Below are 115,343 nucleotides of genomic sequence, written 5' to 3'. Positions count from 1 at the left end.
CGATGGCGTACAAGGTCTTGCCCTCGGCGCCGGGCAGGTAGAACAGCGCCACCTGGGCACCGTCCAGCCAGACCACCACGCCGGAGTTGCTGACCAGATCCTGTTGACCGCACACGGTTTGCCAGGTGTCGAGCGCTTGCACGCGTTGGGTATTGAATTGGCTCATCAGACTGTCTCCTCGGTGACCGGGATAAGGTTGAGTTCGGCGGCCATGATCGGGCGCCGCTGACCGCGTTCCTGGACAAAGTGAATGTCCGGGTCCGGGCGTTTGTCGTTGACGAAGGTGCGGAAACGCTTGAGTTTTTCCGGGTCTTGCAGGGCGTTGGCCCACTCGCATTCGTAGCGGTCGACCACCAGTTGCATCTGCGATTCGAGCTCGGCGCCCAGCCCCAGGCTGTCGTGGATGATCACGTCCTTGAGGTAGTCCAGGCCGCCTTCCAGGCTTTCGCGCCATACCGAAGTGCGTTGCAGCTTGTCGGCGGTGCGGATGTAGAACATCAGGAAGCGGTCGATGTAGCGGATCAGCGTGTCGTCGTCCAGGTCTGTGGCGAACAGCTCGGCGTGACGGGGGCGCATGCCGCCGTTGCCGGCGATGTAGAGGTTCCAGCCCTTTTCGGTAGCGATCACGCCAACGTCCTTGCTCTGCGCTTCGGCGCATTCGCGAGTGCAACCGGACACCGCGAACTTGAGCTTGTGCGGCGAGCGCAGGCCTTTGTAGCGGTCTTCGAGGTTCAGGGCCATTTGCACGCTGTCCTGCACGCCGTAGCGGCACCAGGTGCTGCCGACGCAGGATTTGACTGTGCGGGTCGACTTGCCGTAGGCATGCCCGGTTTCGAAACCGGCTTCAATCAACTCGGCCCAGATGTCCGGCAACTCATGCAACTGCGCGCCGAACAGGTCGATGCGCTGGCCGCCGGTGATCTTGGTGTAGAGGTCGTATTTCTTCGCCACCACGCCAATCGCAATCAGCTTGTCGGCGGTGATTTCGCCACCGGGAATGCGCGGCACCACCGAATACGTGCCGTTCTTCTGCATGTTGGCCATGAAGGTGTCGTTGGTGTCCTGCAACGGCACGAGCGAAGCGTCCATGATCGGCTGATTCCAGCAGGACGCGAGGATCGAACCGACGGCAGGCTTGCAGATGTCGCAGCCAATGTGGCCACGGCCATGCTTGGCCAGCAGTTCGTCGAAGCTGATCACCCCTTCCACCCGCACCAATGCGTACAACTCCTGACGGGTGTAGGCAAAATGTTCGCACAGGCTCTTGTCGACACTGACGCCGCGCGCGATCAGCTCATGTTCGAAGACCTGCTTGAGCAGCCCGGCGCAGCCGCCGCAACCGGTGCAGGCCTTGGTTTGCGATTTGAGCAGACCGAGGTCGGTGCAGCCGCCGTCAATGGCTGAGCAGATCGAGCCCTTGGTGACGTTGTGGCACGAACAGATGGTGGCCGACTCCGGCAAAGCGCCTGGGCCCAGGGTCGGCGCGCCTTCGGAGGTCGGCAGGATCAGGCCGGCCGGTTCCGCGGGCAAGGCGATGGCGTTCTGCGCGTATTGCAGCAGCGTGTCGTAATAGCTGTTGTCGCCGACTAGCACCGCGCCGATCACATACTTGCCGCAGGCACTCACCACCAACCGGCGATAGCTGGCGCTGGCTTCATCGACGAACTGGAAGCTGCGCGAGCCCGGGGTGCTGCCCTGGGCGTCGCCGATCGAACCAACGTCGACACCCAGCAGCTTGAGCTTGGTCGACATGTCGGCGCCCATGAACGGTTCTGCCACTTCGTTGCACAACTGTGCAGCGACGTTGCGCGCCATCTGGTAGCCCGGCGCGACCAGGCCGAACAGGCTACCGTTCCACGAGGCGCATTCACCGATGGCGTAGATGTGCGGATCACTGCTCAGGCAATGGTTGTCGATCACGGCGCCGCCGCGCGGGCCGATCTCCAGCGCGCATTGGCGAGCCAGCGCGTCTTGCGCACGGATGCCGGCGGAGAACACGATCAGGTCGGTTTCGAGGAACTCGTCATTGGCGAAATTCATCCGATAGCGATACTCGTCACCGGCGCTGATCGACTGCGTGGCACGGGACAGGTGCACACCGACGCCCAGGCGTTCGATCTGTGCCTTGAGTGCAAGACCACCCATGTCGTCCAGTTGCACCGGCATCAGGCGCGGGGCGAATTCCACCACATGGGCTTCCAGGCCCAGGCTTTTCAGGGCATTGGCCGCTTCCAGGCCCAACAGGCCACCGCCGACCACCACACCACGACGGGCATTGGCGGCTGCGGCGCGGATGGCATCGAGGTCTTCGAGGGTGCGATACACCAGGCGCGAATTGCCCTCGGCACCTTCCACCGGTGGCACGAAGGGATAGGAGCCGGTGGCCAGGATCAATTTGTCGTAGGCGATGCCGCCTTGTGCGGTGACCACATGGCGGGTGGCACGCTCGATTTCCAGCACTGGCACGCCCAGGTGCAGGGTCACGCCGGGTGTCTGGTACAACGCGGCATCACCCAGGGCCAGGGATTCGGCGTCGCGACCGGTGAAATACTCCGACAGATGCACACGATCGTAGGCACGCATCGGCTCTTCGCTGAACACATGAATGTGGTAGTGCTCAAGCGCGCCCTTCTCGATCAACTGTTCGACGCAGTGATGGCCAACCATGCCATTGCCGATCACGATCAGCGTTTGCAATTTGTTCAACGCGGCAACATTGGAGTTCATAAGGAGCACCTGGCTAAAACGGTTCAAAAAGCAAAAAAAAACGCCTGAAACCTTGCGGTTCCAGGCGTCTTTGCCTGTTCTTTTGCGGTGTTGAGCCCAGACAGCTATGCCTGATCCACCGATGTTGCCCTTGTTTCGATCGTCGTTGACCAAGCGGGCTGCCCACTCGACTGCGTTTGTGGTGGGCCTGCCAGGTGTATTGCAGTGTTTGTGCCAGATTCCTTCGAGCGTGGCCAAACGCCCCGATTTACGGGCACTTGGGCGTCAGCTCTCCAATCCCTCTCGCCCTAGAGTTTTGCCTTCGCATAGTGCAACGCACAGCAATGGGGCTTTATAAAAGTGCACGATCAAAGGTATTTGAGCCAGGCAAGGTCACGACGGCGCGCCTTCAATGCGGCAAAGGCCTTGACCGGTGGATACAGGGCGACGGCCAGCAACAACGCGGTCAACCACACCGCACCTATCGAGCTGAAGCCAAACCAGTTGCCCTGGTTCAGGCCGAACAGCGCGACCGCAATGAGGTACAGCACTTTCAGCGCATACAGGTGCAACAGGTAGAAGAACATCGGCGCCGAACCGAACACCGCCAGCGGGCGCAACCAGGGGCGTTGCCGTTCAAACCACAGGAGCAGCAAGCAGCCGACGCTGAGGGTCAAGGTCAGGAACAACAATGACGGCGGGTATTTGGTGATGTTCAAAAAACTTATCAGCGTTTGCACGGACGACTCGCCCACGCTCCAGGATTTTTCGCCATAGCCGTTGAGCAAACGCAGGGCAACGAACCCGGCCAGACCGACGACACCACTGATCAGCAATGCGCGTTGCCGTGCGCCGACATCGGCCATTTTCCCGAACCACGGCCCCATGGCGTAGCCGAGGCCGATCACGCCGATCCACGGCAACAGCGGATAGGAGGTGCGCAGGCGCAGGCCATCGGTCAATTCGATCCAACCGCGATCATGCAAGATTGCCCAGGGTATGTGCATGGCCGATTCAACCGGGAAATGCAGCGTGTCCAACAGGTTGTGCCCGGCGATGATCACAACGCTCAGGAGCAACAAGACCGGGCGCGGCAGCCAGACCAGTGCCGACAACGCGATCATGCTCAGGCCGATGGCCCAGATCACTTGCAGGTAAATGACGCTTGGCGGCAGCTGGAAGGTCCAGGCGAAATTGACCAGGGTGAATTCGAGCACCACCAGAAACAGCCCGCGGTTGAACAGGAAACGACAGACGTCGCCCTTGCCCGCGTACTTCTCGCCGTACAGCCATGCCGACAGGCCAGTGAGCAGCACGAACACCGGGGCACACAGGTGCGCCAGGGTGCGACTGAAGAACAACGCGGGTTCAGTCGTGGCAACGCTCATGGGATCGCCCACCTGATGGTGCAGGAAGAAGGTTTCGCGCACGTGATCGAGCAGCATGAACAGAATCACCAGGCCTCTGAGTGCATCGATGCTCAGGAGCCGGACGACGGTGGAACGCGGTGGTGTGAGGGTCATGGGGTATTCGCAGTGCAGGCACGGGGGCCAGCACCTTATATTGTTACCCTATAACATCTCAAGCATTTCCGAAGCCTTCTGTAGGAGCGAGCTGGCTCGCGATGGCATCAATCCCGCCGACAGCAATGCTGACTGCCCCACCGCTATCGCGAGCAAGCTCGCTCCTACAGGGGGCCGGGTCGCTCACAGAATGTGTGTTTAGCCCAAATCCCTGTGGGAGCGTTGGTAGGGTTCGATGAAGTGACAGCCCAGGACATCGTTCAAGCGTTTGGCATCGCTCATCCGGCGAAATAATCCGGGGGTCTGCCAGGGCGCATCTCCGTCGATGTTCGGCGCGCCGAGCCCGGCGAGGACGTCGGCGATCAACACCGAACGGGTTTCGAACGAGATACGCGTCAGCCCCGTACTGTTGTCGACACCGGCGTGGGCGTGCGCGCCGGAAAAGGCGATCAGGCTGCCCGGCTCGATTTGCACCGCAATGCCCTCTTGCCCATCGATCGGTTCCAGCAAATGCGGGATGGCCTCATCGGCATCCACCGTGTTGCGCCCGTCCTGGTGGGAGCGCTGGAGAATGGCGCGCATATCGAAATCGGCGCTGGAATTGCGCAGCGCTCGTTGCCAGAGGTCGGGATAAATCGCAAATGTGCGCCCGGCCGTGATCGGATAGATCGGAGCCCACCAGTTAGTTTGCGCGTACAGGTTCGAGCCCCAGGTGTCTCGGTGGAATGCGATGGTTGCCGTCACTCGTGCCCGTGAGGCACGCGCATCAGCTTCGCGGTGCGGCTGGAAGCGCAGGTGCAATCGGTCGCAGGCCAGTGCCTGCGCCTCAAGGCCCAGGCTTTCGATGACCACTCGCCACAGCCCCTGAATCTCGCGAGAACCGGCAAAGGTGGCCTGGCATTTGGCGAACAGCACGGCCTGTTGTTCGTGGTTCAGATGGCGATGGATGTGGGTCGGCGGCCAGGGATGCAGTGCTTCTTCAAGCATTGCCCGGGTGTGTTTGACCAAGGCGGCCATGGCAGGCGCATCGTTGATACGCAGGATCTCACCGGCATAGAGACGATCATGAAATCGGCGAGCGGAGCCTGGAACAGCGAACGGGCTGTACATGCGCGGGTTTCCCTGGAGAGACAGCCCTCGACTTTAGAAGCGAGCCGGCCGTGGCGACAGTAGCAGGCTGGATAAAAAAATGCGGATCAGTGGATCCGGACCCGGCACACCCACCTGTAGGAGCGAGCATGCTCGCGATGGTCGTCAACGATAACGCTGGGTGCCTGATACCCCACGGTGTTCTTGATTCCATCGCGAGCATGCTCGCTCCTACAGAGGAGTGGTGTGCTCAGGTTCGGTTAGCCCCGCCCACAATGCTCCAGCAACGCTTCCAGCGGATGGCGCAATTGCTTGTCCGCCTGGCGCTTGACCTGGCTGCGGCAGGAGTAGCCGGTTGCCAGGGCCTCGCCGGGTTTGTCCAGCTTGCCGGCCCAGGACTGCTCGAAGATGGTTCGCGAGGTTTCCTGGTTGCGCGCTTCATGGCCGTAGGTGCCGGACATGCCGCAGCAGCCCGTCGCCTCGCTGACCAGTTTCAGCCCGAGCTTGGCGAACACTGCCTGCCACTGCCCGGTGCTGGCCGGGGCGTTGGTTTTCTCGGTGCAGTGGGCCAGCAAGCGGAACGTCTGGCCGTCAGGACGCGGGTTGTCCGGCAGCGCATCCAGCAACCACTCCTGGGGCAGTAGCACTGTCGGGCAGTCTTCCAGACCCGGCACTTTCTGATATTCCTGGCGATAGACCAGGGTCATCGCCGGGTCCAGGCCCACCAGCGGCACGCCGCAGTCAGCCAACGCCTTGAGTTGATTGGCATTGCGTATCGCCGCCTTGGCGAAGGCGCCGAGGAAGCCCTGCACATGCAATGGCTTGCCATTGGCGCTGTAGGGCGCCAGGAACACCCGATAGCCCAGTTGATGGGCCAACTGGATGAAGTTCGCCAGCAGGGGCGTTTCGAAGTAACGGGTGAAGGCATCCTGCACCAGCACCACGCTGCGTTCGCGTTGCTCGGCCGTCAGTTCGCGCAGGGCCGGCACGCTGGCCACCGCCACCTTGCATCGGGTCAGCGTTTTCTGCAGGTCGAAGCGATGCAACAACGGACTGTCGAGCATGCCGACGTGGCGCTCGAGCAAGCGCGTGATCCATTTCGACCCCATCACCGCGTTGTACAGGCCCGGTGCATAGGCCATGTAAGGGATGGTGAATTCCAGCGAGCCGATCAGGTAATCGCGCAGCGGGCGTTGATAACGGCCGTGGTACAGCTCCAGGAAACGCGAACGAAATTCCGGCACGTTGACCTTGATCGGACACTGTCCGGCACAGGACTTACAGGCCAGGCAGCCCGCCATCGCGTCGTAGACTTCATGGGAGAAGTCCGCCTCGCCACGGGAGCGCGCCAGGTTGTTGCGCAGCCGCGTTGGCAAGCCACTGAGCCACGACACCTTGCTGCGTGCAGCCGCCAGCACGTCGATATTGGCCGCGCCTTGCAGACGCAGCCACTCACGGATCAACGACGCCCTGCCCTTCGGCGAATGCTGGCGTTCACGGGTGGCTTTCCACGATGGACACATCGCGTCGTTGGGGTCGTAGTTGTAGCAGGCGCCGTTGCCGTTGCAGTGCACGGCGCTGCCAAAACTCTGCCAGACCCGCTCGTCGATCTGCCGGTCCATATCACCGCGCAAGGTCACTTCGTTGACCTTGAGCAAGCTGTGTTTGGCATCCGGCGGCGTGCAGATCTTGCCGGGGTTGAGCTGGTTGTGCGGGTCGAACGCGCCCTTGAGCCTTTGCAACGCCGGGTACAGCTCGCCGAAAAATGCCGGGACGTATTCGGAGCGTAACCCCTTACCGTGCTCGCCCCACAGCAAGCCGCCGTAACGCTGGGTCAACTCGGCCACGGCATCGGAGATCGGCTTGACCAGCGCGGCCTGGGCCGGGTCCTTCATGTCCAGCGCCGGGCGCACGTGCAACACCCCGGCATCGACGTGGCCGAACATGCCGTAGGCCAGGCCATGGCTGTCGAGCAAGGCACGGAACTCGGCAATGTAGTCGGCCAGTTTCTCCGGCGGCACGGCGGTGTCTTCCACGAACGGCTGCGGGCGTACCTCGCCCTCGACGTTGCCCAACAGCCCCACCGAACGCTTGCGCATGATGTAAACGCGGGTGACCGCTTCGGCGCCTTCGGCCAGGGTGTGGCCAAGACGCTCGATGGTCTTGTCGGCTTGCAGGTGCTCAACGAATGCCGCCACGTCCGCATTGACCTGCGCCACGTCTTCGCCGCTGAATTCCACCAGGTTGATGCCCAGGGTGGCGCGCTCGGCGTCGCTGGGAAAATACTCGGCGACGCTGTGCCAGACGATGTCCTTCATCGCCAGCAGCAGCACCTTGGAGTCCACGGTTTCAATCGACAGCGGCTTATGCGCCAGCAGCGCGTTGGCGTCGCGCAGCGCGTCCATGAAGCTGCTGTAGCGCACGTTCACCAACACTGAATACTTGGGAATCGGCAGCACGTTGAGCTTGGCTTCGACGATGTAGCCCAACGAGCCTTCGGCGCCACACAGCACGCTGTTGAGGTTGAACCGGCCCTGCTCGTCCCGCAGGTGCGCCAGGTCGTAACCGGTCAGGCAACGGTTGAGCTTGGGAAACACCGACTCGATCAGGTCCGCCTGGGTTTCCTGGATCTGCCGCGCCGTGCGATACACCTCACCGATGCGTCCTTGCTGGGCGCACACGGCCTCCAGTTCCGCTTCGCTGAGCGGCTGGCTGTGCAGACGCTCGCCCCCGAGGAGCACGCTGTCGAGCTCCAGCACGTGATCGCGGGTCTTGCCATAGGTGCAACTGCCCTGCCCGCTGGCGTCGGTGTTGATCATGCCGCCCACGGTGGCGCGGTTGGAGGTCGACAGCTCCGGGGCAAAAAACAGGCCGTGTGGCTTGAGTGCAGCATTGAGCTGGTCTTTGACCACGCCTGCCTGCACGCGCACCCAACGCTCTTCAACGTTGATTTCGAGCACGGCGTTCATGTGACGCGACAGGTCGACGACGATGCCATCGGTGAGCGACTGACCGTTGGTCCCGGTGCCGCCGCCCCGTGGCGTCAGCTTGATCTGCTGGAAACGCGGTTCGGCCATCAGCGTGGCGATGCGCACGATGTCGTCGGCGTCCAGCGGAAACACCGCCGCTTGCGGCAGGCGCTGGTAGATCGAGTTGTCGGTGGCCAGCACGGTACGGGTGGCGTAGTCGGCGCTGAGCTGGCCGCGAAAGCCGCTGGCTTGCAGGGCCTGGAGGAATTCCGGGTAGTGCTGCGCGGGGGACGCGGTCGTCAGCTGGGCGATCATGGCGGTGGTCTCTTCACGGAAATTTCATGATACTTGTCGCCTGAGCATTAATAGATAAGCCTCAGGTCGTTATAGACACCAATGATCCCGCAGGCTCGGTCACGCAACAAATGGATATTTCTGCCGCTATCGATGAGTTTTATGAATGAATTACCGCCACCTCACGCCATCGATGTCGCTGCTGCTGGCTTTTGAAGCCGCCGCGCGCCATGAAAGCTACACCCGCGCCGCCATGGAACTGTCGCTGACCCAAAGCGCGGTCAGCCGCCAGGTGCAGGCGCTCGAGCAGCAACTGGGCCTGACCCTGTTCCGCCGCGAAGGCCGCCAGGTGCAATTGACCGATGTCGGCCGGCTGTATCAACGGGAAATGAGCGAAGCGCTCGGGCGCATTCGCAGCGCGACGTTGCAGGCCATGGCGTATCAGTCCGGCAGCGGCACCCTGCGACTGGCCACCCTGCCGACCTTCGGGTCGAAATGGCTGTTGCCGCGCCTGCATGATTTCTACAAGAACCATCCCGGCATGCTGGTGCACATCCATTCGCGGATCGACACCATCGACTTCGAATCCAGCGGCATCGATGCGGCCATCGTCGTCGGTTCCAGCGACTTGCCCGGCCTGATCAGCCATCGACTGCACACCGAAGAACTGCTGGTGGTCATCTCCCCGCAGGCCGCCGCAGCCCAGCAGGACTGGTCGGCTGCGCGCATCGGCGAGCAGACCCTGCTCAATGTCGCCACCAACGCCAACGTCTGGGGCGAGTGGTTCAGCCATCACCACCTGCCCCACCGCCTGATGCGCCTGGGACCGAGCTTCGAACTGACCTCGCACCTGATCCAGGCGGTCAGGGCCGGCATCGGCATCGGCCTGGTGCCGCGCATCCTGGTCAGCGACGAACTGGCCAACGGCGAGCTGATCAGCCTGGACCAGCCCTTCGCCAGCCAGCGCAGCTATTACCTGGCCTACCCGCCACGCAACGAAATGCTGCCGTCGCTGGTGGCGTTCCGTTCGTGGTTGCTGGCGCAGATTTGAACGTACAAGCCTAAAGCCACCGCCTGACCTTGCTCAGAAATCCACCGTCGCCGACAACTGCAACGTACGCGGATACCCCTGGGAGAACGCCCCATACGAGGCCACGCCCGACCAGTATTCGCGGTCGAAGACGTTTTGCACGGTGGTGCGGAACGTCGTTGGCCGGCCTTCGATCTTGGTGGCGTAGCGCGCGCCGGCGTCGATGCGGGTCCAGGCATCCAGTTCCTGGGTGTTGGCCTGGTTGACGTATTGGCTGTCGGTGTAGATGGCGCCGCCGGTCAGGGTGAAGCCTTCCAGCCATGGGGTGTCCCATTCGGCCCAGAGGTTGGTCTGGATGTCGGGCACGCCCACCGGTTTGTTGCCGCGGTTGGCCGCAGTGGCCGAGTCCGTCAGTTCGCCGTCAAGGAAGGTCACGCCCCCCATCAGGCGGGTGCCGGGTGCGACTTCGCCGAATACGCTGAGTTCGACGCCACGGTTGCGCTGTTCGGCCTGCACCGAAAACACATTGTTCGCACCCACTTCGCCGCTCGGTTTTTCGATCTGGAACAGGGCCAGGGTGGTCATGAACGTACCGTGCTCATACTTCACACCCACTTCGTGTTGCTTGGACTCATAAGGGGCAAAGGTTTCACCGGCGTTGGCCGCCGTGCCGGGGGCGATGTCGCCTTTGCTCAGGCCTTCGACGTAGTTGTAGTACAGCGACACGTCTTCCCACGGTTTCACCACCACGCCCACCAACGGCGTTGTGGCGCTGTCGTCATACCGCGAACTGACTGAGCCGGCGGCGTTGTAGTTACGCGACTCGATGTCCTGGCGGCGCACACCGAGCGTCAACTGGATGCGGTCGTCCAACATGCCCAGGGTGTCGGTGAACGCCACGCCGGACAGTTCCGATTCGGAAACGCGCAGCACCTTCGGCGCCGCGAGGTACTGTTTGGGCGCGTCCACCGGGTGGTAGAAGTTGGAACGGATGTCGGTACCGTTGGTGATGCCCCGGGACAGTTCATCCTGATAACGGGTGGCCATCAGCGTCGTGGTATGGGTTACCGGGCCGGTGGCGAAGAGCCCGCGGAGGCCCACGTCGGCGGTCGAACGATCGACGTTGAATTTGTAGTAACCGGGGATATTACTGGTGTCGCCTGCATCGTTGAGAATGCGAGGCACCTGGTCGGACAAGCGTTTGACATCCGACTTGCCGCCACCGGCGTGGGCGAAGACGGTCAGGTTGTCGTTCAGATCATATTCGCCGCCGAGCAAGGCCGACTGCTCTTTGGTGTCGGACCAGCCCCACTTCTGCGAGACGTTGGTGCGACCGTTGGCGGCGGAAGGCACTTCGACCCCCGGCGCGATGGTGAAGGGCCGCGATGCGCCATCGAATTTTTCGCTCTGGCTGATGAAATCCAGGTTCAGGCGCAAGCGCTCGCCCTGATAATCCAGGGCGATGGCGCCGATGTTCACCGCTCGCTCCTGGTCATCCACAGCGGTATCGCCGCCCTGCAAACTGCCGTTGAAGCGCACGCCAAACTGGTTCTCGTCGCCGAAGCGGCGGCTGACATCCAGATGACCGCCGACGTTGGATTCCGACTCATAGCTGGCGGTAAAGCGGGTCAGGTCTTCGGCCAGCGGGCGCTTGGGCACGATATTGATCACACCGCCCACCCCGCTGTTGGGCGAGATGCCGTACATCAAGGCACCCGGCCCCTTGAGCACTTCGACACGTTCGGTGTACTGCGTAAAGGCGCGGTAGTTGGGGGCGACGCCATACACGCCGTCGTAGGCGAGTTCGCCCAGGTTGCCTTCGCCGATGGCAAAGCCACGAATGAAGAAGGAGTCGACGATACCGCCGGTTTGCCCGGTGGAACGTACCGAAGGATCGCGTTGCAGGGCGTCGGCCACGGTCACCGTTTGCAGGTCGGCCAGGGTCTTGGCGGTGTAGCTGGTCACGCTGAACGGCGTGTCCATCACATCTTTGTTGCCCATCATGCCCAGGCGCGCACCCCGTGCCACCTGGCCGCCGGTGAACTCTGCGGGCAGCGCAGTCGGCCCAGCGTAGCGGGCGTTGATGTTGGTGGTGTCCAGGGTCAGGTTCGGCGTGTCGCTCGACGTACCGACCGAAGGATTTTCCGGCTTGCCCGAGGGCTCGGCCGTGGCGGCCCAGGCGCTGGTGCTCCCGGCTATCAGGGCTACATTGAGCGAGGCGGCGCGGATGGCGAGCGTGAGGGCGCGCTCGGCGAAAGGTCGACTGGCAACAGGCATGGCGTGAGGTTCCTTGGAGATAGGAAATGGGAATCACTCCTAATGCCAGCCAGCTCGAAAAAAAGTATCACCCTGCTTCGATTTTTCCTCGCGGGCTTCACAGGATGGGTTTATCCGGTTGCGGCAATCGCCGGAGCCGGGTCAAATGCACGCCGTTTGGCCGGGTGATGCGAGGTTGTTCTGCCGCTCCCCCGCTCCCGTTCGACTAGCGAGGTTGTCCCATGCCCAACGCCGGTGTCATTCAGGGCTCGAGCGTCAGAGTCCTGATTTATCTGCTGTTCGCGATCCAGTTGGTTTCCATGGGCGCGATGGAAATGAGCGGACCGTTCTGGCCGGTGCACCTGCGCGGCTTGACGGACTCGGCCTCGTTTTTCAGCTTCGCCAGCATCGCCGTGTACGTCGGTCCCATGCTGGGCATCATGCTGACGAGCGCATTCTGGGGCCGCATCGGTGATCGCTACGGTCACAAGCTGATGATGATCCGCGCGCTCGCCGGCTTATCCCTGACGCAACTGGGCCTGGCCTTTGCCAGCGACATCTGGGTGATCCTGGTGCTGCGTTTTCTGCAAGGCGCGTTCGCCGGCTACATCGCCCCGGCCCAGGCCTACGGCGTGAGTATCGAGGCACCGACTCGCCGCGCCAGGCTGTTCGCGATCCTGCAAATTTCGACCAACGTCGGGTCGTTGCTGGGGGCCGTCATCGGCGGGCTGATCCTCGACTACGCGACGTTCTTCTGGATCAACCTGATCGCCTCGCTCCTGTGCGCCCTCTGCACGGTGATCGCTGCCGTGATGCTACCGGACGTGCCACCGGTGAAGAAAACCGCTGCCACCACCCGGCAATCACACGGCCTTGCCTGGCGCCGTTCTCCTGTGGTGTCGTTGCTGGGGGTCATGGGCATTCTGCTGTTGGCGCGGATGCTGCCGCAGACGTCATTTTCGCTGTACGTCAGCTCGACGTTCGAGGTCAGCAACTCGGTTGTCGGCCTGTGTTATGGCCTGTTCGCGCTGGGTTTCATCCTTTGCGCAACGGCGTGGTCGCGCTACTTCGAGCACCGCACCGCACAAGACTCACTGCTGCGCATCCGCTACGTGGTGATCGCGTGCATCGCCCTGACCGCGCTGATCGGCGTGACGCGCAACGCCTCCGTATTTGTCATGGCGTACTTCGCCTGGGGCGTATTGCTGGGCGCGACCACACCGGTACTGATGGCACTGATCTCGAAAACCACAGACAGCTCGCAACAGGGTTACGTGCTGGGAATGGCCCAGAGCATCTCGCAGTTCGCCTCGATTGCCGGCATCTGCGCCGGTGGCTTGCTCAGCCAGATCTACGGTTTGCAATACACCTACCTGTTCGTCTGCGCCGCCTACCTGATCGCACTGCTACCCATCGTGGCGTTGCGCGCCCAGCCACTGCGGATATCGGGCGAATGATCGCACTTGCTTTCCCGGTAGCGAGTCAACTAGCATTGGGAATACTTCTCAATTACAAGTCAGCCTGGCGCCATGAGCGAAACCCTTCCCACGAATCACGATCAGCACCTGCGTGCGATTGAGGCCCTGTACAGTGGCCATCACGGCTGGCTGTACGCGACGTTGAAACGAAAACTGGGCAACGCCATGGATGCGGCCGACCTGGCGCAGGACACCTTCGCGCGCATCCTCGCGTCCCAGGTCACCGTGATCGAACAGCCGCGTGCCTACCTCAGCTGCGTGGCCAAGGGCATCCTGATCAACTGGTACCAGCGCAAGGCACTGGAACGCGCCTACCTCGACGCCCTCGACAACCTGCCGCCGCAAGAAGCACCTTCGCCGGAAACCCATTTCGTGGTCCTGGAGACCCTGCATGAAATCGACGCGATGCTTGACGCCTTGCCGCCGCTGGTCAAGCGCGCGTTCCTGCTGTCGCAGCTCAATGGCCTGAAATATCAGGACATCGCCGATCAACTGGACGTATCGCTGATCACCGTCAAGCGCTACATGAAGCAGGCATTCGTGCAGTGCCTGATGCTGGTGGAATGAATGCTCATCCTGCGCAAGGACCCGCCGCTGCCCCCCGAAGTGCTCGAAGAAGCCGCCGAATGGCTGATGCGCCTGAGCGAAAACGACCTGAGCGACAGCGAACGCACCGAGTGGGAACGCTGGAAGGTCAGCAGCCCCGAGCGTGACCGCGCCTGGGCTCGGGCGCAGTTGCTGCAAAGCAAACTGGGCGGTCTGCCGCCGTCGCTGGCGATGTCGACGCTGGATCGACCGAGCAACCCGGAACGCCGTGCGGCCCTCGGCAAGCTGGCGCTGTTGCTGGCAGTGATGCCGGTCGGCTGGGGCAGTTGGAAACTGGCGCAGTCGCAGCAGTGGACGGCCGACTATCGCACCGCCGTCGGCGAACGACGCGAGTGGACCCTGGCCGATGGCTCTCGCATCACCTTGAACACCGATTCCGCCGTCGATGTGCTGTTCGACAGCCAGCAGCGCCTGATTCGCCTGCGCGAAGGCGAGATCCTGGTGCAGACCGCCACGGACAACTCACCGTTGGCCCGGCCCTTCCTGGTCAGCACCGCGCAAGGCTACATGCAGGCCTTGGGCACGCGCTTCATCGTCCGCCGATTGAGTCCGTTCACCCACCTCGCGGTCATGGAAGGCGCCGTCAAAGTGGTGCTGGCCGATAACCGTCAGGCCGAATCCCTGATCGTCAATGCCGGGCAGCGCATGGCATTCACCGCCCAAGCCTTTGGCAGGGTGAACACCGCAGACCGGAATGCCAGCGCCTGGACCCAGGGCATGTTGATGGCGGACAAGATGCGCCTGGCGGATTTCGTCGCTGAGCTCACCCGCTATCGCCACGGTTTTGTCAGGTACGACCCGGCGCTTGCCGACCTGCGCATTTCCGGCGCGTTTCCGATCAGCGACACCCAGCGCACCTTGAACATGCTGGTGCAAACCTACCCGGTCACCGCCACCGCTCACCTGCGAGGGTACTGGGTCACCTTGTCCCCGGCCTGAGCCTCCAAAAAAATCTGCCGCTGGCTGATACTTTTTTCGATCTCGGCTGGCCTCTACAGAAACGTCCATTGCCTCTCGCCACAGGGTCATCCATCCATGCCTGTCATTTGCCGCGCGCTGCTGAGCCTGACCCTGATCAGCGCTGCCTGCCCGTCGGCGATGGCAACCGCACCGACGCAACTCGATTCGGTCGTGGTCCATGCCTACAACATCGCCCCCGGGCCTCTCGGCGCAACGCTGTCGAGCTTCGCCGTGGACGCCGGCATCGCCCTGTCGTTCGAACCTTCGCTCACGGAAGGCCTGATCAGTCCGGGGCTGACCGGCTCTTGCTCGACGCGCGAAGCAGTGACCCGTTTACTCGCCGGTAGCGGCCTGGACATGGTCTTGCGCAGCGACGGCAGCTACACGCTGGTGGAACGCCGGGTCACCCTCGACGAAACCACCATCGACGGCATCGACACACGCAGTGACAGCCTGCCACCGGTGTATCCAGGCGGTCAGGTGGCGACCGGCAGCCGTCTGGGCATGCTCGGCAACACCGACGTGATGGATGCGCCGTTCAGTGTCAGCACCTACACCGCCGCCCTGATCAAGGACCAACAGGCGACGACCGTGGGTGATGTGCTGGAGCGTGACTCATCGGTGCGCTCCACCGGCCAGACCGGTGGCATCGTCGACTCGTTCTTCATCCGGGGATTTCCCGTCGGTGAAGGCAATCTGGGCGAACTGGCCTTCGACAGCGTCTATGGCGTGGCCTCCAACTACCGGGTGTTCACCGAATACGCCGAACGCATCGAAGTGGTCAAGGGGCCCGGCGCGCTGCTCTACGGCATGTCGCCCAACAGTGCCGTGGGCGGCGTGATCAACGTGGTGCCCAAGCGTTCTCTCGATGAAGACCTGACCCGATTCACCGCCAGTTACGCCCAGGACGCCCAACTCGGCGGTCACCTGGACCTCAGCCGACGTTTTGGCGAGGAACGTCGCTTCGGTGTACGCCTCAACGGCAGCGTGCAGCAAGGTGACACGGTGATCGATGATCAGAACCGCGAGGTCGGCGTCGGCGCGCTGGCCCTGGATTATCAAGGGGATCGCCTGCGGACCAGCCTGGACCTGGTGAGCCAGGAAGAGCAGTTTGACGCCGCGTCCCGACCGTTCCTGATCGCGTCGGGCGTGCAAATCCCTTCCGCCGCCAACGGCCGGACCAACGTCAGCCAGGACTGGGGCTGGTCCAGGACCCGCGACAAGTCGGCCCTGCTCAGCGGTGAATACGACCTCAACGATCAATTGACGGTGTTCGCCCATGCCGGCGGCGGCCAGTCGAAGGTCGCACGCATGTCCGACCAGACCCCCACCATCATCAACGCCGCAGGCGATACCTCGTCGATCCCCGGTTATTACAAGTTCGAAGTCCGGCGCTACACGGTCGACGCCGGTGCGCGGCTGCGCTTCGACACCGGTCCCGTGAGCCACAGCACCGCCCTGCAAGTGACGCGTTATCGCGATGAGTTATCCCGGGGCATTTTGTCCGGGCCTGCGGTGCTGTCGAACATTTACCACCCGATCCATCGCCCCAAACCCGCGATCGCCGAGCCGGCCACGCCCAAAGTGTCGGCGACCGAGTTGTCCGGCATCGCCTTGGCCGACACCCTGTCGATACTCGACCAGCGCGTGCAAGTGACCCTGGGCCTGCGCAAGCAGAACATCCAGTCCCACAACTACAACGCCGCCGGTGCGGTCACTTCAGCCTATGACGATGGCAAGACCACGCCGTTGTTCGGGGCCGTGCTGCGACCCTGGGACCACGTGTCGTTCTACTACAACTACATCGAGGGCCTTAGCAAGGGGGACGTCGCCCCCAGCAACGCCTCGAACGCAGGCGAAATCTTTGCCCCCTACGTGTCGCGCCAGCAGGAGGTCGGGGTCAAGCTCGACTACGGCAGTTTCATGTCGAGCCTGGCGCTGTTCCAGATCAAGAAGCCCAGTGGCGAGTTGTCTTCCGGGGTGTTCGCCGTCCAGGGTGAACAGCGCAATCGCGGCGTGGAACTGAACATGTCGGGCGAGATAGCCCAAGGCACGCGCCTGCTCGGTGGCGTCACGCTGTTGGACGGGGAACTGACCAAGACCAGCGTCGCGGCCAATCGCGGCAACACTCCGGTGGGCGTGCCCGACGTGCAAGCCAACCTCTGGGCCGAATGGGACACACCCTGGACCGAAGGGCTGACGCTCACCAGCGGCGCGATCTACACCGCCAGCCAGTACGTCAACCAGGCCAACACCCAGGAACTGGACCCGTGGACGCGCATCGATGTCGGCGCTCGATACACCACGCGTATTGCCCAGCGACCCACGACGTTTCGCGCCACGGTGCAAAACGTTTTCGACCGTGAGTATTGGTCGGGGGTCGCCTCCTACGGCGCGTTTTCCCAGGGGTCACCACGCACCCTGCTCCTGTCGGCCACGGTCGATTTCTGACACATGCAAAGGCCTTGATCATGCTCACCATTGTTCGACGCAGCCACGCCCTGGCCGCGCTGCTGTTTGCTGGATTGCTGGGGGTTTCACTGGCGTCATTGGCCAACGAAACGGATGACACGCGCAGCACCGTCACCGATCTGCTGGGGCGCAAGGTCAAGGTCAACCTGCCCGTCAAACGGGTGATTCTCGGCGAGGGCCGCCAGTTGTACCTGGTGGCGGCGCTGGACACACAAAACCCCATCGAGCGTATCGTCGGCTGGCGCAAGGACCTCATCCAGTCCGATCCCGACACTTACAACGCCTACCTGCGCAAGTTTCCGGGCATTGCCGACATCCCTACGTTCGGCGGGTTCGAAGACGGCACCTTCGACATCGAGCAAGCGATCTCGCAGCGTCCCGATGTGATTGTCCTCAACATCGAGGCCCGGCACGCCACCGAAGATGCGCGCTACATCGAGAAGCTCGACGCCTTGGGCATTCCCGTGGTGTACGTCGACTTTCGCAACTACCCGATGCAGAACACCGAGCCGACCATGCGCCTGTTCGGCCAGTTGTTCGGCAAGGAACAACGCGCCGAAGCGTTCATCGCGTTCCGCAACCAGCAGATTCACCGGGTCACTGATGTGATCGCCGCGCAACAGCCTGCCCGGCCCAAGGTGTTCATCGAGCGCATCGGCGGCTACACCGACGATTGCTGCCTGAGCTTTGGCAACGAGAACTTTGGCCGCTTCGTGGAAATGGCCGGCGGCGACAACATCGCCAGGGACATCATTCCCACGACCTTCGGCCAGTTGAACGCCGAACAGGTGATCGTCGCCAACCCTGACCAGATCGTCGTGACCAGCGCCAACTGGGAAGCCTTCGCCCCGGGCGGGCACTGGGTGGGCGTGGGCCCGGGCGCGGACATGGCCGAGGCCCGGCGCAAACTGGCGTGGTACACCGGTCGCCCGGCCTATGCCGGCATCAAGGCACAGGAGAGCCAGGCCTTCCATGCCATCTGGCACCAGTTCTACAACAGTCCCTATCAGTTCGTGGCCATCCAGCAACTGGCCAAATGGTTTCACCCGACGCTGTTTGCCGACCTCGATCCGCAAGCCGCGTTTCGTGAGCTGCATGAGCGCTTCCTGCCGGTGCCCTACGAGCCGGGTTATTTCGTCAGCCTGGGCGAGCCCGAGGTCAAACCATGAATGCAATAAACGATACGATGGTCCAGCGCGACACCTACCGCCGACTGGTGGTGCGCAAACGCCTGATCCTCGCCGCCCTGACGCTGCTGCTGTTGGGCAGCGTGGTGCTTGACCTGGCCCTGGGCCCGGCCAACTACAGTCTGGGCGAAGTGCTCGGCGCCCTGCTGTCACCGGACAGCGCCGCGCCGCAAGTGCGGGTGGTGATGTGGGATATCCGCCTGCCCGTGGCACTGATGGCGGTTGCCGTAGGCGCAGCGTTATCGCTGGCCGGGGCGCAGATGCAGACCATCCTCAACAACCCGTTGGCCAGCCCGTTCACCCTGGGCATTTCTGCGGCAGCCAGTTTCGGCGCCGCCATGGGGCTGGCGTTCGGTGTGGCGCTGTTTCCGATGGCAGCGCAATACATGGTGCCAGCCAACGCATTCATCATGGCCATGCTCTGCGCCCTGCTGATCCACTTCTTGAGCCTGCGCCGTGGCGTCACCGCCGAAACGATCGTGCTGCTGGGCATTGCCCTGGTGTTCACGTTCAACGCGTTGCTGGCGCTAGTGCAGTTTTTTGCCACCGAGCAAGCCGTGGCCGCCGTGGTGTTCTGGACCATGGGCAGCCTGACCAAGGCGACCTGGCCCAAGCTGGGCGTGATCTGCGTGGTGATCCTGATCACCCTGCCGATCTTCGCCAGGCGCACCTGGGCGCTCACCGCCCTGCGGCTAGGGGATGACAAGGCGGCCAGCTTTGGTATCAACGTGCGCAGCTTGCGTTTCCAGACACTGATCATGGTCAGCCTGCTCGCTGCGTTTCCCGTGGCCTTCGTCGGCACCATCGGCTTTATCGGGCTGGTCGGCCCGCACATCGCGCGGATGTTGATTGGCGAGGATCAACGTTTCTTCCTGCCCGCCTCATTGCTCACGGGCGCACTGATCCTGTCGGCGAGTTCGGTGGTCAGCAAAACCCTGATCCCCGGCGCTATTTTCCCCATCGGCGTGGTCACGTCTCTGATCGGCGTACCGTTCTTCATCTCCCTGATTCTCGGCGCAAAGAAAAACTCATGGTAACGATCCAGCTGCAAGACCTCGGGGCCAGCTATGGCCAGCGCACGATCATCAGCGGTGTGACCACCGCCGAGTTTTTCGGCGGCCAGGTGGTCGCCGTGGTCGGGCCAAACGCCGCAGGCAAATCGACCCTGTTCAAACGCATGGCCGGGCTGATCGACGGGCCCGGCGAGGTAAAGCTGCACGGCGCTGAAAAAGGCATGAAAGGCATCAGTTACATGCCCCAGGGCCTCAATGCCAGCGCCCGTTTGACCGTGTACGAATCGGTGCTGCTGGCGCGTAAACAGTTGACACCGGGTTGGGTCGTCCACGATGACGAACTGAAACTGGTCGATGAAATCCTCGACGCCCTGGGCATTACGCCGCTGTCATTCCGTAACCTGGGTGAACTCAGCGGTGGTCAGCAACAATTGGTTTCCATCGCCCAGACGCTGGTGCGCGAACCGCAAATCCTGCTGATGGACGAACCCACCAGCGCCCTCGACATGCACCGCCAGGTCCAGGTGCTGAACTTCATGCGCGACCTGGCGCGAAAGCGCGAGGTCATTGTGTTCATCGCCATCCATGACCTCAACCAGGCCTTGCGCTTCGCGGATCAGGTGCTGGTCATCGCCGATGGCACCTCCCGGGGCAGCGGCCCGAGCCATGAAGTGATCAACGAACAGATGCTGCGCGCAGTTTACAAGGTCGAGGCGCGCATCGAGCGCTGCAGCCGTGGGCAGCACCATATCCTGATCGACGATATCGTCTGAACCGCTACGGCTGCAGCCCTTCCAGCGCCGTGCCGACCGCTTCCAGTAACAAGTGCGCATGCTCCTGTTCGAAGGCCAACAGCGGGCGAATCTTCAGCACGTTTTCCAGCGGCCCGGCAGCACTGATCAACACGCCCTGCTCGCGCATCGCGTTGACCACCTGCCGGGTCTGCGTGGCAGCAGGCGCTTTTGTGGCGCGGTCGGTGACCAGTTCAACGCCCAGGAACATCCCTGCGCCGCGCACATCACCGATGATCGGGTAACGTTCGGCGAGCTCCCGCAACCCCGTCAACAGGTATTCACCCAGGGTGTGCGAGCGCTGCTGCAACTGTTCGTCACGGATGACGTCCAGCACGGCCTGCCCCGCTGCGCAGGACACCGGGTTGCCACCGAAGGTGTTGAAGTAGCGCATGTTCTGGCCAAAGTGATCGACCACTTGCGCACGACCGACAAGGCCGGCGATGGGGTGGCCGTTGCCCATCGGCTTGCCCAGGGTGACGAGGTCGGGACGCACGTTGTGCCGCTGGAATCCCCACAGGTTCAAGCCCGTGCGGGCGAAGCCCGACTGGACCTCATCGGCGATGTACAGCAGGCCCTCGGCCTGGGCCAGTGCGATGCCTTCGGCGATGCAGCCGGTTGGGTCGGCAAAGACGCCATCGCTGGCGAAAATGCCGTCGAGCAGGATCGCCGCCGGACGAATGCCGTGTTTGCGCAGGTCATCGATGGCCGCACGGACGTCAGCCACGAAGGTCGAGGCCACCTGATCCTCACCCAGCCGATAAGCATCGGGGGCACGAACGGTGCGCACGTGGGGCGGCAGAAACATGCTCGGGCCCAGCGACGGGGAAAGCTCGGCGATATCACCCGTGACGCCGTGATAGGCAAAGCGGGTGATGATCACCCCGCTGCCGCCAGTGAACTGCTTGGCGATGCGCAACGCCAGGTCGTTGGCCTCGCTGCCGGTGCAGGTAAACATGACGCGCTCGAGGTGATCGGGAAAGGTGCCCAGCAGTTGCTCGGCGTAATCGAGCATGCCCTCCTGCAAGTAGCGAGTGTGGGTGTTGAGTTGCGCGGCCTGCCGGCTGATCGCCTCGACCACCCGGGGATGACAATGCCCCACCGACGCCACGTTATTGTAGGCATCCAGATACCGCCGGCCTTGTTCGTCATACAGCCACACACCTTCACCGCGCACCGTGTGCAAGGGGTGTTCGTAGAACAATCGATAGGCCGGGCCGAGCAACCGTGCCCGGCGTTCGACAAGGCGTTTTTCCTTGTCTGACAGGCGATCGGCATCTTCTGAAGTGAAACCGTTGATCATGCTCATGCGCCAACCTCCTGGGTGCAAGCGGCAAGGATTCTGTCGTGGACTTCGGCGCAAGACATCGCGGACAAACCCGCCAGGCTGTCCTGTGCGCGGTAGGCGTTGCGCAGAATGTACTCGCGGTTATCCGGGTGCAGGTCGGCCCGCCAGTAATTGATGCACAACGACAACGCCAGGCGTGTGGAGATCAGCACCGGCAGCAGTTGCAGCTCTTCGCCGGTGAGAGGATTGACCTGGTGATAGGCGCGGATCATGTCCAGTGCGGGCGCCAGGACATCGCCGGACACCCCCAGTTGATACGATGCAGCGACCGCGACTTCGTTGACCAACGGCGCGTGGACCATGTCGCCAAAATCCAGGATGTTGCGCAGCACATCCGGCTGCTCCGGATCGACGATGACGTTGTGCGGGTTCATGTCGTTGTGAATGACCTGATGACGCAGCGTGGCGCACCGGCCTGACACCTCGGCCTCGAAGCGGTCCAGGCTGTGTTCGATCCGGTCGCGACGAGCGCCAGGCTCGATGTGTTTCAGCCGGGGTCTGAGACGCTGGGAATGTTGCATGTCCCACAGCAGGACGTGCCCGGCCGCAGGATGGCTGAAGCCGCCCAGTGCCAGGTCGAAACGCGCCAGCGCTTGCCCCAGGTTCTGCCTGAAATTCACCGATGTATGGGCGACGTGGTGCAGCGGCAAGCCGTCAACGAAGGACAGGAGACGGACCTGCATGCGCTGTCCCTGGATTTCGACGGGCTCCACGAAGCGCCCGCTGAGCGATGGAAAGACACGCTGCACCGGCAACGTCGGATCGTTACGCTCGATCTGGAGCATGGCCTGGTTATGGAAGTCCACGACTTGCGGGTTTTCCAATGGATGGGACAACTTGAACAGACGCGACGAACCGTCCGCGAGCATGACCCGGAAATTCAGGTCGCGCTCGCCGCCCAGTCGCTCGAGTTTTCCGCTGATCGCGTAGTGCTGCGCAAGGACCTCAAGGACCTGCCCCTCACTGACCCGGGCAGGTGCCGCCTCCAGCAGACAGGGTGGCGCCGATACTTTCTCAAGCGGCATTGTTCGTAACTCCTCGCTTCGGTGATGTGGCCTGCTCGCGCAGGCCCCTTGCATTACTTGTTGGCCCAAGCGATGAAGCGCTCTTCCAGGTCTTCACCGTGGTCGATCCAGAACTCGGCATCCGTGGCCCGGGCGTTTTTCAGATTATCCGGTGAAGTCGGCAGTTTGCTGCCCACCGCTTCATCGACCAGCGCCACGGTTTTGGTGTTGCTTGGCCCGTACGGAATGGCCTCGACAAAATGCTTCTGCTGCACCGGCGCGCTGGCGAAGGCGATGAAGTCTTCTGCCAGGGCCTTGTTCGGTGAGCCTTTGACGATCGCCCAGTGGTCGAGGTCGTACAGGCTGCCATTCCACTGCATTTCAAACGATTGTCCCTCCGCCTGCGCCGAGGTGACACGCCCGTTGTAGGCCGAGGTCATCACCACGTCGCCCGCCGCCAGCCATTGCAACGGCTGGGCGCCGGATTCCCACCACTGGATGTCGGGTTTGATCTGATCCAGTTTGCGGAACGCCCGCTGCACGCCCTCCTCGGTGCCGAGCAAGGTGTACACATCTTCCTTGGCCACGCCATCGGCCAGCAGGGCGAACTCCAGGGTGAACTTGGCGCCACGGCGCAGGCCGCGCTTGCCGGGGTATTTCTTCACGTCCCAGAAATCCGCCCAGCCTTGTGGCGCGCTGGCGAGTTTTTTCGGGTCGTATGTCAGAACGGTAGACCAGATGAAGATACCCACCCCGCAATCGCTGACGGCGGCCGGGATAAAGTCCTCTTTCTTGCCGATGCGCGACCAGTCCAATGGCTCGAACAGCCCTTCGCTGCAACCGCGCAGAAGTTCGGGGGATTCGACCTCGACCACGTCCCAACTGGTTTTTCCGGTGTCGGCCATGACCCGGATCTTGGCCATTTCGCCGTTGTAGTCATCGGCGGTGATCGCCACTTTCTTTTCTGAGGTGAACGGTTTGTAGAACGCTTTTTCCTGGGCCTGGCGGTTATTGCCGCCGAAGGACACCACGGTCAGTTTTTCAGCGGCGCTCAATGGGCCGGCAAGCATTCCAAGCATCAGTACGGTTGCGATTTTGCTGTTCATGCGTCTCTCCGAATTCGCTACGTGCGTGAGCGGCAGCTGTGAGGGATGGCAGGTGGTTTTTTTGTTTTTGGCAGCAATATTTCGGTCAGCGCCGGGTGTCTTGCACCTGGTGGCCGGCGCACGGCGTTGATTCCGAGGCGCGGCTCATTAGTAACACATTTGGAATATGATGCATCATAATTTTTATTGGTATAGTCTCACCACTCCACCCCTTCCTCAGGAGCACCTGTATGACCGAGCAACGAACCCTCCTCCTCACTGGTGCGAGCCGTGGCATCGGCCATGCGACGGTAAAACACTTCAACGCCGCGGGCTGGCGTGTGTTTACCGCGTCGCGACAGAATTGGACCGAAGGCTGCCCCTGGGCTGAAGGCGAGCTGAATCACATCCACCTGGACCTGGAAGACATCGATGAGGTGCGCAGCAGCCTGCCATTGATTCGGGAGAAACTCGGCGGACGCCTCGATGCCCTGGTGAACAACGCCGGCATTTCACCCAAAGGCGAAGCCGGCGCACGATTGGGCGTGCTGGAATCCGATTACGCCACCTGGCTCAGCGTGTTCAACGTCAACCTGTTTTCCACGGCGTTGCTGGCCCAGGGACTGTTCGATGAGCTCAAGGCTGCGCAAGGTTCGGTGATCAACGTCACCTCGATTGCAGGTTCCAGGGTGCACCCGTTTGCCGGGGTCGCCTATGCCTGCTCGAAAGCCGCACTGGCCGCGCTGACCCGGGAGATGGCCCACGATTTCGGCCCCCACGGCGTGCGTGTCAACGCGATTGCCCCCGGTGAAATCGAGACGTCGATCCTGTCCGCCGGCACCGAGCTGATCGTCGATCAGCAGATCCCAATGCACCGCCTGGGCAAGCCGGAAGAAGTCGCCTCCCTGGTGCATTTCCTCTGCACCCGAGGCGCGTCGTACATCAACGGCTCGGAGATTCACGTCAACGGTGGTCAGCACGTCTGAAATAATCTGGAAATCCCGGCCGGAAACTCCCATCATTCGGGCCGGGCATCCGCCGCAGATGAGCGATCAATGAGCTACCCCATTCAAACCCTCAATCATTCGTACCTGGGCAGCGGCATCTATGAGCTGCTGCGCGAAGCCCTGATCACCGGACGGTTCCAGCCGGACGATCGCCTGCGCATCCGCGACCTGGCCGAGCAACTGGGCACCAGCGTGACCCCGGTGCGCGATGCGATCCTGCAACTGGCCAAGGAACAGGCGCTGATCCTCAAGACCCCACGGGACATCCGCGTGCCCATTCTCACGGCCGCGCAATACGGCGAGATCCGCAGCATCCGCCTGGCGCTTGAAGGCCTGGCTGCGGAGACGGCCGCCACGCTGGTCACCGACAGCGAACTCGAGGACCTGCAAGCCTGCATCGAACAGAACATCGCCGCGATCAACGCCCAGGACTTGCAGGCGGCGCTCAAGTGCAACCAGCAATTTCACTACGCGTTGACCTCCATCGCCCGCATGCCGGTACTGGCCGGCTTGCTCGATAGCCTGTGGATGCGCACCGGCCCCCTGATCGCCCGCGCTTATGGCAACTTCAACGAGCGGATGGCCATCGACCATCACTGGGAAGTGCTCGACGCCCTCAAGCGGCGCGACGGCGCGGCGGCTCGGGCGGCGATCTGCTGTGACATTCTCGATGGCAACGAGAAGATGCTCGAGTACATCGAGATGGCCGCCGATTCAAACGACGCCTTCGCGCCTCGTGCGTGAATGTTTGGCGAACTCGTTTGGCGTCTGTCCTGTGTACTGCCGAAAGGCTCGGCTGAAGGTCGCCTGGGAGGAAAAGCTCAACGCCATCGCAACGCCCGCAACAGTATGTGCACTGTGCCTGAGTAAATGCCGGGCTCGTTCCATGCGCCGTTCGGTGACGTAGCTGTATGGGGTTTTGCCGGTAGCCGCCTTGAATGCACGAGAGAAGTGAAAGCGACTGAGATAGGCGACGGCGGCCATATCATCAAGAGTGATCGTCGACTCGATATTGTCCTCGATGTAATCCATCACCTGACGAATGCGTTTCATCCCGGGGTGCGCTACGACATCCAGTGACGAGAGGCGCGACGGCGAAGTGCTGGTAAAGCGCTGTAGCAGCCGCGCGGCGACGCTGCACGCGAGCGTCTCGACCAGCAGGGTCCCTGCGTGGCTGGGGTTGTACAACTCGACAAAAATGGCATGACCGATGCTCGCGATCAGATCATCTTCGAAGCCGCGTTCGAAGCGTATCGTCGAGTACTCGCCACCGTCGAACCCGTCGCCCAAGGCTTGCCCCCCAAATTGATCAGGGTGCAGGTGCACATGCAGCAAGCCGGGCATTGCGGCGGAGAGTAAAACCAGGTCCTCCTGAATGCCTTCAGGACAAATCCATGTCATGCCCCTCTTCGATGGCGTCTGCTCAACCATATCGTAGGCCTTGCGCGTCACGATCGCGCCATTCTCGCCTCGGGTGTCGAACACCAGTTCAGTCGTGGGTTGGCGGCTATTTTTAGCGATGACGCCGTCACTGTGGCTGCGCACCTCGGCAACCAGCCCACTCCAGTTGCGGCCCGCCGATGAGATCAGCAGCCGCGATGAACTGTATTTTTCAGTCTTGAAGCGCGGGTCGGTCATTTCGATTTCACGACTATGTTGCTCGATAGATCGCGGCAAAGTTTCACATTGCTGAGACGTTCGAGGCAAGTCACTAGCGAAAACAACCTGCTGTCGCTGTCGCAGCGAAACAACCTGGCACACCAAAAACCAACAACTCTTTGCACCCCTTCACACCGCTTTTCAACGAACTTGACCATAGTGCTTCGGCCAGTCAACGGGACTGATCCATCTTCATCAGGAGCATTTAAATGGCAGACGATTCCTCACTTTCACTCGACGAAAAAGTGCGTCGCAACTTGTTGTTGGGCGGTCTGGCCACAGCCGTTGTAGCAGCACTGCCCGCCAGTGCGACAGCTCAGGTATCCAGCAAAAACGCTTCGTCCACCAAAAAAGGAGCACAGGACATGTCAACTATCGTGACCAAAGAAGGCGTAGAGATTTACTACAAGGATTGGGGACCGAAGGACGGCCCGGTGGTGACACTGAGTCATGGCTGGCCGCTGAACGCCGATAGCTGGGACTACCAGGCATACTTCCTCGCCTCCCAGGGCTTCCGGGTCATCGCTCACGACCGTCGGGGCCACGGCCGCTCCAGTCAGCCGTGGGACGGTAACGACATGGATCATTACGCAGATGATCTTGCCACGGTCATCAACACGCTCGATCTGCGCAACGTCACCGTCGTCGGCTTCTCTACCGGTGGTGGCGAAGTCGCGCGCTACATCGGGCGCCACGGCACCTCCCGCGTGGCAAAAATCAGCCTGATATCCGCTGTACCACCGCAAATGGTCAAAACCCCGAAAAACCCCGGTGGTCTGCCGATCGAGGTGTTCGATGGCATCCGCAACGGCATGCTTGCCGACCGCTCCCAGATTTTCAAAGACATCCCGAGTGGCCCGTTCTACGGATTCAACCGTCCGGGTGCCAAAGTCTCTCAGGGAATGATCGACGCCTGGTGGTGGCAGGGCATGACGGGAGGCTTCAAGAATACCTACGACTCCGTCAAGGCATTTTCTGAAACCGACTTCACTGAAGACCTGAAGAAATTCGACAAGCCAACACTGATCATCCACGGCGATGACGATCAGATTGTACCGATCGATGCAGCCGGTCGCGCTTCGAAAAAACTCGTGCCGCACGCGTTGCTCAAAGTGTATCCGGGCGCACCGCACGGTCTGACTGAAACCCATAAGGATCAGTGCAACCAGGACCTGCTGGCCTTCCTGCGCAGTTAAGCACTGCGCGTTCCCTTGTTCGCTCTCCGCTTTTAGCTACGGCCTCCCCCGGCGCCAGCCGGTTGAAAACTCGAGGTGATGGTCTTCCTGGTGACCACAACTGCCATTCACCTCTGGTTGAGGCCCGTAGCTCTTTTTCGATTGAAACCCTCGTGAGGCTACGCCATGTCGAACAAAAAACTGACAACGGCCAACGGAGCTCCCGTCGTTGACAACTTCAATACCCAAACAGCAGGCCCCCGCGGACCTGCCTTGCTTCAGGACATCTGGCTGCTGGAAAAACTCGCCCACTTTGATCGGGAAGTAATCCCCGAGCGGCGCATGCATGCCAAGGGCGCCGGCGCTTACGGCACCTTCACCGTGACCCATGACATCACCCGTTACACCAAGGCCAGCCTTTTCAGTGCAATCGGAAAACAGACGGCGATGTTCACGCGGTTTTCCACTGTGGCGGGCGAGCGTGGTGCGGCCGATGCCGAGCGTGACATTCGTGGTTTTGCCATGAAGTTCTACACTGAGCAGGGGAACTGGGATCTGGTGGGCAATAACACGCCGGTGTTTTTCTTCCGTGATCCGCTACGCTTTCCGGATCTGAACCACGCGGTGAAACGCGACCCGCGTACCGGTCTGCGCAGTGCGCAGAACAACTGGGACTTCTGGTCTTCCCTGCCCGAGGCGCTGCACCAGGTCACCATCGTCATGAGCGAGCGCGGGATTCCGCGTAGTTACCGGCATATGCACGGTTTCGGCAGCCATACCTACAGCCTCATCAACGCCAACAATCAACGGCACTGGGTCAAGTTCACCTTCAAGACTCAACAAGGCATCGCCAATCTCAGTGATGAACAAGCGAGGCATTTGGTCGGCGAAGATCGTGAAAGCCATCACCGCGATCTCTTCGACAGCATCGAAGCTGGGGACTATCCACGGTGGACGCTTTACATCCAGGTCATGACTGAAACCCAGGCAAACAGCCATCCGGTCAACCCATTTGATCTGACCAAGGTCTGGCCACATGGCGATTACCCGTTGATCGAAGTAGGCTTCTTCGAACTCAATTGCAACCCCGAGAATGTCTTCGCCGAGGTTGAACAGGCCGCTTTCAGCCCTGCCAACATCGTTCCAGGTATCGGGTTCTCACCGGACCGCATGCTCCAGGGACGGCTGTTTTCGTATGGCGACGCTGCCCGTTATCGCTTGGGTGTCAACCACAGCCAGATACCCGTCAATCAACCCCGCTGCCCGGTCCGCAGTTTTCACCGCGATGGTGCCATGCGTGTCGATGGCAATCACGGCGGCACGCTGTCCTATGTGCCAAACAGTCAGGGGGAATGGCTGGACCAACCCGAGTGGCGTGAACCGTCACTGGACCTTCATGGCTCAGCAGGTCACTGGGATCATCGCGTCGACGACGACCACTACGAGCAGCCTGGCAACCTGTTCAGGCAAATGACCGATCAGGCAAAAAAGGCGCTCTTCGAGAATACCGCCCGCTCGCTTCACTCTGTGTCCCGCGATGTGCAACTGCGACACATCGCCAACTGCAGCAAAGCTGATACTGCCTACGGTGATGGCGTGGCCAACGCGCTGGCCGAACTCGGATAATTGCTCAACAACGTTTGCAGGAGCCTGTGCTCCTGCAAACTTTCTGCAAAGACGGCCGGCTCTGTCACAACCTCACCCCACCGAGCCTTGGCGCCGCAGGCTGCCCTGCTGGCTCTCACAATATGATGCCTCGCGTTTGCGGGTTTCGCCCTTCAAAACTTTTTCCAGCAGAAAGATCCGAACACTTTCAAACATACGGAACTCCATAACACCGCTGGGGGTAGCTTGGGGCATCAGCACAGACTTACCGACCAGAGCGTCCAACAAGCCGACCAATGCCGCGAAATCCGGCATTTTATCGCTCATAGCCTGGATATCGGCGAGGCTGAACCTCCCCCCGAACGCCGAAAGTCGATACAGCAGCTGCTGTTCATCGCCACTTAGCGCGTTAAAACTGCAGTCAAGCATGGCTTTGAGTGTCTGGTGGCGGGAGATGGCGTTGCGTCGTCCGCTCCAATACAACCGACAGCTGCTGTTAAGCAACGCCTGCGTGCCGGCCAGACCAAATGTCACGACACGTGAAGCGACCAGCGTGATCGCTAATGGGTTGGCATCCAGCCGCGAACAAATCTCGGCAATGCGTGGAACATCTTCGTCGGTGAACTCGCAAAGAGACGCGGTCGCCATGCACTTTCCGATGAACAGTTCAATGGCTGAGAAGGCCCTCGCTTCGACAACCGTTAACAACATCCCTTTGGGCGGAACGTCAAGAGAACTCAGGCGATAGGTGAATTCACCATTGACTCGTAGCGCTTCTCTGCTAGTCACCAGCGCATGTAGTTCAGCGCCGTGTTCGCAAAGGGCCTCGACCAGTGTCGAGACCTCGCCCAGCGACTCATCACAATTGTCGAAGACCAGAACGGTGCTGGCACCTGCCAAGCGCCTGGTGATCGCGCTAACGGGGTCACTTCCATCCTGCTCGATCCCAAGCGCGCCCATCAGCGATCGGACGAGTGAGTGGGGTTGGGCGAGCGAATCGAGATTGAGGCAATGCACCTCAGCGGAGTATTCGTCGATCAGCCTTTGAGCACAGGCCATCGCCACCGTCGACTTGCCTATGCCCCCTGGCCCTACGATTGACACGCAGCGATGATCCAATATCGCCGAAGCGAGCAAATCAAGATCGGTTTCACGTCCGACCAATTGAGCTGGGCCGAGAGCCGGTACAGCAGCGATCAGGCGACGCCTTTCAGTCGCCAACTCGAGGCGCGACATCGAATCCAGACGAGTGACTTTCGCGACAAAGCTGTAGCCGCGCCCCGGAATGTTAGCAACGTAGCGGCTCCCGCTCTCGCCCTCCCCCAGGATTCTGCGCAGCAAACCTATATTGACCCTCAGGTTGCTTTCATCGACGACGATGTTCTTCCAGGCCTTGGTCATCAAAATTCGCTTATTGATGACGCTACCCGCCTCCCTGACCAGAACAACCAGAATGTCCAATGCTCGACTTCCAATCGGAACGGCCTCGCCAGATCGTTCCAAGCGCCGCTGGACGGGATACAAACGATAAGGGCCGAACAGCAGAACCACATCAAACCCGTCATCTGCCGCAGTCCCGAACATTGGATCTTGCTGAGTCATGACACGCACCTTCCACGACTTTGCGCACTGGTAAATTTTTCATGTTTACAAACCCCAGACAGCGACGCCGATCATCCTCGTGACAAAAGCGCTACTAATCAAAGACTTATTTGAGCCCCTCCCTTTACTATCACTAAATTTCAGAATTCAATCTCTGCAATTGTTGCGCAGTTTTTTGCATTTATTGCTGTTCTGCATGGAACCGCCGATAAGCGCTTGCATCGTGCGTCATCTCGCGTGTTGGCAGGTGGAGGAATGGATATCGCTGGAAAAATCCCGTCAGCGACCTGTCACTTGACCGATCAGGCGTAAACGTTCCAGATCAAGAATGGTAATTTTGTTGCCCCGGCCGCTGACCAGTTCCTGCTGACGCCAGCTCGCCAGAACCCGACTGAGCGTTTCTCCGCGCATGCCCAGGTTGGCTGCGAGCTGCCCGATCTTCAGTGGTAACTCCAACGCGGTGACATTGTGTTTGGCGTACAACTCGAGCAGGTACTCGGCAAGCCGACGGGGACAATCCGTGGTCGCCAGCGAATAGCTTTTGATCAGGCTCTGGCGCAGCATTTCGCTGGTATAGCGCAAACAGGCGAGTGCCAGTGGCCCGTCCTGATGACAGGCTTCGAGAAAAGATTTGCGCGTCAGCCAATAACCTTTCACCGTACCCGAAGCGACAGCGCTCGCCGGGTAACAGCCATGCTCCATGAACATCACGGGGAGTGCGACCAGACTGCCGGCACTGAAATGGTTGCGGACATATTCCTCGCCCTGTTCGGTGTAACACACCAGACAGACTTCGCCACTCTCGATAAACAGGCAACGGGTCGCCGAATCACCCTGGTCGTACAGCCGATGGCCACGTTCGGCGCTGCACGGCGTTGCATGAGCGGCCAGTAGTTGCCGCGAGGCTTCGTTGGACGCCCCCAGGAGCGGATGGGCTTGCAGTAAATCCAGCAGTGGCTGATGGCCGATTCTGACATTTGTCATTTTTATCCAGTGGCGAGCGGGCAGATGATGTAAATGATAATACATAGCGTTGGGAGGACGAGGATTGGCAATTGTTTCGTCACCATCCCCTGCCAGTCCACCCATGCCCTATCCTCCAGGACACGATCAGCGCGAGCCCACGGCCTGGGACTGCTAACTGACGAACATGAAGAGTGAGAAAAAGTATGATTGCTGGCATTTGCGGTTTGCTGTTCGCCGTTTTTGCGATTTTATTCGCGCGCAGGGTTCATGGTGAACATTGGCTGTATGCAATCACTCTCGTTGCCTTACCAGGCATTTACAGTTTTTTTGCGTTTTACGCGGGAGAAGCCACAGTTGGATTCGATGAGTTGATATTCGGCATTCCCTTCATCGCGGGCGGACTTCTGCTGGTCCTGAGCAGTACGCCACAGACCTTGATGGTGATAGGTGCTTTATGGATATTACATGCCCTGTATGACCTGACTCACGAATGGTTCTTCATAAATCCTGCGGCACCCGGTTGGTATCCAATGTTCTGTGCCAGCGTGGATTTTGTTATCGGCCTGTACGTCCTCCGCCTGGCCATCAAAGCAAAAAAAATAAGGACTTAGTTCAGTAGACGAACGATGGGCCAGAAGATCCATTGCAGATCAGCATTCCCAAAACTCTTGGAGAGGCGGCACCGAAATGTGTTCGGCACCACCTATAGAGCCTCATCCGAAACTTGCTAATGATACGTTTCCTGAAACTGTTCAGCTGGAGCTGGATGATGCCGGCATCGGATCATGCTGCACGAAAGGCAATGGTTGCACGGCATCAGCACCCTTCGCTGTCCCAGCACCTTTCAGGGCTTCCATCAGCTGTGCCGTTGCGCCGGCCAGGTTGCCATTGAGACTCGCCAACTGTTGGTTTATCGCACTCACACGTGACGTTTTTTCTTCAGCGGACAGGCGTTGATCAGCTTGTATCGCTTGCAGTTGCGCCTGCTGTTCCTGGATCTGCTTTTGCAATTCCTTTATACGCTCACGAATTTTCTCGATCTGTTTTGCTTCATTGGATGCCGAGTTACCCGATTTTTGAGCAGACGAAGATGCTTTAAGCCCTTCTACTGAAATAGTCACTGCTACCGAGTTTCGGTTGCTGCTGCCTCCTGTTTCAGCTGCGGAATCCACGGCACTGGACGCAGGCCGTGCTTCTGTCCTGACTTGCAATTCTCTGCTGGAGGGGATGAAGTTCTGATTGATGGTGACGCCACTCAGTGAGTCCATATTCTAATGTCCTGTGTTGAGCTGGAGGTAGGGTCGAGTGCAGAATTTCAGACTTTGGGTACGAAACAACGACTACGCAACCCAGAGCCATATCACTTATTTCGCTTCAAACTGGCAACCACGAAGTCGTGAATAAATCATCCATGAATAATGGCGAGGTCGCAATCAACTTACGAGTCACATTGCCAAATCGTCAGAGCCCGCACAGATTTATATTCCTCTCCCATCATCCGCACAAAACACCGCGCCATCTGATCCGATGAATTATTCGCCATCTGCGTATTAACAGCCCTCCATTAATATTATTTAAGTTTGTTTATCTTGCGCTCGACGCCCCTGCATGATCTGCCAGCAGTCGACGCGATGTTTCATTGGCCAACCCCGCAGCGGATTGACGTGCGGTAGCTATGCACGTCGCTGATGATCGTTTCTGACTTTTGTCATTTTCATCCCGCTGCAAGCAGGCCAATAATGCAAACGATAATACATATCGTTAATTGCGAGTACGTGCACCATGCGACAGTTTTTCCTCTCCCTCGTCTTGTCTGCCAGCCTCGCGGCGGTGGCAGAGCCGGAGCCGGAGCGTGCCGTACTCAATCTGGCCGGCCCGCCCTCGGTGGTCAGCTTTCCGCTGTTCCGTCTGATTGAGCAGAACGCCCTGGCCGCCCAGGCACGCGAGGTGCGTTTTCAGCTCTGGCAGAATGGCGAGCAACTGCGAGCATTGCTGGTGGCTGGCCAGGTCGATTTCAGCGCCGCGCCGAGCACCGTGCCGGCCAATCTCTACAACCGAGGGCAAGCCGTTCGCCTGCTGACGGTATCGGCGTGGGGCGTGCATTGGCTGGTCAGCCGTGATCCGAACGTGCGCGACTTCAGTGACCTGCGCGGCAAGGAACTGGTGGTCCCGCTGCGCCATGACATGCCCGGCATCGTCGTCGATCGCCTGCTCGCGGCCCAGGGCTGGAAGGCCGGGCGCGAGGTGAAGATTCGCTCCGCGCGCGACTTCCCGTCAGCGGTCAACCAGTTGCTGTCCGGCCAGGCCGATCATGCCCTGCTGGTGGAACCGTCGGTGTCCGTGCTGCTGGAACGCAATGCGCGACAACCCGGCGCGGCACCCTTGTATCGGGTCAAGAGCCTGCAAGCACTGTGGGCGGACAGTTTCCCCGAGCAGGCGCAACTGCCCCAGGCCGGGCTGATGGCGTCCGGCGCCGTGGTCAGCGACAAGGCGCTGCTGGCCAGTGTTGCCCAGGCGTATCAGGATGCGAGCCAGTGGTGCCAACAGCAACAACGCGCCTGCGCCGAACTGGCGCACCGTTACCTGCCCCACCTGTCCATCGAGGCCCTGGAGCAGTCGATTGCCCATAGCCCGCTCGACCCGCGGCCAGCCAACCAGGTGCACGCGCAGTTGCAGGCGTTCTATCAATTACTGTTCATCCAGGCCCCCGAACTGATCGGCGGAAGGTTGCCCGACGCGGGGTTGTACGCGCCATGAGCCACACATCCAGACGCTGGGCGCTGCTCGGCACGGTGCTGCTGTTGGCTGGCTGGTGGTTGCTGGCATGGCGCTTCGGCGCATTGCTGGCCGCCACTCCCATGGTGGCGGTCGAACGCTTGTGGCAGCTCATGCAGGACAGCCAGTGGCGGGCCCAGTTAGGCATCAGCCTGCTGCGCATTCTGATCGGTATCGGCGGCGCCACCCTCCTCGGCTTCGGCCTGGGTCTGCTGGCCGGCCTCGATGGGCGGGTTCGCGGTTTGCTCGAGCCCCTGCGCTGGGTGCTGATGGCTACGCCACCCGTGGTGGTCGTGGTGCTGGCAATGATGTGGTTCGGCATGGGCAGCGCCATGGTGATTTTCATGACCACCGTGGTCCTGGCGCCAGGTGTGTACGTCAACACCGTACGCGGCATGGCGCTGCTCGACCCGCAATTGCTGGCGATGGCGCGGGTGTACCGCTTCGGTTTCGTCCTGCGCTTGCGTCATCTGTACATCCCGGCATTGGCCGGACCGTTGTGCGCGGCCCTGCTGATCGCCGGCGCCTCGGGCATTCGCATCGTGGTGATGGCCGAAGTGCTCGGCGCCCAGGAAGGCATCGGCTTTGCCCTGGCCAATGCCCAGAGCGCGTTCGACAGCGGCACCTTATACGCCTGGGTTCTGCTGGTCCTGCTGCTGGTGGCGCTGCTCGAATTCGCGCTGCTGCAACCCCTGCAACGGCGACTGAGCGCATGGAATCGGGTGCCCCATGATTGAAGCTCGGGAAATCGCCGTCCGGTATGGGCAGACGACCGTGCTGCACAACCTGTCGCTGTGCCTCAAGCCGGGCGAACGCATTGGTCTGGTCGGCGCCAGTGGCAGCGGTAAAAGCACCTTGCTGCGCCTGGCCTGCGGCCTGCAAACGGTCGATCAGGGCACGTGGCACAACAGCTTCGAGCGCATCGCGATTGCCTTCCAGCAGCCGACCTTGCTGCCGTGGCGCAACGCCCTGGATAACCTGGTGATCCCGCTGCTCGCCCGTGGCCTGGAACCGGCGCAGGCGCAGCAGCAAGCACGGCAGTGGCTGGCCCGTGTCGGGTTGAGCGACAGCGCCACGCGCTGGCCGGCGCAGTTATCCGGTGGCATGGCGCAACGTCTGGGACTGGCGCGCGCGTTATCGGTCGAGCCTGATCTGTTGCTGCTCGATGAGCCCTTCAGCGCCCTTGATCCGACGCTGCGCCAGACCCTGGCCGAGCTCTGCCAGCAATGGCTGGCCGCCCGCGCCGCGGCATTGATATGTGTCAGCCACCACCCCCAGGAGCTGGCGCCGCTGGTGCAGCGACGCCTGGTATTGATCGACGGCCAGGGACATTGGCAGGACGCCCACGGCCAGCCGTTGGAGGCGCTGCCACCCTGACCGGCAACACCCTCCAGACACCACCAATCTGCTCGCTATCGAGAGAACAGCATGACCGATTACTTCCCCCGCGCGACGGCCATGGTCGCCGCGCTAGGCTTCGCTTTGCCCGTCGGTTACTCCCAGGCCGACGACAGCGTGGTCAATCTGCCCGTCATCGACATCACAGGCCGCGCACAACCCCGTGACGTGCTGGCCCCGAGCGCCGAACAGGAAACGGCCCGCCTGGCCACTGTGCCCGGCGGCACCAATTTCGCCCAGCCGAATCGCGAAACCCGGCTCGGCAGCCTGCGTGACGCCCTCGGCTACCAGCCGGGGATCGTCATCCAGGATTTCTCCGGCGGCATCGACCAGCCACGATTCAACATCCGCGGCTCGGGCATCCAGAGCAACCCGATCAGCCGTGGCGTGCTGTTGCTGGAGGACGGCCTGCCGGTCAACGACGCCGACGGTTCATTCATCATCGGCTTGCTCGAGCCGCGCAACAGCGCGTGGGTCAGCGCCCTGCGCGGTGGCAATGCTCAGAACCCGGCCGCTTCGGCACTGGGTGGCGAAGTCAATTTCCGCACCCTCACCGGCCGCGATGAAAACGGTGCACTGCGCCTGGAAGGTGGCAGCTTCGGTCGCCTGGGCTGGCAAGCCGCGCTGGGTGGCGCCCAGGACCAACTGGACGGCCGCATCAGCGTCACCGGTGACGACTACGACGGCTTCCGCCATCACTCGCAGTCGCAACGCCGAACGTTCAGTAGCAACGTCGGCCTGCGCACCGACAGCGGTTTCGAGAACCGCACCTACCTGTCCTGGGCCGACCTGGATTTCGACATTCCATTCGTGGTGCCCGGCAGCCGTATCGACAGCGATCCGGACGGCGTCATGGGCGATGGCAACACGCCGCAGGACCGCCAGTTGAACGTGTATGCCCGCGACCCCAGCCGCCATATCGAACGCACACGCCTGGTCAACCGCAGCAGTTGGACCCAGGGCGAACTGAACCACACACTCGGCGTCTACTACCAGACCACCAACGACGGTTTCAAAAACCTGTTGGTCGATACCCCGAGTAAAACCGATACCGTCGGTGCGCAATGGGCACTGGATGGCAGCGTCGGGGACCTCGACTACCGCTTCGCCACCGGCGTGGACCACAGCGATATCGACCGTTCGTTCTACGCCGTTTCGCCGGTCAATGGCTCGCGTCTGAGCCACTTTGGCGACTATGAGCTGCAAGCCCGCAACCTGTTTTCCAACCTCGAACTGACCTGGAACATCGACGCCGAGTGGTCGCTGCTGGCCGGCTTGCGCTACACCGACAGCCAGCGGGATGCCAAGGAAAAAAACACGGGCAATCGGCTGGACCAGGATTGGGACTGGCTGGCGCCCAAGATTGGCGTCAACTGGCGGCCCAACGAGCAAATCCGCTGGTACGCCACGCTCAGCACCCAACGGGAAGTGCCGACGTTCTGGGAAATCGTCACCAGCGAGGTCAATGCCGCCAACGCGAACACCACCAGCACCGACCTGCTCAAGTTGCGCGCGCAAAAAGCCCGCACCTTCGAGGTCGGTGTGCAAGGCAACGTGCATCCGCTATTGAACTGGGACATCACGGTCTATCGCTCGGAGATTGAAGACGAACTGATCGCCACCACCGATGCCTCGGGGGTTCGTACCGGCACTTACAACTACGCCGATCGCACGCGTCATCAGGGCGTGGAGCTGGGCCTGCATGGCAACGACGACCATTACAGCTACCGACTGGCCTGGACATACAGCGACTTCCGGTTCGTCGATGGCGATCTGGACGGCAATCGCATCGCCGGTGTGCCGCGCCACATGGTCGACGCCGAAGTGATGCGCAAGTTCGGCCGCTGGCAGGTGGGTGGCAACGTCTACTGGTTGCCCGATGGCTCCCCGGTGGACCACGTCAATACGCCGGGCCTGGAGCAAAACAGCTACGCCCTGTTCGGCCTCAAGGCGATTTATGAAATGGACGATCACTGGACCTTCAACCTGCAAGGCGACAACCTCGGCGACCGTCGCTACGCCAGCTCCTATGTCACCCGTTTGCAGGCCACCGCCGCGCAACCAACGTTCACCGCCGGTAACGGACGCAGCGTTTCCGCCGGCGTGTCGTATCGCTTCTGACCTGGAGTGCCCCATGACTCAATCAATGCTTCACGATGCTTCGGCGAGCTGGCAACGCCCGGCCGGGATGTCCCTGACCGAGTGGATGAACAGCCGCGTGGCCCTGCGTGACGAGCGTCATGCCGACTGGCAGACCTTCGCCCACCAGGCCCGCAAGCAGCCGGAATACGCTCGCGCGCAGATCCGTTATATCGCTGCGGGCAACCAGCCGGGCGCAGTCACGCCGGGCAATTTCGTCTTCCTCAACGTGGTCCTGCCGCCGGGCCACAGCAGCCCGTCGCATCGCCACGAAGACGCCGAGGAGGTGTTCTTCATTCTCCAGGGCCGGGTCAAGATCATCGTGCGCAGTGGCGAGGAAACGTTTGAACAGGTGCTCGGCCCTTGGGATTTGTTCTCCGTGCCGCCCGGTCTCTACCGCCAGGAAATCAATGTCGGCGCCCATGACGCCGTGATGTGCGTCGTGCTCGGCACCCACCAGCCCCTTCCCCCTGTCATGCAATCCAGCGAGGTATAACTCATGTCGCAACACACCGATTTCACGTTATACGGCGCCGGCAGTTCCACGGTCATGAAAGTGGCGTTGATGCTTGAGGAACTCGGCTTCGCTTACCGTTTCGAGCACGTCGATATCTTTCGTGGCGATCAGTTCAGCCCTGCGTTCCTTGAACTCAATCCCAACGGTCGCGTACCGGTGCTGATGGATCATTGTCATGGCAGAACCTTGTTCGAGTCCGGGGCGATCCTGATTTACCTGGCCGAGCAATCGGGTCGCTTTCTGCCACCGACCGGTGATGCGCGCTACGAGGTACTGCAATGGCTGATGCTGGAAGTCAGCGGCCTGAGCCCGACCTTTGGCCAGCATCTGCACTTCACGCGTTTCGAACCACAGGCCAGTGATTACGCCCGCGAACGCTACACCAGCCAGGCGATCCGCCTGATGGATGTCTTTGAGCAACGCTTGCAGCAACGCGAATTCCTCTGCGCCGATCAATACAGCATTGCCGACATGGCCGCCTTTGCCTGGCTGGTACGTTTGGATGGCTTGCAGTTGCCCAGCGCTGGCCGACCCAACCTCGCCCGCTGGTGCGCCACCATTGCCGCGCGCCCGGCAGCGAGGCGCATGGAGCAACTGGCGCGCAATGTTCGCGAGGAAGCCGCGCAGCACCGCAGTCAGGCAAGCGCCGATGACCTGGATCACCTGTTCGGGCGCGGACAGTACCTGCGTAGTCGCTGATGGCTCGACCGGTCGCTGCAGATTTTTGCAGCGACCGGTTGACGATTAATAGATGACCAGTTAGTTTATTAAAACTCTCTCACCACTGGATGTCTCCGCCATGGCTCGCCCGGTCAACCTTGAAGTCAGATCCCGTTTGCTGTCGATTGGCCGCCAAGTGGTTCACGACCGGGGCTTCAACGGCTGTGGCGTTCAGGACATCACCGCCGCCGCCGAGATTCCCAAGGGTTCTTTCTACAATTACTTCGCCAGCAAGGAAGACTTCGCGGCAGAGATCCTCGAGGAATACTGGACCTCGATCGAAACCCGCCATGGGCCGATCTTCTACGACGCCCGGGTCAAGCCGCTGGAGCGCATCAGCCAATTCTTCCAGGCCTTGGTGCATGAGCACGGCGAGCATGAATACAGTCTGGGCTGCCTGATCGGCAACCTGTCCCTGGAAATGTCCAATGGCAGCGAACAAACCCGCAAGCGTCTGGCCGACGTGCTGGCGCGCTGGGAAGGTTTGCTCGCCAGCTGCCTGCGTGAAGCGCAACAGCGCCGCGAACTGACTGAAACCTGTAACGCCGACGAGTTGGCGGCCATCATGGTAGAGGGCTGGGAAGGCGCAGTCATGCGCGGCAAGGTCCTGCGAAACGGTGCACCCCTGCAGCGTTTCGTATCGATGGTTTTGCCTCGGCTATGGGAGTGAGTTTTTTTTGCTCACTTAGTAAGCCGACTGGTCATTTATATAAAGCAACATCCACGTCTCATCCACGCAAGAACCCAAGAGGTAAACCGTCATGAGCCATCTGTACGCCGACCCCGCTGAACCCGCACTGCCTGGCACTGGTTTCAAGCTCGACCTGAGCAAAGCCGCCTTGGTGGTCATCGACCCGCAGAACGACTTCCTCAGCCCTACCGGCGCCAGTTGGGCGGTGTTCGGTGACAGCATCGTCGAGAACAACACCGTCGAGAACCTTGAAAAGTTGTTCAAGGCTTTCAAGGCGCAGAAACTGCCCGTCGCCGTGTCGCCGCATTATTACTACCCGCACGACCATGACTGGCATTTCGGCGGACCGCTGGAAAAGGTCATGCACAGCATCTGCATGTTCGACCGCAAAGGACCGAACACCCTGGAAAATTTCGAAGGCTCCGGCGCGGATTTCCTAGAGGCTTACAAGCCTTACATCCTTGATGGCGAGACCATCATCGCCTCGCCGCACAAGGTCTACGGCCCGGAGACCAACGACCTGGCGCTGCAATTGCGCAAGAAAGGCGTGTCGCAGATCATCCTCGCCGGCATGGCTGCCAACCTGTGTGTGGAATCACACCTGCGTGAACTGCTCGAACAGGGTTTTGAGATTGTCGTGGTCCGCGACGCCACCGCCGGCCCACGCCTGCCGGATGGCGATGGCTACCTGTCGGCCATCATCAACTACCGCTTCCTGGCTCACGGGCTGTGGACCACCGAAGAGACCATCGCGAAACTGCAACCGGCTTGACCGTCCCCGAGCGGCCGGGCATCGCGCCCCGCCGCTCTTTCTCGAGAACACTCCGATGAAAATCCCCGCCCGTTATGAGCATTTCGTTTTCGGCGTCGTTCAATCCGGCCTGACGTGCGCGGTCGCGGCCGCCATCGCCACCACTCCCCATGCGTTCGACCTCGTCTTCGCCACCCGTTGGTTGAACGCGTGGGTGCTGTCGTGGGTGATGATGCTGCCGGTGGTGGTGCTGGCGGCGCCGGCGATTCGGCGGGTGGTGCGGCGGATGATTGGCTGAATGGCGTTACTTGCCTTCGTCAGCCTTTCCTTCCTGCATTTGCACGGAAGACTTGCTGCCGTCGGTGTTGTCCTTGGTGGTGTTGTTCGAACTGTCGAAGCAACCGTGCAGCGCGAACAGGCTGCATAGCAGCAGGGACATACGGATCGTGTTCATCATGATTTCCTCCACATGGGTCATTCATCTGTGTGGAAGGAAGACAGTGCGTTCAACACACCTGATGAGCGGTCCATGTCACTTATATTGCCTGACACGCCGCAATCGCGACGCTTCGACAAGCTCATTCCTGCAGAGCGCCGGTGCGGCGATATCGGCCGGGGGATGTACCGTGAACGCGACGGAAGGCCACGCCAAATGCGGCGTCGGATAAATAGCCCAGCGAAGCGGCTACCGCCGAGACGCTCTCACTGCCCTGCTGCAAACGCGACGCGGCCACGCGCATGCGCCAGTGTGCGGCATATTCAACAGGCGCTTGCCCCACCTGCGCCTTGAACCTTGCGGCAAGGGTGTGGCGCAGTGGGCTGCCGATCCGGAGCTGGCTGAGCGTCTTTGGAAAGTCTCCCGGGAGTGGACGGCGATGGATCTGTGCTAACTGACGGGCCAGACTGCTTATTCACTGCTGCTCATCCAGCACATTGACATCGGCCGTCGCCCGCCACCCAACGCGTCGCTCGGCCGCGCCCTTGCTGGCCGGCCTCACCCACCCCAATTACCCTCATGGCACGCCCTGTGCTCTCCCGGATGACGTGCAACGTGATCGCACCGACATCCCCACAGGAGAACCCACATGTCTGCCCTTGAACCCACCGCCGATATCGACCTGCTCGCCTACATCGAACAGGCCCGCCTCGATGCCGTTCACGCCTTCGACACCCTGCGCAGCAATGGCACGTTGTCAGCGAGCCTGACGTTCCACATTTCCCAGCGAATCCCCGGTACCGACCGCTTGCTGGGCATCCGCTTCCCCGGCGGCCTGGCCCGCGATCAGGCGCCGAAAATCACCCTGAGCGCCTTCGCCGATCACCCGGATTCGTTGCTCAATGAACCCCGCTTGCAAGCCGACACCCTGATCCACGTGCACACCGCGTGGCTGTCGGCCTGGTCCCTGGCACACAAGCCGTTCCCGATTCTCTATGTCGCCGCGGCGCGGCACCTGCTCGCGCGCGAAATCCCCAACCACCTGGAGCGCACGCGCAGCGCGTTGTCGGTGATTCGCGAGCGCCTGGACAATCACCCGCAGCTGGCTCCCCCGCCGGCCCTGCTGGAATCCAACGGCGGTGCCAACTTCTGGGGCCAGGGAATCCTCAAGACCTCGGAGATCATCCTGTTCGTCGAAGAGGCCGCGCGGTATCAGGCCATTGCCGAACAATTGGGGGGTGCCCAGGTGTACACGCCCGGCGCGCTGGAACTGCAATGGCAACGCACCGGTTTGCTCGAACGCTCCAAAGCCTATAGCGGTTGAACCCTCCCACTGAAGACACGGGTGCTGCTCCAGCAGCACCCGCGCAGCAGGTGCGTGCAGACCAGCAGCCTGACAGCCCACGATCCGCCAACATCTCAACCAGGTTGATTTTTTATCCTTTAATTTCAATAAGATAGAATTAATTTCGACGTTCTCCATTTTCGGTACGGTTGTTGCGACAGCCCCTGCAAACGGGCTGCTACACAGACCCGATGTCCGCCTTGCGAGAGTCTTGAAACTCTCTTCCGAAGCCGTAATGGGGAGCACTATGTTCAAACGCACACGTATATCCATCGCCGTCGCTGTCAGCCTGGGGAGCCTCTGCATCAACAGCAGCTACGCCGATGAAAACCTTGACTCGAGCGCAGCCACCAACACCGGCTCGACACTGGAAAAAGTCACGGTCACCGCACAGAAGCGCGAAGAAACCGTGCAGGACGTGCCTTCGTCGATCTCGGTGCTCAGCGGTGACAAAATCCGCGAGGCCTCGCTCAATTCGGCCAACGAAATCACCCGCTACATTCCCAACGCCTCGGCCGGTACCGTCGATGGCCATGGCCGGCCGCGCTGGTGGATCCGTGGCCTGGGCACCGGTGACCAGGGCGCCAACACCGTGAGCCCGGTGGGCATCTACATGGATGACGTGTACATCTCCAACATCAGCGCCACCGGGTTCCCGCTGTTCGACCTGGACCGTGTCGAAGTGCTGCGCGGTCCGCAGGGCACCTTGTGGGGCAAGAACACCACGGGCGGCGCGATCAACTTCATCTCGAAAAAACCGACCTTCAAGGATGACGGCTACTACAAGCTCGACGTCGGCAACTATGCCAGCCGCGCCGTCGAAGGCGCGGTGGGCGGTGCACTGGTCGACGACAAGCTGGCGGCCCGCGTGGCGATCCGTCACCAGGCCAACGACGGCTACAACGAGAACAAGGCCAACGGCAACGACCGTGGCGCTCTGGAAGACGATGCGATCCGCCTGCAATTTCTCGCCGTGCTGTCGGACGACCTGGAGGCCAACGTCAACTTCCACAGCCGTCGCTACCATGACACCGGCAGCTCCAGTTCCGTCAACTACGGTATCGGGCCGAACGGCAACAACCAGTTCGGCTATCACGTGGACCCCAAGCAAGGCGATGTGTACTACAACGCCAAGAACACCGCGAACATCGAGCAGGACGGCGGCAATCTCAACCTGATCTGGCAGTTGGGCGACCTGCAACTGACCTCCATCACCGCCTTCGAATCGTTCGAGCGTGATGCCCTCAGCGACAGCGATAACACGCCACTGGAATTGCAACGCGGCTACGCCTACGCCAACAGCAAGCAGTTCTCCCAGGAACTGCGCCTGGCCTCACCCAGCACCGACCGGCTGAACTGGGTGGCGGGCCTGCACTACTTCAACGAAGACCTCGACGCCAAGAGCGCCAACGGCACGCTGACCAACACCTACGTCAACCGCAGCTACAACCGCGTGGCCTACGACCAGAAAACTGAAAGCTACGCGCTGTTCGGCAGCGTGACCTACAACTTCACCGATGACTTCAGCCTGACCGGTGGCCTGCGCTGGACCCGTGAACGCAAGTCCATCGACCTCAACCGCGTGGCCAACATTGGCCAGGCCAGTTTCGGCGGCGGCGATTGGTGGAAACCGGAAAACATCACCTCACCCCTGGGCATCACCGCTGTGCAGGACGAAAGCAACACCTGGAGCGACTGGACCTACGACCTGACCCCGCAATACAGGCTGTCGGATAACGCCCGGGTGTACTTCAAGTACTCCAAGGGCTTTCGTTCCGGCGGCTACAACGCCGGGGTGACCACGCAATCGACCGTCGCCACGGTGGACCCGGAATACCTCACCGCCTACGAACTGGGCCTGAAGTCCGAGTGGTTCGACGGCCGCCTGAACGCCAATGCCAGCCTGTTCTACTACGACTACGAAGACATCCAGTTGAACATCGTGTCGGCGATCAACAACCAGACCGTGTCGCGCCTGGCCAACGGCGCACAGGGCGAAGCCTATGGCGCCGAGTTCGAGCTGGAAGCCATCCCGCTGGAAAACCTGCACGTCAACTTCGGCCTGGGGCTGTTGCACACCGAGTTCACCGACTACACCTCGGGGCCCAACGATTATTCGGGCAACAAATTCGTGCGTGCACCGAACGTCTCGGCGGTGATCGGCGCCGACTACCGCATTCCATTGAATGTCGGAGGCGCTGTCGTCGTAGGCACCGACTGGGACACCCGTAGCCGCCAGTACTACTTCACCAACGACCAGAGCCAGAACATGCGCAGCGGTGGCTACACCCTGGGTAATGCGCGGGTCACCTATGAATTGCCAGGCGGCAAGACCGAGGTCACTGGATACGTGCACAACCTCACCGACAAGGAATATCGCAGCCACACCTTGCCCGGCGGCTTCCAGAGCGCCGGGGTGATGTTTGGCGACCCGCGCACCTTCGGCGTTTCGCTGACCAGCCGCTTCTGATCAACCGCGGTGGCAGGCCTTGCCCGCCACCGCCCCACAGGGCAGACCCCATGAAACTATTACGTCTACTTCCGTCCCGGCTGCTGCTCTCTGCGACCTTGACGCTGGGTCTCGTCGCCAGCCAGTCGGGCTTCGCCGCCGCGCCGCTGAAAACCGTGCGCATCGCCACCGTAGCCTACTCAAACGCCGGCAAGATCACCTTCAACGGCCCGACCTACCTGATGGACAAGGACCCCTGGCTCAAGGAACAGCTGGCCAAGCGCGGCATCGAGCTGCAATGGGTGCCGGCCGCCACCGCCTCGGTGGGCACCTTCGTCAACGAAGAGTTTGCCAACAAGCGCATCGACTTCGCCTTCTACGGCGACCTGCCGAGCATCATCCTCAACGCTTCCGGCGTGTCGACCAAACTGATCGCCGCCGGCGGCACCGGCAATAATGTGTACCTGGTGGTGCCGCCGGACTCCACTGCAACGTCGATCGACGACCTCAAGGGCAAGCGCGTGGCCTTGCATCGCGGTCGGCCGTGGGAGCTGTCGTTTGCCAAGCTGCTGGAATCGCGCAAGCTCACCTTCGATGACTTTCGCATGTTCAACCTCAACCCGCAGGCCGGCGGTGCCGCGTTGAGCGCCGGGCGGATCGACGGCTTCTTCACCCTGAGCGACGCCTACCTGCTGGAAGACAAGCAAGTCGGCAAGATCATCTGGTCGAGCAAGCAGGCGCCGGCCGACTGGAAGATGCGTGCTGAACTGTTCGGCGCCAGCGATTTCGTCGCCGAGCAGCCGGAAGTCACGCAACTGGTGGTGGATGCCTATCTGAAGGCCCTGCAATGGGCGGCGCAGGAACAGCACAAGGCCGAATACATCGAGTTGCTCTCGCAATCGGGCCAGCCACAGAGCGTGTTGCTGCGCGAAGTGAACGGCGAGCCCTGGAAGGACCATTTCAGCCCGCTGATCGACACCACCCTGCGCCAGCACTACCAGGACGGCATCGCCTACAGCCTACAGGCCAAACTGATCCGCAAGGACGTCAAGGTCGATGACCTGCTCGACGACCGCTTTGTCGAACAGGGCCTGAAGAACCTCAACCTGCCGTCTGAATGGAAGTGAAAAACAAAGCCCCGCAACGGCGGGGCTGTTATTTCCTCACGCCAAACCCGTCATCCTGACGAGTATGGCCTGCTTGCTGAATCCTCAGGCGGCGTTTTCCAGCAGCTTCTTGCCCTGCTCCCACAGCCCGGTCATGTTCCATTGCTGCTCCAGCACACCCGGTCCGAATTCCTTCGAGCCGCCCAGACCTTCGGCCAGGCCCTGGAACCAGGCGCCCTCTTCGATCAGCAGGATCAACTTGGACACCGCAACGATGCCTGCTCCCCAGAACGTCGCACCGCCATTAGCCTCCAGGATCGCCGGCAGATGAGGATCGCGCGCCAGGTTCTCGAGGATGAAATCTGGCTCTGCCTGGCGGCGATCCACGTAGATCGGCAACTCACGGGCCAGGGTCACCCGTTGGGACGCGGCGTAGCGGATCGGCAACACCCGGTGGGCACTGGCCCAACCACCCAGCCACGGTGTATGCACATGGATCACCAGGTTGATGTCCGCGCGCTCGGCGAAGATCTTCGCGTAACGTCGGCCGTTGCCACCGGCCTTGCTGCCGCTGAGCGGGGAGGAACCGGGAACGGACTCGTCCAGGTACAACACGCCGTCATGGTCCGCGACCACAGCACGGATCTCTTCATCATCGGCCCATGGGCCTGGCGCATGCAGGGCAATCACAAGACGGCTGTCAGGCACGCGCAGATAAGCCTGAAAGGTGTTGGTGGCGGTCAGGGTGCGGGTATTTTTCAGCACACGGTAGGCCTTGGCAAAATCGCGCTTTGCCTGGTCCAGGTAGGTCAGATGTTCGGCAGTCAACACGTGGGTCATGGCACAACACTCCAGCAGATCGATTGAGAATGCCGAACCTCAGTCCAGGCATAACGAACGCTAGAGCACTTCCTGTGCCAGTCTGCGACCGCCCTCTAATCATTTGTTTTCAAAGGATTTTATCGAATCCTCAAGAACGCCTCGAGGTGATCGCCGCGATCTTGCTGCATCACCAGCACGACTTGCTGCTGCGCTGCTGCTCCACCAGCAACCCGTCTGCCTGGCACCGGTCAATACCGCGCAAAGCCGCGGCGCACGGTGCCCCGAACCCTTGGCACAGCCGTTGCAATAATGCTCTTACCGCGGCGTTCGTACCGACCGGCCCGAGTATTGCGATTCAGGAGTTTTGCATGAGTACCGAATTTTTCTGGCGCCTGCCCCTGGGCAGTGACGGGCATCACCTGGCCACCGACAAGAACACCCGAGGCGCAGCGATTCATCGCCCGGGCAACATCGCCCCTGGCCGCCTGCCCAACGGCGAGCCGGATGGTTTCACCTACATCGACTACATCGCCCAGGTGGCCAAGGCTGCCGAGCTCGCGGGTTTCGAAGGCGCTCTGCTGCCCACCGGTCCGGAGCCCTGGATCGCCGCGGCGGCGCTGGCGCGTGAGACCCGCCGGATCAAGTTCCTGATCGCGTTCCAGGCCACCTGGACCCTGCCCGCCTACGCCGCCCAGCAAGCGGCCATCCTGCAGAACCTCAGCCATGGCCGCCTCGACTGGAACATCATCACCGGCGGTAACCCCGCCGCCCAACGCGCCAACGGCGACTTTCTGAGCCACGACCTGCGCTACAAGCGCACGGGCGAGTTTCTCGACATCATCCAGGGCCTCTGGGAGAACGAGACGTTCTCCTACCAGGGCGATATTTACCAACTGGAAAACGGTTCGCTGCCACGGGGCCTGACCCACGAGCGCAAGCCGAGCGTGTACTTCTCCGGGTTCTCCGACCCGGCGCTGGACGTCGCCGCCCGTCACGCCGATGTCTACCTGAACTGGGCCGAGCCGGTGGACAAACTCAAGCCGCACATCGAGCGGGTGCGCGAACTGGCCGACAAGCAGGGGCGTGAAGTGCGCTTCGGCATTCGTATCGATCTGTTCGCCCGCGAGACCGAAGAAGCCGCCTGGTCGGAACTGCGCCGCCAGTACGAGCGCATCGACGCTAAAACCAGCGAGTTCATCAAGGGCTTCGCCAGCGGCTCGGATTCGGTCGGGGCTGCACGCCAGACGGCTTACCACCAGAACAGCGAACGCTTCGAAGACCTGATCGTCGGTCCCAACCTCTGGGCCGGTTTCGGCAAGGCCAAGCCAGGCCCGACCATTGGCCTGGTCGGCAGCCACGAGAACGTCGCTGAACGCCTGGCCGAATACCGCGATGCCGGCTTCTCGACCTTCATCCTGGCCGGCAACCCGCACCTGGAAGAAGCCCTGCGCATCGGCCAGGAAGTGCTGCCGCTGGTGCATCAGCGTCCCGTCGTAGACGCAACTGCTGAGGCGAGCCCGCTGAAGATCGCCGGCTGACCCACCGAACAGCCCCCTCCACCCTGCCCCGCACACACTCCGGTGTCTGCGGGGTTTTCACGATCCAGGCATCAAGAAGTGAACCCATGATCGAGCACTACCCTTTGCTGCGCAGTCTGCTGATCTACCGAGAAATGCCGCGGCGCTTCGCCCTAACCGCCTTGCTGTTCATCGTCGTCAGCGCTGGGCTGGCCGTCCAGCAATGGCTGGTGGGGCATGCCCTGAACGAGGTCAACAACGGCCAGGCCGTTGTTCGCCTGGAGGACGGCAGCCTCGATGCCAGTCGCGCGTGGCTGTGGTTCTGGCTGTTGCTCGGCGTGGCGCTGGTGCGCGGCGTGGCCCAGTACACCAGCGGCGTGCTGTCGCTGATCCTCAGTCAGGCCCTGCTCACCCGCCTGCGCGAACGCATCCTGCAACAGGTGCAGACCCTGCCGCTGGGTTATCACTGGGAGCACGGCATGGGCGAGATGATCAGCCGCACCACCCGCGATGCCGACAAGCTGCGCGATGCGCTGATCAGTTTCTGGCGGCAACTGGTGGAAACCCCCTTGATCCTGTTGGCCACGGTCGGCCTGCTGGCCTGGTACAACGCCTGGCTGGGCTTGGTGCCACTGTTGTTGACCGGGCTGGGGCTGTGGATCTTCGTGCGCCAGACCGAGCGCCTGCTGGTCCTCGACCGCGAAGTCGGGGCAGCCTACGACCGGGTCAACCAGGACCTCAGCGAAGGCATCGGCGGCGTGCGGGTGATCAAGTCGTTCGCCCTGGAGGCTCAGCGAATCGAGCGCTTCAGCCAACAGGTCGGCTTTTTTGCCGAACAGGCGCGCCTGGCCCTGGCGTTTGCCAGTTCACGCATCCCGCTGCCACAGGTGATCGTCGCCTTGAGCCATGTGTGGATCTTCGTCTATGGCGCCCTGCTGGTACGCGACGGTCACCTGGGCATTGGCGAATGGGTGACGTCGCTGCTGATCGCGACCACCCTGGTGTTTCGTATCGAAGGCATCGGCCGAGTGATGCAGGTGTTCGCCGACGCGCGCTCGTCGGCCGAGCGGATCTGGCAACTGCTCGATGCGCCGCACACTATCCAGGGCGGCAGCCAAGCGTTGTCGCCCCAGCCACTGGGGCTGCGTTTCGAACAGGTCACGGTGCACGCCCCCGGCGGCGGTCGCAGCATCCTGCACAACTGCAGCTTCACCCTAGAGCCCGGCGAGATCGTCGCCCTGGTGGGGGCCACGGGCGCCGGCAAGAGTCTGCTGGCCAGCCTGCTGCCGCGCCTGACCGAAGCGCAACAGGGCGCGGTGTCGCTCGGTTCCAGCCGTGACGGCTGGCAGGACGTGCGCACGCTCGATCTGGACGCCCTGCGTAAACGCGTGCACGTCGTACCTCAGGAAAGCTTTCTGTTTTCCGACACCCTGGCCGCCAACCTGCGCCTGGCTGCCCCGCACGCCAGTGACGACGAGCTGCGTCAGGGCCTGAGCCTGGCCGCCGCCGACGACGTCCTGGAACGGTTGCCCCATGGTCTGGACACCGCGCTGGGCGATCGTGGCGTCACCCTGTCCGGCGGTCAGCGCCAACGCCTCAACCTCGCCCGTGCCCTCTTGGCACGTCCCGACATCCTCTGCCTGGATGACGCCACCAGTGCGCTGGACGCCCTCACCGAGCGCCGGGTGATCCACAACATTCGCGGCCTGCACCAACACCAGGGGCAGACCACCACGCTGCTGATCGTCTCCAGCAAACTGTCGACCATCCTGCTCGCCGATCGTGTGCTGGTGCTCGCCGACGGGCACATCACCGACAGCGGAACACACGGCGAACTGGTTCGGCGCAACGCCTTCTATCGTGATCTGCTGGGGATCGAACATGGCTAATCCACTGCCTGGCAAGGCGCTGAGCGACATCGAAATCGAAGAGGCCCTGGCCAAGAAAGGCCTGGACCGCAGCATGTTCAGCCGCCTGCTGCCGCTGCTCGGCCCGGTGCGTTCACGCATCCTCGCGGTGATCGGGCTGGAATTGCTGCTGGTGCTCGCAGTGTTCCTACGCCCGTGGTTCGTCCGCGAGCTGCTTGATCGCGGGCTGGTCCGGCAAGGCGATACGTGGCTGCTCGACCTGGCGTTGGTCGGCGTGTTGGGGCTGGGCCTGGCGGCCACCTGGGCTGCACGGTTCCTGCTGGCCGGGCTTTCGCAGTACATCGCCGGCAGCGCCGCGATCCGCGTGCTCAACGACCTGCGGGTGCGCGTGTTCAGCCATGTGCAGGCGCTGAGCATCGGTTACTTCGACCGGACCAAGGCCGGGCGGATCATTTCCCGCGCCGACCGCGATGTCGACAGCCTCGAAGCGTTGCTGATCCAGGGCCCGCCGGAACTGCTGGGCGCCCTGCTGCGCTGCAGTGTCGCCTCGATCATGTTGTGGCTGATCTCGCCGCTGTTTTTTATCGGAGTGGCCGGCATCGTGCCGTTGTTGTTCATCGCCACCTGGAGCTTCAAGCGCATCTCGCAACGCACCTGGGCCAGGGTCGCGGAAAACCGCAGCCGCTTCACCGCGCACCTGGTGGAAACCGTGGCCGGAGCGCGCATGATTCAGCAATGCGTGCAGCAGCAATCCAACAGCCTGCGCTATCGCCGCCTGCTCGAAGACTTCAACGACGCTCTGATCGGCGGCAACCTGCGCTCCGGTTGGTTTGCACCGTTTACCGGGCTGCTCGCGGCTCTAGGCATGGCGGTGTTGCTGATGCTCGGCGCCCATGGCCTGGCCAACCAGCAACTCACCGTCGGGCAAGTGGCCGAGAGCCTGTTCTACGTGATGCTGTTCCTCGGTCCCTTGCAGGAACTGTCCGATCTGTTCGAACGTTACGCCACCGGTTCAGCCTCGGCCCAGCGGATTTTCCTGTTGCTCGATACCCAGCCGGAAATCGTCGATAGCCGCACCCCCACTGCATTGGAAAAAGCCCGTGGCGCGGTGAACTTCGAGCACGTCACCTTCGCCTACCTGCCCGGCGCATCGGCGGTCATCAAGGATTTCAGCCTGCGCATTGCCGCCGGTGAAGTGTTGGCGCTGGTCGGCCCGTCCGGGCATGGCAAGAGCACGCTGGTGCAACTGCTCACGCGTTTCTACGAAGTGCAACATGGCGTGGTGACGCTCGACGGCATCGACATCCGCCATCTGACACAACAGCAATTACGCCGCAATGTCGGCGTTGTCCTTCAGGACAACGTGCTTTTCAGTGGCACGATCCTCGACAACCTGCGCCTGGCCCGTCCGGGGGCCAGCGACGCGCAACTGATCGAAGCCGCGCAGGCCCTGGGGGCCGATGAAGTGCTGGAGCGCCTGCCCCAGGCCTACCACACCGAAGTCGGCGCACTGGGCGCGCACTTGAGCCATGGCCAGCGGCAACTGGTGTGCCTGACCCGCGCGTTCCTCGCCGACCCCGCAGTGCTGGTGCTCGACGAGGCGACCTCGGCCGTCGACATCCATACCGAGCGGCGCATCCAGAAAGCCCTGCGGCGCCTCTGTGAAGGTCGTACGGCGATCATCATCGCCCATCGCCTGGCGACCATTCGTGACGCCGACCGTATAGGCGTGGTGCGCAATGGCGAGCTGATCGAACTGGGCAATCACACCGCGCTGCTCAGCCAGGGCGGGGCGTACGCCGCGCTGTATCGCACTTACGAACACAACGAGCACACGCCCGCCGCGCTGCAACCGACCAGCGCCTGAAGTGCTGCTGATCACCCACCGACCTTGCTGATCGATTGCTGCTACAGCAGCAATCGAGCCTCCCAGCCTTCACGCCCCTTCCGGCAAAGTCCCGCAAACCGCGGCTTTGCGCAACGATCCAGGGCGTGGCATGGCCGTTGCAAAAGCCCTTGGCAACCGGTGATCAACCGCATCCGTGAAGACCTGCCGCAACCAATGGAGTAAGCACCATGTCGCAACCCCTCGATACACTCTGGTACACCCGCTGCCCGGTGCCAACCGGCCTGGGCATCGCCGTGCAAAAGGGCTGGCTGGAAGAAGCCCTTGAACAGCAAGGCACACGCATCCAGTCGCTGCGCGAGTCCAGCGAGCAAGCCGTGCGCGAATCGCACTTCGATCACACCCTGCAGAACTCGGTTCGCCACGGTGGCAACATCCCTGCCATCTGGGCCAAGGCCAGCGGCCGCGACACCCGAGTGATCGGCTTGTCCTGGGCTGACGAAGTCCAGTTGATCCTGACTCTGCCCGGCAGCGACATCAAGACGGTCAAGGACCTCAAGGGTCGCAAGTTCGGCCTGCCGCACTGGGTCAATGCGCAAATCGACTTCACCCGTGCGCAAGCCCTGCGCGGCCTGGAAAACGCCCTGAAGCTCGAAGGCCTGCAGGTCAAGGATGTCGAGTTGGTGGATTACATCCATGGCGGTACGTTCAGTGATGAGGCCACCCAGGTGGTCAATGGCGTAGCCAACTTTGGCGGGCGCCGCAACAGTGGGCAGAACGCCGAGCTGGTGGGCCTGTTGCGCGGTGAAGTCGACGCGATTTTCCTCAAGGGCGCACACGCCGCCCAACTGGCCCATCAGTTCGGCCTGCACACGGTGATCGACACCGGCTCGCACCCGGAACCGCTGATCCGTTCGAACAACGGCACCCCACGCACCCTCAGCGTCGACAGCCATCTGCTGGACCAGCATTACGACACTGCAGTGGCGATCCTGTCGTCGGTGGTGCGTGCCGAAGAGTGGGCCTGGACTCACCCGCAGGACACCCGGCGTTTCCTCGCCCACGAAACCAACAGCAGCGAATTCTGGGTCACCGCCGCCTATGGCGCGGACGCGCACCAGCGCCTGCGCACCAACCTTGATGAGCGCTCGATCAACGGCGTGCAGGACTTCACCGACTTCCTGCACCGCTGGAACTTCATTCCCGCGACCTTTTCGGTGGCCGACTGGATCGACCCGCGTCCACAGGAAACCCTGCGCAGCGTGGTCGCCACCCGTACCGGCTGAGCCGTTGTCCCGGGCGGGGGCGATGCTCCCCGCCCGTTTCGATTCTCCGCGCCACCCCCGTCTGGATTGCCTGCATGACAAAACCTCTCGATACACTCTGGTACACCCATAGCCCGGTCCCCACCGGGTTGGGTATTGCGGTCGAATCCGGCCGTCTTGCCGAAGCCTTTCGCCCCTACGGCACCAATATCCAGGGCTTGCGCGAGTCCTCCGACCGGGAAGTGCGCGAGGCGCATTTCGACCATCACCTGGACAATTCGGTACGCCACGGCGGCAACACCCCGGCGATCTGGGCCAAGGCCAGCGGCAAGAACACCCGTGTGCTCGGCCTGTCCTGGAGCGACGAAGTACAACTGATCCTCACCACCTCGGAAACCGGGATCAAGACCACCCGCGACCTGCGCAACCGCCGCTTCGGCATTCCCAAATGGGCCAACGTGCAAATCGACTTCGGCCGCGCCCAGGCCTTGCGCGCCCTGGAAAACGCCCTGCAACTGGAAGGCCTTACCCTCGCCGACGTCGAACTGGTGGACTATCCCTACGGCGGCACCCACAGCGACGAGCGCATCCAGCATGTGTTCGGCGCACAGATCGGCACGAAGAACCGGCGCCGCAACAACGAACTGATCGGGCTGTTGCGTGGCGACATCGACGCGGTCTTCGCCAAGGGCGCCCATGGGGTGCAACTGGCCGATGAGTTCGGCCTGCATGTGGTGGTCGATACCGGCTCTCACCCGGACCCGATGATTCGCAGCAACATCGGCACTCCGCGCACCCTCACCGTGGACCAGCACATGCTCGACGAGCATTTCGACGCCGCCGCGCTGATCGTCGAAACCGTGCTGCGCGCCGAACAGTGGGCCTGGAGCCACGCCGACGAAACCCGCCGCTTCCTCGCCCGGGAACTGAACACCAGCGAATACTTCGTCGCCGCCGCCTACGGCGAAGACGCCCATCGCCGACTGGTTACGCGCCTGGAGGAAAGATCGCTACTGGCCTTGCAGGACCTGACCCACTTCCTGCATCGGCATCACTTCATCGACCACGCCTTCGATGTCCGCGACTGGGTCGATCCCCGTCCGCTGGAATCGGTGCTGGGCAAAACCAGGTTGGCAATCTGATGAACAGCCTGATCACTGCAACGCCGCCCCTGCTCCTTCGCCGGCCCTGGCTCAACCGCCTGAGCTGGTTCGTTTCACCGCTGCTGGTGTTGCTCGCCTGGACGCTGGTGGCCCAGTCGGGCCGTTATTCCGAGCAACTGTTGGTGCCGCCGGCCGTGGTCTGGGACACCTTCAAGGACTTGCTGCACAGCGGCGAGCTTGCCGAGCACATCCGTTTCAGCCTGTCGCGCCTGGGCTTGGGTTTCGCCTTGGGAGCCGGTGCAGGCTTGTTGTTCGGCATCGCCCTGGCTTTGTCGAAGACGGTCGAAATTTATTGCTCGCCGCTGTTTCATACCGTGCGCCAGATCCCCTCCATCGCCCTGATCCCCATGTTCATCCTGGCCTTCGGCGTGGAAGAGACCTTCAAGATCCTGATCGTCACCAAAGCCGTGTTCTTCCCGGTGGCGCTGGCCACCAGCGAAGGGATCAAGGCAATACCGCGCAATTACTTCGAGGTCGGGCGGATCTACCGCCTGCCGCTGCGCCACCTGATCGTCGACATCGCCTTCCCGGCGGCCGCACCGCCCATCCTGACCGGCATCCGCATCGGCCTGAGCCGGGCGTGGATGGTGCTGGTCGCCGCCGAGTTGCTGGCGGCCGACAGCGGCCTGGGGCAGATGATCGAGATGGCGCGACAGATGATGCGCATCGACATCGTGATGGTCGGTGTGGTCGTCATCGGGCTCATCGGCTTCACCCTCGACTACGGCTTTCGCCTGCTGGAAAAACGCCTGTTCCGTTGGAAGACCCGTTAGGAGATTGCCATGCCTGCCTTGATTCACCTGTGCCATCTTGGCCGTGGCCTGTTGTTGCCGCTGCTGCTGGTCGGCCTATGGGAATTGGCCTCGCGCCAGGGCGCCGCCCAGGCCTATGCGTTCGTGCCACTGGCCACCATCGGCCAAGGCCTGATGGAGCTGATCGACAGCGGCGCGTTGCTGATCAGCACGCTGGCCAGCCTGCAGCGTACCTGCATCGGCCTGTTGCTGGGGGTCACCCTGGGCGTTGCCGTGGGGGCGTCGATGGCCCTGTCGAGGGTGGTCGAGCGCGTGCTTGGGCCCCTGTACCACATCATGCGCCAGGTGCCGATCCTCGGGCTGATCCCGCTGATCGCCCTGTGGTTCGGCAGTGGCGAGGGGGCGAAGGTGCTGATCGTCAGCCTCGCGGCGTTTTACCCGATGACGCTCAATACGTACGAAGGCTTCAGCCACATCGAACCGCGCTACCGCGAAGTCGGCCGGATCTTCGAGTTCGGGCCGTTGCAGCAACTGACGCACGTGCTATTGCCCAGCGCCCTGCCAGCCATCGCCAACGGCATCCTGCATGCCCTGGCGTTCGCCTGGGTGAGTTCGGTGGGCGTCGAGTTGTTTCTTTCCACCGGCAACGGCCTGGGCAACCTGATGATGAACGCCGAGGCCGGCTCACGCATGGAGGTCGTGGTGATCGGCGTGCTGTGCATTGGCCTGCTCGGCTACGCCATGAACCAATTGTTTTCGCGCCTGAGCCAGCACCTGCTGCGCTGGCGCGACACTCGTTGAGGCTTAAGCAATCATGAACGCATTACTCAAGCAAAACTGGCTGGGGCAGACCGCGCATGTGCCGGGCTCCCTGGACATTCGCGGCCTGGGCAAGCAGTACGCCATCGAGGGCAAGCCCCTGACGGTGCTCCAGGACATCAACCTGTCCGTCAAGCCCGGCGAATTCGTCAGCATCGTCGGCGCCAGCGGCTGCGGGAAGTCCTCCCTGCTGCGCCTGATCGTCGGCCTGGAAGCGCAGTACAGCGGCGACATCCTGCTCGACGGCCAGCGCATCGATTCCACCAGCCTGGAACGCGGCATCGTGTTCCAGGACCACCGCCTGTTCCCGTGGAAAACCGTCGAGCAGAACATCGCCGTGGCGCTGAAGAACCATCCCCTGCCGAAACGGGAAAAGCAGCGCCTGGTGGCCGAACACATCCATCTGGTCAATCTGCAGGGCTTTGAAAACGCCTACCCGCATCAGTTGTCCGGCGGCATGGCCCAGCGCGCGGCGATTGCCCGGGCGCTGATCAACAAGCCGAAAATCCTCCTGCTCGACGAGCCCTTCGGCGCCCTCGATGCGCTGACCCGCGTGCACCTGCAACGCGAGCTGCAACGCATCTGGGTGCAGCAACGCAGCACCATGATCATGGTGACCCACGACGTCGAGGAAGCGCTGTACCTGGGCGACCGCGTGATCGTCATGGACGCGCGTCCCGGGCGTATCAAGCACGAAATCCAGGTCGACCTGCCCCACCCCCGCGAACGCCATTGCCCACGCTTGCACAAGCTCAAGGACGAGTTGCTGACGGAGCTGGTAGGCAGCGATCACGTCGAGGCGTTACCGGTGTAGTCGTCACCTCACGCGGGGCTGGCAGAGCGTATTCGAGAGCGGGTTGGAGCCGCTACGGCGGCACTCGTCCCGGGTTTTGTGGACCCTTTCCGCCCGATTTTTTGTATTCCAAATACGCATAAGCAAAGACGAATTAAGAATTTTTTTATCTATATGAATATCGTGCATGATCCTCAGGCGGTCTCAGCTACAGGAATAGCACCATGGCACTGATTACACATCCCAACGCCCGCGAGTTGACCAAATCGGTCCGGGCCACCGTACTGGTGTTCAAGGACCCACGCTCGCTGGAGCTGCTCAATCGCATCGAGCGCCTGGCACCCAGTGACGCCAACGCGCTGATCATGGGTGAAACCGGCACCGGCAAAGAGTTGGTGGCGCGGCACATTCACAACTTGAGCCATCGGCGTAACGAGCCCTTTGTCGCCGTCAACTGCGGCGCGTTCGCCGAGACCCTGGTGGAAAGCGAATTGTTCGGCCACGAGAAAGGCGCCTTCACCGGCGCCACCACCAGCAAGGCCGGTTGGTTCGAAGCGGCCAAGGGCGGTACGTTGTTTCTCGATGAGATCGGCGACTTGCCGTTGAACATGCAGGTCAAGTTGCTGCGCGTGTTGCAGGAGCGCGAAGTGGTGCGCCTGGGTTCGCGTACGCCGATCCCGATCAACGTGCGCCTGGTGTCTGCGACCAACGTCAACCTGGCCGATGCGGTGGTGGCCGGCAACTTTCGCGAAGATCTATTCTACCGGCTGCACGTGGCGACGATCCGCTTGCCGGCACTGCGCGAGCGGCCGGGCGACATCCTGCCGCTCGCGGAATTTTTCCTCGAGGAACATTGCCAGCGCCTGGGCTACAACCGCGCCACCCTGAGCCCGGAATGCGAACGAAAGCTGCTCGAACACAGTTGGCCGGGCAACATCCGCGAGCTGGAAAACTCCATCCATCACGCCTTGCTGGTGTGCCTGAACAAGCGCGTGCAACCCGAAGATCTGCACCTGGTGGACATGCGCAACCACGGCGCCCGCCCGCCTGGCTCGTCATTGGCTTCGGGGCCTTCCCAGTCGCCGGCGAGCCTGGAAGAAGCGTTGGCCAAACTGTTCGAACAGAACCTGCCCAACCTTTACGAGCAGATCGAAGAGACGGTATTTCGCGAGGCTTATCGGTTCTGCCATGGCAACCAGTTGCAGACCGGGCGGATCCTGGGCATCAGCCGCAACATCGTCCGCGCCCGCCTGGAAAAGATCGGCGTACTCGCGCAATCACCACGCAGCGCCAGCCTGCTCGCCGCCAAACATTGAACACCCGCCTGCTGCTACAGCAGCAGTCGGGCAGCAACGCTGCTGCCTCAATCGCAGCGAACCTCCGAGTGATGAACACCACCGAGGCCCCCTGCCCCAACGCCCACGCCACTTGGCCGCGTTTGGAGTGGCTGGGCACAGTAATTGCTCTTTTGCTTTCAACAGCTTTTTTCTTAACTGGAGTCAGTAATGGGCAACGTCCAAACCACTGCCGCGATGCCGGAGGCGCTTTGGCGCCAGGCCCCGGTCGGCGAGCTGGTCGACCTCGGCCGGGCGCCTCGGGTGCCGCTGCATCAACTGCGTTTGCAACGTGCGCCCAAGGGCGTGCTGAGCCGTCGCGAAGGCTTGCTGCTGAGTACGCTCGCCCTGCTGGCGCACGGCGCGGTGATCTACTGGATCAGCCAGCAGCCGACGACGGTCCTGCCGGTGGTGCCGCCGCAAATCCCGCCGATGACCATCGAATTTTCACAACCGGCTCCCCCGGTTGTCGAACAGCCACCACCGCCACCACCCCCACCACCGCCGGTGGTCGAACCGCCGCCTCCGGTGGTCGACGAGCTGGCCGCGAAACCCGCGCCCAAGCCCATTCCCAAACCGGTGGTCAAGCCCGTGCCCAAGCTTGCGCCAAAAGCCGTCGAGCAACCCCCGGCACCACCGCAGCCGCCAACGCCAGTGGCCGCCCCGCCTGCCCCACCGGCACCGGCCCCGGTGACGCCGGCTTCAGCCAACGCCGCGTACCTGAAGAACCCCGCGCCGGAGTACCCATCGCTGGCCCAGCGTCGGGGCTGGGAAGGTACCGTCCTGCTGCGCGTGCAGGTATTGCCGAGCGGCAAGCCGGGGGAGATCCAGATCCAGAAAAGCAGCGGTCGCCAGCCACTCGACGACGCGGCGTTGAACGCTGTCAAGCGCTGGAGTTTCGTGCCGGCCAAACAGGGCGATGTCGCCCAGGTCGGCTGGGTCAGCGTGCCCATCGATTTCAAAATCAATTAACGATTTGAGGGGCGTGCGCATCGCGCTCCACACAGAGGGAAACCATCATGACACTCCTAGCCTCTCCACTTGAATCCATCGAAAGTGCCGTCATCTGGCTGCTGGTGGTTTTTTCCGTCGCGACCTGGGGCCTGGCCCTGCTCAAGGGCGTGCAGTTCGGTCGTCTGAAAGCCCAGGACCGGCGCTTTCACAAACAGTTCTGGGCCGCACCGACCCTGGACTCGGCCGCCGCCCTGGCCGAGACCCAGCCCGGCGCCGCGGCGCGGGTGGCCCAGGCTGGTTATGCGGCGATCCAGGTTGGCGAAGCACCGCACGCGGCTGACCTGAGCCAGGCAATCAATCATCAGGACCGCCTTGAGCGCGCCCTGCGCCAGCAGATCGTGCGCGAACGCCGCTCGCTGGAAACCGGCCTGGCGGTGGTGGCGAGCATCGGCAGTACGTCGCCGTTCATTGGTTTGTTCGGCACCGTGTGGGGCATCATGGAAGCCCTCAAGGGCATCAGCGCCGCCGGCTCCGCCAGCCTGGAAACCGTGGCCGGGCCCATTGGCGCGGCACTGGTCGCGACCGGCGTCGGTATTGCCGTCGCCGTGCCGGCGGTGCTGGTCTACAACTACTTCTTGCGTCGCCTGAAGCTGACGGCTGCGGACTTGGACGACTTCGCCCACGACTTCTATAGCCTGGCGCAGAAGAGCGCGTTCCGCGTGCTCGTGAACCCGGGCACGCGCAAGGTGGCAGTGCCAGGCAACACGCACAAAGTGCAGGAGGCGTCCTGATATGGCCTTCTCCACCCAAGACAGCGATGAGGTGCTGAGCGAGATCAACGTCACGCCGCTGGTGGACGTGATGCTGGTGCTGCTGGTCGTGTTCATCGTCACCGCGCCGCTTCTGACCAACGCCATCCCGATCAACCTGCCCAAGACCGAAGCCGTGGCACCGGTCGAACAAAAGGACCCGCTGGTGGTAAGCATCGACGCCGCCGGCAAGCTGTTCATCAACAAGGACGAGATCCAGCCCGACCTGCTGGAATTCAACCTGCAGGCCGCCAAGGCCAAGGACCCGGAGGTGCGCGTGCAACTGCAAGCCGATGATGGGGTGAATTACGGCGAAGTGGCACGAGCGATGGCCTCGATCGAACGGGCCGGCATCACCAAGCTGTCGGTGATTACCGCGCGCTAAGCCACATGCTTTTTTCCAGGCCGTCCCCACAATGAGACGGCCTTTTTTTGCCTGCCCATCCCCCTGTAGGAGCGAGCTTGCTCGCGATGGTCGCTAACGATAACGCGGCAAACCTGACACCCCGCGGTGTCTGGGCCTCCATCGCGAGCATGCTCGCTCCTACAGTAGGCATCGGCCTGTCGCAACATGTGTGAACACCCCAAAACCCCTGTAGGAGCGAGCTTGCTCGCGATGGTCGTCAACGATGACACGGCAAGCCTGACACCCCGCGTTGACTGGGCCTCCATCGCGAGCATGCTCGCTCCTACAGTAGGCATCGGCCTGTCGCAACATGTGTGAACACCCCAAAACCCTGTAGGAGCGAGCTTGCTCGCGATGGTCGTAAACGATGACACGTGAAGCCAGACACCCCGCGGCTTCTGGACATCCCTCGCGAGCAAGTGTTCGTGCCATGCTGCTCAAGCAGCACCCCGTCCGCAACACCTGCTCGACGCCCAGCACCCTGCCCATAAAAACAAACTTATCTATCTGTTTTTATTGATATTTTTCTGATGGCACATCGCTTGCTATGTCCCCTTCCAAAGCTTTCAAACCGGGGAAATAGACGTATGCAATATCTCAGTGGATTCAAACGCACGGGCCTGGCCATTTCGGTGTCCGGGACCTTGTTCATGTCGGCGTATACCGCCGCGCAAACCCTCGACACCGTGGTCGTGCAGGGCCAGAGCGAAACCAGCGACACCTTCGTCGGCGATGCGGTCAAGGAGAAAGCACCAGAGTCGAGGGCGACGCTGAGCAAAAGCCAGCTGGAGAAATTCGTCGGCCTGGACAGCGCCGTCACGGGCGCACTCAAGTACCTGCCGGGCGTGCACTCAAGCGGTGGCGATTCCAGCGGCATAACCGAAGGCTCGTTGAACATCCGCGGGTTTTCGCAGGACCAGTTGGGCTTCACCCGCGATGGCATCCCGCTCAACGACCCGCAGTTCCTTACGCCACACGCCGACTTCCTGGGCGATCCGGAAAACTACGAGTCGGTGTCGGTACTCTACGGCTCTGCCTCGATAAACGCCCCGACCCTGACCGCCAGCGGCGGCAGTGTCGAGATCAAATCCGTTGCCCCGACCAAGGAAGCCGGTGTGCTGTACAAGCAGAACGTGGGCAGCAACAACCTGTATCGCTCGTTCGTGCGGGTCAACACCGGCGAGTACGAAGGTTTTTCCGCCTGGCTGTCGGCATCGCGTACCACGGGCGACCTGTGGGACGACTCGGACGGTGAACTGTCGTCCAATCGCTTCGAGGGCAACCTGCAATACAAGTGGGGCGACGGCAACCAGATCAATGCGCTGTTCTCCAGCTTCCTGATGCGCACCAACAGCTACCTGTCGCCGACACTGGCGCAGTACCGGGCCAACGATTACGACCATGGCTACCCCCGTAACGTCTACCCCACCGAGGGTGGCACCAATGGCGTGGCCGACATCACCATTCCCGGCACCAGCGCCGCCAACTCGCGGGCCGATTTCAAGATCCAGACCTACGGACTCAACGGCCTGTTCAACCTGTCCGATAACGTGCAGTTGAAGGTCAACCCATATTACGTGCGCGTCACCGACGGTACGGCGTCCATCGCTACGGCTGCGGTGAACGAGCGCACCCTGGACACCGACGTCAACCATGACGGCGACGCCCTCGATCCGGTGGTGCCAGCGTCCCTGCAACTGTTCCCGACCCAGTACCGCGTCGGTTCGAGCAACAGTCTGGACCTGACCCTGGCCGACAACAATGTGTTGCAACTGGGGCTGTGGACCGACTACACCCACGCGCGCAACCAGTTCATCTTCACGCCGATCAAGAACAACGGCAAACCGGCCAGCATCGACGGCAGCGACCCGATCCGCGACAGTCGCGGCAACGTCGTCTACAACACTAACCAGGCGAACCAGATCACCACGCAGAAGCTTTGGGTGCAGGACACCTGGAACATCAACAGCGCGCTGGTCCTGACCACTGGCCTCGCCTGGCAGCACACCGAACTCAAGGGCGCCGACCGCCTCAGCGGCTACAAGAACACCGAGGACTACAACCGCTTCCTGCCCAGCCTGAGCCTGAGCTACCAGCTCGATGCGCAGAACCAGCTCTACTACAACACCACCTCGAACATGCGCGTGCCGGCCATTGCCTCGGTCTACGGACGGATCAACAGCGATGAAAAACAGAAGCCCGAGCTGACCTGGAACCAGGAGATCGGCTGGCGCTACAGCACCGACACGACACTGATCAGCGCAGCAGTGTTCTACGACAAGTTCAAGGACCGCCAGGCCGCCTATTCGCCAGTGACCGGCGTGACCGAGTATTTCAACGCCGGCAACGTCACCACCAAGGGCCTGGAGCTCGCTATCAACGGCAAGCTGCCGGCCAACTTCAACTACTTCGGCTCCTTCACGTGGCTCAGTTCCACCCAGGACTCGGACTACAGCGCCGGCGGCCTCACCGCCGACACCCAGGGCAACCAACTGTTCGACGCGCCCCATCGCCTGGTCAGCGCCGGTATCGGTTATGACAACGAAGCGTTCTACGCCAACTTCCTCGGCCGCTACACCGGCAGCTTCTACGGCGACCTGGCGAACACCCAGAAAATTGGTGGCTACACCATTTTCGACGTGAACCTGGGCTACCGCTTCAAGGATCTGGTCAGTGGCCTCAAGGAAACCACTATCAGCCTCAACGCCAACAACATCTTCGACAAGCAGTACCTGTCCGGCGTGAAGTCCGGAACCATCAATGCCGACCCGGGCAACCCCAACTTCTTCGGTGCGCCGCAGTACTACAAAGGCCAGCCGCGTTCGCTGGTCGCCTCGCTGAGTGTCGGTTTCTAGGCCGCCCCCTTGATCATTGGAAGGGACGGTCCGCGACCATCCCGAGGAGCACATATGAGTCACCCACACTACGACTACATCATCGTCGGCGGTGGCAGCGCCGGCAGCGTCATCGCCAATCGCCTGTCCGCGCGGGCCGACAAGCGCGTGCTGTTGATCGAGGCCGGCGCCGACACACCGGAACACGGCACACCCACCGAAATCCTCGACGGCCTGCAACCCTGGCTGCCGCGCCTGGCGGGCGAGCGCTTCTTCTGGCCGGGCCTGACCATTCTGCGCGCCAGCGAACACCCGGATATCCCGCGCGAGGCACAATGGTATGAACAGGGGCGCATCCTCGGCGGCGGTTCGAGCGTCAACATGATGGTCGCCAATCGCGGCCTGCCCCGCGACTACGACGAGTGGGCCGCGCGAGGCGCCGACGGCTGGGACTGGCAAGGGGTGCTGCCGTACTTTCGCAAGCTGGAGCGTGACCTCGACTTCGGCCAAAGCGACCCCGAGCAGCACGGACATGACGGCCCGCTGCCGATTGCCCGCGTCGACTCGCGGCGCTGGGGCCCTTTACCCGCGCATCTGCACACGCCTTGCAGTCAGTGGGCCTGAACAACATCGTCGATCAGAACGGCCGGTTCGAAGACGGCTACTTCGCTCCCGCCGTGGCCATCGAGCACGATCAAAGGGTGTCGAGCGCCCGGGCTTATCTCGGCAGCGCGGTGCGCGCCCGCAGCAACCTGAACCTGTGGACCGACACCCCGGCCCGCCAACTGATCCTGCACGACAACCGGGTGACCGGCGTGCAGGTGCTGCGCGACGGCCAGTTGCTCGACGTGCTAGGCACCGAAGTCATCCTCACGGCCGGTGCGCTGCAAACACCGGCGTTGCTGTTGCATGCCGGGATCGGTCCGGCAGCGCCATTGCGCGATCTCGGTATCGAAGTGGTCGCCGACCGCCCGGGGGTCGGGCAAAACCTGTGGGATCACAGCTCGATCGGCCTTACCGCCACCCTGCACGATCCACTGGCGCCCATCGATGAACCGGGCGCCGCGCACCTGCTGGCCGCACGTGTATCGTCCGGGGTCGATGCCCGCGTACCCGCTGACTTGTACCTGGGCATCGCCCCGAATGCCGCGCTCGGCACCGTCGGTGCGGTGCTGTGGGTGAACAAACCGAGTTCCACCGGCCATCTGCGCTTGCGCAGCAGCGACCCGACGCAATACCCGGCAGTGGAATTCAACCTGCTGTCTGACCGGCGTGACCTGGATCGTCTGCGCGAAGGCTTGCGCGTGCTCGCCCAGGTATTCGCCGACCCGGCGGTGACGGCTTTCAGTGGCCCACCGCGCCTCTGCCGGTTCGCCCAGGCTGCGACCGAGGGACCGTTACTGTCTGAACTGCTGGCCAACGACGCCGCCCTTGAACGCTACCTGCGCACCCATGTCGGTGGGGTCTGGCATGCCAGCGGCACCTGCCGGATCGGCCGAGCCGACGACCCGCTGGCGGTGGTCGATGCACAAGGCCGGGTGTATGGCGTGCACGGCCTGCGCGTGGCCGACGCCTCGGTGATGCCAAGCATTCCCACCGCCAATACCAACCTGCCCACCGTGATGATCGCCGAGAAAATCGCCGACGCCATTCTGGCCGACGCTTGAGGACTGACCCATGACCCACTATGCCCTGTTGATCGATGGACAATTGCACACCGGCGAGCAGCTCGATGAGGTATTCGACCCCGCCACCGAACAACGGGTCGGCCACGCCGCACGCGCCAGCGCAGCCCAGGTTGAGGTTGCCGTGGAGGCAGCACAACGGGCGTTTGCCGGGTGGGCCGCCGACTCGCACGCTCGCCGTCAGGCGCTGGCCCTGGCAGCCGGGGTGCTGCGTGAAAACAGCCAGCAGATCGCCGAGCTGATCAGCCGCGAACAAGGCCGGCCGCTGCGCTTCACCCTCGGCGAAGTGGCCGGTGCGGCGGCCACCTTCGATCACTACGCCAACTTTGAAGCCCCCGGCACTCAGGTACTACGCGATGACGACCAACGCCTGGTGCGCCTTGAACGTCGCCCCCTGGGTGTAGTGGCGGCCATCACGCCCTGGAACGTGCCAATCATCCTGTTGGTGCTCAAGCTCGCCCCGGCCCTGCACGCCGGCAACACCGTGGTGGCCAAGCCGTCGGAGCACACACCGTTGTCCACGCTGCTGCTGGGCCAATTGCTCAAGGACGTATTCCCCGCCGGCGTGCTGAACATCGTTGCCGGTGACGGCGCGGTCGGTGAGCGCTTGAGCCGGCATCCCAAGGTTCGCCACATCACCTTCACCGGCAGCGTTGCGACCGGCAAGCATCTGTACGCCAGCGCCGCCGATGACCTCAAGCGTCTGACCCTGGAACTGGGCGGCAATGATGCGGCCCTGGTACTGGCCGATGCCGACATCCCGGCCATTGCCGAATCGCTGTTCTGGGGCGCGTTCTGGAACAGCGGGCAGGTATGCTTTGCAATCAAGCGCCTGTACGTGCACCGCAGCCTGTTCGAGCCGCTGATCGCCACGCTGGTCGAGCGCGCGGAGAACACCCGACTGGGCAGCGGCCTGGACCCCGACACTGAACTCGGCCCCTTGACCAATCGCCAGCAACTGGAACGCGTCAAGGCCTTGGTAGCCGACGCCCGCGCGCACGGCGCGGTGATTCACAGCGGCGGCAGCCAGCCGGATCGCCCCGGGCACTTCTTTGCCCCGACCATCGTCAGCGGTGTCGGGGCCGGTGTGGCGCTGGTCGATGAAGAACAGTTCGGCCCGGTGCTGCCGGTGATTGCCTTCGACGATGTCGAGGAAGCCATCGCCCTGGCGAATGCCAGCCCGTTTGGCCTCGGTGCCTCAGTCTGGACCCGGGACGAGTCCCTGGGCGCCGCCATCGCCCGGCGCCTCGACGTCGGGCTCGCCTGGGTCAACCAGCACCTGGATATACACCCCGGCGCACCGAAGGGCGGCTACAAGTGGAGCGGCCTGGGCTACGAAGGCGGGTTGCGCGGCTATGACGCCTTCAGCGACCTGCAAGTGATCAATATTGCCCGGCGCTGAGCCCGGCCACTGCCCTTTATCCATTGTTGAAGGAGTTCCCATGCGTGCCGGAAGCTGGCCCTCGATTATCCTCACCCTCGCCTTCGCCGTGATCATTGCGGCGTGCCACGGCAAGACCATCCTGTTGATCGCCGACATCGCCAAGGCGTACTCGGTCAGCCCCTCCCACGCCAGTTGGGTGGTCTCGGCGGTGGCCATCGTCGCCGCCCTCGCCTCGCCCATCGTCAATTGGGGCGTGGCGCGCGTGGGGGAACGCCGCGCGATCATCGCCGGACTGCTGCTCGCCGCCGCGTGCAGCTACGCCGCCAGCCGTAGCGAAGACTTTTCGCTGTTGCTGGCGCTGCGCGTGATCGAGGGCGCCGGCTACATCAGTGTGGTACTGGCGGCGCTGGCGCTGCTGATCCACACCACGGCGGGCAAGCGTCGCACCAGCGCCCTGGCGTTCTGGTCGGTGGCCTCGCCGCTGGGCGGTGCCATCGCGATCTTTGCCGTGTCGCCGTACATCGGTGGCGATCAGCAACAATGGCGCATCGCGTTCAGCGGACACGCCGTGGTGCTGCTCCTGCTGTTACTGGCCACGCCGCTGTTGCCGTCGATCAACCTGGCCAACCGCGCCGAGCGCAAACCGCTGGCCCAGGTGTTCCGGATCTACGCCGACCCGTCGGTATTGCGCCTGGCGCTCGCCGTCGGCGCGCCCCTGACCGTGGCGCTGGGCCTGATCACCATCACCCCGACCTACCTGATCAGCGTGCTGAACGTGGCACCGGCAACCATCGGGGTGATTTCCACGGTGGGCATCCTGTCGAGCGTGGTGGCCGGGTTGTTCGCCGGCTTCATTCTCAACCTGCGCCTGATTGGCCCCTTGAGCGTGATCGCCAGCGCCGTGATCGGGGTTACCCTAGAGGTGCTGGTGTTCGTGCCGGGCGTCAGCGCCGAATGGGCGATTGCCGCAAAAGTGGTGCAGGGTTTCTTCACCAGTTTCGTGGTGGCCTGGGTGTTCACAAGCATTCCGAAAATGAGCCGCAACGGCGATGTGATGGGCGCCGGCGGGATTGCCGAACAGGCGCTGTACCTGTCGATGTTCCTCGGCCCGGTGCTGCTCTACCCGCTGTTCACCCTGCCTTCGCGCCTGCCGTTTTTTTTGGCGTTGATCGTGGCGAATTTGTTGCCGCTGTTTTTGTTGCCATTGGGACTCAAGCGCGGCGACAGCGCTCCTTCGGCCAGGCAATCCATCGCCAGCAAGGACTTTGCCTGAAACCCGGCAAGTGCCCTTGACGAAAAAAAACCGCAGCACCCTCACTGCGGTTTTTCATGGCCTTGCATCAACCGACGCCGACCGCGGCACCTGCCATGGCATTGGACTAGCCCGGTGACCAGCGCCGATGGAGGCTGCGCGCCACCGCATCGAGGGCAAATCCCAGCATGCCGATCAGCAGGACCGTCGCCATCAGTTCCGAGTAAGCCAGGCGGTCACGGGTATCCAGAATGAAATACCCCAGTCCCGCACTGACACCGAGCATTTCGCACGGCACCAGCACGATCCACAGAATGCCGATGGCCAGGCGCACCCCGGTCAGTACGTGGCCAAGCACGCCGGGCAGGATCACCTTGCGCAGGGTTTCCCAGCGCGTCGCACTGAGGCTGCGGCTCAGTTGCAGCCAGCGCGGGTCGAGCTGACGCACCCCCGCAGCGGTGTTGAGCAGGATCGGCCAGACGGCGGCGAAGGTCAGCAGGAAGTAGATCGGCTGGTCCCCCACGCCCATCAACATCACCACCACCGGCATCCACGACAGCGGCGAGATCATCCGCAGGAACTGGAAGGCCGGGGTGGTCGCCGCCTCGAGGTGTCGGTAACTGCCAATCATCAGGCCCAACGGCACACCAATCAGCAATGCCAGCAACATCCCAACCAGAATGCGCTTGAGGCTGACCAGCACGTGCTCGTACAACTCACCCCGCACCAACAACTCCACCAGGCTGGCCAGTGTCGCCTCGGGAGCGAATCGTGCCGCCAGGCCATCAGCGCTACCGAACAGGCGCACGCACAGCCACCACAGGAGCAGCAGGCACACCAGCCCCCCTGCCCCCAACAACCAGGATGAAAGATGCCTGGCCATCAGACGGCAAACTCTTCGCTGCGCTCGAAACTGTCCGCCAGGCCGAACGCCTTCAAGCCACCGACAGCGGCAATGGCGTTGCGCACAAAGCGGTCGTCCACCAGGTCGCGGGCAGCGGTCTGAGGATCAAGGCTGGCGAGAAAGCCTTTGTCGCCTTCGATCAACGTGTCCTTGAGGCGCCTGACCAGCTCTTCGGTGTAACTGGGAAACGGATACGGCTGGAAGTCGATGCGCTGTTCATCCCAATGGCTGTGCTGGATTGCCCCACTGGCCAGGTACTGCTCGCGATCACCGGCTGCGGGCGCCAGCACCCGCTGCAACACTGGCTGGGCGTGAGGCGTGTAGCGATTGTCGCCGTCTTTGGACAACAGCTTGGCCGCCGCTTCGCGATTGTCGCGGGTCCACAACTGCGCCTTGACGATGGCGTTGACCACCTTCTGCGACCACTCGGGACGGTTGTTCAGGTCCTGTTCGTGCATGAACACCACGCAGCAGGCGTGGTTGCGCCAGATATCGCCGGTAAAACGTTGCACCCGGCCCACCTTGAGGTCTTCGGCCAGGGCGTTGAACGGCTCGGCGACGATGTAGCCGGCGATGCGTTGGCTGGCCAGCGCCGGCGGCATGTCCGAGGGTGGCAGCACCAGCAGGTTGACCTCGTTCGGCGCCAGCACGGCACCCGCCGGCTTGCTGATCGGCACCAGTCCATGATCACGAAACAGTTGCTGCACCACCACGTTATGGATCGAGTACCAGAACGGAATCGCCACCGATTGCCCGCCCAGTTGCTTGACCTCGGTGATACCCGGCGCCACGGTCAGGCCCGAGCCGCCCACATGGTTCCAGGCCACGACCTTGGCCGGCACCTTGCTGCCATAACGCGCCCACACGGTCATCGGCGACAGCAGGTGAATCACATTGACCTGACCGGATATGAACGCCTCGATCACTTGCGCCCAACTGCGCAACAGCACAGGGCGTTCGGCTTGAATACCCTCGGCTTCGAACAGGCCATTGTTGTGGGCAACGAGCAGTGGCGTGGCGTCGGTGATCGGCAGGTAACCGATGCGCACCGGCGCGTTCGGATCAGACGCGGCGCGCGCTTGCAGGCTATTGAGCAAGGGCAGCGCGCCGCCAGCGGTCAGCAGGGCGCTGAGTTTGAGGAAGTCACGACGTGTGTGAGTGAAGTCGTCCAGGCACATGTTCAATCTCCGGTTCGGGCAAGGGTTGGGAATGTGGGTTGCGGCTCGCCCGCCGAAGGGTTTTGAGAATGTCGATACGCAGTGCGCCCAGTTCCTCGACCAGCTCGGCACGCGGCTGAGGCAGGTCGATGCGCCATTGCCCGAGGGTCCGCGCCGGGCTGTTACCCAGTAGCAGAATCCGCTCGGAGAGCAGCAGGGCTTCGTCAATGTCGTGGGTGATCAGCACGGCAGCGGTGTTGTGCTCGGCAATGACTTGAAGCAGCAGTTGTTGCATGTCGGCGCGGGTCACTTCATCCAGCGCACCGAACGGCTCATCCAGCAGCAACACCTGTGGCTGGCGCGCCAGGCAGCGCGCAATCGCGGTGCGCTGGGCCATGCCACCGGACAGTTGCGCCGGGTAGTGGTGCCGGGCGTGTTGCAAGCCGACGGCAGTGATCGCGTGATCGATTCGCGCCTTGCGTTCCGCCAGGCTCAGGTGCGGCTGGCGGGCGAAGTCGAGGCCGAACGCGACGTTCTTTTCCAGGCTTAGCCAAGGCAACAGGCTGGGGTCCTGGAACGCTACCGCCACCCGTGGATGAGGGCCTTCGAGCGGTTCGCCATGCAGGCTCACGCGACCGCGATGGGCCGCTTGCAGACCGGCCAGCACCCGCAGCAGGCTGGACTTGCCGACACCGCTGGGGCCGAGGATGGACACCACTTCCCCCGCCTGCAGTTGCAGGTCGAAATCCTCCAGCACCGCCTGCCAGCCCTGCGCACGGACATAACCGAGGCTGATGCCCTCGGCCTGCAGCACCAGAGCGCTCATGCCGCCGCGTCCGCTGCATGGCGCTGCAATTCGGCGTGCAGTTGCACCAGGCTCGGCGTGACGATCGGCACGAACGCCGACTCGCGCCAGCGCCTGGCGAAACCACTGCCGTACTCGCTGAGATAGGCCTTGCCGCCACTGGCCTGCAACTCGAGCTGCACCGCCTGCGCCGCCGATTCGGCCAAGGCAATGCGCAGGCGAAACAAGGCCGCTGGCCGGGTGAGAAAAAGACCGTCGAGCAGACCCGTTTTCAATTCACCGACGGTGTGCTCCAGTCGCTCGCGTTGTTGCAACAAGGGCTCCAGCAGTATCGAACGAGCCCCTTGCAAATGCGCCTCGACTTCTTGCAATGCGCGTCGCGCCAGCCCAATCGCCATCGCACATTGCAACCCGAGAAACGCCGGGCGCACCGCCGGCAGGAACACCCGCGCGTCGTCATGCAGCAACCAGTTGCGATCCACCTCGACCCGTTGAAAATCCAGTGCTGCGGTGTTGCTCGACTGCAAGCCCATTAACTGCAAATCGTCGGAGCGCCGTACGCCAGTCAGGGCATCCGGTATCGCCAGGATAAAAGGTGCACCCCCGGCTTCGTCGTCGATGGCTGCCGCTACCACGAAACCGCTTTTGCGCAGGTTGGTCACCCAGTGCAGGCGACCGTTGAGGGTCCAGCCCTGGTCCTGGGCGGTGGCGCGCACTTGCAGGGTTTCGATGCCGGAGAGGAATTTCATGGCGTTCGACAAGCCAGTGGCGCCAGCCAGCTCGCCGGCCAGCAGCGACGGCAACAAACGCTCACGCAGCTGCGTATTGGGACTTTGCAGCAGGTATTCGATAAAGGCTCGTTGACCCCAGAAGACGAATGCCGCTGCAAGGGAATGGCTGGCCACCTCAGCCACCACCTCCACAGCATCGGCGATGTCACCACCGCTGCCGCCCAGTGCCGGATTGATGCCGACCCGCAGGATGTCGGCAGTGGCCAGTTGCGCCAACACCTGCTGTGGATCGCCCTCGCCCACGTCCAATGCCTGGGCGTGCGCGTCCAGCCATTGACTCAGTGCCGGGTTGAGCATGTGGTTTCCTCCTGTTCGATCATTGTCCTGACTGCCAGCGATAGCGCGCCAGCTCCGGGTTGAGTGGCGTGCCGGCGAAGACGTTGGCAAAGTTGCACAGGGTCGCCAGGCTCACGCCGAGGATCACCTCCAGCGCGTTGCCCTCGCTGTAACCGGCAGCCTTGAACGTGGCGTAGGTCGCCTCGCTGACGTTGCCACGCGTGGCAATCACTTCACGGGCGAAGGCAGCCAGGGCTTCGAGTTTTTCCTGCGGCAAGGTGGCTTGTTCACGCAAGGCGCTGACCACTTCGTCCGGTAGCTTTGCCTTGTTCACGGCGACGGCAGTGTGCCCGGCCACGCAAAAATCACAGCCATGGGTGGTGGCGGCGACCAATTGCACCACCTCGCGCTCGGGCAGGCTCAGTTCGGCTTTGCCATTGAGCGCCGATACCGTAACGTAGGTTTCGAGCGCGGCCGGCGCATTGGCCAGCACCGCCAACAGATTCGGGACGAACCCGGAGGCCTTCTGTGCGTTTTCAAGGAACGGCCGAGCCGCTTCGGGTGCGCTTTGCAGCGTATGTAGGGTGACGCGCGACATGGAGTGGACTCCTGCTGTGGGGTGTCCTGCAAGTCTGTTGGTTATAAGAATTCCGATCCATATTCTAAAGTAGCGATTACTTGCTCCTGAGTGTTTCCATTAGATGATTTCGTCGAGCCCACTGGTTGATTGGTTATTAGAGAGCCTGGAACTGCAGGCCAGCCTGTTTCACGTCGGGCGCTACTGCGGTGGCTGGCATGCGAGCACCCACGGCATGGCGCGAGCCAGCTTCCACCTGATTGTCCAGGGCCATTGCTGGCTGCACATCGACGGTCAGGAACAGGCCCAGCGCCTGGACGCCGGCGATGCAGTATTTCTGCTGCGTGACCTGAACTATCGGCTGTCAAGTACGCCAGACAGCGACACCGCGCAGCGCCTGCCAAAAATGAGCATGACGGCCCTGGACAGCCAGGCGCAGGACGGTGTCGGCCTGGTCTGCGGCTTCTTCCATTTCAAGTCCGGATTGTCGTCGCTGATCATTGAAGGGTTGCCGGACTGGATCATCCTGCGCGCAGGAGACCCGTCCTCGAACGCGGCCAGCGCGCTGTTCCAGTTGATCCTCGAAGAATGCCAGCGCCTGCCCGCGCCCTCCTCCGCGTTGCTGGAGCGCCTGAGTCACTTGCTGTTCCTCTACGTGTTGCGCCAACAAGTCGCGGACAACCCGGACCTTGGCGGGCTGGTGGCCCTGGCGAGACATTCGCAGTTCGCGACGCTGCTGGATCAACTGATCGAACAGCCGCAACACGCCTGGTCGCTGGAAAGCATGGCAGCCTGTACCGGTTTGTCGCGCTCGGCGTTCTTCAAACGATTCAGCGAACTGGCCGGGCAATCTCCAGGCCAGGTGCTACTGGCCTTACGCATTCGCCATGCCTGCCAGTTGCTCAAGAGCAATCACACCGTGGAACAAGCCTGCAGCGCAGTGGGCTACCAGTCGATAGCCGCTTTTACCCGGGCGTTCACCAAGGCCGTGGGCGTGCAGCCAGGGGCTTATCGCAAGCAACACGAAGGGCGCTGATAAAAGAACAAAAAAGAATTAATAAATACAAAATCAGTATTTATCGTTATAAAAATATCGGCGTAATCTCGGGTCATTCCGTCATAGACCACGAAGTGCCTTATGAACCCGACCACCAACCTCATCGATTTCGTCGCTTATCGCAAACGCAAGCAAGCCCAGCAACGGGCTCGGGCCATGTGGGAAATGTATGCACGCAATGCTGGCCTGGGCTTCCAATGGGTCCAGGCTTCGCCGTCGAACGAGACCCGCCACGCGTGAGTGTCCAGGAACCCTCTCGCTTTCTGGCGAGTGCCGACCAACCCGTGCCAGACTTCAATAACCCGGACTCCTCGGAAGAAGACCCGATCTGCGAACGGGTGTCGCAAAACCTGCAACGCCTGCGCGCCAAGCGCCATCTGTCCCTCGACGCGCTGGCACGCCAATGCGGCGTGAGCCGGGCGATGTTGGCGCAGATCGAATCCGGCCGCAGCGTGCCGTCGATCAAGGTCCTGTGCAAGATTGCCAAAGGCCTGAAGGTATCAGTAGCAGCGTTCCTGGAACACCGCGCATTCGAAGGCGTTGCCGTATTGTCGGCCAGCCAGAGCAAGCGCCTGGTCAGTGGCAATGGCGCATTCGTCAGCCGAGCGCTGTTCCCTTTTGACGTGACCCGCCAGTCGGAGTTTTATGAATTGCGCCTGGGCCCGTTGGGCGAGGACACTTCAGAGGGCCACGGACCGGGCGTACAGGAAAACCTGGTGGTGTCACAGGGTGTGCTGGAAATCAGCGTCAATGATGAGCGCTATCTGCTGTCGACAGGCGACTCGATCCTGTTTTATGCCGACCAGCCCCACCGCTATCGCAACCCGGCGGACAGCGAGGCGGTGGCGTATCTGGTGGTGACGTACCCTGAGCGGTTGGATTAGCAGCCCCAGGTAACCATTCGGGCAATAAAAAACCGGCCAATACGCATTGGCCGGTTTTTTTAAATCCGCCGAAAATCAGCAGGTGCAGCACATCATCGGCATGCCGTTGCAGCTCATCATCATCGGCATACTGCAGTCGTTCATCATCTTCATCATCAGAGCGCAGCAATTCTTCATCATGTCCATGTTCATGCCGGCCATCGGCATGATTTTGCACATCATGCAATCGGCCATCATGGTGCATTCCATCACGCACTTCATCGATGGCATCGGCATGCCCATCATCGGCATCGGCATCATCATGTTCATCATCGGCATGGCCATGGCCGACTGTGCCATGCACATCATGCTCATGTTGCCGCAATGCATCATCATCGGCATGCCGCAGTTCATCATCATCTGCATCATTTCGGCGCTGTTCTTGAACATCGCCATGTCCATGCCAGCCGCCGGCATCATCTTGCACATCATGCCGTCGTCCATCATTTCGCAGGACATGGTCGCCATCATCATCGGCATGCCCATCATCGGCATCATCGGCATGTTGGCGTTCATCGGCATTTGCATCTGCATGGCATTCATCATGGCGGCGTTCCCTGAAGCAAGAGTTGGATAAAGTTGATGTGGGCAATTCTATGGATTAGCGGGATGCCAACAAGACGCCGATCGAACAGCAAATCCGGCTGCTGGAGTCCAGTAAGCGAGGTATTTGAAGCCGATGACCGACGCGATGACGAACGAACGTCCGCCATAGCGAATGCGTTCGGCGTCATGAGGTGTTTAATGCGGTTATGGATATGCGAGAAACATCTATTCAAATAACCCAGAGAAATAATCGATCTAACGGGTGAAGCATTCTTCCAGCTCACACCCGGCGCACGAAATACCGTGCCCGCTCGCATATTCGCAATAAACCACTTTTCATCCGCGCATTTGTGGCCGCTTCGTTCATGGACAAGCCGGTACATTAGATCTCCATGGTCCCGCAGAGCGACCGACAACAAAACCTACAGCTCGCCTCAGAAAATCTGCCAACCATTCGGAGTCTTTCCATGAGCACATCGCGCACCACCGCTTTCAAACTCGCGAGCCTGGCCCTGTTCATCGGTTGCGCCACGCAGGCCATGGCCGAGGACATCACATTCGTGTCCCAGGGCGGCGCCTACCAGGGAGCCCAAAGCAAGGCGATCCTGGAACCTGCGGCGAAAAAGCTCGGCCTGACACTCAAGCAGGACAGCTCGCCCAAGGCCTACCCGATCATCAAGACCCAGGTCGAGAGCGGCAAGGTCACCTGGGACGTGGTCGACCTGCCCACCGGCGACTGCATCCGCGGCGAAGCCGAAGGCCTGTTCGAGAAGCTCGACCCGTCGTTGATTCCCAACGCGGCGCAGATACCCGACAGCCTCAAGGACGAATACAGCGTTGGCTACATCAGTTACTCCACGGTGCTGGCGTATCGCACGGACGCCTTCAAGGGCGCGGAAGTGCCCAAGACCTGGGCCGACTTCTGGGACACCAAAAAATACCCGGGCCAACGCTCCCTGCGTAACCTGCCACGTCCTACCCTGGAAATCGCGCTGCTGGCCGACGGCGTGCCGATGGACAAGCTCTATCCGCTGGACGTCGATCGCGCCTTCCGCAAGCTTGAGCAGATCAAGCCCGACATCGCCACCTGGTGGACTTCCGGCGGGCAGTCGGCGCAACTGATCAGCGACGGCGAAGTGGACATGATCCAGGCCTGGAACGGCCGCATCACCGCTGTACAGGCCGCCGGTGCACCCGTGGCATTCGACTACAACCAGGGAGTGCTTGAAACCAACTCGTTGTGCGTCCTCAAGGGCTCGCCGCACAAGGTGGCCGCCATGAAGTTCGTCAACGAAGCCATTGATGCCAAGCTGCAAGCGGCGCTGCCGATGATCATCGACTACGGCCCGCTAAACCCCGAAGCCTTCAAGACCGGAGTGATCCCGGCGGACCGCGAGGCCAAGCTGCCTTCGGCACCCGGCAACATCTCGCGCCAGGCCCTGCTCTCGGCGCAATGGTGGGCCTCCGAAGCCGGGGTGAAGGCCGAAGAACGCTGGTTGTCCTTCGTCCAGAAAAAGTAACCACCGCTCCTCGCTGCGCCGCAGGTTAGAAGCCTCGGCGCAGGAGATGCCGTCTGCCCACGCGATTTCGACATAAAGCGCTTGCGCACCGGTCAATTGCGTCCACTTCATTCGTTGGCATACCGGTACATTAGGCCTGAGGGTCCCGCAGAGTGACCTGTGCAGACAACTCGCGCTCGCCTCAAGTACCTGCCCACCATTGGGAGTTCTTCACATGACACTATCCGAGCACCGCCCCCCGCTGTCCGCCACCGCCAGTGCTACCCGCCAGTGCTGGATGCCCTCCAGCCCTGCGCAGTGACGAGAGGTCATCATGTCCAACGCCTATCTCGCCAAATCCATGCCCGACTCCAGCGATCAGCACCAGCCACCGCTGACCAGCGAAGATGCCCTGGCCCGTGAAGAACGCAAGGAACACACCTCCATGCTGTTGCTGCTCACCCCGGCGCTGGTCATGGTCGTGGTGCTGTTGATCATGCCGCTTTGCTGGCTGGCCTTTCAGTCGGTGCAGACCGAGGAAGGTTTTTCCCTGGCCAACTACATCCGCATTTTCCAGGAAAGCATTTACTGGGACACCTTCGCCCTGACCTTCAAGATCAGCTTCCTGGTGACGATCCTGTCGATCGTCATGGGTTTCCCCATCGCCTACGCCGCCTCGCGGCTGCACGGTTTCTGGGCCAACCTGATCCTGATCTGCGTGATCCTGCCGTTCTGGACCAGCGTGCTGGTGCGCGCCTATGCTTGGCTCGTGCTCCTGCAACGCCGCGGGCTGGTCAACCAGACGCTGATGGACCTGGGCATCATCGACCAACCCCTGACACTGATGCACAACACCACCGGCACGGTGATCGGCACCCTGCACGTCATGCTGCCCTTCATGGTCCTGCCGCTGTATTCGGTGATGAAAAAAATCCCCCAGGACCTCATGCAAGCGTCCGAGAGCCTCGGCGCCAAGCCCTTCTACACCTTCCGCCGGGTCTTCCTGCCGATGGCAGCGCCGGGGGTCATGGCCGGTTCCATCCTGGTGTTCGTCATCTGCCTGGGCTTCTTCATCACCCCGGAACTGCTCGGCGGTGGCCGCACGATCCTGGTGTCGATGCTGGTGCAACGCAACGTCGAGCTCTATCACGCCTGGGGCGCGGCCAGCGCGGTAGGCCTGGTGCTGCTGTTTGTGGTGTTCCTGATCTTCTGGGGCATCAACCGTTTCATCCCCATCGAACGCATCCTGGGAGCGCGCTAAATGAACCTGCTTGCCAACCTGCGTCATCTTCGCCTGTCCCACGTGCTGTTCACGGTGCTGGTCGCGGCGATCCTGTTGTACCTGATCATCCCGGTGCTGATCGTGGTACCCATGTCGTTCTCCGAGGCGCGCTTCCTGCAATTCCCACCCAAGCAATGGTCCTTTCATTGGTACGAAGCATTCTTCAACAGCGTGGAGTGGATGTCGGCGGCGCGGGTCAGCCTGATCACGGCCTTTTTCACCATGGCCATCAGCCTGCCGATCGGCATGGCGGCCGCCTATGCCATCAACAACTCGAGCCTGAAGGTGGTGCGGACGCTGCAGATCATCCTGCTGCTGCCGATGATGGTGCCGATCATCCTGATCGCCGCCGGGGTGTTCTTCGTCTATGCCCGCGTCGGCCTGATCAGCACGCTGACCGGCCTGGTCCTGGCGCACATCATGCTCGCCCTGCCCTACGTGATCATCGCGCTGCTGGCCGGGCTGCGTAACTTCGACATGTCCCAGGAAATGGTGGCCCGCAGCCTGGGCATGAACCGCTTTCGCGCCTTCATGGCCGTGACCCTGCCCCAAATCAAACCCAGCGTAGTCTCGGCGACACTGTTCGCCTTCATCACCTCGCTGGATGAAACCGTGGTGGCGCTGTTCATCTCCGGCGGCGACAACCAGACCCTGACCAAGCGCATGTTCACGGCGCTGCGCGACGAGATCGATCCGACCATTGCCGCCATCAGTTCGATCCTGATCCTGGCGTCGCTGATCCTGGTGGTGGTCGCCGGACGCAACAAGCAATAGCGACCCCGACAGGTCCGCCCGTTGAACCCACTTGCCCGCGATTGCGGGCAAGTGCGTTTTTACCCACCTGCCAGGGCATTCCCACCCCAGCACAGCCTGCCGTCACACGCCGTAATTCAGCATCTATCACCCGTGCCCGGGCTCATCTCGGCATCGGCCACTGAACGGGGCTTTTTACAATGAAGCCATCGTCCCCACCCTCAAGGCCCAGATCATGTTGAAAGAGCAACTGCGTGACCCCTCACTGCTTGTCGAGCGAGCCTATGTCAACGGCGCCTGGATAGAGGCCGATGACGGCGCGACCCTGGACGTCACCAACCCCGCCGACGGCAGCGTGATCGCCCGGGTACCCGCGTTGCAGGGTGCTGAAACCCGCCGCGCGATCGAGGCGGCGCAGGCGCGCTTCGCCACCTGGTGCGAAGTCCCGGCCGCGGAACGTGCGCGTTACCTGGAAGTGTGGTTTGCCCTGATCATGGAAAACCAGGAAGACCTGGCCCTGATCATGACCGCCGAGCAAGGCAAGCCGCTGACCGAATCCCGTGGCGAAATCGCCTACGGGGCGAGTTTCGTCAAATGGTTCGCCGAGGAAGCCCGACGCATCTACGGTGACACCATTCCCTCGCCCGCCACTGACCGGCGCATCCTGGTGCTCAAGCAACCCATCGGGGTGGTCGCGGCCATCACGCCGTGGAACTTCCCCAACGCCATGATCACCCGCAAATGCGCGCCAGCCCTGGCCGCCGGCTGCACGGTGCTGGTCAAGCCGTCGGAAATGACCCCGTTGTCTGCCCTGGCATTGGCGGTGCTGGCCGAGCGCGCGGGCATCCCGGCCGGTGTGTTCAACGTGCTCACCGGCCTGCCCGCCGGGGTCGGCGGCGAGATGACCGCCAACCCGGACGTGCGCAAATTGTCGTTCACCGGCTCGACCCGCGTCGGCCAACTGCTGATGAGCCAGTGCGCCGCCACCATCAAGCGCCTGAGCCTGGAACTGGGCGGCAATGCGCCGTTCATTGTGTTCGACGACGCCGACCTGGACCTGGCCATCGCCGGCGTCATGCAGAGCAAATTTCGCAACGCCGGGCAGACCTGCGTTTGCGCCAACCGCATCCTGGTGCAGGACGGCATCTACGAGCGTTTCGCCGAACGCCTGAGCGCGGCGGTCGCCGAGCTCAAAGTCGGCGACGGCTTGCAGAGCGGTGTCACCATCGGCCCACTGATCAATGCCGCTGCCGTGGACAAGGTGGCCCGGCACATCAACGATGCGCTGGACAAAGGTGCAAGCATCGCCATCGGTGGCGCACCTCAAGGCGAGGGGCTGTACGTGCAACCGACCGTGCTGCGCGATGCCAACGCCGACATGCTGCTGGCCACTGAAGAAACCTTTGGCCCGGTGGCGCCGCTGTTCCGTTTCAAGGACGAAGCAGAGGCCCTGACCCTGGCCAACTCGACGCCCTACGGCCTGGGTGCGTACTACTTCACCCAGGACATGCGCCGCGCCTGGCGTGTGGGTGAGCGCCTGGAATTCGGCATGGTCGGGCTCAATACCGGGATCATTTCCATGGAAGTGGCGCCCTTTGGCGGCATGAAGCAATCGGGCACCGGCCGTGAGGGTTCCAAATACGGTCTGGATGAATTTCTCGAGGTGAAAGCCTGGCACATCGGTGGCCTCGGCTGATCGAGGGCGGCGCAAGGCAGCCTGTAGCCCTCCACCCGCGCCGGACAGCAGATCCTGTTGGTCCGGCGCCCCAAAACGGCACGAACCGGGTCTGCGCCTGTGTTCAGATAACAGCAGACATCTATCGGGCAATCCCTGGTTCTACAGAGGACGACACTTCATGAATTTCACTGAAGGTTTTGAATCGGTCAGCGTTAACAAGGTGTGCAAGCACTACGGCAGCCTCAAGGCATTGAACAACGTGGACCTCAAGGTCGAAGCCGGGGAATTCATGTCATTGCTCGGCCCCTCGGGCTCGGGCAAGACCACCTTGCTGAGCATCCTGGGCGGCTTTATCCGCGTCAGTTCCGGCAGCATTTTGTTCGGCGAGCGCGACGTGACCCTGATGCCACCGCACAAACGTGAAATCGGCGTGGTGTTCCAGAACTACGCGTTGTTCCCGCACATGACCGTCGGCGAAAACGTCGCCTTCCCGTTGCGTGCCCGTGGCGAAAGTGCGAGCAAGAGCCGCGACCGGGTCAAGAGTGCCCTGGCGACCGTCGAGCTGTCCGGTTACGAGGACCGCAACATCGCCGCTTTGTCTGGTGGGCAGCGCCAGCGCGTGGCCCTGGCCCGCGCCATCGTCTTCGAACCCAAGCTTATTCTGATGGATGAGCCGCTGTCGGCGCTGGACAAGCAACTGCGTGAAATCATGCAGATCGAACTGCGCGCCCTGCACAAACGCCTGGGCGCCACGATGATCTACGTGACCCACGACCAGCGCGAAGCCCTGACCATGAGTGACCGTATTGCCATCATGCGCGGCGGCCAACTGGTCCAGGTCGATACGCCTCGCCGCCTGCACGATCACCCGGCCGATGATTTTGTCGCCAGCTTCATCGGTGAAAGTACCCTGGTGCCCCTGCAACGCGGCGCCGACAACGGCTTGACCCTGGGCTCCACGCCCCTGCGCACCACTCGCCCGGTGCCGGCCACAGGCGACGTGTTCCTGGCCCTGCAAGCGGAAAAGCTGCTGCTGGACAATGCCAACTCGGGGCCGGAATGGAACCGTCTGCGCGGTCGGGTTTCCGACATCGTCTTCCAGGGTGAAAGCCTCAAGGTCTTCGTCGACCTCGAAGGCGGCCCGACCGTCAGCCTGCGTCAACCCAGCCATCACGAAGGCAACCTGAGCCTGCCACCGATTGGCGCGCCCATGCTGATGCGCCTGCACCCCGAAGACACCATCGTGGTACCCCGCGCCGGGGTTTGATTCAACCGATTCACAGCACTTCGGCCTGTAGCGGCACGGCTTGTTGGCAATAACGATTTCAGATCGCGCCGACACCGTACTGCTGCAGGCCGCCGTCATTTGTACTACCGACTTACCGTTTACCCGGCACAGCGAAATATTTCGCAACACCGCCGCAAAACAGTCGATCACAGCACCCGGCGCCCCAAGTTCAGCGATTGTGTCTCCGGGCAATCCTTAAGCTGATGACATCACCCGCCACCTTCGGCGTTCACGGAGATCGAGATGAATTCTGCACTGACTGAAAACCAACGTTTGCTGGCCTTGCGCGAACAGCATGTGCCGCGCGGTATCGCCACCGCCCACCCGGTTGTCGCCGCACGGGCCGAGGGCGCCGAGCTGTGGGACGTCGATGGCAAGCGCTATCTGGACTTCGTCGGTGGTATCGGCGTGCTCAACGTTGGGCATAACCATCCCAAGGTGGTCGAGGCCGTCCGTCGTCAGGTCGGCGAGATCTCCCACGCCAGCTTCCAGGTGGTGGCGTACGAGAACTACATTCAAGTGGCGGCACGCCTGAACAAACTGGTCGGGGGCGATGCGCACTACAAGAGCGTGCTGTTCACCTCCGGCGCCGAAGCCGTGGAAAACGCGGTGAAGATCGCCCGTGGCTACACCGACCGCACGGCGGTGATTTCCTTCCGTGGCGGCTTCCACGGCCGCACGCTGCTGGGCGTCACCCTGACCGGCATGAGCCAGCCGTACAAACAGAACTTCGGCCCCTTCCCCGCCGAGATCTATCACGCCACCTACCCTAACGCCTATCGCGGTGTCAGCAGCGACGACGCGCTGGCGCAGCTCGATGAACTGTTCGCCACCGACGTGGCGCCGGATCGTGTCGCCGCGATCATCATCGAGCCGGTCCAGGGCGATGGCGGTTTCCTCGCCGCCCCCAAGGCATTCCTGCAAGCGCTGCGCGCGCGCTGCACCGAGCACGGCATTGTGCTGATCCTCGACGAAATCCAGGCCGGTTTCGGTCGCACCGGCACGATGTTCGGCTTCCAGCACGCCGACATCCAGCCAGACCTGGTCACCGTCGCCAAGAGCCTGGCCGGCGGCATGCCGCTGTCTGGCGTGGTCGGTCGCGCCGAGATCATGGATGCGCCAACCCCGGGCGGCCTGGGCGGCACCTATGGCGGCAACGCAGTAGCTTGTGCGGCGGCACTGGCTGTCCTGGACCTGTTCGAAGAGCAGGATCTGCTGGCACAAGGCGAGACACTGGCAGCGCAACTGCACGAAGGGTTGCTGGCCCTGCAAAAACGCTACCCGCGCATCGGTGACGTGCGTGGCCTGGGCTTCATGCAGGCGATCGAAATGGTCGCAGGCGATGCCGCACAGAGCCCCGATGCCGCGCTGGCCCAGAAGGTCATCGACGAAGCCCGCAACGCCGGCCTGTTGGTGATCAAGTGTGGCGTGCACCGCAACGTAGTGCGTTTCCTCGCCCCGCTGGTGACCCGTCGCGAGCAGGTGGCAGAAGCCTTGCAGATGCTCGACAAGGCACTGGCCGCCGCCTGCTGAACGGCCTCAGCGCCCGACCCGGCCCGACCTGCCTGGCAGTGTCGGGCCTGTGGGCGCAAACACGATGGAAGAGGCATGACCTACTCAGGAGCACGTCATGAGAGTCACCCATTACCAGGCGTTGGGCCTGTCCTTCGGCACATTGGTTGACCGCGAACGGGGCATTCTCGAAGGCCTGCGACCGCTGGCAGTGCAAAGTGAATCCAATGCCAGCGACACGCAATTGCTCAGTACTTATCGACAGGTGGCGCAGGAGCTTGCAGGCAGTGCCGCGCAGATGAGTGCGGCCGCCTTTCACGGGCAGCTTTACCAGCGAGTGGCGCAACAATTGCAGACCATTGCTGGCTGGGATGAGAGTGTGGCATTCAGTAGCTCTTCATCCGTTTGGCCCTTGTATGAAGATGCTCCGGGAGCCCTCCAGTACCTGGGCAAGTTCTACCGTTTGATACTGATCGCCCCACCCCAGGGTATCGATGTGCAGGCCCTGGCGCGTCGTTTGCCGGTCGAGTTCGATGCGATCGTCGAACCCAGCCATGTGGACTGGCACAACAGCCTGGAGCGCGAGTTGCATCGCCTGGGACTGGAGCGTTCGCAACTGTTACCGGTGCGCAGTACCGAAAGCGATGACCCGTGGAATGAGCGGGTCGATTTTCCGGTCTGCACACTCCGTCGCGGCCATGACCAGCCGTGGAACCATTCGCCTCAGGCAATGGACGGCAAGCGCTGTGAATACGCCAGCCTCGCCGACCTGGCCCATGCCCACCAGCGGGCTTTGCACGCCTGAGGACGACGGCCCTGATTTGACATTGCGAGGACTGATCAATGGACGCTGCAACCAAGCTCGACCGTATCGACATCAACATCCTGGTCCAATTGCAGAAGGACGGGCGCATGACCAACGTCAGCCTCGCCGAAGCGGTCGGGCTGTCGCCCAGCCCCTGCCTGCAACGCGTCAAACGTCTGGAAGCCGCGGGCTACATCAGCGGCTACGAAGCCCATGTCAACCTGGCCAAATTCGCCAACTCGGTGACCGTGTTCACCGAAATGACCCTGTCGGACCACAAGCGTGCCGACTTCGTGAAGTTCGAATCGAGCATCCGCAACATCGACGAAGTACTGGAGTGTCACCTGATCAGCGGTGGCTACGACTACCTGGTGCGTTTCCTGTGCAGCAGCATCCAGCATTATCAGGAGCTGATGGAGTCGATCCTGGACAAGAACATCGGCATCGAAAAATACTTCAGCTACATCGTGATCAAGTCGCCCGTAGTCAAAAGCACCGTGCCGCTGCGCAGCCTCGTTCGGGCGGTATGAAAAAACCCCTGGCCATCACCGACGGCCAGGGGTTGTGTGTTCATCCAGCGTTACGACAGGATGCAGAACACCTTTCGCACGGTCTCTTCACTGACCCACGCATTGGTGGCGCCCTTGGGCACGATCACCGTCTCCCCCGCCTTCACAGGATGGCCGTCGCCCTGCGGCGCTGTCAGCGTCACAGAACCTTCGAGGATGTACATCAACTCACTGTAGGCGGGCTGCACTTGCCGGCGCGCGTACGCCTCGCATTGCCACAGCCCGATGCGCAAGTTACCGGCGCTGAAGAGCGTTTCACTGAAGGCCTTGGGCGTGGCCGTGAGCAGCACGCTGGCGGCGGGCGGACTGCTTGGGGCCAAGGGCTGGGACAGATCGACCCTGAGAGGGACAGCGGGCGTCTGCGTACAGGCTGAAAGCCCCGGGAATGCCATGAACACCCGGCGCAATTGTCCCTGTTGCTGCCAATGCACACGCACGCCGCGAGGCACCACAAAGCAATCTCCCTGCGCCAGTTGCAGGTCGAAACCCTCACCGCGCAAACGTAACTCCCCGGCCTCGATCACACCCAGTTCCACCCAGGGAAAGGACTCGATGACAAGGTCCGCACCGGTGCTGACGCTGCTGCCAGCGGCGTAACCCTGCAAGGGATCGTGGTAATGAATGACGCGCCCGGCCGCCAGCGGATCGCCTTGCAAGGCAAAGGCGGCGCTGGGCAGTTGGCGGTCGGAATGGGGGTGGGAATAATGCAGAATCGGTGGCATACGCTTAATGCTCGCTCATCGTCCGATGACATCCAGGAACTGCTGCCAGCCCGCCGCCAGGCGCACGCCCGGCGCCCGGAAGGCATGCAGCGGAATAGGGTTGAAATGCTCGCCGGCCAGCAAGCCCAGCTCGACCTTTTCGCCGGCGGTCATGGCGGCCAGTTGCTTGCCCATCCAGGTCGACATCGCCACTCCGCCGCCGTTGTAGCCGATGGCATAAAAACTGCGATCATCGAGCTGCCCGGCGTGCGGCAGGTAGTCCAGCGTCATCGCGACAAGGCCGGACCAGCGATAGGCAATTTTCTGTTCACGCAGGATCGGGAAAACATCGACCATACTGCGCTGCAAATCGTCGAATGCGCTTTGTGAGTCGTCCTTGCCGAACGCGCCGCGTCCGCCGAAAATCAGTCGATCACCGATGATCCGGAACCAGCGCAACATGCGCTTGGTGTCCCCACACACCTGCCCGCCCGGCATGATCTGCGCCAGCAGGTTCGGCGGCAGTGGCTCGGTGGCGATGATCGCGCTGCGAAAGGGAATCAGCCGGCGATGCAGCGTGTCGGTGGCGCGGGTCTGGTCCGAATAACCATTGGTGGCGTAGATCACCTGACGGGCACTGACCCGCCCCTGCGGTGTTTGCACGATGACGCGCTCGCCCTCTCGGGTGACCTGTTCGGCCGGGCTGTTGATGAAGATTTTCACGCCGCCCTCGACCAGGCTTCGAGCCATGCCGCGTGCGTAATTCAGCGGCTGGATACCGCCCGCTTTAGGGGTCAGCAGGCCACCTTCAAAAATCGTCGAGCCGGTCATCTCCCGCACTTGACCCGCTGAAATCATGAACGATGAAGTGCCGCCGGTTTCACGCTTGATCCAGTTCGCAGTGGACTCAAGGCCTCCCAGCGCGTGGACATTGTGCGCCGCCGCAATGTGCCCGCCCATGTGCAGTTGCGCACCGGTCAGACCCAGACTGTCAACCATCTCCACCAGGCTGTCGACGGCGGCGTAACCGGTGCGATACATCTGCAAGGCCGTGTCGCGGCCAAAGCGCGCCATCAGCGTCTGAAAGCCGACGCGAAACTTGGGTGACACCACGCCGCCATTGCGCCCGCTGGCGCCCCAGGCGAGGGTGTTGGCCTCGACAACGAGCGGCTCGCGGCCACTGCGGGCGATGTGATGCGCGGCCGAGAGGCCGGTGTAACCCGCGCCGATGATCACCACGTCGCATTGCCGCTCGCCTTCCAGCGATTGCAGTGCGGGGGCGGGTTGGGCGGTGGCCGCCCATAAGCTCAGAACAGTCATGCCGGCCTCTCGACTCAAAAAGGACGGGCACCCAGGCTCCGAGCCCGCGCGCCCAGAGGGTCAACCCAGTTCTTTCTCGACCGCGTCCGCCAGCTGTGCCAGCGAAGTGAAGTGATAATGCGGCTCGGTGCGCTCGGATTCGAGGGTGCCGCCTGTGCCTTTCTGGGCAAATCGACGCTCGATCCAGCAAGTCTGGTAACCCAGGCGCATGGCCACGCCAATGTCGTGGTATTGGCTCTGGGCAACGTGCAGGATGTTTTCGAACAGGATGCCCTGGGTCGCGAGTACACCACGGGTGTAGGCAAAGAACTGCGGATCGGGTTTTTCGAAACGCACGTCGTCGACGGTGACGCGCACATCGAACGGCTGATCGAGGGTTTCGGCCATGTAGTCCAGGGCCCAGATCTGCGAGTTGGTGGTGGCCACCAGCTTGAAGTGCTTGCGCAGGCGCTTGAGGGCTTCGACCGAATCAGGGAACGCCGGGAAGTTTTTCACCGATTGCGCCAGGCCCTTGGCGTACTCGTCGTTGTCCGGCAGGCCCAGCTTGGAGGCGATCACGTGATAGCAACGCTCCAGGTCATCCGGCCACCAGCCCGAATCCGTAGAGGCGCGCGCCTCGCGATAGGCCTTGAGAATGTCGTCGTCGCTGCAGGCCTTGCCTGCTTCACCCGCGACTTCACGGACGTGGGCGAGAATACCGGCTTCGAAATCGATCAGGGTACCGACAACGTCAAACGTCAGGGCTTTGAACTGCTTGAAAGACATAGGGCGCTCCGCAAGAAAAGTCGTGTGAGTGAAACTGACTGGACAGGCCCATTATCTGCCCGCCCTCTCGCGCAATATTCTGTTTTGCCCTGTCCCAGAGGCATAACCTACTGTTTTTTTACCAGGCGTGCCGCACCTATGCTCAATGGGTCGATTGCAGGGTCTGCGCCAACCCCAGATGAGGGTAAAGCGCATCGATTTTCAACATGTCCTCGCGCATTTCCTCGATGATCCAGTCACGCACGTTTTCGACGATCGGACGCACCGGACGATTGGCCGGGACGACCAGGCAGCAGCGCCGGGAGAGCACCCGAAAGGCGTCGGCCGCAGGCACCAGTTCACCCTTGCACAGCGAGTTGGACACCACATTCAGCCATCCCAACGCCATGCCCTGACCGAGCAATGCGGCCTGCACCACCACCGCATAATCGGAGAACACCAGCGCATTGTCGGCACGCCCCGGCGTCCCGAAAGCCGCCGCCCAATCACGATCCTGATTGTCCATGCTGATCAGCGTCGGCAGCTGTTTGCGGCCCTTGGCCTGAACCACATCCGCCAGGTATTGGGCGCTGCAGACTGGCAGGGTAATTTCAGGAATGACCAGTGTATCCGTGGCTTTCAGGCTGCCAACATCCAGATAGCGCATGCCCAGGTCAACGTCGACCAGCGGGCCGCCGATCCTGCCGGACATCAGTTGATAACGCATGTCGACGGTGGGAAAGCGCTGACTGAAACGACTCATGCGCGGCATCAGCCAATGGGTGGTGAACGCGGTGGAAACCGACAGGGTCACGGTCTCGATCCCCGTCGCCCTGGCTTCGATTTCACTGATCGCCGACTCGATGGTGCTGAAGCCTTCCTGAACACGACGGTACAAAATGCTGCCGCTCTCAGTCAGCCGCGCCCCGCCCCGTACCCGCTCGAAAAGCTGCACGCCGAGGTGTTCTTCCAGACGCGAGAGCATGCGACTCACGGCCGGTTGGCTGACACACAGTTCATCCGCCGCCCGGGTGAAGCTGCCACAACGGGCTGCCGCTTCGAAGACGAACAAGGAACTGGAGCTGGGGACTTTTCGACGTAGGTTAGACATGACTTGAGTTTATGCCTGGCCCAACTATTAGTAAATTGTCCCCGGCAAAATCCCCCGACTATTCTGGCGGGGGGCTGCGCGGGCCATTAGTGTGCTTGCGGCGCCATCCATCCTCCCCGCACGAGACCTTCCCCTGTATGAAAAACGCCCTGAAGTTTTACATCGACGGCCGCTGGGTGGAGCCCCACGGCAGCGAACGCCTGCCGGTGATCAACCCGGCGACCGAACAGCCTTTCGGCGAAATCGCCATGGGTGACCTGACCGATGTCGATTCCGCCGTCATGGCGGCCCGACGCGCGTTTGCGGGCTTCGCGCAGACCTCGCCCGCACAGCGCAAACAACTGCTGAAACGGGTGCTCGACGCCTTCATGGCACGCTACGACGAGATCGCCGACGCCATCGTCCAGGAAGTGGGCGCCCCCAGGGCCTTGTCCCATGACTGGCAAGCCGGGATCGGCAAACGCCACCTCGAACAACTGCTGCGCACGCTGGACACCTTCGAGTTCGAAAAAAACCGTGGCACCACGCTGATCACCCACGAGCCGGTGGGCGTGGTCGCGCTGATCACGCCGTGGAACTGGCCGATCAACCAGGTCGTCTGCAAGGTTGCCCCGGCCTTGGCGGCGGGCTGCACAATGGTGCTCAAGCCGAGTGAAATCGCACCGATCAACGCCCTGCTGTTTGCCGACGTCATGCACGAGGCTGGCGTGCCGCCCGGTGTCTTCAACCTGATCAACGGCGACGGCCCGACCGTGGGTGCCGCCCTGTCGGCACACCCGCAAGTGGACATGGTGTCGTTCACCGGTTCGACCCGCGCCGGTATCGAAATCGCGCGCCTGGCCGCACCGACGGTCAAGCGGGTGCATCAGGAGCTGGGCGGAAAATCGGCCAACATTCTGCTCGACGACGTCGATCTGCAAGCCGCGGTGACCAACGGCGTGAACAGCTGTTTTGGCAACAGCGGCCAGTCCTGTAATGCGCCGACCCGCATGCTGGTGCCCGCCCGCTTGCACGATGAGGCCGTGGACATCGCGCGGCGCGCCGCGCAAGCCCACGTTGTCGGCGCCCCGGACGCGGCGGCCACAACCCTGGGGCCGGTGATCAGTGAACGCCAGTACGACAGCATCCAGCGCCTGATCGGCATTGGCATCGAGGAAGGCGCACAACTGGTGTGCGGCGGCCTGGGTCGCCCCGAGCATCTGGCCCAGGGTTATTACGTGCAGCCCACGATCTTCGCCAACGTCACCCAGGACATGACCATCGCCCGCGAGGAAATCTTCGGCCCGGTGCTGGTCATCCAGGCGTATGAAAATGAGGCGCAAGCCGTGAGCATGGCCAACGACAGCGTGTTTGGCCTGGCCGCCTACGTGCAATCAGCCGACCGCACACGCGCACGGGACGTTGCCTTGCAAATGCGTGCCGGCAGCGTCTACATCAACTATCCGAACTGGGACAGTGGCGCACCGTTCGGCGGCTACAAGCAGTCGGGCAATGGTCGCGAGTACGCCGAATGGGGGCTCGAGGCGTTTCTGGAGGTCAAGGGGATCGTTGGCTGGGGGGCATAGCCCCCGTTCCTACAGGTGTTCCAGCGTGTGTGTCTTGGCGCTGGACATCTTCGCCTCGGCCTTGATCAGGTCGGCCACCCGTTCGGCGATCATAAGGGTCGGCACGTTAGTGTTCGCACAGGGAATCGACGGCATCAGGGAGGCGTCACACACCCGCAGCCCCTGGACGCCGATCACCCTGGCGTCACCGGTCGTCACGGCTTGCGGGTCGTCGGCGCGCCCCATGCGGCAGGTGCCGGAAGGGTGCCAGGTGCCACCGACATTGCGCTGCACAAAATCGGTCAGCGCCTGGTCATCAGCCAGCAGTTTCTTCAAGGTAATGCCCTGCGTCACCAGGCCATGAATCAGCAAGCCCCGCAGCGGCCCGGCGATGTCCAGCAACAGGCTCAATGCGCCCCGTTGCAAGGCATTGAACATGCCGGGCATCGCCACCTTGGCCACGCGCGGCGAGTAGCTGGAAGGGAACACCACGCTGCATTCACGTTGCAGGTCCTGTGCCGACAGCGTCTGGGCGCCAAAGCGAAGCGCCTGCTTCAGACGCTCCAGATCACGCGCGTCATTGAGCATGTCGAAACGCACCTGGGGTTCTTCGTGGGGGTCACTGGAGGCCAGGCGCAAACGCCCCCTGGAATACGATTTGTTGACCCAGAAAAACATCGTGCCCAAACGGTAGCCAATCGAATGCCAGCCTGATCGCGACAGGATTGCGCCGTGCATGTCGCACGGCACCGTGTCCGCCAGCCCTGAAGAAAACCGCACAATGGCTTGTTCATGGTGCTCTTCGGGAAACGCCGTGCGCCCTTCGCGATTGAGCAGCGCCGACACCGCAATCGACGGGTGCTCCATGAGGTTGCCCCCCACGCCTGGACGGTCCGCCACCAGCGTAATGCCCTGCGTCACCAGGTCATCCGCCGGACCAATGCCACTGCGCAACAACACCGCCGGGCTATGAATGGCCCCCGCGCAGACAATGACCTCGAGGGCCTGCAACGACTCAGCCACTGCGTCGCCACCGATAATCCGTGCCCCCGTCGCTCGTCCCGCCTTGATCAGCACCCGATCGACTACGCATTGGGTGCGGATGGTGAGGTTCTTGCGCTGGCGCACCTCGTCGGTCAGGTAACAGACCGACGTGGGGATCCGCTCACCTAGTTCGCTGACACCTATGGCGCCGACGAACACGCCCTCCTCCCACGCGCCGTTCTGGTCGGCCTTGTGCTCAAGGCCACGCCCGCCCAGCACCTGCATCACGCCTTTGACGAAGGGCGAAAGGCGCTCGGCCGGCGTGCGCCGAATCCTCAGGGGACCGTCGCTGCCATGCAGCGCCCTGTCTTGCGGCGCAGCAAAATCGGTATCGTTTTCCAGCTTGCGAAAATACGGCAGGCACGTTTCCCAGCTCCAACCCTGCGCGCCGAGCGCCTGCCATTCGTCATAGTCGGCAGGTGCACCACGGTTGGTCATCAGCGCATTGATCGCCGAGCCCCCACCCAGGATACGTGCCTGCTCGTAACGCCGTGTGGCATTGGCCCGGGTGCCCATCAGCGCCGTCAAGCGCTGCCAGATATTGCTCACATCCAGATAGGCGCGCCCCGGGTAGCGGGCACGAATCTCGGGCGGCATGCTCTGCCCCGAGATATCACGTCCGGCCTCGATCAGGCACACCTGTTTGTCTGGATCTTCCGAGAGCCGGGCGGCGAGCACACAGCCCGCCGAGCCGCCACCCAGGATCAGGTAATCGATCATCCGGACCTCACTGAACGAATTTGAGCCAGCGATCCTTGGCGGCAATACCCGCAGCCGATGCCCACCATTCTTCCGACATCAGCGCCTGCTTCGCTGCGTTGTCCGGAGCACTTGGCAGCTCCTTGGCGCGCTCGGCGGTGATTTTTCCGGTGTCGAACGCCGCCGGGTTACCCGGGCCGTAGTCGATGTAAAGCGGCAGGTTGGCTTGCAGGTCTGGCGATAAAGCTTCGTTGACGAACTTGACGGCCGCTGCGTAATTGGGCGCGTTTTTCAGGATGCACAACTGGGTGTTTTGCAGCAGGCCGTCGTTGTAGGTGAACGCCACGTCCGGGTTGCTTTTTTGCACGGCGCTGGCGCGACCGTTCCAGATCATCAGCATGTCGACCTCGCCGTCGGCGAGCAATTGCGCCGACTGGCCACCGGAAGTCCACCACACGGCAATATTGGGCTTGATCTGTTCAAGTCGCTTGTACGCGCGATCAACATCCAGCGGGTAGAGTTTGTCGCGCGGCACGCCGTCGGAGAGCAACGCCGCCTCCAGGGTGCTCATCGGATCGTTACGCAGGGCACGCACACCCGGGAAGTTCTTCACGTCCCAGAACTCGGCCCAGGTCTGCGGCACTTTTTTCAGATTCTTTTTGTTGTAGCCAATGACCGACGAATAGAACTCGTAGGCCACCGAGTACGGGGTGCGATAAGCGTCCGGCATTTTTTGCACGTTGGGCATCTTGCTCAGGTCCAGGGGTTCGATCAGCCCCTCGTTACCGCCACGCACGCAGTTGGAGGGCGGCGTGTCGATCACGTCCCACACCGGTTTTTTCGCTTCACCTTGGGCCTTGACCATGGGCCAGGCGTCGGGCGCACTGTCCTGCTTGATGGTCATGTTGAGTATTTTGGCGGCCGGGTCGAGGATGGCTTTGGTTTGCGCCTCCTGGTACGTGCCGCCCTGGGAGACGAAGGTGATCTGGTCGGCCATGGCCGGCATGGCGCACGCCACCGAAAGGCTCAACAGGGAAATGACGGAACCGAACGCTTGAGCAACAGACAAGGTTTTCATGGCAAATCATCCTGGACGTAGATTAATTCGGCAGCGCTAAAAACCTCGACTGAACACCCTGCACCTCAGGTGCTTTGCTCAGGTTTGATTTTATTGTTCGACCGAGCGGGACAATTTCACGTTACAAGAGCATGACACCCCCCGGCAATGCACGAATAGTCAGGACCTGCATAACTTCAGATCATGGTAGGTCATCCACCCACTGCACGTTCACTTGGGCGCCGCAAACGGCAAGCGCCGGGCCAGCTCCTGCGCCAGATACCGGGCGAATACCGAGATTCGTTGTGGAATGTGCCGGCGATGCTGATACACAGCATAGACATCCGCCCTGGGCGCCTGATAATCCTCCAGCACAGCCTTGAGGCGCCCGCTTTGCAAGTGCTCCTCAACGTTCCAGCGTGAACGCAGGATCAATCCATGCCCGTCGAGGGCCAGACGCAAAGCCACCTCGCCATCGTTGCTCGACAGGGTGCCGCTGACCTTGTGGGCGTAATCCCGGCCATCCTTGCGGAACCGCCAGATGGCGTAGTCACTGCCGAACTGGCGTAGCACGATGCAGTTATGCTGTTCCAGGTCGGCCACTGAAGTCAGTTCAGGCATAGCCTCAAGGTATTGAGGTGAGGCACAGAGGATGCGCGGATTCTCCAGCAGGCGTACCGCGATCAGACGCGAATCAGGTGGTTCGCCCATGCAGACGCTGATGTCGAATTGATCATCGAGCAGGCTCGACGGCTGGCTGGACAGTTCCAGGGAAAGTTCCAGTTGCGGGTGCAGGCGGGCGAAGCTGGACACCAACGGCGCCAAGTGTTGGCGACCGAAACCCAGGGTGCCGTTGATTCGCAGCAGCCCCTGCAACGTCGGCTGCCGGCTGTCGAGCGCACTTTCCAGTTCTTCCAGCTGCCGCAGGATCGGTCGCCCTCCTTCCAGGTACAACGTACCTTCCGGCGTCAGCGACAACCGGCGCGTGGTGCGCGCCAGCAACTGCACGCCAAGCCGCGCCTCAAGCTGGCTCAGGCGCTTGCTCACCGCCGGCAATGACAGGCCCAGGTGCCGCGCCACTTCAGTGAGGCTGCCGCGTGTGGCCACCTGTTGGAAGAAACTCAAGTCATCGATCATCGTCACCGTTTCTTTCCTAAAAGCTAATAATGGCTTTCGCGCAAGGCTAATTATTAATACAGGCAGACTGCATAGACTGGCAACCGATCCCCCTCATTCCCAGGAGTCGAAGCCATGAGCAAAGCCCAGTACAAGATTGCAGTAATCCCCGGCGACGGTATCGGCAAGGAAGTCATGCCCGAAGGCGTGCGCGTGCTCGACGCCGTCGCCGCCAAACACAACCTGGCGCTGCAATGGGATTGGTTCGATTTCGCCAGCGCCGATTACTACCTCGCCCACGGCAAGATGATGCCCGACGACTGGTTCGACATTCTCAAGGGCTATGACGCGATCTACTTCGGCGCCGTGGGCTGGCCGGACGTAGTGCCCGACCACATTTCCCTGTGGGACTCACTGTTGCAGTTTCGCCGCGAGTTCGACCAATACGTCAACCTGCGCCCTTGCCGCCTGATGCCCGGCGTCAAGGCGCCGCTGGCCAATCGCAAGCCCGGTGACATCGACTTCTGGGTGGTGCGGGAAAACACCGAGGGCGAATACTCCAGCGTTGGCGGCAAGATGTTCCCCGGCACCGACCGCGAGATCGTCCTGCAGGAAACCGTGATGACACGTGTCGGCGTCGACCGCATCCTCAAGTTCGCCTACGACCTGGCCCAGAGCCGTCCGAAGAAGCACCTCACCTCGGCCACCAAATCCAACGGCATCGCGATCACCATGCCGTACTGGGACGAGCGCGTCGCCGACATGGGCAACAAGTACCCCGAGGTGAAAGTCGACAAGTACCACATCGACATCCTCACCGCGAACTTCGTCCTGCACCCGGACTGGTTCGACGTGGTGGTGGCGAGCAACCTGTTCGGCGACATCCTCTCCGACTTGGGCCCCGCCTGCACGGGCACCATCGGTATCGCGCCGTCCGCCAACATCAACCCGGAGCGCAATTTCCCCAGCCTGTTCGAACCGGTGCACGGTTCGGCGCCGGACATCGCCGGCAAAGGCATCGCCAACCCGATCGGGCAGATCTGGTGCGGCGCGATGATGCTCGAACACCTCGGCCACCCGGAGGCGGGCGCTGCCGTACTGACCGCCATCGAGACAGTCCTGGCGATGGGCCCGCAGGATGCACCGCTGACGGCCGACATTGGCGGCACCGGCAACACCGAGTCACTGGGCAAGGCCATCGCGGCTGCGGTCTGACCCGCCAAATAACGTGCAATCTTCCGTTCACGGCCCGTGATTCGGAAGATTGTTGCGTGGAATTTTGGCACCGTGAGAACACCTACCCAGCGCATTGCGAGACACACCATGGCCCTGCTCTTCAAAGTTGACGATGACCGTGGCGCGGCCTGGAAATCCTTGTTCGCAGACCACGCGCCCGACATCGAGGTACGCCTGTGGCCGGACATTGGCGACCCCTCACAAGTACGCTATTTCGCCGCCTGGCAACCGCCACAGAAACTGCATGAGCGCTTTCCCAACCTCGAAGTGATTTTCGCCACTTCCGCAGGCGTCGATCAGTTCGAACTCGGCGAACTGCCAGGGCCTATCAAGGTGGTGCGCATGCTCGACCCCGGCATCGCACAAGGTATCGTCGAGTACGCCTGCTTCGCCGTGTTGAGCCTGCACAGGCAGATCCCCTTGTACCTGCAACAACAGCGGGCCAAGCAGTGGCAGGACCACCTGCTGACCCCAGCTGCGCAGCGGCGCGTCGGCGTCATGGGCCTGGGCAACCTCGGTATTGCCGTGCTGGACAGCCTGCGGCCGTTCGGCTTCGAACTGCATGGCTGGGCGCGCTCGCAAAAAAACCTCGATGGCGTGCACTGCCATGCGGGCAACGACCAGCTCGCCCAATTTCTCGGCCAGTGCGACATCTTGATCTGCCTGTTGCCACTGACCGACGACACCCGGGGGATCCTCAATGCAACGACGTTGGCCGCCCTGCCAAGCGGCGCCAGCCTGATCAACCTCGGTCGGGGCGGTCACCTGATCGAAGATGATTTGCTCGTGGCACTGGATAGCGGCCAGGTGAGCCACGCCCTACTCGACGTGCTCGATGCCGAACCGCCATCACCCGATCACCCCTTCTGGCGACACCCGCAGATTTGGCTGACCCCCCACGTCGGCGCGATGACTGCGCCGCATAGTGCATTCGAGGGGTTGCTGGCCAATATCCGTCGCCAGCAAAGGGGCGAGCCCATGCAAGGACTGATTCAGCGTGATCACGGGTATTGAGGCCGCGCGGGCGCATAAATAGTTTGAACCGCGCCGGAAGGCGCTCGCCTAACGATCAGCCTCTGGAAAATTCCACAGGCATTGCGCCAATACCGGCACACTCCGAGAGGTGGTCAACGTGGCTAAAGACGAGAAGAAAAGCGAAGGTAAAGCTTCGAAAGCCAGCAAGGATTTGAAGGACAAGAAAGCATCGCCGGCGAAGAAATCAGCGGCAGCCTCAGCGCTTTCAAAATCCTCCGACAAGAAGGATAAGAAAAAAGACGCCGAACCCAAAAAAACTGCAAAAAAAGCTGACAGCAAGCCTGACAAGGCGAAGAAATCAGACAAGTCCGACAAGCCGGCAAAAAAGAAAAAATGACCTCTGCTGTTTGCCAGGGCTCCACGCCCTGGCTCTCTCCGACAACTGCCGGCTTGTGGTCCTTGGCCAAAAGGCCGGCTGCCCGCGCCTGCTCGCCCATGGCGTGATCCAACGAATGATCCAATAGAACCCCTTCCAGCCAAGCGGGTCTTCTGCTGTATCAACCATTGGAAAGCTGACTTCATGTCCACACAAAAAAGCCTCGTCATGCTTGCACGAGTCGGATACGCGGCTCGGGGCGCTCTTTACCTCATCATTGGAGTATTCGCACTGCTCGCCGCGCTCGATGCCACCCGACCAAAAGACAGCAAGAAGAGCCTCGAAGCGTTGTTAAGCCAACCCTTTGGCTATGTTTTGGTTGGGCTGGTGGTGGCAGGTTTGTTTGCATTTGCCTTATGGCGAGTCATACAAGCGGTTCGCGACGTGGATGGCCACGGCACCCAAATGAAGGGATGGGTTATCCGCTCCGGCCTCTTGGCCGGTGGCCTGGTCAATGGAGCGTTGGCGTGTTTTGCCTTGGGTCTGCTCGTCAGCGGGATCAAGCGCTCGGGGGATTCGGGAGGTGGCCAGACCAAGGACCTGCTGGCACATGCATTGTCCTGGGACCATTCAAACCTGCTGATCTACCTCATCGCGCTCGTCCCTCTGGGCGTAGGCATCGCCCACATCATCAAGGGCTGGAAAGCGTCTTTCGAGAAGTATTTCGAGGCAGACGAAGAGGTTATGCAGTACGTGCGGCCTGTTTCACGAATCGGTCTTATCGCCCGTGGCGTTGTCTTTATCGAGATAGCCCTGTTGCTGGCGTTGAGTGGCTCCAACTACAAGGCGGTCGACCCGCCGGGCATGAAGGAAGCACTCAATGCGTTGCAGAATCTACCTGCTGGTGAGTGGGTGCTGCTGTTGATGGCCGTCGGGCTGATCGCCTTTTCGGTCTACAGCTTCGCCGAGGGCGCATGGCGCAAGATCAACGTGGAACGCGTGAGCACAGCATGAGACGACGCTGACATTTCGCGCAATGAACTCGGAAAAGATTTGCAAACACACCGGTCGCCCGTTCGTGTTCCCCGGTTCCAGGGTGCAATGGGACAGCCTGACCGACATGACCGACGCGGGGCAACTGGCCAAACAGCAGCTATGGGCCGCAACGACGCCCAGCGCGGCCAACCAGGCGTTTAACGTCACCGATGGCGATGTGTTCCGCTGGAAGTGGAGCAGGATTGCCGATTATTTTGGCCTGGCTGCCGCGCCCTTCCCTGCCATCGACTCACCCCTTGAAACACAGATGGCCAACGACCACGCCGTCTGGCGACAGATAGCGTCTGAGCACAACCTTGCAGAACCTGGCCCCGCTGATCTGGACCGGGTTTCAAAAACGGGCATGTAGTGCCCTCTCATACAGGCACCGGCCAGCCCAGCCCATACGGTTGACCTGCCGCCGGGGTGGCTTGGGCGAAATCTCAATCGGTCAAGAATTCCCCCTTGAACCCCAAATTCCATGAAGCCCGCAACGCCGCCATTTTCAACGCGCGCACCTGGCCGGGGTCAATCTCCCGACCGATATGCTGCACCGTCGCCACCAGCGCGAGTGTGCCGAGCAGTTCGCCGTCGATGCCCAAAACCGGCGCTGCCAAGGCAGAGACACCCAGCGTCTCCTCCTCTATCGCGGATGCCCAGCCCTGGCTGCGCGTCTCACTGACCTGGCGCTGCAACACCTTGGGATCGGTGACGGTGTACGACGTGATGGCCTCCAGGCCCGCCGCCATGGCCTGTTCGATATTCAACTGCCTTGAGAACGCCAGCGCGACCTTGCCCTGGGCGTTGCAATGCAGCTGCAATTCGGTGCCGGTCCGCACGCCGATCTCCAGCGATGACTTGCCCAGTTGTGTATCGACCACCACCAGTCGGCGCCCTTGCAGCGCCGACAGCACCACCGTCAGGCCCAATTCTTCACGCAGGTCACGAATGGCGTCGGTGGACGCGCTTAGCAAATCGATGCCGTTGGCCGCGATGCGCCCCAGCACAAACGCCTGGATGCCCAGGCGATAACGCGAGGTCTGCGGGTTCTGCGTCAGGTAGCCCCGCTCGACCAGGGTTTTGAGGTGGCGGAACACCGATCCCTTGGTGGTGTTCAACTGGCTCGCCAGTTCGCTGACGCCCATCTCGCCGTCGGCCCCGGCCACGCGTTCGAGCACATCGAACGCCAGTTGGACCGACCTGACACCCCCCTTCCCGGTTTCTTCACTCATTGTTGTTGTCTCCTTTTCGTGCTCGCCGTTCGCATAGGCGAAACAACGCAATTCCGTGAATATCGCTCAGGCTGGTGTCGCTGACAAGCGGCAGTCATCCAACCGAGCACACACCCGATCAAACCTTTAATACCGAACCTATTGATTCAAAAAGGAAAAAGGCGAAGAAAGGAAAATCACCCCTCATGACGGTCTTTTCTGCGAAACAGTTTTTCTATCAGCGAAACAGAAAACATTTGACGGACATCCAGTTAGATCGTAAAAATGAAACCACGTCCCGCATACGCTTACGAATTTAACAAGAGGAACTACGCCCATGAATGCCCAAGGCTCGGCTCTGGCCCAGCGTGATATCGCTTACCACCTTCACCCCCAGACCAACCTGCGCCTGCACGAGCAGGTTGGCCCATTGGTGATCGAACGTGGCGAAGGCATCTACGTGTTCGACGAAAACGGCCAGCGTTACATCGAGGGCATGTCCGGACTCTGGTGCGCCACTTTGGGCTTCAGCCAACCGCGCCTGGCCGATGCCGCCCACGCGCAGATGCTCAAGTTGCCCTATCAGCAGACCTTCGCCCACCGCAGCCATGGCCCGGCCGCCAACCTCGCCGCCGAGCTGGTCGCCCATGCTCCCAAAGGACTGAACAAGGTGGTGTTCCAGAGCTCCGGCTCCGAGGCGGTCGATACCGCGATCAAGTTCGTGCGCTACTACCACACCGCCATCGGCAAGCCGGGCAAACATCGGCTGATCGCGCGCCAGCGCAGCTACCACGGCACCACCCTCGCCGCCGCCAGCCTCACCGGTTTGCCGAACATGCACAAAGGCTGGGGCGAACCGCTGGCCGATGTGATCCACGTGCGCTGCCCGCATCTCTACCGCCAAGGTTTGCCCGGTGAGACCGAAGAAGCGTTCGCCACTCGCCTGGCCGAGGAGCTTGAGCAAACCATCCTGCAAGCGGGCCCTGAGACCATCGGCGCGTTCTTCGCCGAACCGATCATGGGCACGGGCGGCGTGATCGTGCCGCCGGCCGGGTATTTCGCCAAGGTCCAGGCGGTGCTGCGCAAGTACGACATCCTGATGATCGCCGACGAAGTCATCTGCGGTTTTGGCCGAACCGGTCATTACTGGGGATGTGACGCGATGGGCATCGAGCCCGACATGCTGACCTGCGCCAAAGGCCTGTCGGCGGCGTTCCAGCCGATCTCCGCTTTGCTGGTCAGCGACCGGATCTACCAGGTCATCGCCGACCAGAGCCAGGCTCTCGGCGGCCTCGGCCATGGCTACACCTACGGCGGCCATCCGGTGGCAGCGGCCGTGGCGCTGGAAACCCTGCGCCTGTACGACGAGCTGGACATCGTCGCCCATGTACGCGAAGTGGCCCCGGCGTTCCAGGCTGGCCTGCGTGCACTGGCCAATCATCCATTGGTGGGTGAAGTGCGCGGCATCGGCCTGATGGCCGCCCTGGAATTCGTCGCCGACAAGCACAGTCGGGAACCCTTCGCGGCCGAGCTGAAGATCGCCCAACAGGTCAGCAACGTGCTGCAACGCAACGGCATCCTGCTGCGCGCCCTGGGCGACACCCTGGTGATGGCGCCGCCGCTGATCGTCAATGCCGACCAGATTCATACTATTCTCAAGGCAGTGGCCCAGGCATTGGATGGAGTCCTTGCAGGTGTGCGGCCATGATCGCCCAGTCCTTGCGCCCACAGCCCGAGGTCGCCATGCCGCTATCGCAGGACCCTGCCGCCGCGCCGGCCAGCGCCGCCACCGTGGTGCGTTTCGACGGGGTGTACAAAACCTACGACGAGCGCAGCTGGGTGGTCGACAACCTTGACCTGGACATTCGCCAGGGCGAGTTCCTGTCGCTGCTCGGACCCAGCGGTTCGGGCAAGACCACCACGCTGATGATGCTCGCCGGCTTCGACGCCCCGGACCGCGGGCGCATCCTCATGGATGGCCAGGACATCAGCGCCCTGCCCGCCTACAAGCGCGACATGGGCGTGGTGTTCCAGAGCTACGCGCTGTTCCCGCACATGAGCGTGGCGCAGAACGTGGCGTTCCCTTTGAACCTGCGCAAGGTGCCGGCCGCCGAGGCTCGCGCGCGGGTCAGCGAAGCGCTGGCCCTGGCGCGCCTGGAAGGTTTCGAGGACCGGCGCCCCGGGCAGTTGTCGGGCGGGCAGCAGCAACGGGTCGCGCTGGCCCGGGCGTTGGTCTATCGCCCGCGCATCCTGCTGATGGACGAACCGCTCGGCGCACTCGACAAGGCGCTGCGCGAACACATGCAGCTGGAACTCAAGGCCATCCACAAACAACTGGGCATCACCTTCGTCTACGTCACCCATGACCAGGACGAAGCCATGACCCTGTCCGACCGGGTGGCGGTGTTCAACGAAGGCAAGATCGCCCAGATCGACGCGCCGCACTTGCTCTACACACAGCCTTCGACTCGCTTCGTGGCCAATTTTCTGGGCGAGACCAACCTGCTCGAAGGCACGGTGATCGCCCGCACGGCCAGCCACGCCAAGGTGCGCCTGGAAGAAGATGGCAGCGTGCATGAGGCGTGCTGCGCCGATGCCAGTCTCGTCCCCGGCGATCGCGCGGCACTGGCGATTCGTCCGGAGAACCTGCGCCTGGCCGCACCCGGTGAACCGGCGCTCAGCGTGCAGGTGATCGACAGCATTTTCCACGGTGCCCACAGCCGCCTGCGTCTGCGCATGGTCGGGGGTGCGCAGCTGTCGATGTCCTGCAACCCGGTCAATCTCGGTCGCGCGGCCCCGCAACCCGGCGAAAGCCTGGCCCTGGCCGTGCCGACGGAACAGGCCATGGTGCTGCGCTGATTTTTTTTGCACGACAACACAACAACAAAAAACGCTTCGGCTCGACCTGCATCACTGCCAACCAATTCCAATTCCAAAGGCTGGGAGTCACACCATGTTCAATCGTAACCGCGTCAGCATCCTCACCCTCTGCGGGCTCGCCCTGCTCGCCAGCGGCGCCCAGGCCCGCGACCTCACCGTGGCCTCCTGGGGCGGCGCCTATCAGGACGTGCAACGGGAAATTTTCTTCAAACCGTACACTCAGGCCAGCGGCAATAAAGTCGTCGACGACAGTTGGGAAGGCGGCATCGGCCTGCTGCGCACCCGCGCCGAAAGCGACGACGGCGGCTGGGATCTGGTGCAGGTCGAGAGCGAAGACCTGGAACTGGGCTGTGGAGAAGGCCTGTTCCTGCCGCTGGACGTGGCGCGCATCGGCGGCAAGGCCAGCTACATCCCCAGCGCCACCAGCACCTGCGGCATTGGCAATGCGGTCTACAACTTCGTCATCGGTTACGACACCAGCAAACTCAAGCGCGCGCCCACCGGCTGGAGCGATTTCTTCGACACCGCCACCTTCCCCGGCAAACGCGCCCTGCGCCAGGGCCCCAAGGGCAACCTGGAAATCGCCCTGATGGCCGACGGTGTGGCCCCGGCCGACGTCTACAAGACCCTCGGCACGCCCGGCGGTGTCGAGCGCGCCTTTCACAAGCTCGACAGCATCAAGGGCCAGTTGCTGTTCTGGAAGGCCGGTGGCCAGCCCATGCAACTTCTGGCCTCTGGTGAGGTGGCGATGACCACCTCCTACAACGGCCGGGTGACCAATGCCATCCGCCAGGACCACAAACCGTTCGGGCTGGTGTGGAACCAGTCACTGCAAACCATGGACAGCTGGGCCATCCTCGCCAACTCGCCGAACGTCGACAAGGCCTACGGCCTGCTCAAAGTGATGGGTGACGGTGAGAACCAAAAGCGCTGGCCGGCCCTGCAGCCGACCGGCATCACCTCGCTCAAGGGCATCGCCGACACCGACCCGGCAGCCTTGGCCGATTCGCCCAGTGCGCCCCAGAACAGCGCCAACGTGCTGGTGCTGGACGACCACTTCTGGGTCGACCGCGTCGATGAACTGAATGCCAAATGGACCACCTGGGCGGCCAAGTGAGCCAGGGGAATCACATGAGTGCTCTCGCCTTAGACAACGCCATCCCGGTGGTGGCGCGCAAGAACCGCGTCGCGCTGTGGCAGGCCTATGGCCTGCTGGCACCGTTGGTGCTGTTCCTGCTGCTGACCTTCGTCGGCCCTATCGGCACGCTGTTGTGGCGAGCCGTGGCCGACCCGGAATTGACCCAGGCGTTGCCCGCGACGGCGCAGGCGGTGGCGAAATGGGACGGCACCTCGGCGCCGGATGAACGCCTGTTCGCGCCACTGGTGCAGGACCTGCGCCAGGTGCAACCTCGGGAACTGGCGGCAGCCGCGCGACGCCTGGCCTATGAGGCGCCGGCGTTGCGCGCCCTGCTGACCACGGCCCGGCGCGAAGCGGCGCAACTGGACGGCACGGCGGCCTCGTTGCAGGCGCTCGATCCACGCTGGCTGGACAACGCGACGTGGCAGACCTTCAAACGCGCAACAGGTCCGGTGGGCAGTTATCACCTGCTATCGGCAGTGGACCTCAAGCACGACTACCGTGATGGTTGGGTCGCCAAGGAAGAAGCCGGGCTGTACCGGGCGATCCTGGGTCGCACCTTCGGTATTGCGGCGATCACCACGCTGGTGTGTGTGCTGCTGGCGTTTCCACTGTGCGCCTTCCTCGACAAGCGCACGCCGCGTACCCGCAATGCCTTGCTGCTGTTGATCCTGCTGCCGTTCTGGACCTCGATCCTGGTGCGCACCACCGCCTGGATGGTGCTGTTGCAGGACGAAGGCCTGGTCAACGCGTGGCTGCTGCGTCTTGGCCTGGTCGACAGCCCCTTGCACCTGCTCTACAACCGCTTCGGGGTGATCCTGGCACTGGTCCACGTGATGCTGCCATTCATGGTCTTTCCACTGCTGGCCGCCATGGCCGGCTGTAATCGCCTGCTGGTGCAGGCGGCCTATTCCATGGGCGCTCGGCCATTGCGGGTGTTCTTCCAGGTCTACCTGCCGCAGGTGTTGCCCGGCCTGGCGGCTGGCGCACTGATGGTGTTCATCGTCACCTTGGGCTTCTACATCACCCCCGCGCTGCTCGGCGGGCCGGCCGACCAGATGATCAGCTTCTACATCGCCCAATTCACCACCGGCACCCTCAACTGGGGACTGGCCTCGGCCCTTGGCTTGATATTGCTGGTGGCCACCACCCTGCTTTATCTGGTCCAGGCGCACCTGGCCCGGCGCGGCCATGAAGGAGCCAAACGATGATCCGCAACCCCAACCGCGGGCCACTGGCCTGGTTCGGTAACCTCGGCCTGTCGCTCAGTGGCGTGCTGGTGCTGGCATTCCTGCTGCTGCCAATTCTGGTGGTCTTGCCGCTGTCGTTCAGCGACAACCGCTACATGTCGCTGCCGCTGGGCAGCTTCACCCTGCACTGGTACGAGCAGTTCTTCGGCTCCAGCCAATGGCTGGGCGCGCTGGCCAACAGCTTTGCCATCGCCCTCACCAGCACCGCCCTGGCGGTGTTGCTCGGCGGCCTGGCGGCGCTCGGCCTGCGTCATCCTTCCATGCCTGGCAAGCGCGTGATTGAAGTGCTACTGATCGCGCCGATGATCGTGCCGGCGGTGATCGTCGGCGTCGGCATGTACTTCGTGTTCTCCAGTGCCGGCCTGACCCGCAGCTACTTGGGGCTGGTGCTGGCGCACACGACACTGGCGGTGCCCTTCGTCATCGTCAACGTCGGCGCCGCGCTGGGCGGTCTCAACCAGCGGCTGTTGTGGGCGGCAGCCAGTATGGGCGCGACACCCTGGGTCACATTGCGCCAGGTGACCTTGCCGTTGATTTCGCCGGGCCTGGTCTCGGGCGCCCTGTTCGCCTTCGCCACTTCGCTGGATGAAGTGGTGGTGACGCTGTTCCTGGCCGGGCCCGATCAACGCACGCTACCGAGGGAAATGTTCACCACCGCCCGCGAGGCCTTGAGTCCGGTGCTGCTGGCCGCCGCGACCATCATGGTGCTGTTCGCCACTGTGCTGCTGTTGCTGTCGCGATCCCTATCCCGCCGCTAACCCCTGGGGCAACGCAAGCCGTTGCCCCATTCATCCCGCCACCCCTTGACAGCCACTCGGAGGGCTTCTTACTATCGCAACCACTCAGAGAAACAACGTTTCGCAGATAAAAACAAAATAGCGAAGACCCGTTTTACCGCTCGCTGCCCAGAAAAGCATTGCCGCCTGCGTTATGCGCAGACGGCCCGATAATTCCAGAGAGCCTCTGATGAATCTCATTTCTCGCACTACCTTTGTCAGCGATCAGGATTGCTCGCTGTACAACCGCATCGCCTGGCGCATCTTGCCGTTCCTTTTCGTGCTCTATGTCGTGGCCTTCCTTGACCGCGTCAACGTCGGTTTCGCCAAATTGCAGATGGCCGCCGACGTGGGCCTGAGCGACATGGCCTTCGGCTTCGGCGCCGGGGTGTTCTTCCTCGGCTACTGTCTGTTCGAGATCCCCAGCAACATGATGCTGCAGCGCGTCGGCGCACGTTTGTGGATCGCGCGGATCATGGTGGTCTGGGGCATCATCTCCACTTCGATGATGTTCGTCTCCAGCCCCACGTCGTTCTACATCCTGCGTTTTCTGCTGGGGGTGGCCGAGGCCGGCTTCTATCCTGGCATCGTGCTGTACCTGACCTACTGGCTGCCGTCGTACGCGCAATCACAGGGTTTGGCCTGCCTGAGCCTGGGCGTGGGGTTCGCCGGTGTGATCGGCGGGCCGCTGTCGGGCTGGATCATGCAGACCTTCGCCGGCATGCACGGCCTGGCCGGCTGGCAATGGCTGTTTTTGCTCGAAGGCCTGCCGGCGGTGGTCCTCGGCATCGTGGTGTTCTTCTACCTCGATGACCGTCCGGGCAAGGTTCGCTGGCTCAGCGCCGCGCAGAACGCCAAGGTGGTGGCCGACCTCGACCGCCAGCGCAAGGAGCACGAGCAGGCCGGCGCCACCCACACCTTGCGCAGTGCCTTTCGCCATCGCGCGTTGTGGTGCCTGGTGTTCGTCAACTTTGCTCTGTTGTGCGGCACCTACGGCGTGTCGTTCTGGCTGCCGCAGATCATCCGCAACCTGGGTGAACAGACGCTGTTGCAGACCGGCCTGCTGTCGGCCATACCGTTTGCCGTAGGCTCGGTGTGCATGCTGATCGTCGGCAAGCATTCGGACCGCACCCGCGAACGCCGCTGGCACGCCTCCCTGTCGATCCTCGCCGCGTGCCTGGGCCTGGCCATGAGCGCGACGTTCCACAATCAGCCGGTGTTGTGTCTGTTCAGCCTGTGCGTGGCGATGGCCGGCAGCCTGTCGGCATTCAACGTGCTGTGGGCCATCCCCGGCACGCTGCTGACCGGCGCCGCCACCGGCGTCGGCATCGCCCTGATGACCACCGTCGGCAACCTCGGCGGCTACGCCAGCCCGTTCATGATGGGTTGGATCAAGCAGGCCAGCGGGCATTTGGAGTACGGCCTGTTCGTCCTCGCCGCCCTGAACCTGGTCGCTGCACTGGTGATGGCCCGGGTCCGTTCCCAGGCCGCGCCCGTCGTCGCCATTGGCACCGCAGGCTGAGCCTGCCCAGATGCAAGGAATACACATGAGCAACAGCGGATTTTTTCACGATGAACACTGCTTTTGGCACAGCGGCGGCCTGTTCGCCCTGACCTTGCCCGTGGGCGGCTGGGTCGAGCCGCCATCGGGCGCCGCCCACGCCGAATCACCGGAGTCCAAGCGCCGCCTGAAGAACCTGGTGGAGGTCTCGGGCCTGGGCAAGTCACTGGTGCAGCACGGCGGTGAGCCGGTGTCCATGGCGCAGATGCTCAAGGTGCATACACCCGAGTACTTGCAACGTTTTCGCCAGTTGTGCGCCGACGGCGGCGGCCTGCTCGACCCGGGCGCACCGGTCGGCCCGGCCACCTACGAGGTCGCCCGGGTCTCGGCCGGGCTGGTCAGCGCGGCGGTCAACCAGGTGCTGCAAGGCGAACTGGACAACGCCTACGTGCTGAGCCGTCCTCCCGGCCACCACGCCCTGCCCGACCAGGCCATGGGTTTTTGCTATTTGAACAACATCGCCATCGCCATCGAGAACGCCCGCGAGCGCTTCGGCATCGAGCGCGTGGCGGTGCTCGACTGGGACGTGCACCACGGCAATGGCACCCAGACCATCTACTACGAGCGCGACGATGTGCTGACGCTGTCGATCCACCAACAGCGCGCCTATCCCCGCGGCTACACCGGCGAGCACGACACCGGCAGCGGCGCCGGGGCCGGTCTGAACGTCAACGTACCTCTCCCGCCGGGCAGCGGCCACGAGGCGTATCTGTATGCCATGCAGCGCATCGTGTTGCCAGCGCTGGAGCGTTATCGCCCGCAACTGATCATCGTCGCTTGCGGTTATGACGCCAGCGGCGTCGACCCGCTGGGGCGCATGCTTTTGCACAGCGACAGTTACCGCGAACTGACCCGCTTGACCCGTGAGGCGGCCGAATGCCTGTGCGACGGCAAACTGGTGCTGGTGCATGAAGGCGGTTACGCCGAAGCCTATGTGCCGTTCTGCGGGTTGGCGGCCATCGAGGCGCTTAGTGGTCTGCGTACCGAGGTGCAGGACCCGTTGCTGGCGATGCTCGAATCGCAGCAGCCCGACGCGCAAACCGTCGCCTTCCAGAAAACCCTGATCGACCAACTGGTGTAGTCACCCTATCCAACACTTCGGAGATAACGCCTAGCGAATAAATCCAACCCTCCATTCGTCCGCCAACACACTTATTGATATATCGAACTTGAACCACGGCCGTCATCGCCTTGATGTCGGCCGTGCGCTCACGCACACGCCTGGAAAATAACTACATGAATGCTAAGAAGAGCACATTGGCACTGGCTGTTACTTGCGCACTTTCCTTCAATGCAATAGCCGACACGGGTGGTTTTGTAGAAGATGCGCACTTCTCGATAAAAGCGCGCAACTTCTACATGAATCGCAACTTTCTCGACGACCGCACTTCGCAGAACTATTCCGAAGAATGGGCCCAGGGTTTTATCGGTATTTTCGAGTCCGGCTATACGCCAGGCACCGTTGGCTTCGGGGTGGACGCCATCGGCCTGCTCGGCTTGAAACTGGACACCGGCGGCGGGCGCAAAGGCGGCGGCACCCTGCTGCTGGAGGAAGACAGCGACGGCGCCAAGAGCAGCTATTCCAAGGGCGGCGCTGCGGTGAAGGCGCGGTTCTCCAAGACAGTCGTCAAGTTTGGCGAGCAACTGATGAACCTGCCGGTGCTGGCCACCAGCGATAACCGACTGTTGCCTGAAACCACCCAGGGCTGGCTGGTCACGAGCAAGGAAATACCCGACCTGACGTTGCACGCGGGCCACTTCACGGCTTTGCGCAGCCGCGACCAAAGTGAACACGACAGCGGCGGCATGACCTCGGTGGACTTGTTCGGCGGCAACTATAACTTCAATAAACAATTGAACGTTCGCGCCTATCATTCCGATGTTGAGGATTACTGGCGCAAGTATTACCTGGGCACCACGTTGGCGTTACCGATCAGCGAGGGTTTAGCAGCCACGTTTGATTTCAACGGGTATGACACCAAAAGTGAAGGCCGGCAATTGGGCGGCATTCTCGATAATCGCATCTGGAGTTTGTCGGCTGCCTTGGCGGCTGGGCCGCACACGTTCACGGTCGCCCATCAGCGCGTGACCGGCACCGGCAACTACACCTACGGCGTGGACGGTAACAGCACCGTTTTTTTGGCCAACTCCGTGCAGTACTCTGACTTCAACTACGAGAACGAACGTTCGTGGCAGGCCCGTTACGACTTCAACTTTGCTGGCGTCGGCATACCGGGTCTGAGCTTCATGGGCCGCTACCTGCGCGGCACCGATTTCCACACCGCGCAAACCGACAATGGTCGCGCCTGGGAACGCGACCTTGAGCTCAAATACGTGGTGCAATCCGGCTCGGCCAAGGACCTGTCCTTTCGTATCCGCCAAGCCAGTTTCCGCAGCCCCGATCGTGGGCTGAACTTCAATGAAGTGCGGGTGATTACCGAGTACCCGATCAACATCTTCTAAGCCTGGTCGACGCAGGAGCCGAGTCCGGCTCCTGTCACCCACCGCCAGCGCTTCTAGAGGCGCTGGTAGGTCCCCGCGTGCAAGCGTTCGCTGATCTCCGCCGCCGCCGACTGCAACTCGCGCAACATCGCCGCCGGTGGTGGTGACGGGATGGCTGCGCTCGGCCCGACGATACCGATGGTGCCGACGATCTGGTCATTGTCGCGAAAGATCGGGCAGCACACGGCATTGATTCCCATCGTCACCTCACCGTCCGCATCGTCATACAGTCGCTCGCGAATCAACGCCAGGCGCTGGGCCAGGGCTTCGGGTTCGTGCAGGGTCAGGGGCGTCAGTTGCGGCATCTTGCGGCGCATCACCCGCTGCTGACTGGCGGTGTCGGCGAACGCCAACACGGTGCGGCCCTGGGCCGAGCAATACGGCAGCACGCGGTTGCCCGGTTTCACCGAGATGCACACATTGGCCTTGGATTCGACACAGGACACCACCAGCGCGGTGTCATGGGTAGCGACCGCCAGCAAGGCCGTTTGGCCAGTGGCATCGCGGATGCGGGTCAGGTAAGGGTCGGCGATGGCGCGCAGGTCGAACTGCTCGCCAGCAGCTTCGCCGTAGGCCACCAGGCGTGAACCGAGCATGTATTTCTCGGTGGTCGGATCCTGTTCGAGGATCCCCAACTGGCGCATCGAGGCCAGGTGCCGGTAGGTGCGCGGCTTGGCAGTCTGCAGTTGTTGAGCCAGCTCGGTGACCCCGAGCGGGCGCCGCGCAGCGGTCAGTTCGTCAAGCAGGCGGAAGACCATCTCCACCGACTCGAGCAAGGCCGGACCACTGGCGGGCTTTTCATCATCCTGGTTCAAGCGTTCACCTCGCATGGAGCTTTGGGGAAAGCCCGATTGTATCGCTTGGCGAAACGCTTGTGTTGGTCTACGACATCAAATACTGGCAGGTTCTGCCGAAACGGCTGCGCGATCCTGCTGCGGCATCTTCACCGAGTACATCGTGTAGGCACCGATCAGGGTCATCACCGCCAGCACGTACAAGCCGTATTCAAGATGTCCGCTGCCCTGCTTCACCCAACCCATCATGAACGGGCTGGCGTAGCCGCCGAGGTTGCCGATGGTGGCGATCAGCGCGATGCCGGCCGCAGCTGCCGTGCCGGTCAACAGCACGCCGGGCAATGCCCAGAGCACGCAGAACCCGGCCAGACCGCCGGACATCGCCAGGCTCAGGCCGGCCAGCGACAGCACCGGTTGATCGTGGAAGAACGCCGCCATTGCCAGGCCTGCGGCCGACGCCAGATTGCACAGCGTGCCATGCCAGCGCCGCTCGCGGGTGCGGTCCGAATGCCGGCTGACCACCAGCATCACCACCGAGGCAATCGCGAACGGAATCGCCGCGATCAACCCGGTGTGAGTGAGGCTCTTGATGCCCAGGCCCTGGACGATCTGCGGCAGCCAGAAGCTCACCCCGTAAGTGCCGCACAACAGGGCAAAGTTCACGTAAATCAGTCGCCACAGGTCCTTGTTGACGAACGCCGCACGGAAATTGTGCCCCGCCCCCGCATGTTCCTGGGCCTGACGTTGCGCAGCCAGTTGGCGTACCACCCGTTGGTTTTGCTCCGGGCTCAGCCAGTGGACGTTGCCCGGACGGTCATCGAGGTAGAAGAACACCACGATACCCAGCAACACCGCTGGCGTGCCCTCGATCAGGAACAGCCATTGCCAGCCCGCCAAGCCATGCACACCCGCGAAGGTCTGCATGATCCAGCCCGACAGCGGGCTGCCCAGCACCCCGGCCATGGCGATCCCCAGGTTGAACCAGGCCATGGCCTGGGACCGGGCATAGGATGGGAACCAATAGGTCATGTACAACACGACCCCCGGGTAAAACCCGGCCTCGGCCATGCCCAGCAAAAAGCGCATGACATAGAACTGGTTGGGCGTCTGCACGAACATCATCGACACCGAGAGGATGCCCCACATCACCATGATGCGGGTGATCCAGAATCGCGCGCCAACCCGTTGCAGCATCATGTTGCTGGGGATCTCGCACAGGCAGTAGCCGATGAAAAACACGCCGGCACCGAAGCCGAACGCCATGTCGCTAAGACCGATATCGGCCGACATCTGCAACTTGGCGAAACCGACGTTGACCCGGTCGAGGAAGGCAATGATGTAGAGCACAAACAGGAACGGCAGCAACCGCCAGGCGATGCGGTTGTACAGCACACTGTCCTGCTCGTTGTCGAACGTGTTGCGGGCTATGAGCTTCATCGCAGTACTCTTTTTTTGTAATTGTTGTTTTGGTGAAGCGAGCCTGATCAGGCCTGGGCCGACAGGATGAAATCGGCGCAGCGCTCGCCGATCATGATGCAAGGTGCGTTGGTATTGCCACTGACGATCGTCGGCATGATCGACGCATCGGCCACCCGCAGCCCCTGCACGCCACGCACGCGCAAAGTCGGGTCGACCACGGCGGCAGCGTCCGAGCCCATCCGGCAGGTGCCGGCGGGATGGAACACGGTTTTGGCGACGGTGCGCACGTAGTCCTCGAACACCGCGTCGGGCACGTCGTCGTTTTCCGGGAGCATGAGCATGCGCTCCACTACGCTGGCCAGCGCGGGTGCACGGAGGATCTTGCGGGCCAGTTTCACCCCGGCCACCATCGTGCGCATGTCCTCGGGGTCGCTCAGGTAGTTGGCGTTCAGTGCCACGTCCGCCAGCGGGTCGGCGCTTTTCAGGCGCAGCCGGCCACGGGATCGCGGGCGCAGCGCGCAGGGGTTGACGGAGATGCCATGGCCGGCCGGCGGCATGCGGTCGATATCGCCGACCAGCGCCGGCACCACGTGAAATTGCACGTCCGGGCGACCGCAGCCAGTGGCATCGACGAACGCGCCGCTTTCCACCACGTTGGAACTGAGCAGGCCCGTGCGCGTGGCCAGGTATTTCAAGCCATGGCCAACGGCGCGCAAGCCACGGTCATGCCCGAGCAGGCTCGAGGGCTGGCGGGTCTGGGCGTAGACCGATGCGCTGAGATGGTCCTGGAAGTTCTCACCGACTTCGGGAGCGTCCACCCGCACGTCGATGCCCATCGCCTGCAAATGCTCACGGGGTCCGATCCCGGACAGCATCAGCAGTTTTGGCGAAGCGATGGCTCCGGCACTGACGATCACTTCGCCACGGGCACGGAAACTCAACTCACGGCCGGCCTCATCCTGCGCCTGCACGCCCACTACCCGCGAACCGTCGAACTGCAACCGGGTGACATGAACACCCGTCATCACCTTGAGGTTGGGGTTCTTGCGCATCGGCCGCAGGTACGACGCCGCCGAACTGGCGCGACGGCCGTCGGCGGTGGTGGTCTGGTAGAAACCGGCACCTTCCTGCTTGACCCCGTTGAAGTCATCGTTGGCCGGCACGCCTGCTTCTACCGCTGCCTCGACAAAAGCCCGGCTGAGGAAATGCTTGTGCCGTGGATCGCTGACCTTCAGCGGCCCCTGTTGTCCGTGCAACTGACCGCCCAGGCGGGCGTTGGCTTCGCAGCGGCGAAACACCGGCAGCACGTCCGCCCACCCCCAGCCCTGGCAACCGGCGTTTTTCCAATCTTCATAATCCTCGGCCTGACCGCGAATGTAGATCATCGCGTTGACCGAGCTGCCGCCGCCCAAGGTGCGGCCCTGGGGAATGAACACTTCGCGCTGGTTGACGAAGGGCTCGGGCTCGGTGCGGTACATCCAGGTGCGGCGAGTGCCGTGTACGCGGATGAACGTACCGGGAATATGCACATAGGGGTGATTGTCGGCCGGGCCGGCTTCAAGCAGCAGCACCTGCTTGCCAGCCTGGGCCAGCCGCGCGCTGAGCGCACAGCCGGCCGATCCGGCTCCGATCACGATGTAATCGAAGATTTCCATTATTGTTGTTCTCTTAAGCGAAGAAAGATCAGCCGACCTGGCTCACGAATTTGGTGGTGAAGTAGGCGTCCAGTCCCTCGCTGCCACCTTCACTGCCATAGCCGCTGTCCTTGACGCCACCAAACGGCGTCTCTGGCGCAGCGAGGCCGAAGTGGTTGATCGAGACCATGCCCGACTGCAACTCGTCAGCCAGCAGCGTGGCGCGCTGCACCGAGCGGGTGAAGGCAAATGCCGCGAGGCCAAATGGCAGGCCGTTGGCCTTGCTGATCACTTCTTCCAGGGTGTCAAAGGCCACGATCGACGCGATTGGCGCGAACGGTTCTTCGCTCATGATCCGCGCGTTTTCCGGTACTTCGGTCAACACCGTGGCCGGGTAGTAGAAGCCGGCCCCCTCGCCGCCCTGTCCACCCAGACGCAGTTGCGCGCCGACAGCCAGGGCATCGTCTACGTATTCCTGTGCTGCCGACACGCGACGCGGGTTGGCCAATGGGCCGAGCTGAGTGCTGGCGTCGTGGCCATCACCGAGCTTGAGGTTGGCGCTGACGCGGCAGAAGGTTTCGACGAAGCGCTCATAAACACTTGCCTGCACATAAAAGCGGGTGGGCGATGCGCAGATCTGCCCGCCGTTGCGGAATTTGAGGTTGGCCCCCAGGGTGGCGACCGCATCGACGTCCACGTCGTCGCAGACGATAAACGGCGCGTGTCCGCCCAGCTCCAGGGTGCAGCGTTTGAGGTACTGCCCCGCCAGGGCACCAAGGGCGCGGCCCACCGGCACGGAACCGGTAAAGGACACCTTGCGGATGATCTCGGAGCGGATCAACTGGTCGGACACTTCAGCCGGCACGCCGAACACCAGGTTCAACACGCCCGCCGGCACGCCGGCATCCTGGAAGGCACGGCACAGTTCGATGCACGAGGATGGGGTTTCTTCCGGGCCCTTGGCGATGATCGAGCAACCGGCGGCCAGGGCCCCGGCAATCTTGCGCACCAGTTGGCTGACCGGGAAGTTCCACGGGCTGAACGCCGCGACCGGGCCAATCGGCTCGCGCAACACCAACTGACGCACGCCGCTGGCACGCGGTGGAATCACCCGGCCGTAGGCGCGACGGCCTTCTTCGGCGTACCAGTCGATGTGGTCACCGGCCCCGAAGGCTTCCATGCGCGCCTCGGCCAGCGGCTTGCCCTGTTCGAGGGTGATCAGGGCGGCAATTTCGTCGGCGCGTTCACGCACCAGGTCGGCAGCGCGGCGCAGCACTTTGGAGCGCTCGTAGGCCGACGTCTTGCGCCACACCTCAAAACCACGCGCGGCAGCCGCCAGCGCGCGATCCAGATCGGTGGAACTCGCCAGGCTCAATTGGGCGATGACCTCGCCGGAGGCAGGATTGAACACATCGGCGCGGCGTGGGTGATTGCCGGCAGACCATTGCCCGTCGATCAAAAGGGATTGTATGACTCGCATGGATGGCATTTCCTTCACTTGTTTCTTTCGTAGAAACGTTGTTTTTTTGTACGACACAATCCTAGGGTTGCTGACGGACCGCTGTCAAGGTCGAAAAAGTCTCTTGACCGGGGCCTGACAGCCGGCGTAGGTTTATCTCACAACGAAACATCATTCTTATAAAAGAAACGGAGAAACCCGATGAGTCTCGCCCATGCCCTGCTTCACAACTGGAATGAGCTGCCCCGCGAAACCGTGCGCAAAGGCGTCGAGCGCGTTGCCTTTCGCGGCGACGACACCTTGTGCGTGATGAACTGGCTGACCCCGGGCATGGACGTGTTCCCGCACAGCCACACCTTCGAGCAACTGGTCATCATCGTGCAGGGCCGGGTGCGCTTTCACCTGGACGATGAAGTGGTTGAAGGCGGCCCGGGCAGCATGATTCGCATCCCGCCGCACGTGGTGCATTACGCCGAACCCCTGGGTGATGAAGTGGTAATGAACCTCGACGTGTTCTCGCCGATTCGCGACGACTACCGCCACCTGATCGAGTATCAGGATGCCGAATTCGCCCCGGCCAAAGGCCAGCCGGCATGAGCTTCGCCAACCGGCTGCGCCAGGGCGAGCGTCTGCTCAGCGCCTTTATCAAGACGCCCAGCCACGCCGTGATCGAGATTGCCGGCGACACAGGGTTGGATGCAGTGGTGCTCGACGCCGAGCACGCGCCCTTCGACGCTGCTGCTTTGGATATCAGCCTGCTGGCCTGCCGTGCAGCCCGCACCGGCGGTCTGGTGCGCGTGCCGGACAAGCGTCCTGCGACCTTGCAACAGGCGCTGGACCTGGGGGCCGACGGCTTGGTGTTGCCGCACATCATCAGCGCCGACCAGGCCAACTCGGTGCTCCAGGCCTTGTACTACCGCGACGGTAGCCGCGGTTTCTCCAACTCACCCCGGGCCGGTGGCTACGGTCGCGCCGACCTGGCCGAGCACCTGGCGGCCGAGGACGGTCGCCATGCGGTCATTGCGCAGATCGAGGACCGCGAAGCACTGGAGCACCTCGACCAGTTGGCCCGCCTTGAACGTATCGACTGCCTGCTGGTCGGCCGCGCAGACCTCAGTGTGTCCCTGGGCGCCGAGCGCCTGGACGACCCGCGGGTCGAGGACGCCGTCAGCCGGGTACTCGACGCGGCTCAGGAGGCGGGCAAACCCACCGGCATGTTCGTCGCCAACCTCGAAGACCTCGAACGCTTCGCCGCCCGCGGCGTGAGCTTTTTCATCCTGGGTTCCGACCAGGCGCTGCTGCGCGCCGGCTGGAGCCAGCAAGTCCGTCAATTCCACGGGTCGGCCCGCTGACCCGCACCACAACAAGAGAGACCTTCCATGAATGCAATCATCGACACCCCGATCAGCGCAGAACGCCAGGCGCACATCGACGACCTGCTCAAGGGCGCCATCGATCTGCACTGCCACAGCGGCCCCTCGGTCATGCCGCGCTACTGCGACCACGTCGAAGCCATGCGCGAAGCGTCCGAAGCAGGGCTCAAGGCGGTGCTGCTCAAGGACCACTACTACAGTTGCACACCGGTCACCCACATCCTGAACAAGCACTTCAGCGAACTGAATGTGCACATGCTCTCCGGCGTGCCGCTGAACAACGCCGTCGGCGGGCTGAACGTGCACGCCGT

103 protein-coding genes and 1 pseudogene (2 of these 104 cut by a window edge) are annotated in these 115,343 nt (G+C 62.2%); 70 read left to right on the top strand and 34 right to left on the bottom strand.

Annotated elements, in window-relative coordinates; genetic code table 11:
* The 5 genes from nirD to ydiJ form a co-directional block, all read right to left on the bottom strand.
* On the bottom strand, positions 1-166 hold the 5' end (the start) of the coding sequence (gene nirD / locus AB4O36_RS09420; RefSeq protein ID WP_010466122.1) for a nitrite reductase small subunit NirD. Its footprint begins 203 nt before the window's first position; only the first 166 of its 369 coding nucleotides appear in the window; its start codon is at positions 164-166; the stop codon falls past the left edge of the window.
* The gene (gene nirB, locus AB4O36_RS09415; protein ID WP_460141570.1) at positions 166-2,727 is read right to left on the bottom strand and encodes a nitrite reductase large subunit NirB; all 2,562 of its coding nucleotides are present in this window, start codon (positions 2,725-2,727) and stop codon (positions 166-168) included. Before nirB ends, nirD begins: the two co-directional genes overlap by 1 nt.
* A 347-nt stretch (positions 2,728-3,074) precedes the next feature.
* A complete protein-coding gene (locus AB4O36_RS09410; protein ID WP_460141569.1) occupies positions 3,075-4,229 on the bottom strand; it encodes a DUF1624 domain-containing protein in 1,155 nt (384 codons plus the stop codon).
* A gap of 198 nt (positions 4,230-4,427) precedes the next feature.
* Positions 4,428-5,339, bottom strand: a complete 912-nt coding sequence (locus AB4O36_RS09405) for a hypothetical protein (RefSeq protein ID WP_460141568.1) — start codon at positions 5,337-5,339, stop codon at positions 4,428-4,430.
* A gap of 239 nt (positions 5,340-5,578) precedes the next feature.
* The gene (gene ydiJ / locus AB4O36_RS09400; protein ID WP_460141567.1) at positions 5,579-8,602 is read right to left on the bottom strand and encodes a D-2-hydroxyglutarate dehydrogenase YdiJ; all 3,024 of its coding nucleotides are present in this window, start codon (positions 8,600-8,602) and stop codon (positions 5,579-5,581) included.
* Between the two features lie 145 nt (positions 8,603-8,747).
* Between ydiJ and AB4O36_RS09395 the strand changes: the two genes are divergently transcribed.
* The gene (locus AB4O36_RS09395) at positions 8,748-9,632 is read left to right on the top strand and encodes a LysR substrate-binding domain-containing protein (protein WP_460123967.1); all 885 of its coding nucleotides are present in this window, start codon (positions 8,748-8,750) and stop codon (positions 9,630-9,632) included.
* 33 nt (positions 9,633-9,665) lie between these two features.
* Here AB4O36_RS09395 and AB4O36_RS09390 read toward each other — a convergent pair whose 3' ends face one another.
* Positions 9,666-11,888, bottom strand: a complete 2,223-nt coding sequence (locus tag AB4O36_RS09390) for a TonB-dependent receptor (RefSeq protein WP_460141566.1) — start codon at positions 11,886-11,888, stop codon at positions 9,666-9,668.
* A gap of 221 nt (positions 11,889-12,109) precedes the next feature.
* Here AB4O36_RS09390 and AB4O36_RS09385 point away from each other — a divergent pair, with 221 nt between their 5' ends.
* The 7 genes from AB4O36_RS09385 (at position 12,110) to AB4O36_RS09355 (ending at position 20,356) form a co-directional block, all read left to right on the top strand.
* Positions 12,110-13,324 carry an MFS transporter gene (locus AB4O36_RS09385; RefSeq protein ID WP_460141565.1) on the top strand — a complete coding sequence of 405 codons (1,215 nt, stop codon included), beginning with the start codon at positions 12,110-12,112 and terminating at the stop codon, positions 13,322-13,324.
* A 72-nt stretch (positions 13,325-13,396) separates the two neighbouring features.
* On the top strand, positions 13,397-13,912 hold the full coding sequence (locus AB4O36_RS09380; protein ID WP_460123960.1) for a sigma-70 family RNA polymerase sigma factor: 516 nt from the start codon (positions 13,397-13,399) through the stop codon (positions 13,910-13,912).
* Positions 13,913-14,890 carry a FecR domain-containing protein gene (locus tag AB4O36_RS09375; RefSeq protein WP_460141564.1) on the top strand — a complete coding sequence of 326 codons (978 nt, stop codon included), beginning with the start codon at positions 13,913-13,915 and terminating at the stop codon, positions 14,888-14,890.
* Between the two features lie 96 nt (positions 14,891-14,986).
* On the top strand, positions 14,987-17,362 hold the full coding sequence (locus tag AB4O36_RS09370; RefSeq protein WP_460141563.1) for a TonB-dependent siderophore receptor: 2,376 nt from the start codon (positions 14,987-14,989) through the stop codon (positions 17,360-17,362).
* Positions 17,363-17,382: 20 nt separating this feature from the next.
* The gene (locus AB4O36_RS09365) at positions 17,383-18,552 is read left to right on the top strand and encodes an ABC transporter substrate-binding protein (protein ID WP_010466142.1); all 1,170 of its coding nucleotides are present in this window, start codon (positions 17,383-17,385) and stop codon (positions 18,550-18,552) included.
* Entirely contained in the window at positions 18,549-19,607 is a 1,059-nt protein-coding gene (locus AB4O36_RS09360) for a FecCD family ABC transporter permease (protein ID WP_010466145.1), read from the top strand. The genes AB4O36_RS09365 and AB4O36_RS09360 overlap by 4 nt, the downstream gene beginning before the upstream one ends.
* The gene (locus AB4O36_RS09355; RefSeq protein WP_460141562.1) at positions 19,601-20,356 is read left to right on the top strand and encodes an ABC transporter ATP-binding protein; all 756 of its coding nucleotides are present in this window, start codon (positions 19,601-19,603) and stop codon (positions 20,354-20,356) included. The genes AB4O36_RS09360 and AB4O36_RS09355 overlap by 7 nt, the downstream gene beginning before the upstream one ends.
* A gap of 4 nt (positions 20,357-20,360) precedes the next feature.
* On the opposite strand, the gene AB4O36_RS09350 is transcribed toward AB4O36_RS09355, so the two are convergent.
* From AB4O36_RS09350 to AB4O36_RS09340, 3 genes are read right to left on the bottom strand one after another with little or no spacing between them, the layout of a single operon-like run.
* Positions 20,361-21,683, bottom strand: coding sequence for an aspartate aminotransferase family protein (locus AB4O36_RS09350; RefSeq protein ID WP_460141561.1), 1,323 nt, complete (start codon positions 21,681-21,683; stop codon positions 20,361-20,363).
* Positions 21,680-22,747 carry a phosphotransferase gene (locus AB4O36_RS09345; RefSeq protein WP_460141560.1) on the bottom strand — a complete coding sequence of 356 codons (1,068 nt, stop codon included), beginning with the start codon at positions 22,745-22,747 and terminating at the stop codon, positions 21,680-21,682. The genes AB4O36_RS09350 and AB4O36_RS09345 overlap by 4 nt, the downstream gene beginning before the upstream one ends.
* A 53-nt stretch (positions 22,748-22,800) precedes the next feature.
* Positions 22,801-23,832: an ABC transporter substrate-binding protein gene (locus tag AB4O36_RS09340; protein ID WP_010466153.1), complete on the bottom strand. Its 1,032-nt coding sequence runs from the start codon at positions 23,830-23,832 to the stop codon at positions 22,801-22,803.
* A 230-nt stretch (positions 23,833-24,062) separates the two neighbouring features.
* Here AB4O36_RS09340 and AB4O36_RS09335 point away from each other — a divergent pair, with 230 nt between their 5' ends.
* A complete protein-coding gene (locus AB4O36_RS09335) occupies positions 24,063-24,797 on the top strand; it encodes an SDR family NAD(P)-dependent oxidoreductase (RefSeq protein WP_010466155.1) in 735 nt (244 codons plus the stop codon).
* 69 nt (positions 24,798-24,866) lie between these two features.
* On the top strand, positions 24,867-25,562 hold the full coding sequence (locus AB4O36_RS09330; RefSeq protein ID WP_460141559.1) for a GntR family transcriptional regulator: 696 nt from the start codon (positions 24,867-24,869) through the stop codon (positions 25,560-25,562).
* Here AB4O36_RS09330 and AB4O36_RS09325 read toward each other — a convergent pair.
* A complete protein-coding gene (locus AB4O36_RS09325; protein ID WP_460141558.1) occupies positions 25,533-26,456 on the bottom strand; it encodes a helix-turn-helix domain-containing protein in 924 nt (307 codons plus the stop codon). The genes AB4O36_RS09330 and AB4O36_RS09325 overlap by 30 nt on opposite strands.
* A gap of 386 nt (positions 26,457-26,842) precedes the next feature.
* Here AB4O36_RS09325 and AB4O36_RS09320 point away from each other — a divergent pair, with 386 nt between their 5' ends.
* The gene (locus tag AB4O36_RS09320) at positions 26,843-27,673 is read left to right on the top strand and encodes an alpha/beta fold hydrolase (RefSeq protein ID WP_460142129.1); all 831 of its coding nucleotides are present in this window, start codon (positions 26,843-26,845) and stop codon (positions 27,671-27,673) included.
* Between the two features lie 165 nt (positions 27,674-27,838).
* Positions 27,839-29,278 carry a catalase gene (locus AB4O36_RS09315; RefSeq protein WP_460141557.1) on the top strand — a complete coding sequence of 480 codons (1,440 nt, stop codon included), beginning with the start codon at positions 27,839-27,841 and terminating at the stop codon, positions 29,276-29,278.
* Between the two features lie 72 nt (positions 29,279-29,350).
* Here the strand turns inward: AB4O36_RS09315 and AB4O36_RS09310 are convergent, their stop codons facing one another.
* Entirely contained in the window at positions 29,351-30,859 is a 1,509-nt protein-coding gene (locus AB4O36_RS09310) for an ATP-binding protein (RefSeq protein ID WP_460141556.1), read from the bottom strand.
* 279 nt (positions 30,860-31,138) lie between these two features.
* Positions 31,139-31,948 carry a Crp/Fnr family transcriptional regulator gene (locus tag AB4O36_RS09305; RefSeq protein ID WP_460141555.1) on the bottom strand — a complete coding sequence of 270 codons (810 nt, stop codon included), beginning with the start codon at positions 31,946-31,948 and terminating at the stop codon, positions 31,139-31,141.
* A gap of 80 nt (positions 31,949-32,028) precedes the next feature.
* On the opposite strand from AB4O36_RS09305, the gene AB4O36_RS09300 reads away from it, so the two are divergent.
* Positions 32,029-32,436, top strand: a complete 408-nt coding sequence (locus tag AB4O36_RS09300; protein ID WP_460141554.1) for a hypothetical protein — start codon at positions 32,029-32,031, stop codon at positions 32,434-32,436.
* A gap of 141 nt (positions 32,437-32,577) precedes the next feature.
* Here the strand turns inward: AB4O36_RS09300 and AB4O36_RS09295 are convergent, their stop codons facing one another.
* Positions 32,578-33,093 (bottom strand): hypothetical protein, encoded by a 516-nt coding sequence (locus tag AB4O36_RS09295; protein WP_460141553.1) that lies wholly within the window; start codon positions 33,091-33,093, stop codon positions 32,578-32,580.
* Between the two features lie 514 nt (positions 33,094-33,607).
* Between AB4O36_RS09295 and AB4O36_RS09290 the strand changes: the two genes are divergently transcribed.
* The 9 genes from AB4O36_RS09290 (at position 33,608) to AB4O36_RS09250 (ending at position 41,114) form a co-directional block, all read left to right on the top strand.
* Positions 33,608-34,582 (top strand): ABC transporter substrate-binding protein, encoded by a 975-nt coding sequence (locus AB4O36_RS09290; RefSeq protein ID WP_460141552.1) that lies wholly within the window; start codon positions 33,608-33,610, stop codon positions 34,580-34,582.
* On the top strand, positions 34,579-35,337 hold the full coding sequence (locus tag AB4O36_RS09285; RefSeq protein WP_460141551.1) for an ABC transporter permease: 759 nt from the start codon (positions 34,579-34,581) through the stop codon (positions 35,335-35,337). The genes AB4O36_RS09290 and AB4O36_RS09285 overlap by 4 nt, the downstream gene beginning before the upstream one ends.
* On the top strand, positions 35,330-35,977 hold the full coding sequence (locus AB4O36_RS09280; RefSeq protein WP_460141550.1) for an ABC transporter ATP-binding protein: 648 nt from the start codon (positions 35,330-35,332) through the stop codon (positions 35,975-35,977). The genes AB4O36_RS09285 and AB4O36_RS09280 overlap by 8 nt, the downstream gene beginning before the upstream one ends.
* A gap of 51 nt (positions 35,978-36,028) precedes the next feature.
* Complete coding sequence (locus AB4O36_RS09275; protein ID WP_460141549.1) at positions 36,029-38,119, top strand: TonB-dependent receptor family protein; 2,091 nt, start codon at positions 36,029-36,031, stop codon at positions 38,117-38,119.
* 13 nt (positions 38,120-38,132) lie between these two features.
* Positions 38,133-38,633: a cupin domain-containing protein gene (locus AB4O36_RS09270; RefSeq protein WP_460141548.1), complete on the top strand. Its 501-nt coding sequence runs from the start codon at positions 38,133-38,135 to the stop codon at positions 38,631-38,633.
* A gap of 3 nt (positions 38,634-38,636) precedes the next feature.
* On the top strand, positions 38,637-39,353 hold the full coding sequence (locus tag AB4O36_RS09265; RefSeq protein WP_460141547.1) for a glutathione S-transferase family protein: 717 nt from the start codon (positions 38,637-38,639) through the stop codon (positions 39,351-39,353).
* A 100-nt stretch (positions 39,354-39,453) separates the two neighbouring features.
* A complete protein-coding gene (locus AB4O36_RS09260; protein ID WP_460141546.1) occupies positions 39,454-40,044 on the top strand; it encodes a TetR/AcrR family transcriptional regulator in 591 nt (196 codons plus the stop codon).
* Positions 40,045-40,135: 91 nt separating this feature from the next.
* Positions 40,136-40,837 carry a cysteine hydrolase family protein gene (locus AB4O36_RS09255; RefSeq protein WP_460141545.1) on the top strand — a complete coding sequence of 234 codons (702 nt, stop codon included), beginning with the start codon at positions 40,136-40,138 and terminating at the stop codon, positions 40,835-40,837.
* 55 nt (positions 40,838-40,892) lie between these two features.
* A complete protein-coding gene (locus AB4O36_RS09250; RefSeq protein WP_460141544.1) occupies positions 40,893-41,114 on the top strand; it encodes a DUF2798 domain-containing protein in 222 nt (73 codons plus the stop codon).
* Between the two features lie 6 nt (positions 41,115-41,120).
* Here the strand turns inward: AB4O36_RS09250 and AB4O36_RS09245 are convergent, their stop codons facing one another.
* Both AB4O36_RS09245 and AB4O36_RS09240 read right to left on the bottom strand, forming a co-directional pair.
* On the bottom strand, positions 41,121-41,270 hold the full coding sequence (locus AB4O36_RS09245; RefSeq protein WP_460123934.1) for a hypothetical protein: 150 nt from the start codon (positions 41,268-41,270) through the stop codon (positions 41,121-41,123).
* Positions 41,271-41,394: 124 nt separating this feature from the next.
* Entirely contained in the window at positions 41,395-41,631 is a 237-nt protein-coding gene (locus tag AB4O36_RS09240) for a helix-turn-helix domain-containing protein (RefSeq protein ID WP_460126665.1), read from the bottom strand.
* Between the two features lie 270 nt (positions 41,632-41,901).
* On the opposite strand from AB4O36_RS09240, the gene AB4O36_RS09235 reads away from it, so the two are divergent.
* The 3 genes from AB4O36_RS09235 (at position 41,902) to AB4O36_RS09225 (ending at position 46,173) form a co-directional block, all read left to right on the top strand.
* Positions 41,902-42,576 (top strand): class II aldolase/adducin family protein, encoded by a 675-nt coding sequence (locus tag AB4O36_RS09235; protein WP_460123931.1) that lies wholly within the window; start codon positions 41,902-41,904, stop codon positions 42,574-42,576.
* A gap of 268 nt (positions 42,577-42,844) precedes the next feature.
* Positions 42,845-45,067, top strand: a complete 2,223-nt coding sequence (locus AB4O36_RS09230; protein WP_460123928.1) for a TonB-dependent receptor — start codon at positions 42,845-42,847, stop codon at positions 45,065-45,067.
* Between the two features lie 50 nt (positions 45,068-45,117).
* Positions 45,118-46,173 carry an ABC transporter substrate-binding protein gene (locus tag AB4O36_RS09225; protein ID WP_460141543.1) on the top strand — a complete coding sequence of 352 codons (1,056 nt, stop codon included), beginning with the start codon at positions 45,118-45,120 and terminating at the stop codon, positions 46,171-46,173.
* Positions 46,174-46,257: 84 nt separating this feature from the next.
* Here AB4O36_RS09225 and AB4O36_RS09220 read toward each other — a convergent pair whose 3' ends face one another.
* Positions 46,258-46,992 (bottom strand): class II aldolase/adducin family protein, encoded by a 735-nt coding sequence (locus AB4O36_RS09220; RefSeq protein WP_460141542.1) that lies wholly within the window; start codon positions 46,990-46,992, stop codon positions 46,258-46,260.
* A gap of 350 nt (positions 46,993-47,342) precedes the next feature.
* Between AB4O36_RS09220 and AB4O36_RS09215 the strand changes: the two genes are divergently transcribed.
* The 17 genes from AB4O36_RS09215 to AB4O36_RS09135 all read left to right on the top strand — a co-directional run bounded on the left by AB4O36_RS09215 (position 47,343) and on the right by AB4O36_RS09135 (position 67,676).
* Positions 47,343-48,512, top strand: coding sequence for an LLM class flavin-dependent oxidoreductase (locus AB4O36_RS09215; RefSeq protein WP_460123919.1), 1,170 nt, complete (start codon positions 47,343-47,345; stop codon positions 48,510-48,512).
* 86 nt (positions 48,513-48,598) lie between these two features.
* On the top strand, positions 48,599-50,380 hold the full coding sequence (locus AB4O36_RS09210) for an ABC transporter ATP-binding protein (protein WP_460141541.1): 1,782 nt from the start codon (positions 48,599-48,601) through the stop codon (positions 50,378-50,380).
* Positions 50,373-52,226, top strand: a complete 1,854-nt coding sequence (locus tag AB4O36_RS09205) for an ABC transporter ATP-binding protein (protein WP_460141540.1) — start codon at positions 50,373-50,375, stop codon at positions 52,224-52,226. Before AB4O36_RS09210 ends, AB4O36_RS09205 begins: the two co-directional genes overlap by 8 nt.
* Positions 52,227-52,435: 209 nt before the next feature.
* Entirely contained in the window at positions 52,436-53,491 is a 1,056-nt protein-coding gene (locus AB4O36_RS09200; protein WP_460141539.1) for an ABC transporter substrate-binding protein, read from the top strand.
* 74 nt (positions 53,492-53,565) lie between these two features.
* Positions 53,566-54,612, top strand: a complete 1,047-nt coding sequence (locus tag AB4O36_RS09195) for an ABC transporter substrate-binding protein (protein WP_460123908.1) — start codon at positions 53,566-53,568, stop codon at positions 54,610-54,612.
* Complete coding sequence (locus AB4O36_RS09190; RefSeq protein WP_460141538.1) at positions 54,612-55,406, top strand: ABC transporter permease; 795 nt, start codon at positions 54,612-54,614, stop codon at positions 55,404-55,406. Before AB4O36_RS09195 ends, AB4O36_RS09190 begins: the two co-directional genes overlap by 1 nt.
* 9 nt (positions 55,407-55,415) lie before the next feature.
* A complete protein-coding gene (locus tag AB4O36_RS09185) occupies positions 55,416-56,186 on the top strand; it encodes an ABC transporter permease (RefSeq protein WP_460123903.1) in 771 nt (256 codons plus the stop codon).
* 13 nt (positions 56,187-56,199) lie between these two features.
* Complete coding sequence (locus tag AB4O36_RS09180; RefSeq protein ID WP_460141537.1) at positions 56,200-57,018, top strand: ABC transporter ATP-binding protein; 819 nt, start codon at positions 56,200-56,202, stop codon at positions 57,016-57,018.
* Positions 57,019-57,221: 203 nt separating this feature from the next.
* Positions 57,222-58,313 (top strand): sigma-54 interaction domain-containing protein, encoded by a 1,092-nt coding sequence (locus tag AB4O36_RS09175; RefSeq protein ID WP_460141536.1) that lies wholly within the window; start codon positions 57,222-57,224, stop codon positions 58,311-58,313.
* 189 nt (positions 58,314-58,502) lie between these two features.
* On the top strand, positions 58,503-59,303 hold the full coding sequence (locus AB4O36_RS09170; RefSeq protein WP_460141535.1) for an energy transducer TonB: 801 nt from the start codon (positions 58,503-58,505) through the stop codon (positions 59,301-59,303).
* 47 nt (positions 59,304-59,350) lie between these two features.
* Positions 59,351-60,076, top strand: a complete 726-nt coding sequence (locus AB4O36_RS09165) for a MotA/TolQ/ExbB proton channel family protein (RefSeq protein ID WP_460123891.1) — start codon at positions 59,351-59,353, stop codon at positions 60,074-60,076.
* A 1-nt stretch (position 60,077) separates the two neighbouring features.
* Positions 60,078-60,479: an ExbD/TolR family protein gene (locus AB4O36_RS09160; protein ID WP_460141534.1), complete on the top strand. Its 402-nt coding sequence runs from the start codon at positions 60,078-60,080 to the stop codon at positions 60,477-60,479.
* A 608-nt stretch (positions 60,480-61,087) separates the two neighbouring features.
* Positions 61,088-63,355: a TonB-dependent receptor family protein gene (locus AB4O36_RS09155; RefSeq protein ID WP_460141533.1), complete on the top strand. Its 2,268-nt coding sequence runs from the start codon at positions 61,088-61,090 to the stop codon at positions 63,353-63,355.
* 54 nt (positions 63,356-63,409) lie between these two features.
* Complete coding sequence (locus AB4O36_RS09150; RefSeq protein WP_460141532.1) at positions 63,410-63,958, top strand: GMC family oxidoreductase N-terminal domain-containing protein; 549 nt, start codon at positions 63,410-63,412, stop codon at positions 63,956-63,958.
* Entirely contained in the window at positions 63,949-65,001 is a 1,053-nt protein-coding gene (locus AB4O36_RS09145) for a GMC family oxidoreductase (protein WP_460142128.1), read from the top strand. The genes AB4O36_RS09150 and AB4O36_RS09145 overlap by 10 nt, the downstream gene beginning before the upstream one ends.
* A 10-nt stretch (positions 65,002-65,011) precedes the next feature.
* Positions 65,012-66,421 (top strand): aldehyde dehydrogenase family protein, encoded by a 1,410-nt coding sequence (locus tag AB4O36_RS09140; RefSeq protein WP_460141531.1) that lies wholly within the window; start codon positions 65,012-65,014, stop codon positions 66,419-66,421.
* Positions 66,422-66,461: 40 nt separating this feature from the next.
* Positions 66,462-67,676, top strand: a complete 1,215-nt coding sequence (locus tag AB4O36_RS09135; protein ID WP_460141530.1) for an MFS transporter — start codon at positions 66,462-66,464, stop codon at positions 67,674-67,676.
* Between the two features lie 106 nt (positions 67,677-67,782).
* Here the strand turns inward: AB4O36_RS09135 and AB4O36_RS09130 are convergent, their stop codons facing one another.
* The 5 genes from AB4O36_RS09130 to AB4O36_RS09110 are packed head-to-tail and all read right to left on the bottom strand — an operon-like array spanning position 67,783 to position 72,186.
* The gene (locus tag AB4O36_RS09130; protein WP_460123883.1) at positions 67,783-68,538 is read right to left on the bottom strand and encodes an ABC transporter permease; all 756 of its coding nucleotides are present in this window, start codon (positions 68,536-68,538) and stop codon (positions 67,783-67,785) included.
* A complete protein-coding gene (locus AB4O36_RS09125) occupies positions 68,538-69,737 on the bottom strand; it encodes an ABC transporter substrate-binding protein (protein WP_460141529.1) in 1,200 nt (399 codons plus the stop codon). The genes AB4O36_RS09130 and AB4O36_RS09125 overlap by 1 nt, the downstream gene beginning before the upstream one ends.
* On the bottom strand, positions 69,703-70,542 hold the full coding sequence (locus AB4O36_RS09120) for an ABC transporter ATP-binding protein (RefSeq protein WP_460141528.1): 840 nt from the start codon (positions 70,540-70,542) through the stop codon (positions 69,703-69,705). Before AB4O36_RS09120 ends, AB4O36_RS09125 begins: the two co-directional genes overlap by 35 nt.
* Entirely contained in the window at positions 70,539-71,609 is a 1,071-nt protein-coding gene (locus tag AB4O36_RS09115) for an acyl-CoA dehydrogenase family protein (protein WP_460141527.1), read from the bottom strand. Before AB4O36_RS09115 ends, AB4O36_RS09120 begins: the two co-directional genes overlap by 4 nt.
* 19 nt (positions 71,610-71,628) lie before the next feature.
* Positions 71,629-72,186: a carboxymuconolactone decarboxylase family protein gene (locus tag AB4O36_RS09110; RefSeq protein WP_460123872.1), complete on the bottom strand. Its 558-nt coding sequence runs from the start codon at positions 72,184-72,186 to the stop codon at positions 71,629-71,631.
* 103 nt (positions 72,187-72,289) lie between these two features.
* On the opposite strand from AB4O36_RS09110, the gene AB4O36_RS09105 reads away from it, so the two are divergent.
* The 3 genes from AB4O36_RS09105 (at position 72,290) to AB4O36_RS09095 (ending at position 74,106) form a co-directional block, all read left to right on the top strand.
* Entirely contained in the window at positions 72,290-73,201 is a 912-nt protein-coding gene (locus tag AB4O36_RS09105; RefSeq protein ID WP_460123870.1) for a cupin domain-containing protein, read from the top strand.
* Between the two features lie 102 nt (positions 73,202-73,303).
* Positions 73,304-73,462: a hypothetical protein gene (locus AB4O36_RS09100; protein ID WP_460123868.1), complete on the top strand. Its 159-nt coding sequence runs from the start codon at positions 73,304-73,306 to the stop codon at positions 73,460-73,462.
* Positions 73,459-74,106, top strand: coding sequence for a helix-turn-helix domain-containing protein (locus tag AB4O36_RS09095; RefSeq protein WP_460141526.1), 648 nt, complete (start codon positions 73,459-73,461; stop codon positions 74,104-74,106). The genes AB4O36_RS09100 and AB4O36_RS09095 overlap by 4 nt, the downstream gene beginning before the upstream one ends.
* Positions 74,107-74,181: 75 nt before the next feature.
* Here the strand turns inward: AB4O36_RS09095 and AB4O36_RS09090 are convergent, their stop codons facing one another.
* Positions 74,182-74,691 (bottom strand): hypothetical protein, encoded by a 510-nt coding sequence (locus AB4O36_RS09090; RefSeq protein ID WP_460123863.1) that lies wholly within the window; start codon positions 74,689-74,691, stop codon positions 74,182-74,184.
* 467 nt (positions 74,692-75,158) lie between these two features.
* Here AB4O36_RS09090 and AB4O36_RS09085 point away from each other — a divergent pair, with 467 nt between their 5' ends.
* The 8 genes from AB4O36_RS09085 to AB4O36_RS09050 all read left to right on the top strand — a co-directional run bounded on the left by AB4O36_RS09085 (position 75,159) and on the right by AB4O36_RS09050 (position 84,038).
* Complete coding sequence (locus AB4O36_RS09085) at positions 75,159-76,211, top strand: ABC transporter substrate-binding protein (RefSeq protein ID WP_460141525.1); 1,053 nt, start codon at positions 75,159-75,161, stop codon at positions 76,209-76,211.
* 313 nt (positions 76,212-76,524) lie between these two features.
* The gene (locus AB4O36_RS09080; RefSeq protein WP_460123857.1) at positions 76,525-77,451 is read left to right on the top strand and encodes an ABC transporter permease; all 927 of its coding nucleotides are present in this window, start codon (positions 76,525-76,527) and stop codon (positions 77,449-77,451) included.
* Positions 77,452-78,246 (top strand): ABC transporter permease, encoded by a 795-nt coding sequence (locus AB4O36_RS09075; protein ID WP_460123854.1) that lies wholly within the window; start codon positions 77,452-77,454, stop codon positions 78,244-78,246.
* 214 nt (positions 78,247-78,460) lie between these two features.
* Entirely contained in the window at positions 78,461-79,921 is a 1,461-nt protein-coding gene (locus AB4O36_RS09070) for an NAD-dependent succinate-semialdehyde dehydrogenase (RefSeq protein WP_460141524.1), read from the top strand.
* Between the two features lie 160 nt (positions 79,922-80,081).
* Entirely contained in the window at positions 80,082-81,170 is a 1,089-nt protein-coding gene (locus AB4O36_RS09065; protein ID WP_460123849.1) for an ABC transporter ATP-binding protein, read from the top strand.
* A gap of 264 nt (positions 81,171-81,434) precedes the next feature.
* Positions 81,435-82,724, top strand: a complete 1,290-nt coding sequence (gene gabT / locus AB4O36_RS09060) for a 4-aminobutyrate--2-oxoglutarate transaminase (RefSeq protein ID WP_460123846.1) — start codon at positions 81,435-81,437, stop codon at positions 82,722-82,724.
* Positions 82,725-82,821: 97 nt separating this feature from the next.
* A complete protein-coding gene (locus AB4O36_RS09055) occupies positions 82,822-83,508 on the top strand; it encodes an HAD family hydrolase (protein ID WP_460141523.1) in 687 nt (228 codons plus the stop codon).
* Positions 83,509-83,546: 38 nt separating this feature from the next.
* Positions 83,547-84,038 carry an Lrp/AsnC family transcriptional regulator gene (locus AB4O36_RS09050; RefSeq protein WP_081567735.1) on the top strand — a complete coding sequence of 164 codons (492 nt, stop codon included), beginning with the start codon at positions 83,547-83,549 and terminating at the stop codon, positions 84,036-84,038.
* A gap of 50 nt (positions 84,039-84,088) precedes the next feature.
* Here AB4O36_RS09050 and AB4O36_RS09045 read toward each other — a convergent pair whose 3' ends face one another.
* The 4 genes from AB4O36_RS09045 to AB4O36_RS09030 all read right to left on the bottom strand — a co-directional run bounded on the left by AB4O36_RS09045 (position 84,089) and on the right by AB4O36_RS09030 (position 87,953).
* A complete protein-coding gene (locus tag AB4O36_RS09045) occupies positions 84,089-84,799 on the bottom strand; it encodes a cupin domain-containing protein (RefSeq protein ID WP_460141522.1) in 711 nt (236 codons plus the stop codon).
* Between the two features lie 15 nt (positions 84,800-84,814).
* Complete coding sequence (locus AB4O36_RS09040) at positions 84,815-86,098, bottom strand: NAD(P)/FAD-dependent oxidoreductase (protein WP_460123837.1); 1,284 nt, start codon at positions 86,096-86,098, stop codon at positions 84,815-84,817.
* A gap of 60 nt (positions 86,099-86,158) precedes the next feature.
* Positions 86,159-86,863 (bottom strand): HAD-IA family hydrolase, encoded by a 705-nt coding sequence (locus tag AB4O36_RS09035; protein ID WP_460123834.1) that lies wholly within the window; start codon positions 86,861-86,863, stop codon positions 86,159-86,161.
* Positions 86,864-87,005: 142 nt separating this feature from the next.
* Positions 87,006-87,953 (bottom strand): LysR family transcriptional regulator, encoded by a 948-nt coding sequence (locus tag AB4O36_RS09030; protein ID WP_460141521.1) that lies wholly within the window; start codon positions 87,951-87,953, stop codon positions 87,006-87,008.
* Between the two features lie 137 nt (positions 87,954-88,090).
* On the opposite strand from AB4O36_RS09030, the gene AB4O36_RS09025 reads away from it, so the two are divergent.
* A complete protein-coding gene (locus AB4O36_RS09025) occupies positions 88,091-89,518 on the top strand; it encodes an aldehyde dehydrogenase family protein (protein WP_460141520.1) in 1,428 nt (475 codons plus the stop codon).
* A gap of 9 nt (positions 89,519-89,527) precedes the next feature.
* Here AB4O36_RS09025 and AB4O36_RS09020 read toward each other — a convergent pair whose 3' ends face one another.
* From AB4O36_RS09020 to AB4O36_RS09010, 3 genes are all read right to left on the bottom strand, one after another.
* Positions 89,528-91,261, bottom strand: coding sequence for a GMC family oxidoreductase (locus tag AB4O36_RS09020; RefSeq protein ID WP_460141519.1), 1,734 nt, complete (start codon positions 91,259-91,261; stop codon positions 89,528-89,530).
* Positions 91,262-91,268: 7 nt separating this feature from the next.
* Complete coding sequence (locus tag AB4O36_RS09015) at positions 91,269-92,318, bottom strand: ABC transporter substrate-binding protein (RefSeq protein ID WP_460123822.1); 1,050 nt, start codon at positions 92,316-92,318, stop codon at positions 91,269-91,271.
* A gap of 210 nt (positions 92,319-92,528) precedes the next feature.
* The gene (locus AB4O36_RS09010) at positions 92,529-93,440 is read right to left on the bottom strand and encodes a LysR substrate-binding domain-containing protein (protein WP_460123819.1); all 912 of its coding nucleotides are present in this window, start codon (positions 93,438-93,440) and stop codon (positions 92,529-92,531) included.
* 108 nt (positions 93,441-93,548) lie between these two features.
* On the opposite strand from AB4O36_RS09010, the gene AB4O36_RS09005 reads away from it, so the two are divergent.
* The 5 genes and pseudogenes from AB4O36_RS09005 to AB4O36_RS08985 form a co-directional block, all read left to right on the top strand.
* Positions 93,549-94,628, top strand: coding sequence for a tartrate dehydrogenase (locus tag AB4O36_RS09005; protein WP_460141518.1), 1,080 nt, complete (start codon positions 93,549-93,551; stop codon positions 94,626-94,628).
* A gap of 108 nt (positions 94,629-94,736) precedes the next feature.
* The gene (locus AB4O36_RS09000; RefSeq protein WP_460123813.1) at positions 94,737-95,663 is read left to right on the top strand and encodes a 2-hydroxyacid dehydrogenase; all 927 of its coding nucleotides are present in this window, start codon (positions 94,737-94,739) and stop codon (positions 95,661-95,663) included.
* A 109-nt stretch (positions 95,664-95,772) separates the two neighbouring features.
* Positions 95,773-96,021: a hypothetical protein gene (locus AB4O36_RS08995; protein ID WP_460123810.1), complete on the top strand. Its 249-nt coding sequence runs from the start codon at positions 95,773-95,775 to the stop codon at positions 96,019-96,021.
* Between the two features lie 183 nt (positions 96,022-96,204).
* Complete coding sequence (locus AB4O36_RS08990; protein WP_460123807.1) at positions 96,205-97,014, top strand: DUF1206 domain-containing protein; 810 nt, start codon at positions 96,205-96,207, stop codon at positions 97,012-97,014.
* A gap of 37 nt (positions 97,015-97,051) precedes the next feature.
* Positions 97,052-97,387, top strand: a pseudogene (locus AB4O36_RS08985) (NAD-dependent dehydratase); the annotation flags it as partial.
* Positions 97,388-97,478: 91 nt separating this feature from the next.
* On the opposite strand, the gene AB4O36_RS08980 reads toward AB4O36_RS08985, so the two are convergent.
* Entirely contained in the window at positions 97,479-98,267 is a 789-nt protein-coding gene (locus AB4O36_RS08980; RefSeq protein ID WP_460123804.1) for an IclR family transcriptional regulator, read from the bottom strand.
* Between the two features lie 316 nt (positions 98,268-98,583).
* Here AB4O36_RS08980 and AB4O36_RS08975 point away from each other — a divergent pair, with 316 nt between their 5' ends.
* The 8 genes from AB4O36_RS08975 (at position 98,584) to AB4O36_RS08940 (ending at position 108,314) form a co-directional block, all read left to right on the top strand.
* Positions 98,584-99,954, top strand: a complete 1,371-nt coding sequence (locus AB4O36_RS08975) for an aminotransferase (protein WP_460141517.1) — start codon at positions 98,584-98,586, stop codon at positions 99,952-99,954.
* Positions 99,955-99,989: 35 nt separating this feature from the next.
* Entirely contained in the window at positions 99,990-101,105 is a 1,116-nt protein-coding gene (locus AB4O36_RS08970) for an ABC transporter ATP-binding protein (RefSeq protein ID WP_460126663.1), read from the top strand.
* 94 nt (positions 101,106-101,199) lie between these two features.
* On the top strand, positions 101,200-102,243 hold the full coding sequence (locus tag AB4O36_RS08965; RefSeq protein ID WP_460141516.1) for an ABC transporter substrate-binding protein: 1,044 nt from the start codon (positions 101,200-101,202) through the stop codon (positions 102,241-102,243).
* A gap of 14 nt (positions 102,244-102,257) precedes the next feature.
* Entirely contained in the window at positions 102,258-103,475 is a 1,218-nt protein-coding gene (locus tag AB4O36_RS08960) for an ABC transporter permease (protein WP_460123795.1), read from the top strand.
* On the top strand, positions 103,475-104,272 hold the full coding sequence (locus AB4O36_RS08955) for an ABC transporter permease (RefSeq protein ID WP_460142127.1): 798 nt from the start codon (positions 103,475-103,477) through the stop codon (positions 104,270-104,272). Before AB4O36_RS08960 ends, AB4O36_RS08955 begins: the two co-directional genes overlap by 1 nt.
* 208 nt (positions 104,273-104,480) lie before the next feature.
* Positions 104,481-105,812 (top strand): MFS transporter, encoded by a 1,332-nt coding sequence (locus AB4O36_RS08950; protein WP_460123792.1) that lies wholly within the window; start codon positions 104,481-104,483, stop codon positions 105,810-105,812.
* A 25-nt stretch (positions 105,813-105,837) separates the two neighbouring features.
* A complete protein-coding gene (locus tag AB4O36_RS08945) occupies positions 105,838-106,932 on the top strand; it encodes a class II histone deacetylase (RefSeq protein WP_460141515.1) in 1,095 nt (364 codons plus the stop codon).
* Positions 106,933-107,087: 155 nt separating this feature from the next.
* Entirely contained in the window at positions 107,088-108,314 is a 1,227-nt protein-coding gene (locus tag AB4O36_RS08940; protein ID WP_460123786.1) for an OprD family porin, read from the top strand.
* Positions 108,315-108,367: 53 nt separating this feature from the next.
* On the opposite strand, the gene AB4O36_RS08935 is transcribed toward AB4O36_RS08940, so the two are convergent.
* The 4 genes from AB4O36_RS08935 to AB4O36_RS08920 form a co-directional block, all read right to left on the bottom strand.
* Positions 108,368-109,168, bottom strand: a complete 801-nt coding sequence (locus tag AB4O36_RS08935) for an IclR family transcriptional regulator (protein ID WP_460123783.1) — start codon at positions 109,166-109,168, stop codon at positions 108,368-108,370.
* 75 nt (positions 109,169-109,243) lie between these two features.
* A complete protein-coding gene (locus AB4O36_RS08930; RefSeq protein ID WP_460123780.1) occupies positions 109,244-110,584 on the bottom strand; it encodes an MFS transporter in 1,341 nt (446 codons plus the stop codon).
* A gap of 47 nt (positions 110,585-110,631) precedes the next feature.
* Positions 110,632-112,221: a GMC family oxidoreductase gene (locus AB4O36_RS08925; RefSeq protein WP_460123777.1), complete on the bottom strand. Its 1,590-nt coding sequence runs from the start codon at positions 112,219-112,221 to the stop codon at positions 110,632-110,634.
* Positions 112,222-112,249: 28 nt separating this feature from the next.
* Entirely contained in the window at positions 112,250-113,680 is a 1,431-nt protein-coding gene (locus AB4O36_RS08920; RefSeq protein WP_460123774.1) for an NAD-dependent succinate-semialdehyde dehydrogenase, read from the bottom strand.
* A gap of 180 nt (positions 113,681-113,860) precedes the next feature.
* Here AB4O36_RS08920 and AB4O36_RS08915 point away from each other — a divergent pair, with 180 nt between their 5' ends.
* The 3 genes in view from AB4O36_RS08915 to AB4O36_RS08905 are tightly spaced (at most 27 nt apart) and all read left to right on the top strand, a layout consistent with a single transcriptional unit that may run on beyond the window.
* Complete coding sequence (locus tag AB4O36_RS08915) at positions 113,861-114,256, top strand: cupin domain-containing protein (RefSeq protein ID WP_460123771.1); 396 nt, start codon at positions 113,861-113,863, stop codon at positions 114,254-114,256.
* A complete protein-coding gene (locus AB4O36_RS08910; RefSeq protein WP_460141514.1) occupies positions 114,253-115,011 on the top strand; it encodes an HpcH/HpaI aldolase family protein in 759 nt (252 codons plus the stop codon). Before AB4O36_RS08915 ends, AB4O36_RS08910 begins: the two co-directional genes overlap by 4 nt.
* A 27-nt stretch (positions 115,012-115,038) precedes the next feature.
* Positions 115,039-115,343 carry the start of a DUF6282 family protein gene (locus AB4O36_RS08905; protein ID WP_460141513.1) on the top strand. Its footprint extends 628 nt past the window's final position, so the window shows 305 of its 933 coding nt (coding positions 1-305); the start codon lies at positions 115,039-115,041; its stop codon lies beyond the right edge, outside the window.

Source organism: Pseudomonas sp. S2_E01 (assembly GCF_054668365.1).
Note: the sequence above shows the minus strand (reverse complement) of the source record. Positions and strands in the feature narration are given on the sequence as shown.

Excerpts from the sequence above, each read along its gene's own strand:
- nirB (WP_460141570.1), bottom strand. The coding sequence starts at position 2,727 with ATGAACTCCAATGTTGCCGCGTTGAACAAATTGCAAACGCTGATCGTG.
- AB4O36_RS09410 (WP_460141569.1), bottom strand. The coding sequence starts at position 4,229 with ATGACCCTCACACCACCGCGTTCCACCGTCGTCCGGCTCCTGAGCATC.
- AB4O36_RS09405 (WP_460141568.1), bottom strand. The coding sequence starts at position 5,339 with ATGTACAGCCCGTTCGCTGTTCCAGGCTCCGCTCGCCGATTTCATGAT.
- ydiJ (WP_460141567.1), bottom strand. The coding sequence starts at position 8,602 with ATGATCGCCCAGCTGACGACCGCGTCCCCCGCGCAGCACTACCCGGAA.
- AB4O36_RS09395 (WP_460123967.1), top strand. The coding sequence starts at position 8,748 with ATGAATTACCGCCACCTCACGCCATCGATGTCGCTGCTGCTGGCTTTT.
- AB4O36_RS09390 (WP_460141566.1), bottom strand. The coding sequence starts at position 11,888 with ATGCCTGTTGCCAGTCGACCTTTCGCCGAGCGCGCCCTCACGCTCGCC.
- AB4O36_RS09385 (WP_460141565.1), top strand. The coding sequence starts at position 12,110 with ATGCCCAACGCCGGTGTCATTCAGGGCTCGAGCGTCAGAGTCCTGATT.
- AB4O36_RS09380 (WP_460123960.1), top strand. The coding sequence starts at position 13,397 with ATGAGCGAAACCCTTCCCACGAATCACGATCAGCACCTGCGTGCGATT.
- AB4O36_RS09375 (WP_460141564.1), top strand. The coding sequence starts at position 13,913 with ATGCTCATCCTGCGCAAGGACCCGCCGCTGCCCCCCGAAGTGCTCGAA.
- AB4O36_RS09370 (WP_460141563.1), top strand. The coding sequence starts at position 14,987 with ATGCCTGTCATTTGCCGCGCGCTGCTGAGCCTGACCCTGATCAGCGCT.
- AB4O36_RS09365 (WP_010466142.1), top strand. The coding sequence starts at position 17,383 with ATGCTCACCATTGTTCGACGCAGCCACGCCCTGGCCGCGCTGCTGTTT.
- AB4O36_RS09360 (WP_010466145.1), top strand. The coding sequence starts at position 18,549 with ATGAATGCAATAAACGATACGATGGTCCAGCGCGACACCTACCGCCGA.
- AB4O36_RS09355 (WP_460141562.1), top strand. The coding sequence starts at position 19,601 with ATGGTAACGATCCAGCTGCAAGACCTCGGGGCCAGCTATGGCCAGCGC.
- AB4O36_RS09350 (WP_460141561.1), bottom strand. The coding sequence starts at position 21,683 with ATGAGCATGATCAACGGTTTCACTTCAGAAGATGCCGATCGCCTGTCA.
- AB4O36_RS09345 (WP_460141560.1), bottom strand. The coding sequence starts at position 22,747 with ATGCCGCTTGAGAAAGTATCGGCGCCACCCTGTCTGCTGGAGGCGGCA.
- AB4O36_RS09340 (WP_010466153.1), bottom strand. The coding sequence starts at position 23,832 with ATGAACAGCAAAATCGCAACCGTACTGATGCTTGGAATGCTTGCCGGC.
- AB4O36_RS09335 (WP_010466155.1), top strand. The coding sequence starts at position 24,063 with ATGACCGAGCAACGAACCCTCCTCCTCACTGGTGCGAGCCGTGGCATC.
- AB4O36_RS09330 (WP_460141559.1), top strand. The coding sequence starts at position 24,867 with ATGAGCTACCCCATTCAAACCCTCAATCATTCGTACCTGGGCAGCGGC.
- AB4O36_RS09325 (WP_460141558.1), bottom strand. The coding sequence starts at position 26,456 with ATGACCGACCCGCGCTTCAAGACTGAAAAATACAGTTCATCGCGGCTG.
- AB4O36_RS09320 (WP_460142129.1), top strand. The coding sequence starts at position 26,843 with ATGTCAACTATCGTGACCAAAGAAGGCGTAGAGATTTACTACAAGGAT.
- AB4O36_RS09315 (WP_460141557.1), top strand. The coding sequence starts at position 27,839 with ATGTCGAACAAAAAACTGACAACGGCCAACGGAGCTCCCGTCGTTGAC.
- AB4O36_RS09310 (WP_460141556.1), bottom strand. The coding sequence starts at position 30,859 with ATGACTCAGCAAGATCCAATGTTCGGGACTGCGGCAGATGACGGGTTT.
- AB4O36_RS09305 (WP_460141555.1), bottom strand. The coding sequence starts at position 31,948 with ATGGGTGGACTGGCAGGGGATGGTGACGAAACAATTGCCAATCCTCGT.
- AB4O36_RS09300 (WP_460141554.1), top strand. The coding sequence starts at position 32,029 with ATGATTGCTGGCATTTGCGGTTTGCTGTTCGCCGTTTTTGCGATTTTA.
- AB4O36_RS09295 (WP_460141553.1), bottom strand. The coding sequence starts at position 33,093 with ATGGACTCACTGAGTGGCGTCACCATCAATCAGAACTTCATCCCCTCC.
- AB4O36_RS09290 (WP_460141552.1), top strand. The coding sequence starts at position 33,608 with ATGCGACAGTTTTTCCTCTCCCTCGTCTTGTCTGCCAGCCTCGCGGCG.
- AB4O36_RS09285 (WP_460141551.1), top strand. The coding sequence starts at position 34,579 with ATGAGCCACACATCCAGACGCTGGGCGCTGCTCGGCACGGTGCTGCTG.
- AB4O36_RS09280 (WP_460141550.1), top strand. The coding sequence starts at position 35,330 with ATGATTGAAGCTCGGGAAATCGCCGTCCGGTATGGGCAGACGACCGTG.
- AB4O36_RS09275 (WP_460141549.1), top strand. The coding sequence starts at position 36,029 with ATGACCGATTACTTCCCCCGCGCGACGGCCATGGTCGCCGCGCTAGGC.
- AB4O36_RS09270 (WP_460141548.1), top strand. The coding sequence starts at position 38,133 with ATGACTCAATCAATGCTTCACGATGCTTCGGCGAGCTGGCAACGCCCG.
- AB4O36_RS09265 (WP_460141547.1), top strand. The coding sequence starts at position 38,637 with ATGTCGCAACACACCGATTTCACGTTATACGGCGCCGGCAGTTCCACG.
- AB4O36_RS09260 (WP_460141546.1), top strand. The coding sequence starts at position 39,454 with ATGGCTCGCCCGGTCAACCTTGAAGTCAGATCCCGTTTGCTGTCGATT.
- AB4O36_RS09255 (WP_460141545.1), top strand. The coding sequence starts at position 40,136 with ATGAGCCATCTGTACGCCGACCCCGCTGAACCCGCACTGCCTGGCACT.
- AB4O36_RS09250 (WP_460141544.1), top strand. The coding sequence starts at position 40,893 with ATGAAAATCCCCGCCCGTTATGAGCATTTCGTTTTCGGCGTCGTTCAA.
- AB4O36_RS09245 (WP_460123934.1), bottom strand. The coding sequence starts at position 41,270 with ATGAACACGATCCGTATGTCCCTGCTGCTATGCAGCCTGTTCGCGCTG.
- AB4O36_RS09235 (WP_460123931.1), top strand. The coding sequence starts at position 41,902 with ATGTCTGCCCTTGAACCCACCGCCGATATCGACCTGCTCGCCTACATC.
- AB4O36_RS09230 (WP_460123928.1), top strand. The coding sequence starts at position 42,845 with ATGTTCAAACGCACACGTATATCCATCGCCGTCGCTGTCAGCCTGGGG.
- AB4O36_RS09225 (WP_460141543.1), top strand. The coding sequence starts at position 45,118 with ATGAAACTATTACGTCTACTTCCGTCCCGGCTGCTGCTCTCTGCGACC.
- AB4O36_RS09220 (WP_460141542.1), bottom strand. The coding sequence starts at position 46,992 with ATGACCCACGTGTTGACTGCCGAACATCTGACCTACCTGGACCAGGCA.
- AB4O36_RS09215 (WP_460123919.1), top strand. The coding sequence starts at position 47,343 with ATGAGTACCGAATTTTTCTGGCGCCTGCCCCTGGGCAGTGACGGGCAT.
- AB4O36_RS09210 (WP_460141541.1), top strand. The coding sequence starts at position 48,599 with ATGATCGAGCACTACCCTTTGCTGCGCAGTCTGCTGATCTACCGAGAA.
- AB4O36_RS09205 (WP_460141540.1), top strand. The coding sequence starts at position 50,373 with ATGGCTAATCCACTGCCTGGCAAGGCGCTGAGCGACATCGAAATCGAA.
- AB4O36_RS09200 (WP_460141539.1), top strand. The coding sequence starts at position 52,436 with ATGTCGCAACCCCTCGATACACTCTGGTACACCCGCTGCCCGGTGCCA.
- AB4O36_RS09195 (WP_460123908.1), top strand. The coding sequence starts at position 53,566 with ATGACAAAACCTCTCGATACACTCTGGTACACCCATAGCCCGGTCCCC.
- AB4O36_RS09190 (WP_460141538.1), top strand. The coding sequence starts at position 54,612 with ATGAACAGCCTGATCACTGCAACGCCGCCCCTGCTCCTTCGCCGGCCC.
- AB4O36_RS09185 (WP_460123903.1), top strand. The coding sequence starts at position 55,416 with ATGCCTGCCTTGATTCACCTGTGCCATCTTGGCCGTGGCCTGTTGTTG.
- AB4O36_RS09180 (WP_460141537.1), top strand. The coding sequence starts at position 56,200 with ATGAACGCATTACTCAAGCAAAACTGGCTGGGGCAGACCGCGCATGTG.
- AB4O36_RS09175 (WP_460141536.1), top strand. The coding sequence starts at position 57,222 with ATGGCACTGATTACACATCCCAACGCCCGCGAGTTGACCAAATCGGTC.
- AB4O36_RS09170 (WP_460141535.1), top strand. The coding sequence starts at position 58,503 with ATGGGCAACGTCCAAACCACTGCCGCGATGCCGGAGGCGCTTTGGCGC.
- AB4O36_RS09165 (WP_460123891.1), top strand. The coding sequence starts at position 59,351 with ATGACACTCCTAGCCTCTCCACTTGAATCCATCGAAAGTGCCGTCATC.
- AB4O36_RS09160 (WP_460141534.1), top strand. The coding sequence starts at position 60,078 with ATGGCCTTCTCCACCCAAGACAGCGATGAGGTGCTGAGCGAGATCAAC.
- AB4O36_RS09155 (WP_460141533.1), top strand. The coding sequence starts at position 61,088 with ATGCAATATCTCAGTGGATTCAAACGCACGGGCCTGGCCATTTCGGTG.
- AB4O36_RS09150 (WP_460141532.1), top strand. The coding sequence starts at position 63,410 with ATGAGTCACCCACACTACGACTACATCATCGTCGGCGGTGGCAGCGCC.
- AB4O36_RS09140 (WP_460141531.1), top strand. The coding sequence starts at position 65,012 with ATGACCCACTATGCCCTGTTGATCGATGGACAATTGCACACCGGCGAG.
- AB4O36_RS09135 (WP_460141530.1), top strand. The coding sequence starts at position 66,462 with ATGCGTGCCGGAAGCTGGCCCTCGATTATCCTCACCCTCGCCTTCGCC.
- AB4O36_RS09130 (WP_460123883.1), bottom strand. The coding sequence starts at position 68,538 with ATGGCCAGGCATCTTTCATCCTGGTTGTTGGGGGCAGGGGGGCTGGTG.
- AB4O36_RS09125 (WP_460141529.1), bottom strand. The coding sequence starts at position 69,737 with ATGTGCCTGGACGACTTCACTCACACACGTCGTGACTTCCTCAAACTC.
- AB4O36_RS09120 (WP_460141528.1), bottom strand. The coding sequence starts at position 70,542 with ATGAGCGCTCTGGTGCTGCAGGCCGAGGGCATCAGCCTCGGTTATGTC.
- AB4O36_RS09115 (WP_460141527.1), bottom strand. The coding sequence starts at position 71,609 with ATGCTCAACCCGGCACTGAGTCAATGGCTGGACGCGCACGCCCAGGCA.
- AB4O36_RS09110 (WP_460123872.1), bottom strand. The coding sequence starts at position 72,186 with ATGTCGCGCGTCACCCTACATACGCTGCAAAGCGCACCCGAAGCGGCT.
- AB4O36_RS09105 (WP_460123870.1), top strand. The coding sequence starts at position 72,290 with ATGATTTCGTCGAGCCCACTGGTTGATTGGTTATTAGAGAGCCTGGAA.
- AB4O36_RS09100 (WP_460123868.1), top strand. The coding sequence starts at position 73,304 with ATGAACCCGACCACCAACCTCATCGATTTCGTCGCTTATCGCAAACGC.
- AB4O36_RS09090 (WP_460123863.1), bottom strand. The coding sequence starts at position 74,691 with ATGATGAATGCCATGCAGATGCAAATGCCGATGAACGCCAACATGCCG.
- AB4O36_RS09085 (WP_460141525.1), top strand. The coding sequence starts at position 75,159 with ATGAGCACATCGCGCACCACCGCTTTCAAACTCGCGAGCCTGGCCCTG.
- AB4O36_RS09080 (WP_460123857.1), top strand. The coding sequence starts at position 76,525 with ATGTCCAACGCCTATCTCGCCAAATCCATGCCCGACTCCAGCGATCAG.
- AB4O36_RS09075 (WP_460123854.1), top strand. The coding sequence starts at position 77,452 with ATGAACCTGCTTGCCAACCTGCGTCATCTTCGCCTGTCCCACGTGCTG.
- AB4O36_RS09070 (WP_460141524.1), top strand. The coding sequence starts at position 78,461 with ATGTTGAAAGAGCAACTGCGTGACCCCTCACTGCTTGTCGAGCGAGCC.
- AB4O36_RS09065 (WP_460123849.1), top strand. The coding sequence starts at position 80,082 with ATGAATTTCACTGAAGGTTTTGAATCGGTCAGCGTTAACAAGGTGTGC.
- gabT (WP_460123846.1), top strand. The coding sequence starts at position 81,435 with ATGAATTCTGCACTGACTGAAAACCAACGTTTGCTGGCCTTGCGCGAA.
- AB4O36_RS09055 (WP_460141523.1), top strand. The coding sequence starts at position 82,822 with ATGAGAGTCACCCATTACCAGGCGTTGGGCCTGTCCTTCGGCACATTG.
- AB4O36_RS09050 (WP_081567735.1), top strand. The coding sequence starts at position 83,547 with ATGGACGCTGCAACCAAGCTCGACCGTATCGACATCAACATCCTGGTC.
- AB4O36_RS09045 (WP_460141522.1), bottom strand. The coding sequence starts at position 84,799 with ATGCCACCGATTCTGCATTATTCCCACCCCCATTCCGACCGCCAACTG.
- AB4O36_RS09040 (WP_460123837.1), bottom strand. The coding sequence starts at position 86,098 with ATGACTGTTCTGAGCTTATGGGCGGCCACCGCCCAACCCGCCCCCGCA.
- AB4O36_RS09035 (WP_460123834.1), bottom strand. The coding sequence starts at position 86,863 with ATGTCTTTCAAGCAGTTCAAAGCCCTGACGTTTGACGTTGTCGGTACC.
- AB4O36_RS09030 (WP_460141521.1), bottom strand. The coding sequence starts at position 87,953 with ATGTCTAACCTACGTCGAAAAGTCCCCAGCTCCAGTTCCTTGTTCGTC.
- AB4O36_RS09025 (WP_460141520.1), top strand. The coding sequence starts at position 88,091 with ATGAAAAACGCCCTGAAGTTTTACATCGACGGCCGCTGGGTGGAGCCC.
- AB4O36_RS09020 (WP_460141519.1), bottom strand. The coding sequence starts at position 91,261 with ATGATCGATTACCTGATCCTGGGTGGCGGCTCGGCGGGCTGTGTGCTC.
- AB4O36_RS09015 (WP_460123822.1), bottom strand. The coding sequence starts at position 92,318 with ATGAAAACCTTGTCTGTTGCTCAAGCGTTCGGTTCCGTCATTTCCCTG.
- AB4O36_RS09005 (WP_460141518.1), top strand. The coding sequence starts at position 93,549 with ATGAGCAAAGCCCAGTACAAGATTGCAGTAATCCCCGGCGACGGTATC.
- AB4O36_RS09000 (WP_460123813.1), top strand. The coding sequence starts at position 94,737 with ATGGCCCTGCTCTTCAAAGTTGACGATGACCGTGGCGCGGCCTGGAAA.
- AB4O36_RS08990 (WP_460123807.1), top strand. The coding sequence starts at position 96,205 with ATGTCCACACAAAAAAGCCTCGTCATGCTTGCACGAGTCGGATACGCG.
- AB4O36_RS08980 (WP_460123804.1), bottom strand. The coding sequence starts at position 98,267 with ATGAGTGAAGAAACCGGGAAGGGGGGTGTCAGGTCGGTCCAACTGGCG.
- AB4O36_RS08975 (WP_460141517.1), top strand. The coding sequence starts at position 98,584 with ATGAATGCCCAAGGCTCGGCTCTGGCCCAGCGTGATATCGCTTACCAC.
- AB4O36_RS08970 (WP_460126663.1), top strand. The coding sequence starts at position 99,990 with ATGCCGCTATCGCAGGACCCTGCCGCCGCGCCGGCCAGCGCCGCCACC.
- AB4O36_RS08965 (WP_460141516.1), top strand. The coding sequence starts at position 101,200 with ATGTTCAATCGTAACCGCGTCAGCATCCTCACCCTCTGCGGGCTCGCC.
- AB4O36_RS08960 (WP_460123795.1), top strand. The coding sequence starts at position 102,258 with ATGAGTGCTCTCGCCTTAGACAACGCCATCCCGGTGGTGGCGCGCAAG.
- AB4O36_RS08950 (WP_460123792.1), top strand. The coding sequence starts at position 104,481 with ATGAATCTCATTTCTCGCACTACCTTTGTCAGCGATCAGGATTGCTCG.
- AB4O36_RS08945 (WP_460141515.1), top strand. The coding sequence starts at position 105,838 with ATGAGCAACAGCGGATTTTTTCACGATGAACACTGCTTTTGGCACAGC.
- AB4O36_RS08940 (WP_460123786.1), top strand. The coding sequence starts at position 107,088 with ATGAATGCTAAGAAGAGCACATTGGCACTGGCTGTTACTTGCGCACTT.
- AB4O36_RS08930 (WP_460123780.1), bottom strand. The coding sequence starts at position 110,584 with ATGAAGCTCATAGCCCGCAACACGTTCGACAACGAGCAGGACAGTGTG.
- AB4O36_RS08925 (WP_460123777.1), bottom strand. The coding sequence starts at position 112,221 with ATGGAAATCTTCGATTACATCGTGATCGGAGCCGGATCGGCCGGCTGT.
- AB4O36_RS08920 (WP_460123774.1), bottom strand. The coding sequence starts at position 113,680 with ATGCGAGTCATACAATCCCTTTTGATCGACGGGCAATGGTCTGCCGGC.
- AB4O36_RS08915 (WP_460123771.1), top strand. The coding sequence starts at position 113,861 with ATGAGTCTCGCCCATGCCCTGCTTCACAACTGGAATGAGCTGCCCCGC.
- AB4O36_RS08910 (WP_460141514.1), top strand. The coding sequence starts at position 114,253 with ATGAGCTTCGCCAACCGGCTGCGCCAGGGCGAGCGTCTGCTCAGCGCC.